The 113662-nt window shown below is 67.3% G+C and carries 105 protein-coding genes and 2 tRNA genes (2 of these 107 running past the window's edge); 53 read left to right on the top strand and 54 right to left on the bottom strand.

Annotated features, from left to right (window positions below):
- Positions 1-936: the 3' portion of a dihydrolipoyllysine-residue succinyltransferase gene (sucB, locus tag VG556_RS08970; protein WP_014647702.1), read on the top strand. 267 nt of this gene lie to the left of the window's left edge; only the last 936 of its 1203 coding nucleotides appear in the window; its start codon lies beyond the left edge, outside the window; the stop codon is at positions 934-936.
- Positions 937-999: 63 nt separating this feature from the next.
- Positions 1000-2436 carry a dihydrolipoyl dehydrogenase gene (gene lpdA, locus VG556_RS08965; RefSeq protein ID WP_014647703.1) on the top strand — a complete coding sequence of 479 codons (1437 nt, stop codon included), beginning with the start codon at positions 1000-1002 and terminating at the stop codon, positions 2434-2436.
- Between the two features lie 148 nt (positions 2437-2584).
- Here lpdA and VG556_RS08960 read toward each other — a convergent pair whose 3' ends face one another.
- The 11 genes from VG556_RS08960 to VG556_RS08910 all read right to left on the bottom strand — a co-directional run bounded on the left by VG556_RS08960 (position 2585) and on the right by VG556_RS08910 (position 16307).
- Positions 2585-2833: a hypothetical protein gene (locus tag VG556_RS08960; RefSeq protein WP_032958904.1), complete on the bottom strand. Its 249-nt coding sequence runs from the start codon at positions 2831-2833 to the stop codon at positions 2585-2587.
- Positions 2830-3042: a hypothetical protein gene (locus VG556_RS08955; protein ID WP_032958903.1), complete on the bottom strand. Its 213-nt coding sequence runs from the start codon at positions 3040-3042 to the stop codon at positions 2830-2832. The genes VG556_RS08960 and VG556_RS08955 overlap by 4 nt, the downstream gene beginning before the upstream one ends.
- A 210-nt stretch (positions 3043-3252) precedes the next feature.
- Positions 3253-4845: an alkaline phosphatase D family protein gene (locus VG556_RS08950; RefSeq protein WP_100450319.1), complete on the bottom strand. Its 1593-nt coding sequence runs from the start codon at positions 4843-4845 to the stop codon at positions 3253-3255.
- The gene (locus VG556_RS08945) at positions 4845-7088 is read right to left on the bottom strand and encodes a TonB-dependent receptor family protein (protein WP_100450320.1); all 2244 of its coding nucleotides are present in this window, start codon (positions 7086-7088) and stop codon (positions 4845-4847) included. The genes VG556_RS08950 and VG556_RS08945 overlap by 1 nt, the downstream gene beginning before the upstream one ends.
- A gap of 173 nt (positions 7089-7261) precedes the next feature.
- Entirely contained in the window at positions 7262-8692 is a 1431-nt protein-coding gene (locus VG556_RS08940) for a replicative DNA helicase (RefSeq protein ID WP_014647708.1), read from the bottom strand.
- Between the two features lie 297 nt (positions 8693-8989).
- The gene (locus tag VG556_RS08935; protein WP_014647710.1) at positions 8990-9550 is read right to left on the bottom strand and encodes an NADPH-dependent FMN reductase; all 561 of its coding nucleotides are present in this window, start codon (positions 9548-9550) and stop codon (positions 8990-8992) included.
- A gap of 66 nt (positions 9551-9616) precedes the next feature.
- The gene (asnB, locus tag VG556_RS08930; protein WP_046431608.1) at positions 9617-11560 is read right to left on the bottom strand and encodes an asparagine synthase (glutamine-hydrolyzing); all 1944 of its coding nucleotides are present in this window, start codon (positions 11558-11560) and stop codon (positions 9617-9619) included.
- A 3-nt stretch (positions 11561-11563) separates the two neighbouring features.
- Positions 11564-13843 (bottom strand): thiamine pyrophosphate-dependent enzyme, encoded by a 2280-nt coding sequence (locus VG556_RS08925; protein WP_049408711.1) that lies wholly within the window; start codon positions 13841-13843, stop codon positions 11564-11566.
- A gap of 78 nt (positions 13844-13921) precedes the next feature.
- The gene (locus VG556_RS08920) at positions 13922-14578 is read right to left on the bottom strand and encodes a glutathione S-transferase family protein (protein ID WP_046431688.1); all 657 of its coding nucleotides are present in this window, start codon (positions 14576-14578) and stop codon (positions 13922-13924) included.
- A gap of 214 nt (positions 14579-14792) precedes the next feature.
- The gene (locus VG556_RS08915; protein WP_014647714.1) at positions 14793-15335 is read right to left on the bottom strand and encodes a GNAT family N-acetyltransferase; all 543 of its coding nucleotides are present in this window, start codon (positions 15333-15335) and stop codon (positions 14793-14795) included.
- 126 nt (positions 15336-15461) lie between these two features.
- Positions 15462-16307: a glycine zipper 2TM domain-containing protein gene (locus tag VG556_RS08910; protein ID WP_032958908.1), complete on the bottom strand. Its 846-nt coding sequence runs from the start codon at positions 16305-16307 to the stop codon at positions 15462-15464.
- A gap of 163 nt (positions 16308-16470) precedes the next feature.
- On the opposite strand from VG556_RS08910, the gene VG556_RS08905 reads away from it, so the two are divergent.
- Both VG556_RS08905 and VG556_RS08900 read left to right on the top strand, forming a co-directional pair.
- Positions 16471-16686, top strand: a complete 216-nt coding sequence (locus VG556_RS08905) for a DUF6116 family protein (protein WP_014647716.1) — start codon at positions 16471-16473, stop codon at positions 16684-16686.
- Complete coding sequence (locus VG556_RS08900) at positions 16683-17456, top strand: TatD family hydrolase (RefSeq protein WP_046431615.1); 774 nt, start codon at positions 16683-16685, stop codon at positions 17454-17456. The genes VG556_RS08905 and VG556_RS08900 overlap by 4 nt, the downstream gene beginning before the upstream one ends.
- Before the next feature lie 34 nt (positions 17457-17490).
- Here VG556_RS08900 and VG556_RS08895 read toward each other — a convergent pair whose 3' ends face one another.
- A complete protein-coding gene (locus VG556_RS08895; RefSeq protein ID WP_046431617.1) occupies positions 17491-18315 on the bottom strand; it encodes a tRNA threonylcarbamoyladenosine dehydratase in 825 nt (274 codons plus the stop codon).
- 79 nt (positions 18316-18394) lie between these two features.
- Between VG556_RS08895 and VG556_RS08890 the strand changes: the two genes are divergently transcribed.
- Together VG556_RS08890 and VG556_RS08885 are read left to right on the top strand one after the other, a co-directional pair.
- Complete coding sequence (locus tag VG556_RS08890; RefSeq protein ID WP_111144242.1) at positions 18395-18829, top strand: cytochrome c; 435 nt, start codon at positions 18395-18397, stop codon at positions 18827-18829.
- Positions 18830-18965: 136 nt separating this feature from the next.
- The gene (locus VG556_RS08885) at positions 18966-19460 is read left to right on the top strand and encodes a glycine zipper 2TM domain-containing protein (protein ID WP_005417545.1); all 495 of its coding nucleotides are present in this window, start codon (positions 18966-18968) and stop codon (positions 19458-19460) included.
- 72 nt (positions 19461-19532) lie between these two features.
- On the opposite strand, the gene VG556_RS08880 is transcribed toward VG556_RS08885, so the two are convergent.
- The gene (locus tag VG556_RS08880) at positions 19533-19742 is read right to left on the bottom strand and encodes a cold-shock protein (protein WP_014647720.1); all 210 of its coding nucleotides are present in this window, start codon (positions 19740-19742) and stop codon (positions 19533-19535) included.
- 235 nt (positions 19743-19977) lie between these two features.
- On the opposite strand from VG556_RS08880, the gene VG556_RS08875 reads away from it, so the two are divergent.
- The 3 genes from VG556_RS08875 to arsC all read left to right on the top strand — a co-directional run bounded on the left by VG556_RS08875 (position 19978) and on the right by arsC (position 22077).
- The gene (locus VG556_RS08875; RefSeq protein ID WP_075076676.1) at positions 19978-20463 is read left to right on the top strand and encodes a DUF456 domain-containing protein; all 486 of its coding nucleotides are present in this window, start codon (positions 19978-19980) and stop codon (positions 20461-20463) included.
- A 118-nt stretch (positions 20464-20581) separates the two neighbouring features.
- On the top strand, positions 20582-21736 hold the full coding sequence (locus VG556_RS08870; RefSeq protein ID WP_032958894.1) for a phospholipase A: 1155 nt from the start codon (positions 20582-20584) through the stop codon (positions 21734-21736).
- The gene (gene arsC, locus VG556_RS08865) at positions 21736-22077 is read left to right on the top strand and encodes an arsenate reductase (glutaredoxin) (protein WP_100450321.1); all 342 of its coding nucleotides are present in this window, start codon (positions 21736-21738) and stop codon (positions 22075-22077) included. The genes VG556_RS08870 and arsC overlap by 1 nt, the downstream gene beginning before the upstream one ends.
- Before the next feature lie 71 nt (positions 22078-22148).
- Here arsC and VG556_RS08860 read toward each other — a convergent pair whose 3' ends face one another.
- The 3 genes from VG556_RS08860 to VG556_RS08850 form a co-directional block, all read right to left on the bottom strand.
- Complete coding sequence (locus VG556_RS08860) at positions 22149-22784, bottom strand: glutathione S-transferase family protein (RefSeq protein WP_014647724.1); 636 nt, start codon at positions 22782-22784, stop codon at positions 22149-22151.
- 57 nt (positions 22785-22841) lie between these two features.
- On the bottom strand, positions 22842-23180 hold the full coding sequence (locus VG556_RS08855; protein ID WP_046431623.1) for a hypothetical protein: 339 nt from the start codon (positions 23178-23180) through the stop codon (positions 22842-22844).
- A 125-nt stretch (positions 23181-23305) separates the two neighbouring features.
- Positions 23306-24823 (bottom strand): fumarate hydratase, encoded by a 1518-nt coding sequence (locus VG556_RS08850; RefSeq protein WP_014647726.1) that lies wholly within the window; start codon positions 24821-24823, stop codon positions 23306-23308.
- A gap of 147 nt (positions 24824-24970) precedes the next feature.
- Here VG556_RS08850 and VG556_RS08845 point away from each other — a divergent pair, with 147 nt between their 5' ends.
- The 4 genes from VG556_RS08845 (at position 24971) to VG556_RS08830 (ending at position 29326) form a co-directional block, all read left to right on the top strand.
- Positions 24971-25867, top strand: coding sequence for an RNA polymerase sigma-70 factor (locus VG556_RS08845; protein ID WP_100450322.1), 897 nt, complete (start codon positions 24971-24973; stop codon positions 25865-25867).
- Positions 25868-25903: 36 nt separating this feature from the next.
- Positions 25904-26356, top strand: coding sequence for a carboxymuconolactone decarboxylase family protein (locus VG556_RS08840; RefSeq protein WP_046431628.1), 453 nt, complete (start codon positions 25904-25906; stop codon positions 26354-26356).
- A gap of 239 nt (positions 26357-26595) precedes the next feature.
- Positions 26596-28467, top strand: coding sequence for an ABC transporter ATP-binding protein (locus VG556_RS08835; protein ID WP_100450323.1), 1872 nt, complete (start codon positions 26596-26598; stop codon positions 28465-28467).
- Positions 28468-28546: 79 nt separating this feature from the next.
- Positions 28547-29326: a ferredoxin--NADP reductase gene (locus VG556_RS08830; protein WP_014647730.1), complete on the top strand. Its 780-nt coding sequence runs from the start codon at positions 28547-28549 to the stop codon at positions 29324-29326.
- Between the two features lie 75 nt (positions 29327-29401).
- Here VG556_RS08830 and VG556_RS08825 read toward each other — a convergent pair whose 3' ends face one another.
- Positions 29402-29881, bottom strand: coding sequence for a glutathione peroxidase (locus VG556_RS08825; RefSeq protein ID WP_100450324.1), 480 nt, complete (start codon positions 29879-29881; stop codon positions 29402-29404).
- A 130-nt stretch (positions 29882-30011) separates the two neighbouring features.
- On the opposite strand from VG556_RS08825, the gene VG556_RS08820 reads away from it, so the two are divergent.
- Entirely contained in the window at positions 30012-32180 is a 2169-nt protein-coding gene (locus VG556_RS08820; RefSeq protein WP_014647732.1) for a M3 family metallopeptidase, read from the top strand.
- 112 nt (positions 32181-32292) lie between these two features.
- On the opposite strand, the gene cfa is transcribed toward VG556_RS08820, so the two are convergent.
- From cfa to VG556_RS08805, 3 genes are read right to left on the bottom strand one after another with little or no spacing between them, the layout of a single operon-like run.
- Complete coding sequence (gene cfa, locus VG556_RS08815) at positions 32293-33408, bottom strand: cyclopropane fatty acyl phospholipid synthase (protein ID WP_100450326.1); 1116 nt, start codon at positions 33406-33408, stop codon at positions 32293-32295.
- A gap of 19 nt (positions 33409-33427) precedes the next feature.
- The gene (locus tag VG556_RS08810; RefSeq protein ID WP_049405891.1) at positions 33428-34309 is read right to left on the bottom strand and encodes a DUF3298 and DUF4163 domain-containing protein; all 882 of its coding nucleotides are present in this window, start codon (positions 34307-34309) and stop codon (positions 33428-33430) included.
- Between the two features lie 37 nt (positions 34310-34346).
- The gene (locus tag VG556_RS08805; RefSeq protein ID WP_006455911.1) at positions 34347-34649 is read right to left on the bottom strand and encodes a GNAT family N-acetyltransferase; all 303 of its coding nucleotides are present in this window, start codon (positions 34647-34649) and stop codon (positions 34347-34349) included.
- A 208-nt stretch (positions 34650-34857) separates the two neighbouring features.
- Here VG556_RS08805 and VG556_RS08800 point away from each other — a divergent pair, with 208 nt between their 5' ends.
- Positions 34858-35019, top strand: coding sequence for a hypothetical protein (locus VG556_RS08800; protein ID WP_014037806.1), 162 nt, complete (start codon positions 34858-34860; stop codon positions 35017-35019).
- Between the two features lie 43 nt (positions 35020-35062).
- Here the strand turns inward: VG556_RS08800 and VG556_RS08795 are convergent, their stop codons facing one another.
- On the bottom strand, positions 35063-35689 hold the full coding sequence (locus VG556_RS08795) for a rhomboid family intramembrane serine protease (RefSeq protein ID WP_014647735.1): 627 nt from the start codon (positions 35687-35689) through the stop codon (positions 35063-35065).
- 7 nt (positions 35690-35696) lie between these two features.
- Entirely contained in the window at positions 35697-37262 is a 1566-nt protein-coding gene (locus VG556_RS08790; protein WP_049405896.1) for an oligopeptide:H+ symporter, read from the bottom strand.
- A gap of 162 nt (positions 37263-37424) precedes the next feature.
- Between VG556_RS08790 and VG556_RS08785 the strand changes: the two genes are divergently transcribed.
- Positions 37425-38273 carry an endonuclease/exonuclease/phosphatase family protein gene (locus tag VG556_RS08785; RefSeq protein ID WP_032958883.1) on the top strand — a complete coding sequence of 283 codons (849 nt, stop codon included), beginning with the start codon at positions 37425-37427 and terminating at the stop codon, positions 38271-38273.
- A 131-nt stretch (positions 38274-38404) separates the two neighbouring features.
- On the opposite strand, the gene VG556_RS08780 is transcribed toward VG556_RS08785, so the two are convergent.
- A complete protein-coding gene (locus VG556_RS08780; RefSeq protein ID WP_005410310.1) occupies positions 38405-39016 on the bottom strand; it encodes a superoxide dismutase in 612 nt (203 codons plus the stop codon).
- A gap of 219 nt (positions 39017-39235) precedes the next feature.
- Here VG556_RS08780 and VG556_RS08775 point away from each other — a divergent pair, with 219 nt between their 5' ends.
- Both VG556_RS08775 and VG556_RS08770 read left to right on the top strand, forming a co-directional pair.
- Positions 39236-39688, top strand: coding sequence for a ribonuclease domain-containing protein (locus VG556_RS08775; protein ID WP_100450327.1), 453 nt, complete (start codon positions 39236-39238; stop codon positions 39686-39688).
- Positions 39688-40101 (top strand): barstar family protein, encoded by a 414-nt coding sequence (locus VG556_RS08770; protein WP_014647739.1) that lies wholly within the window; start codon positions 39688-39690, stop codon positions 40099-40101. Before VG556_RS08775 ends, VG556_RS08770 begins: the two co-directional genes overlap by 1 nt.
- Before the next feature lie 126 nt (positions 40102-40227).
- On the opposite strand, the gene VG556_RS08765 is transcribed toward VG556_RS08770, so the two are convergent.
- Both VG556_RS08765 and VG556_RS08760 read right to left on the bottom strand, forming a co-directional pair.
- Positions 40228-41991: a hypothetical protein gene (locus tag VG556_RS08765; RefSeq protein ID WP_100450328.1), complete on the bottom strand. Its 1764-nt coding sequence runs from the start codon at positions 41989-41991 to the stop codon at positions 40228-40230.
- A gap of 10 nt (positions 41992-42001) precedes the next feature.
- Positions 42002-42601 (bottom strand): NfuA family Fe-S biogenesis protein, encoded by a 600-nt coding sequence (locus VG556_RS08760; RefSeq protein WP_100450329.1) that lies wholly within the window; start codon positions 42599-42601, stop codon positions 42002-42004.
- Positions 42602-42691: 90 nt separating this feature from the next.
- On the opposite strand from VG556_RS08760, the gene VG556_RS08755 reads away from it, so the two are divergent.
- From VG556_RS08755 to zupT, 3 genes are all read left to right on the top strand, one after another.
- Positions 42692-43042: a 4a-hydroxytetrahydrobiopterin dehydratase gene (locus VG556_RS08755; protein WP_014647741.1), complete on the top strand. Its 351-nt coding sequence runs from the start codon at positions 42692-42694 to the stop codon at positions 43040-43042.
- Complete coding sequence (locus VG556_RS08750; RefSeq protein WP_014647742.1) at positions 43039-43455, top strand: energy transducer TonB; 417 nt, start codon at positions 43039-43041, stop codon at positions 43453-43455. The genes VG556_RS08755 and VG556_RS08750 overlap by 4 nt, the downstream gene beginning before the upstream one ends.
- Before the next feature lie 99 nt (positions 43456-43554).
- The gene (gene zupT, locus VG556_RS08745) at positions 43555-44364 is read left to right on the top strand and encodes a zinc transporter ZupT (RefSeq protein ID WP_014647743.1); all 810 of its coding nucleotides are present in this window, start codon (positions 43555-43557) and stop codon (positions 44362-44364) included.
- Positions 44365-44466: 102 nt separating this feature from the next.
- Here zupT and VG556_RS08740 read toward each other — a convergent pair whose 3' ends face one another.
- Positions 44467-45441: an RluA family pseudouridine synthase gene (locus VG556_RS08740; protein WP_049403782.1), complete on the bottom strand. Its 975-nt coding sequence runs from the start codon at positions 45439-45441 to the stop codon at positions 44467-44469.
- A gap of 407 nt (positions 45442-45848) precedes the next feature.
- Here VG556_RS08740 and rne point away from each other — a divergent pair, with 407 nt between their 5' ends.
- A complete protein-coding gene (gene rne, locus VG556_RS08735; RefSeq protein WP_111144196.1) occupies positions 45849-49121 on the top strand; it encodes a ribonuclease E in 3273 nt (1090 codons plus the stop codon).
- A gap of 169 nt (positions 49122-49290) precedes the next feature.
- On the opposite strand, the gene VG556_RS08730 is transcribed toward rne, so the two are convergent.
- From VG556_RS08730 to VG556_RS08685, 10 genes are all read right to left on the bottom strand, one after another.
- Positions 49291-50178, bottom strand: a complete 888-nt coding sequence (locus tag VG556_RS08730) for an endonuclease/exonuclease/phosphatase family protein (RefSeq protein WP_032960121.1) — start codon at positions 50176-50178, stop codon at positions 49291-49293.
- Positions 50179-50180: 2 nt separating this feature from the next.
- Entirely contained in the window at positions 50181-53348 is a 3168-nt protein-coding gene (locus tag VG556_RS08725) for a discoidin domain-containing protein (RefSeq protein ID WP_100450331.1), read from the bottom strand.
- On the bottom strand, positions 53345-54181 hold the full coding sequence (locus VG556_RS08720) for a carbohydrate ABC transporter permease (protein ID WP_006456347.1): 837 nt from the start codon (positions 54179-54181) through the stop codon (positions 53345-53347). The genes VG556_RS08725 and VG556_RS08720 overlap by 4 nt, the downstream gene beginning before the upstream one ends.
- Positions 54178-55059 (bottom strand): carbohydrate ABC transporter permease, encoded by an 882-nt coding sequence (locus VG556_RS08715; RefSeq protein WP_005410323.1) that lies wholly within the window; start codon positions 55057-55059, stop codon positions 54178-54180. The genes VG556_RS08720 and VG556_RS08715 overlap by 4 nt, the downstream gene beginning before the upstream one ends.
- Entirely contained in the window at positions 55056-56396 is a 1341-nt protein-coding gene (locus VG556_RS08710) for a sugar ABC transporter substrate-binding protein (RefSeq protein WP_100450332.1), read from the bottom strand. The genes VG556_RS08715 and VG556_RS08710 overlap by 4 nt, the downstream gene beginning before the upstream one ends.
- A 4-nt stretch (positions 56397-56400) precedes the next feature.
- Entirely contained in the window at positions 56401-58005 is a 1605-nt protein-coding gene (locus tag VG556_RS08705) for a glucoamylase family protein (protein WP_014647750.1), read from the bottom strand.
- A gap of 247 nt (positions 58006-58252) precedes the next feature.
- The gene (locus VG556_RS08700; RefSeq protein ID WP_032960107.1) at positions 58253-61309 is read right to left on the bottom strand and encodes a TonB-dependent receptor; all 3057 of its coding nucleotides are present in this window, start codon (positions 61307-61309) and stop codon (positions 58253-58255) included.
- A gap of 78 nt (positions 61310-61387) precedes the next feature.
- Positions 61388-62425: a LacI family DNA-binding transcriptional regulator gene (locus tag VG556_RS08695; protein WP_032960106.1), complete on the bottom strand. Its 1038-nt coding sequence runs from the start codon at positions 62423-62425 to the stop codon at positions 61388-61390.
- A gap of 148 nt (positions 62426-62573) precedes the next feature.
- Positions 62574-62849, bottom strand: a complete 276-nt coding sequence (locus VG556_RS08690) for a BolA family protein (protein WP_014647753.1) — start codon at positions 62847-62849, stop codon at positions 62574-62576.
- A complete protein-coding gene (locus VG556_RS08685; RefSeq protein WP_014037825.1) occupies positions 62846-63145 on the bottom strand; it encodes a YciI family protein in 300 nt (99 codons plus the stop codon). Before VG556_RS08685 ends, VG556_RS08690 begins: the two co-directional genes overlap by 4 nt.
- A gap of 375 nt (positions 63146-63520) precedes the next feature.
- Between VG556_RS08685 and VG556_RS08680 the strand changes: the two genes are divergently transcribed.
- Genes VG556_RS08680 through VG556_RS08670 form a run of 3 tightly spaced genes read left to right on the top strand, consistent with a single transcriptional unit; the run spans position 63521 to position 66948 of the window.
- Positions 63521-64429, top strand: coding sequence for a segregation and condensation protein A (locus VG556_RS08680; RefSeq protein ID WP_014647754.1), 909 nt, complete (start codon positions 63521-63523; stop codon positions 64427-64429).
- A gap of 13 nt (positions 64430-64442) precedes the next feature.
- Positions 64443-65318, top strand: coding sequence for an SMC-Scp complex subunit ScpB (gene scpB, locus VG556_RS08675; protein ID WP_049406013.1), 876 nt, complete (start codon positions 64443-64445; stop codon positions 65316-65318).
- Positions 65311-66948, top strand: coding sequence for a pseudouridine synthase (locus tag VG556_RS08670; RefSeq protein WP_014647756.1), 1638 nt, complete (start codon positions 65311-65313; stop codon positions 66946-66948). The genes scpB and VG556_RS08670 overlap by 8 nt, the downstream gene beginning before the upstream one ends.
- A gap of 115 nt (positions 66949-67063) precedes the next feature.
- Here the strand turns inward: VG556_RS08670 and VG556_RS08665 are convergent, their stop codons facing one another.
- A complete protein-coding gene (locus VG556_RS08665; protein WP_069116916.1) occupies positions 67064-67852 on the bottom strand; it encodes an AraC family transcriptional regulator in 789 nt (262 codons plus the stop codon).
- A 90-nt stretch (positions 67853-67942) separates the two neighbouring features.
- Between VG556_RS08665 and VG556_RS08660 the strand changes: the two genes are divergently transcribed.
- The gene (locus VG556_RS08660) at positions 67943-69073 is read left to right on the top strand and encodes an MFS transporter (protein WP_100450333.1); all 1131 of its coding nucleotides are present in this window, start codon (positions 67943-67945) and stop codon (positions 69071-69073) included.
- Here the strand turns inward: VG556_RS08660 and VG556_RS08655 are convergent.
- The 3 genes from VG556_RS08655 to VG556_RS08645 form a co-directional block, all read right to left on the bottom strand.
- On the bottom strand, positions 69060-69494 hold the full coding sequence (locus tag VG556_RS08655) for a hypothetical protein (protein ID WP_014037831.1): 435 nt from the start codon (positions 69492-69494) through the stop codon (positions 69060-69062). The two genes, VG556_RS08660 and VG556_RS08655, sit on opposite strands and share 14 nt — an antisense overlap.
- A gap of 111 nt (positions 69495-69605) precedes the next feature.
- Entirely contained in the window at positions 69606-70412 is an 807-nt protein-coding gene (locus VG556_RS08650; RefSeq protein WP_032960094.1) for an amidohydrolase, read from the bottom strand.
- A gap of 14 nt (positions 70413-70426) precedes the next feature.
- Positions 70427-71575, bottom strand: a complete 1149-nt coding sequence (locus VG556_RS08645; protein ID WP_032960092.1) for a pyridoxal phosphate-dependent aminotransferase — start codon at positions 71573-71575, stop codon at positions 70427-70429.
- Here VG556_RS08645 and ccmA point away from each other — a divergent pair.
- The 11 genes from ccmA (at position 71501) to VG556_RS08590 (ending at position 80131) form a co-directional block, all read left to right on the top strand.
- A complete protein-coding gene (gene ccmA / locus VG556_RS08640; RefSeq protein WP_414616646.1) occupies positions 71501-72391 on the top strand; it encodes a heme ABC exporter ATP-binding protein CcmA in 891 nt (296 codons plus the stop codon). The genes VG556_RS08645 and ccmA overlap by 75 nt on opposite strands.
- Complete coding sequence (gene ccmB, locus VG556_RS08635) at positions 72388-73083, top strand: heme exporter protein CcmB (RefSeq protein ID WP_006456616.1); 696 nt, start codon at positions 72388-72390, stop codon at positions 73081-73083. Before ccmA ends, ccmB begins: the two co-directional genes overlap by 4 nt.
- Before the next feature lie 43 nt (positions 73084-73126).
- On the top strand, positions 73127-73897 hold the full coding sequence (gene ccmC / locus VG556_RS08630) for a heme ABC transporter permease CcmC (RefSeq protein WP_032960090.1): 771 nt from the start codon (positions 73127-73129) through the stop codon (positions 73895-73897).
- On the top strand, positions 73894-74082 hold the full coding sequence (ccmD, locus tag VG556_RS08625) for a heme exporter protein CcmD (RefSeq protein ID WP_005410342.1): 189 nt from the start codon (positions 73894-73896) through the stop codon (positions 74080-74082). Before ccmC ends, ccmD begins: the two co-directional genes overlap by 4 nt.
- Positions 74079-74540 (top strand): cytochrome c maturation protein CcmE, encoded by a 462-nt coding sequence (gene ccmE, locus VG556_RS08620; protein ID WP_014647764.1) that lies wholly within the window; start codon positions 74079-74081, stop codon positions 74538-74540. The genes ccmD and ccmE overlap by 4 nt, the downstream gene beginning before the upstream one ends.
- A complete protein-coding gene (locus VG556_RS08615) occupies positions 74541-76460 on the top strand; it encodes a heme lyase CcmF/NrfE family subunit (RefSeq protein WP_053495344.1) in 1920 nt (639 codons plus the stop codon).
- Positions 76461-76468: 8 nt separating this feature from the next.
- Positions 76469-77086: a DsbE family thiol:disulfide interchange protein gene (locus VG556_RS08610; protein ID WP_100450335.1), complete on the top strand. Its 618-nt coding sequence runs from the start codon at positions 76469-76471 to the stop codon at positions 77084-77086.
- A gap of 4 nt (positions 77087-77090) precedes the next feature.
- A complete protein-coding gene (locus tag VG556_RS08605; RefSeq protein ID WP_100450336.1) occupies positions 77091-77540 on the top strand; it encodes a cytochrome c-type biogenesis protein in 450 nt (149 codons plus the stop codon).
- On the top strand, positions 77534-78523 hold the full coding sequence (locus tag VG556_RS08600; RefSeq protein ID WP_100450337.1) for a tetratricopeptide repeat protein: 990 nt from the start codon (positions 77534-77536) through the stop codon (positions 78521-78523). The genes VG556_RS08605 and VG556_RS08600 overlap by 7 nt, the downstream gene beginning before the upstream one ends.
- A gap of 150 nt (positions 78524-78673) precedes the next feature.
- Positions 78674-79786, top strand: coding sequence for a homoserine O-acetyltransferase MetX (gene metX / locus VG556_RS08595; RefSeq protein ID WP_032958152.1), 1113 nt, complete (start codon positions 78674-78676; stop codon positions 79784-79786).
- A complete protein-coding gene (locus VG556_RS08590; protein WP_014647770.1) occupies positions 79787-80131 on the top strand; it encodes a DUF1294 domain-containing protein in 345 nt (114 codons plus the stop codon).
- Positions 80132-80243: 112 nt separating this feature from the next.
- On the opposite strand, the gene cydC is transcribed toward VG556_RS08590, so the two are convergent.
- Together cydC and cydD are read right to left on the bottom strand one after the other, a co-directional pair.
- A complete protein-coding gene (gene cydC / locus VG556_RS08585) occupies positions 80244-81923 on the bottom strand; it encodes a thiol reductant ABC exporter subunit CydC (RefSeq protein WP_100450338.1) in 1680 nt (559 codons plus the stop codon).
- Positions 81920-83665, bottom strand: coding sequence for a thiol reductant ABC exporter subunit CydD (cydD, locus tag VG556_RS08580; protein WP_100450339.1), 1746 nt, complete (start codon positions 83663-83665; stop codon positions 81920-81922). Before cydD ends, cydC begins: the two co-directional genes overlap by 4 nt.
- A gap of 228 nt (positions 83666-83893) precedes the next feature.
- Between cydD and VG556_RS08575 the strand changes: the two genes are divergently transcribed.
- The 10 genes from VG556_RS08575 to pgaD all read left to right on the top strand — a co-directional run bounded on the left by VG556_RS08575 (position 83894) and on the right by pgaD (position 94584).
- The gene (locus VG556_RS08575) at positions 83894-85483 is read left to right on the top strand and encodes a cytochrome ubiquinol oxidase subunit I (protein ID WP_005410352.1); all 1590 of its coding nucleotides are present in this window, start codon (positions 83894-83896) and stop codon (positions 85481-85483) included.
- A gap of 15 nt (positions 85484-85498) precedes the next feature.
- Entirely contained in the window at positions 85499-86650 is a 1152-nt protein-coding gene (gene cydB / locus VG556_RS08570; protein WP_014647773.1) for a cytochrome d ubiquinol oxidase subunit II, read from the top strand.
- A 58-nt stretch (positions 86651-86708) separates the two neighbouring features.
- On the top strand, positions 86709-86825 hold the full coding sequence (gene cydX / locus VG556_RS08565) for a cytochrome bd-I oxidase subunit CydX (protein WP_005410354.1): 117 nt from the start codon (positions 86709-86711) through the stop codon (positions 86823-86825).
- 55 nt (positions 86826-86880) lie between these two features.
- A tRNA-Pro gene (locus VG556_RS08560) sits at positions 86881-86957 on the top strand.
- A gap of 140 nt (positions 86958-87097) precedes the next feature.
- Positions 87098-87174 (top strand) — tRNA-Pro (locus VG556_RS08555).
- A 221-nt stretch (positions 87175-87395) separates the two neighbouring features.
- Positions 87396-88601, top strand: coding sequence for a CynX/NimT family MFS transporter (locus VG556_RS08550; RefSeq protein WP_111144195.1), 1206 nt, complete (start codon positions 87396-87398; stop codon positions 88599-88601).
- A 342-nt stretch (positions 88602-88943) separates the two neighbouring features.
- Entirely contained in the window at positions 88944-90971 is a 2028-nt protein-coding gene (gene pgaA, locus VG556_RS08545; protein WP_032956114.1) for a poly-beta-1,6 N-acetyl-D-glucosamine export porin PgaA, read from the top strand.
- 1 nt (position 90972) lies between these two features.
- Entirely contained in the window at positions 90973-92859 is a 1887-nt protein-coding gene (gene pgaB, locus VG556_RS08540; protein WP_100450340.1) for a poly-beta-1,6-N-acetyl-D-glucosamine N-deacetylase PgaB, read from the top strand.
- A gap of 7 nt (positions 92860-92866) precedes the next feature.
- Positions 92867-94117: a poly-beta-1,6-N-acetyl-D-glucosamine synthase gene (gene pgaC, locus VG556_RS08535; protein WP_172412062.1), complete on the top strand. Its 1251-nt coding sequence runs from the start codon at positions 92867-92869 to the stop codon at positions 94115-94117.
- Positions 94114-94584 (top strand): poly-beta-1,6-N-acetyl-D-glucosamine biosynthesis protein PgaD, encoded by a 471-nt coding sequence (pgaD, locus tag VG556_RS08530; RefSeq protein ID WP_014647778.1) that lies wholly within the window; start codon positions 94114-94116, stop codon positions 94582-94584. Before pgaC ends, pgaD begins: the two co-directional genes overlap by 4 nt.
- Positions 94585-94712: 128 nt before the next feature.
- On the opposite strand, the gene VG556_RS08525 is transcribed toward pgaD, so the two are convergent.
- The 11 genes from VG556_RS08525 to VG556_RS08475 form a co-directional block, all read right to left on the bottom strand.
- The gene (locus tag VG556_RS08525; protein WP_046431726.1) at positions 94713-95984 is read right to left on the bottom strand and encodes a glutamate-5-semialdehyde dehydrogenase; all 1272 of its coding nucleotides are present in this window, start codon (positions 95982-95984) and stop codon (positions 94713-94715) included.
- Positions 95981-97138 carry a glutamate 5-kinase gene (gene proB / locus VG556_RS08520; protein ID WP_100450341.1) on the bottom strand — a complete coding sequence of 386 codons (1158 nt, stop codon included), beginning with the start codon at positions 97136-97138 and terminating at the stop codon, positions 95981-95983. The genes VG556_RS08525 and proB overlap by 4 nt, the downstream gene beginning before the upstream one ends.
- A gap of 11 nt (positions 97139-97149) precedes the next feature.
- Positions 97150-97413 carry a YciI family protein gene (locus VG556_RS08515; protein WP_100450342.1) on the bottom strand — a complete coding sequence of 88 codons (264 nt, stop codon included), beginning with the start codon at positions 97411-97413 and terminating at the stop codon, positions 97150-97152.
- Positions 97413-98708 (bottom strand): argininosuccinate lyase, encoded by a 1296-nt coding sequence (gene argH / locus VG556_RS08510; protein ID WP_069116091.1) that lies wholly within the window; start codon positions 98706-98708, stop codon positions 97413-97415. Before argH ends, VG556_RS08515 begins: the two co-directional genes overlap by 1 nt.
- Positions 98709-98728: 20 nt before the next feature.
- Positions 98729-99682, bottom strand: coding sequence for an N-acetyl-gamma-glutamyl-phosphate reductase (argC, locus tag VG556_RS08505; protein WP_049406138.1), 954 nt, complete (start codon positions 99680-99682; stop codon positions 98729-98731).
- Entirely contained in the window at positions 99679-100278 is a 600-nt protein-coding gene (locus tag VG556_RS08500; RefSeq protein WP_014647784.1) for a GNAT family N-acetyltransferase, read from the bottom strand. Before VG556_RS08500 ends, argC begins: the two co-directional genes overlap by 4 nt.
- Before the next feature lie 4 nt (positions 100279-100282).
- Positions 100283-101611, bottom strand: coding sequence for an acetylglutamate kinase (locus tag VG556_RS08495; protein ID WP_046431735.1), 1329 nt, complete (start codon positions 101609-101611; stop codon positions 100283-100285).
- 75 nt (positions 101612-101686) lie between these two features.
- Positions 101687-102775: an acetylornithine deacetylase gene (locus VG556_RS08490; RefSeq protein WP_014647786.1), complete on the bottom strand. Its 1089-nt coding sequence runs from the start codon at positions 102773-102775 to the stop codon at positions 101687-101689.
- An 87-nt stretch (positions 102776-102862) separates the two neighbouring features.
- Complete coding sequence (locus VG556_RS08485) at positions 102863-104059, bottom strand: argininosuccinate synthase (RefSeq protein WP_014647787.1); 1197 nt, start codon at positions 104057-104059, stop codon at positions 102863-102865.
- A gap of 119 nt (positions 104060-104178) precedes the next feature.
- On the bottom strand, positions 104179-105189 hold the full coding sequence (locus VG556_RS08480) for an N-acetylornithine carbamoyltransferase (RefSeq protein ID WP_100450343.1): 1011 nt from the start codon (positions 105187-105189) through the stop codon (positions 104179-104181).
- Between the two features lie 331 nt (positions 105190-105520).
- Positions 105521-106084 carry a hypothetical protein gene (locus VG556_RS08475; RefSeq protein ID WP_014647790.1) on the bottom strand — a complete coding sequence of 188 codons (564 nt, stop codon included), beginning with the start codon at positions 106082-106084 and terminating at the stop codon, positions 105521-105523.
- A 188-nt stretch (positions 106085-106272) separates the two neighbouring features.
- Here VG556_RS08475 and cysS point away from each other — a divergent pair, with 188 nt between their 5' ends.
- The 3 genes from cysS to VG556_RS08460 are packed head-to-tail and all read left to right on the top strand — an operon-like array spanning position 106273 to position 109400.
- Positions 106273-107649 (top strand): cysteine--tRNA ligase, encoded by a 1377-nt coding sequence (gene cysS, locus VG556_RS08470; RefSeq protein WP_014647791.1) that lies wholly within the window; start codon positions 106273-106275, stop codon positions 107647-107649.
- A 54-nt stretch (positions 107650-107703) separates the two neighbouring features.
- The gene (locus VG556_RS08465) at positions 107704-108156 is read left to right on the top strand and encodes a SufE family protein (RefSeq protein ID WP_014647792.1); all 453 of its coding nucleotides are present in this window, start codon (positions 107704-107706) and stop codon (positions 108154-108156) included.
- On the top strand, positions 108153-109400 hold the full coding sequence (locus tag VG556_RS08460) for an MFS transporter (RefSeq protein ID WP_032956128.1): 1248 nt from the start codon (positions 108153-108155) through the stop codon (positions 109398-109400). The genes VG556_RS08465 and VG556_RS08460 overlap by 4 nt, the downstream gene beginning before the upstream one ends.
- Positions 109401-109949: 549 nt before the next feature.
- On the opposite strand, the gene dksA is transcribed toward VG556_RS08460, so the two are convergent.
- The gene (gene dksA, locus VG556_RS08455; RefSeq protein WP_075076325.1) at positions 109950-111176 is read right to left on the bottom strand and encodes an RNA polymerase-binding protein DksA; all 1227 of its coding nucleotides are present in this window, start codon (positions 111174-111176) and stop codon (positions 109950-109952) included.
- 271 nt (positions 111177-111447) lie between these two features.
- On the opposite strand from dksA, the gene yidD reads away from it, so the two are divergent.
- The 3 genes in view from yidD to VG556_RS08440 are tightly spaced (at most 1 nt apart) and all read left to right on the top strand, a layout consistent with a single transcriptional unit that may run on beyond the window.
- Positions 111448-111702, top strand: coding sequence for a membrane protein insertion efficiency factor YidD (yidD, locus tag VG556_RS08450; RefSeq protein WP_014037867.1), 255 nt, complete (start codon positions 111448-111450; stop codon positions 111700-111702).
- Position 111703: 1 nt separating this feature from the next.
- Positions 111704-113050 carry a dihydroorotase gene (locus tag VG556_RS08445; RefSeq protein WP_014647796.1) on the top strand — a complete coding sequence of 449 codons (1347 nt, stop codon included), beginning with the start codon at positions 111704-111706 and terminating at the stop codon, positions 113048-113050.
- On the top strand, positions 113050-113662 hold the 5' portion of the coding sequence (locus VG556_RS08440; protein ID WP_162292853.1) for a M23 family metallopeptidase. It continues 233 nt past the right edge of the window; the window shows 613 of its 846 coding nt (coding positions 1-613); the start codon lies at positions 113050-113052; the stop codon falls past the right edge of the window. Before VG556_RS08445 ends, VG556_RS08440 begins: the two co-directional genes overlap by 1 nt.

Raw genomic sequence — 113662 nt, 5'->3', positions numbered from 1 at the left:
GAGGCCGCTCCGGCCGCTGCTCCGGCCGCCGCCGCTCCGGCTCCGGCCGCTGCCGCTGCGCCGGCCCCGGCCGCCAAGTCGGCCGCCGATGCGCTGCCGCCGGGCGCCCGCTTCACCGCCATCACTGAAGGCGTGAACCCGGCCGATGTCGACGGCACCGGCCGTCGCGGCGCGGTCACCAAGGAAGACATCGTCAACTTCGCCCGCAACGGCGGCGCCGGCAAGGCCGGTGGCGCACGTCCGGAAGAGCGCGTGCCGATGACCCGCATCCGCAAGCGCATCGCCGAGCGCCTGATGGAGTCGAAGAACTCCACCGCGATGCTGACCACCTTCAACGAAGTCGACCTGTCCAAGGTGTCGGCGGCGCGCAAGGAACTGCAGGACGAGTTCGTCAAGGCACACGGCATCAAGCTGGGCTTCATGAGCTTCTTCGTGAAGGCCGCCGCCAACGCGCTGCAGCGCTTCCCGCTGGTCAACGCCTCGATCGACGGCGACGACATCATCTATCACGGCTACTCGGACATCTCGATCGCCGTCTCGACCGAGAAGGGCCTGGTCACGCCAGTGCTGCGCAACGTCGAGCGCATGTCGTTCGCCGACATCGAGAAGACCATCGCCGACTACGCCAAGAAGGCCCGTGACGGCAAGCTGGGCCTGGAAGAACTGCAGGGCGGCACCTTCACCGTGACCAACGGCGGCACCTTCGGTTCGCTGCTGTCGACCCCGATCATCAACCCGCCGCAGAGCGCCATCCTGGGCATGCACGCCATCAAGGAGCGTCCGATCGCCCAGAACGGCCAGGTCGTGATCGCGCCGATGATGTACCTGGCGCTGTCCTACGACCACCGCATCATCGACGGCAAGGACTCGGTGCAGTTCCTGGTGGACATCAAGAACCAGCTGGAAAACCCGGGCCGCATGCTGTTCGGCCTGTAAGACACCTCCCGCCCCTCCGCGCCTGCGCGGAGGGGTTCTGGTAATGCATCAAGGAATAATTCAATGGCTGAACAATTCGACGTCGTCGTCATCGGTGCCGGCCCGGCCGGTTACCACGCTGCCATCCGCGCGGCCCAGCTGGGCCTGAAGACCGCCTGCATCGATGCAGCGCTGGGCAAGGACGGCAAGCCGGCCCTCGGCGGCACCTGCCTGCGCGTGGGCTGCATCCCGTCCAAGGCGCTGCTGGATTCCTCGCGCCAGTTCTGGAACATGGGCCACATCTTTGGCGACCACGGCATCAGCTTCAAGGATGCCAAGATCGACGTCGAGGCGATGGTTGGCCGCAAGGACAAGATCGTCAAGCAGTTCACCGGCGGCATCGGCATGCTGTTCAAGGCCAACAAGGTCGCCGCCTACTACGGCTTCGGTGAACTGCAGCCGGGCAACGTGGTCAAGGTCACCCAGCATGACGGTTCCATCGTCGAGCTGAAGGGCACCAACGTCATCATCGCGGCCGGTTCGGATTCGATCGAACTGCCGTTCGCCAAGTTCGACGGCGAGACCATCGTCGACAACGTTGGCGGCCTGGACTTCACCGAAGTGCCGAACCGCCTGGCCGTGATCGGCGCCGGCGTGATCGGCCTGGAACTGGGCAGCGTGTGGAAGCGCCTGGGCGCTGAAGTCACCATCCTGGAAGCCATGCCGGAGTTCCTGGCGGCTGCCGATGCGGAAGTGGCCAAGGCGGCTGCCAAGGAATTCAAGAAGCAGGGCCTGGACATCAAGCTCAATGCCAAGGTCTCCAAGACCGAGATCACCGGCAAGGGCAAGAAGAAGGAAGTCATCGTCACCTACACCGACGCGGAAGGCGAAAAGACCCTGACCGTGGACAAGCTGCTGGTGGCCGTTGGCCGTCGCGCCGCCACCAAGGGCCTGCTGGCCGAAGGCACCGGCGTCAAGATCAACGAGCGCGGCCAGATCGAAGTCGATGCGCACTGCCACACCGGCGTCAACGGTGTGTGGGCAGTCGGCGACTGCGTGCGCGGCCCGATGCTGGCGCACAAGGGCTTCGAGGAAGGCATCGCGGTGGCTGAGCTGATCGCCGGCCTGCCGGGCCACGTCAACTTCGACACCATCCCGTGGGTCATCTACACCGAACCGGAACTGGCCTGGGTCGGCAAGACCGAAGCGCAGCTGAAGGCCGAAGGCATTCCGTACAAGGCCGGCAGCTTCCCGTTCGCCGCCAACGGCCGTGCCGTGGCGATGATCGAGCCGGCAGGCTTCGTGAAGATCCTGGCCCATGCCGAAACCGATCGCATCCTCGGCATGCACCTGGTCGGCGCCAACGTCTCCGAGCTGGTGCACGAAGGCGTGCTGACCATGGAGTTCAGCGGTTCGGCCGATGACCTGGCCCGCATCTGCCACGCCCACCCGTCGCTGTCGGAAGTGGTCCACGACGCGGCGATGGCGGTCAGCAAGCGCGCCATCCACAAGGCGAACTGATCGGCATCATGGTAGGTGCCGACCGTTGGTCGGCACTCACCTGCAGACGAAAAACCCCGCCCCGGCGGGGTTTTTTGTTGCCCGTTTCCCTGTAGCGCCGAGCCCACGCTCGGCTGCCCTGCAAAGGCCGCCGAGCATGGGCTCGCCGCTACACCTTTCCAGCCGGCTTCTTCGGTGGATCCTCACAGACCCTGTGCTGTACCACCGTATCGCCGGCCTTCCATTGCTTGACCACCCGGCAGCGCGCCTCGGCTTTCGGCGCAGGGACCGCCGCTGCATTGGCTTCGTCAGCCGCAGCGCTCTGCTCGCGCTCCAGCCACGCCGACGGGGGTGCCGGGGGTGCGGCCAGCACCGGGCCTGGCAACAGGACCAGACCGGCCAGCAGCACCCTCCTCATGCGGGAACCGCCCGGCCGCCAAGCAACCGCGCCGGCAGCATGAACAGCGCTCGCAGGAAGGCGAACAACGCCGAGAAGGTGATGCCGACCAGGCGGAACGGCAGGCTCAGCAGCCACACGAGCGGCCACGCGATCAGGGCGAGGATCGCCAGCGGCCAGCACAGCACGAACAGCAGGCACCACACACCGAGCGCGAACAGGGTCTTCATCACGGTCTCCTTGGGGCGGCACCCTGCCGCCTGCGGACACCTTGGCGCCCCGCCCTCGCCGCCGGCAAACGGTTTGCGACGAAACCCGGGCTGGGGGCGATGAAATCCGGTGCAGGGCCGTCGTTGTAGAGCCGAGCCTACGCTCGGCTGCTCTTCGTTGCGATCACAGAAAACCCGCGCTGCGCGCGACAGCCGAGCGTAGGCTCGGCTCTACAGGAGCTGCACCGCGCCCGAGCGGCCATGGACCACCTGGAATCGCGCCGCGGTACGCACTGCGGCATCCGGGCGCAGCACGCTGTCGGCGAAGCGGAGCTCGGCGTCCACGGTCTGCCGGTTCAGCTGCAGCTTCCACCAGCCGCGGCGGTCGCCGTCGAAATAGCGGATATGCGGGTTCTGCGGAATCGATGGCCCGTAGTACGGCCCGTACGGCGTGTCGTCGCCGCCACTGCTGATCGCCGGGGCGATGAATTCGGTGGCCACGACCGGCGCGCTGGCCGCGTCGAAATCCAGCTTTAGGTCGTTGACGAAGGTGGAATGCCAGTCGCCGCCCAGCACGATGGCATTGCCCTGCCCGCCCGCCTGCATCGCCTGCAGCAGACGCCTGCGTGCGGCGGGATAGCCATCCCACGCGTCGTTCCAGAAGCGCTCGCGTGGCGTGCCGCCGTCCAGCCGCAGCTGCGCCATCAGCAGCTGCTGCACCACCACGTTCCAGCGCGTGCCCTGCGCGGCGGCCATCGACTGCGTGAACCACGCTTCCTGCCCCGTGCCGAGCATGCTCATGCGTGGATCCAGCGCCGCTTCGCAGCGCGGTGACTCGCCCACACCGCAGGGATTGGCCGGGCGGAACTGGCGGCAGTCGAGCAGGGTCAGCTGTGCCAGATCGCCGTAACGCAGGCGCCGGTGCACGCGCAGGCCGCTATTGCCCGCAGGCTTGCTGCGCATCGGCAGATGTTCGTAGAACGCGCGGTAGGCCGCCGCGCGGCGAACGATGAAGTCCTCGATCGACACGCCGGGCTTCTCCGGATGGATGCCCGAGTAGTCGTTCTGCACCTCGTGATCGTCCCAGATCACCGCGAAGGCGTGTGCGGCATGGGCCGCCTGCAGATCCGGGTCGAGCTTGTACAGCGCGTACTGGTCACGGTAGCGCTCCAGGCTCACCGTCTCGCCACTGAAACGCGCCGCGTCCAGCTTGCTGCCACGCGCGTTCTGCAGCGGGCTGTACTCGTACAGGTAGTCGCCGGCATGCAGCACGAGGTCGACATCGCTCTGTGCGATATCGCGCAGCACCGGATAGTAGCCACTGTTCCAGGCCTGGCAGGTGCACAGGGCCAGCCGCAGCTGCTGCAGCTGCGTGTCCGGTAGCGACGCGGTGCGGAAGTGGCCGACCGCGCTTTCCTCATCGCCATCGCAGGCGAAGCGGTAGTAGTAGTCGCGGCCCGGGCGCAGGCCATTGACCTCCACGTGCACCGAATGGGCCAGCTCCGGCACCGCAGCAGCGACGCCCCGCTGTACCAGCCGGCGCATGCCGGCGTCTTCGGCCACGAACCAGCGCACCGGCACCGCCCGCGACGGCATGCCGCCGCCGTTGAGCGGGTCCGGCGCCAGCCGCGTCCACAACACGGCCCCCTGTGGATCCGGATCACCGGCGGCGACACCAAGGGTGAACGGATCACGCCCCAGCCGCGGCCGTGGGCCGGCCGTGGCCAGCCCCGGCATCGCCGCCAGCGCGATCGCCGCCCCCGTGCCCCGCCACGCCATGCGCAGCAGGCGACGACGGCGTTCCGGATCCACAGGCCCGCGCATCAGAAGCGCACGGTGGCGGTGGCCATCACCTGCCGCGGCGCGCCGACCTGCATGGTCGCCAGGCTGCGGGTCGGGTCGGCGGCGTAGGTGCCGTTGGTGTTGATCGAGGACAGGTAGCGCTTGTCCGTCAGGTTGGTCAGGTTCAGCGCCACGGTCAGGTTCTGCGCCGGGCCCAGCGCGCCGAAGTCATAGGCCACGGAGGCATTGACCAGCCAGTAGCTCGGCACCGACTCGTCGTTGGTATAGGTCACGTAGCGCTTGCCGACGTGGTTGGCCGACAGGCGCATGTCCCAGGGGCCCGGGGTCCAGGCCAGGGTGCTGGCGAACATCCATTCGGGGGTGTCGACGGTCTTCTTGCCGCGGGTCGGCACCACGCCATTGTTCACGTAGTCGTTGTCGTAGGTGCTGTCATTCCAGGACAGCGCGTTGGACCAGGCCAGGTCCTGCATCGGCTTCAGCTGCAGTGTCGCCTCGGCGCCGCGGCTGGTCACCGAACCGACGTTGGAGAACAGCGCCGGGCAGCCGAGGATGCCCACGCACTGGGCGATCGCCAGCAGGCGGTTGTCGAACTTGACGTCGTACGCCGCAACCGAGGCTTCATAGCCCTTCCCGTAGCCGCGCCAGCCCAGTTCCAGGGTGCGTGACTGTTCCGGCTTCAGGTCCTGCGCGCTGGCATCGAACGCCGCCTGCGGCACGTTGAACGGGCTGCCCACGCCCAACGCGTAGGCGGCGATGTTCCTGGCGAACGAACCGAAGATCTCGTTGCCTTCGTTGAGCTTGAAGTTGAATCCCGCCTGAGGCAGCAGGCCCTTCTTCGAAGTCAGGCTGCTGTTGTTGGCATAGCTGCCCAGTGGCGTGCGCACGCGGGTGCGGGTGTGCGGCGACTTCGCACCGATGTCGATGGTCAGGCGGTCATCGAACAGGCGGAAGCGGTCCTGCACGTAGAACTGGCGGGTAATGGTGGTGTAGCGCTGGTGCCACACGCGCTGGTCCGGGTTGCGCAGGAAGAAGTCGTCGGTGACCGGGCCGTCGATGTAGTAGAAGTTGCGCTGCACGCTGTGGCCGTTGTCCTCGTACCAGAGGCCGGCTTCCAGGTCGTGGCCGCCGACGTTCCAGGTGAACGCCGAGGTCACGCCGGTACGGTCGATCGCGTACTCGGTGGTGCGGATCGAGATCGGAATCTCGCGACCGGTGCCCGGGTTGGACGGATTGGACGGGCTGAACCAGTGGCCCTGGCCACGGTTGCTGTGGTTGTAGACGTTGACCTTCAGCCGCATCGACTCGTTCAGGCCGAAATCGCCGGCGATGCTGGACAGGTCATCGTTGCGCAGGCCGTGGCCGGAGTAGTACGCATCCCAGGGGCTGTTGACGCCGCCCGTGAACCTGCCGCGCGCGGCGGCGACGGCACGATCCCAGTCCGGCGCGTAGTTGTCCCAGTCCCAGCCAAGGCGATCGATCATCTCCAGCGACAGGTCCTGGTAGTCCGCCTCGACGCGGCGCGAGGCGTTGAACAGCGCGGTGATCCTGCTGTCCGTTCCGAAATTGTAGGTGGCCTTGCCGTTGAACTGTTTCAGCTCCTGCGAGCCCTTGCCCTTCCACTTGTCGCCTTCGGAGTACACGCCGGACAGATAGGCCGCAAAGCCCTGGTGCTCACCGGTCTCCAGGCGCGCATAGCTGCGCCGCGCGCTGTCGCTGCCGAAGCCCTGCGCCAGCACCACGCCGTACTCGGTGGACGGATCGATCGAATAGAACTGGAACACGCCGCCGAGGTTGCTGGTGGACGGCGTACCCAGCGCGCCGATGCCGGTGGACACTTCGGCTCCGCCCAGGTTCTCGCTGGTCACGGCACGGCTGATATGCAGGCCGTTGCTGTTGCCATAGGCCATGTTGCCCAGCGGGATGCCATCGAGCGTGTAGCCCAGGCGGCTCTGGTTGAAGCCACGCAAGCTGATGGTGGTGGACCATTCGTACGCGCCGGTGGCATCGGCCGACTCGAAGTGAACGCCCGGCTTGCTGGCCAGCAGCTTCAGGGGGTTCGCACCGGGCGGCAGGATCTTCATGTCCTCGGCGGTCACGCGCTGCACCTGGCGGGCTTCGCCGCGGCCGATCACCGAGATCGAATCGAGGGTGGTCGCCGACGGCGCGTCGGGGGCGGGGGCGGGTTCAGCGGCAGCGAGCGACGGCAGCGAAGCACAGACCAGCAGGGCCAGCAGATTGCGGCGATGCGAAGCGTGGGACGACATGGAGGTGGATTCCTTGGGCACGCTGGACGCCGAAGGGCGGCGTCGAAGGGCAGCAGCGGCGGAATCGTAGAAGCGGCGCGTTACATGTCATTTACACGCCACATGCGGAATCCTTGCGTTCCGAATGGTTTACCGTCCGGAAGGCGATTGCCGGCCAGCGGCCGGCATGGCCGTTATTCGAACGAGCCGACCGAATCGTGGGCCAGGTTGTCGAAGCGGGTGTACTCGCCGAAGAACTTCAGCTTGCACGAGCCGGTCGGGCCACCACGGTGCTTGCCGATGATGATCTCGGCCAGGCCCTTGTCCGGCGAGTTTTCCTTGTTGTAGTAGTCGTCGCGGTAGATGAACACGATCATGTCCGCGTCCTGCTCGATTGCGCCCGACTCGCGAAGGTCGGCCATCACCGGGCGCTTGTCGGTACGCGTTTCCAGCGAGCGGTTGAGCTGTGACAGCGCGATCACCGGCACATTCAATTCCTTGGCCAGGCCCTTCAACGAACGCGAGATCTCCGAGATTTCGGTCGCGCGGTTTTCGCTGTTGCCGGGCACGCTCATCAGCTGCAGGTAGTCGATCACGATCAGGCCGAGGTCATGCTCGCGCTTGAGGCGGCGGCACTTGGAGCGCAGCACTTCCGGCGACACGCCCGGCGTATCGTCGATGAAGATCTTGGTTTCCTTCAGCATCTTGATCGCGCTGGTGACGCGGCTCCAGTCCTCGTCTTCCAGCTGGCCGGTACGCAGGCGCTGCGCGTTGATGCGGCCATTGGAGGAAATCAGGCGCATCGCCAGCTGCGATGCCGACATTTCCATCGAGAACACCGCCACGCCCTTCTTCGACTTGATCGCCGCGTACTCGGCGATGTTCAGCGCGAAGGTGGTCTTGCCCATGGCCGGGCGCGCCGCGAGGATGATCAGATCGGTCGGCTGCAGGCCGGCGGTCATCGCATCGAAATCGGTGTACCCGGTCGGCAGGCCGGTGATGTTGCCGCCGTTCTCGAAGCGGTTGCGCAGCTCCTCGAATGCATCCTTCAGCGCACCGGGCATGGCCACGAAATCGGTGCGACCACGTGCGCCCTGTTCGGCAATGGCGAACACGCTCTTTTCCGCCGAGGCCAGCAGCTCGCTGCTGTCGCGGCCTTCGGGCTGGAAACCGTCGTTGACGATGTCGGTGCCCACCTGGATCAGCTGGCGCAACACTGCCTTGTCACGCACGATCTCGGCGTAGGCCACGATGTTGGCAGCCGACGGCGTGGTACTGGCCAGTTCGATCAGATAGGCACCGTCGCCCACCAATTCCATCTTGCCCTGCGACTCGAACCACTCGCCCAGGGTCACCGCATCGAACGGACGCTCGCGCTCGGAGAGCTCGCGGATCGCCCGATAGATCATCTGGTGGTCGCGACGGTAGAAGTCGCCTTCGGTCAGCTGGTCATTGACCCGGTCATACGCTTCGGGCGCCAGCATCAGCCCCCCCAGCACCGCCTGCTCGGCTTCCACCGAATGCGGCGGTACCCGCAACTGGTCGATGCGCGACTCGTCGCGATCGCGATCGAAGCCATCACCGCGCTCTCTGCGGTTGGAACGGAAGCCGGGACGAGCGGACATGCTGCGGTGTTTCCTGCAAAAGTGGGCCAGACGAGTGTAGGCATGCGCCGACCCCGGCGACCATGGACAAGCCTGTGGATAAGCCGTGGAGAAACGGGGGATATCCGCCGGCGCCTGGCCAGACTGGCGTGGGGGCGTCGCACTGCCTGCGACAGGCGCCATTGCGGCACCCGAGCGGAGCATTATCGCAGATCAGGCGCCACGGGTCGGAGCCCGTCGCTGCGCGTCAGGATCCGACCCCGGGCGTGGTTGGGGTCGGATCCCTCTGCGACGCAGGGAACTCCGACCCCGCAGGCGTCAATCGCCCTTGACGTGCACCGCGATCAGCGCCAGGAAGCGGTCCACGTAGCCCTGCAGGAACTTCTGCGTGCCCTCGTTGTGGATCGTGCCGTCGGCATCGATCAGGCCCTCCTTGAAGTGGATGAACGCCTCGGGCTGCCCAAGCACATGCATGTCCAGGAAGGCCAGGGTGTTGCGCAGGTGCTGCTGGGCCACGGCGGTACCGATCTGCCCGATGGAGGCGCCGATCACCGCCGCCGGCTTGCCGGCAAACGCACTGTCACCGTAGGGACGCGAGCCGATATCGATGGCGTTCTTGAGCACGCCCGGCACCGACCGGTTGTATTCGGGGGTGACGAACAGCACCGCGTCGGCGGCGCGCACCTGGTCCTTCAGCCGGGTACCCTGCGCCGGGTACTGCGCGTCGAAGTCCTGGTCATACAACGGCAGGTCGCCGATCTGCACGTACTGGAAGCGTGCGCGATCACCGGCGATCTTCTCCAGCGCATGGGCCAGCTTGCGGTTGCACGAGTCCTTGCGCAGGCTGCCGACGAACACGGCGATGGTGGGGACGGACATCGGGACATACTCCTCATGGTGCGGGAGGCCCAGCCTAGTCGCCGGGCCCGTGCAGGCCGGTGAAGATCAGCCGCCCACAATGCCTGCGCGCACCTGCCGCCAATGCGCCTGCCAGGCCTGGAACATCAGCACGTTCCACAGATGGGTATGCCACTTGCGCTGCCCTCCCAGGAACTGCTGCCACAGCGGCTGCACCGCCGCCGCCGACAGCACGCCCTCACGCTCCAGCCGCGCCGGCTGCAGCAGGTCCTCGGCCCAGGGCCGCAGGTCGCCTTTCAGCCAGTCACTGACCGGCGCGCCGAAACCGCGCTTGGGACGGTGCACCATCGAATGCGGCACGTAACGGCCCAGCACGCGCTTGAGCAGCACCTTGCTGGTGGTCTCGCTGCGCTTGAAGCCCAACGGCAGCGACCAGGCGAACTCGGCCACCCGCCAGTCCAGCAGCGGTGCGCGCGCCTCCAGGCTGACCGCCATCGAGGTGCGGTCGACCTTGCACAACAGATCGTCCGGCAGGTAGGTCACGAAATCGGCCAGCATCATCGCGTCGGCCGGCGTACCCGCGCCGTGCAGCGGATCGGCCAGGTCGTAGAAGCTGCCGGCGGCCCGCGCGCCGGTCACCGCCGCGGCCGGGTCGCGCCAGCGCGAGATGCGGTTGCGGTAGACGTCGCCGATGCCACGCGCACCGGTCTCGGCCAGCAGCGCGGCCAGGCCGCCGGTGCGCGAGGCTTCGCCCTGCTGCTGCGCACGCGCGCCCATCCAGCGCCGCAGCGGCCCCGGCACGCGGCCGAGCATCTGCCAGTTGCGCAGCGCGCGTACATACCGGGTATAGCCGAAGAACAGCTCATCGCCACCGTCACCAGACAGCGCCACGGTCACGCCCTGCCGCGCCAGCCGGGCGACCAGCGCGGTCGGCACCTGCGACGCGTCGGCAAAAGGCTCATCGAACATCGCCGGCAACTGCGGCACCACCGCCAGCGCGTCGGCGCCGCTGACGTACAACTCGGTATGGTCACAGCCCAGGTGGGCCGCCAGCTCCCGGGCCAGCGGCGCCTCGTCATGTCCCGAATCGGTGAAGCCGATGCTGAAGCTGTGCACCGGCTGCCCGCTCTGGGCCTGCATCAGCGACGCCACCAGTGAGGAATCGGTGCCACCAGACAGGAATACGCCGACCGGCACGTCGGCCACCATGCGTAGCGCCACCGCGTCGCGCAGCAGCGTGTCCAGCTGTTCCTCGGCGTCCTCGATGCGGCCCTGGAAGGGTGCGGCCAGCGCCGCCTGCATGCGCGCGCGCGCATCCCAGTACGGCCGCTGTGCCTGTTCCGGACGATGCGCGGATGCGCCGGCAGCGACGGCCGCCGCGTCCAGGCGCAACACCCGGCCCGGCATCAGCTTGTAGCAGCGCTGGTGGATGCTGTGCGGCGCCGGGATGTAATCCAGCCGCAGCAGCAAGGTGAGCGCATCGCGGTCGATGTCGTTGTCGAACGCCGGGTGCTGCCAGAGCGCCTTCAGTTCCGAACCGAACACCAGCGTGTCGCCGGCCCAGCCGTAGTACAGCGGCTTCTTGCCGACGCGATCGCGGGCCAGCCACAGGCAACGCTCCTGGCGGTCCCACAGCGCGATGGCGAACATGCCGTTGCAGCGCTGCAGGGTGTCTTCCACGCCCCATTGCAGGATCGCCGCCAGCAGTACTTCGGTGTCGGAATGGCCGCGGAAGGCATGCCCCAGCGGCTCCAGTTCCTCGCGCAGGGCCGCGAAGTTGTAGACCTCGCCGTTGTAGGCCATCACGTAGCGGCCGTCGGCCGAGGCCATCGGCTGGTGGCCCAGCGGGGACAGGTCGAGGATGCTCAGGCGGCGATGCGCCAGCGCGATGCCCGCCTCGGCATCGACCCAGCTGCCGCCATCATCGGGCCCGCGGTGGTGCAGCGCCTGGCCCATGGCCAGGGCCTGCGCCTGCAGCGCCTCGGCCGACGCCAGCGGCGCCGGCAACAACATTCCCGCCAATCCACACATGCATCAGGGTTCCTGCGCCAGGTCGAGGGCGGCGCCAATCACCGCATTGTCGCTTGGAAGCCCGAACATTGCTGCCCCCGCCAGTGGCGTGTAGGTGTCGGCACCACAGACCCGGCGCAACGGCAGATGGCCGAACCCGGCCTCGACCAGCGCGGTGACCACGCCCTCGCCCACCCCGCCGCTGTGGCGGCCTTCATCCAGCACCAGCACCCGCCGTGCGCTGGCGGCCTGGGCAGCGATGAAACCGGCGTCCAGCGGTACCAGCCAGCGCAGGTCGACCACCCGCACCTGCCAGCCCAGCTGCTGCTCGATCGCCCGCGATGCGCGCAATGCCATCGGCACGCCGTTGCCATAGGTATAGATCACCAGATCGCCGGCCTCCGGCGCATAGACCCGGCCCTCCCCCGGCACCAGCGACTGGCCCTGTGCGGGGAAGTCGAACAGCCACTGGCCATCGCCGGCTTCGTGCAGGTCCTTGCTCATGTACAACGCGATCGGCTCCAGGAACACTGCCACCCGCCCATCCACCCGCGCCAGTGCGGCCAGCGTGCGCAGCATCATCACCGCATCGTCGCCACGCGACGGGCAGCCCACCACCAGCCCCGGGATGTCGCGCAACGCGGTGATCGAGTTGTCGTTGTGGAAGTGGCCACCGAAGCCCTTCTGGTACCCCAGCCCGGCCACCCGCACCAGCATCGGGTTGCGGTACTGGTCGTTGGAGAAGAACTGCAGCGAACACGCTTCGCCGCGCACCTGGTCGATGGCGTTGTGCAGATAGGCCAGGTACTGGATCTCCGGAATCGGCAGCATGCCCAGGTTGGCCAGGCCCTGAGCCATGCCCAGGATCATGGTCTCGTCCAGCAGGGTGTTGAACACCCGGCGTGGGCCGAAGCGGCGCAGCAGATCCTTGGTGACGGTGTAGACACCGCCCTTCTGTGCGACGTCCTCACCGAACAGCAGGCTCTGCGGATACTTCGCCAGCAGTTCCTGCAGGGCATGGTTGATCTGGATCGCGAGGTGGCGTGGCGCCTGCCGTTCGGGCAACGCCTCCACACCGCCATACAGGGCTTGACGCGTTCCGGCGGGCACCTCGCGCCGTGCTTCGGCCTGCACCGCAGCCGGCGTATAGGGCGCAAGCGGCTCCATCACTTCCCGCAGCGACTGCAGCTTCGGCCGTCCTTCGGCATCGGCGGCGGCGGCCATGCAGCGCGCGCGCATCGTCTCGTAGGCCACCTCGATGGCGGCCGCATCCATCCAGCCCGATTCCATCGCGATCTGTGCCGAGCGCAGCAGCGGATCCTGCGCCTCGGCCGCGCACAGCTCCGGCAACGCGCGCCATTCCACCTCGAAGTCGGTGCCGGCGTGCCCCATCAGGCGCGTGGTGCGCAGATGCAGGAAGGTCGGCCGCCGCGTACGCCGGCAGTGCTCCACCGCCGCCTGCACCTGCGCATGGCCGGTGACCAGGTCGAGGCCATCGGCGTAGAAATAGTCCAGCCCGGGCTGACCGCTGAAGCGTTCGGCGATCCAGCCTTCAGGCGTTTTCACCGAGATGCCCAGGCCATTGTCCTCGCAGACGAACAGGACCGGTGCCGGCAGCTTCTGGTAGGCCGACCACATCGCGGTGTTGAACGCGGTCTGCGCGGTGGCATGGTTGGCCGAGGCGTCGCCGAACGAGCACAGTACGATGCTGTCGGCCGGAATGGGCAGTTCGTGGCCCAGCCGCTTGCCGCTTTCGAGGGCCAGCGCGGTGCCCAGCGCTTTCGGAAGATGCGAGGCGATGGTCGAGGTCTGCGGCAGCACCCACAACGGTTTGCTGCCCCACACCTTGTGCCGCCCCCCGCTGGCCGGGTCATCGGCGCTGGCAGCAAAGGACAGCGCGGCATCGCGCAGCGGGTCGATCCCCGGCACCTGGCGTGAGCGCTCGGCCATGAAGGCACCGGAGCGATAGTGCAGGAATGCAGGATCCGTATGCCGGCAGGCCCGCGCCAGCAGCGCATTGCCTTCGTGGCCGGATGAACCGATGGTGTAGAAGACCTTGTTCTGCACGCGCAGCACGCGCGCCATCAGGTCCAGCTGGCGGCTGGCCAGCTGCGAATCGAACAGCTCGCCAAACGCGGCGGCGGTAAGCGTGCTGCCCGGCAGGATCGGCGCATCCGGCGCCGGGCGCGGGCGCGGGGTACCGCGCCAGCCACGCACCGCGTCGAGGAAATTGGCGTCGCACACGTCGGCGCGGTTGAGCACGCGCATGCGTGCGGGAATCGGATCTGGAACCACAGCGAACATCGAACACCCTCCGTGTCGTTGTTGCATTCCGCCCGGGGTTGGCCAGGCGCTACCCTGTGGGGATCACCTTGGTGAGAGTCATGCGGCCTCGAAGCGGGCGCGCACCTCGGCGGTCACCGCCGGCATCGGCAGGAAGCGCGGCTGCCCGCGCACGCGCTGCAACCAGGCGCGAACTTCCGGGAACGGCTGCAGGCTGATTCCACCCTCGCCTGCGACGTCGGTGTAGGCGAACAGCGCGATGTCGGCGATGCCGTACCCACTGCCGGTGAACCATTGCGCATCACGCAGGTGCTGCTCCATCACCGCCAGTGCAGCGGCGGCGCGCTCGTGCAGGCGTGGCAGTTCGGCGCGGCGCGGCGACCCAGGCGGGGTCCAGCCGCGGATGAAGCGCGCGACCGCTACGCACGGCTCGTGCGTGTACTGCTCGAAGAACATCCAGCTCAGTGCCTGCGCGCGCTCCCAGCCATCGGTGGGCAGGTAGGGCGTGCCTTCGGCCAGCCAGAAAAGGATCGCATTGGACTCGGTCAGCACGCGGCCATCGTCGCGGACGATCAACGGCACCTTGGCATTGGGATTGAGCGCGAGGAACTCGGGGGTGTGGGTCTGGCCGTGGGCACTGTCCACTTCCACCCAGCGGTAGCGGCTGCCGAGCTGCTCCAGCAGCAGGCGGACCTTGTGGCAATTGCCTGACACCGACATGCCGTGCACCGTCAACGGGACGCGCTCTTCCACCATTGCCTGCTCCCTCGGATCCGGCCGGCGGCCGGCTGCGTGCAGTCTGGCAAGCACGCCAGTGAATGCCAAGCGCGGGTGCAGCATGACTACACGGTCGTGCCGGCCGCTGGCCGGCAACCTCGATGCAGCTGGTAGTGCCGGCCGCTGGCCGGCATCCTCGATGCGGCTGGATCCAAGCGATTGCCGGCCAGCGGCCGGCACTACCAAGCCACGCTCAGCGCGCGCGTTGCCGCCACTGTTCGCGCGACTGGCCCCAGATCTGCATGGGCTTGCCGTTGTATGGCGCCGGCAACTCCCCCATGCGCAGCAGGGTGCTGCCGAGCTTGCGTGCCACGGCCCGCGAGTTGTCGTTGTCCTCGGCGATGGTATGGATCACCTCAGCCCAGCCCAGCGTATCGAACGCCCAGTCGATCGCCGCGACCGCCGCCTCCGGCGCATAGCCCCGGCCCCAGCTGGCATGGCGGATGCCCCAACCGACCTCGGTACCCGGCCAGTCCTGCGGCTGCCACGGTCCCATCCGCCCGATCCAGTCGCCGCTGGATTTCTCGATCACGCTGAACATCGAGAAGCCGAACAGCTGCCAGGCGCCGGCCAGGCTGCAGAAACCGCGCCAGGCCACCGAGGGTGGCTGCACGCCGCCCAGGGTACGCATCGTGGCCTCGTCGGCGCAGAACGCCAGGTACGGCTCGTAGTCCTCGCGAAGCAGCGGGCGCAGGATCAGCCGCTCGGTTTCGATGCGCAGGTCGAAGATGCTCATGCCGGCTCCATGTCGAAGGGGACATCCATGATGGAGGATGGCTTCGCTGCGCGGATGAATATCGCCGGTCGCAATGAAACGGGCCGGCATGAGCCGGCCCGTCAGGTGCTGCATGCTGCGCCGGGATTACTGGCGCGTGGCTGCGGCAGTGGCACCGGCGGCCGCGGTCTGTGTGACCAGCTGGCCATCGACCACCGGCAGGCGATCGCTGGCCGGCTTGTTGTCCATGCGCACGGTCTTCTCCGCGCCGTCATAGCGGTAGGTCACGTTGTAACCCTTCACCACGTCGTTGGTACCCATGGCAATGCGGTTGCCCGGCTTGCTGGCCATGCGCATGGTGCCGGTGGTGCCGTCCTCATTGCGGTAGGTCACGTTGTAGCCGGTGACGCGGCTCGACTCGGAGGTGGCGGTCTCGGTGTGGCACTGGCGCTCGGTGCGGTTGACCACGCGGCCACCCACATGGCGCTTGTCGATCTGGTTGCCGATGAAGCCGCCGGCCACGGCACCGGCGGCAGTCGCGGCCTTCTTGCCGTTGCCGCCACCGACCTGGTTGCCGAGCAGGCCACCGACCACAGCGCCAACCACGGTACCGCCAACGTTGCCATCACGTTCCGGCAGGCGCTCCTGCACCGTCACGTCCTGGCAGACTTCATGAGGAGTCTGGGTCGTGGACGTTTCGCGCACCGCATCGGTGCCGATCACGGTGGCGTAGGCCTTCTGTTTCTCGGTGATCGGGTCAACCTTCAGCACATCGGCATATTCAAGCCCGCGCGGCGCGGACGGGTCCAGCTTGTCACCACGTGCGCCGTCGTCAGAAGCGTTACCTTCAACAAGGCGCGATTCACCATTGGGGGTTCCGGCGCTGATGGAATCGGGCGACTTGTCACCACTCTTCATGAAGGCGGCGGTGGCGATGCCACCGACCAGCAGCGCGCCCGCTGCGACCAGGACAGTTGTAGTTGTGCTTTTCATGACCTGCTCCTTGCGGACCATCCGCAACGTTCTCGGGGCAGATTGCAGCATGCGCTGCCTGAACGGAATCTCCACATTTCCTGCTCATTCCGATAACCCATTCAGCATCGGGAAATGCTGGGCCCGTGGTAGCGTTTGCATATTCCCCACGAGGCTTCCCGCCATGGCCAACCCGATGCTGCTGCCGGTACTGCAATGGGCCCGCCGGCTGCGCTACCCCACCCTGTTCAAGCTCACCGCCGGCCTGTTCGTGCTGACCTTGTTCATCCCGGACCCGATCCCGTTCGTCGATGAGCTGGTGCTGGGCTTCGGCACGCTGCTGCTGGCCAACTGGAAGAGCCGCAACGCCGCAACACCTCCGCCGCTGGAACAGCGTTGAGCATCCTGGTTGACAGCCACTGCCATCTGGATGCCAGCGGGTTCGACCGTGACCGCGCTGCGGTGATCGAGCGTGCGCAGGCCGCGGGGGTGCGCCAGCAGGTGGTACCGGCGGTGACCGCGGCCAGCTGGCCGAAGCTGCGTGAGGTCTGCCAGCAGGCGCCGGGGCTGTACCCGGCCTACGGCCTGCATCCGATGTTCCTGGCCGATCACCAGCCCGGGCACCTGCCACTGCTGCGCGAGTGGATCGAGCGCGAACGCCCCTGCGCGATCGGCGAATGCGGCCTGGACTTCTTTGTCGAAGGGCTGGACGCCGACGCCCAGCAGGCGTATTTCATCGGCCAGCTGGAACTGGCCCGCGAATTCGAGTTGCCGGTGATCGTGCACGCGCGACGCGCGGTGGATGCGGTGATCGCCGCCATCCGCCGCGTCGGCGGCCTGCGCGGCGTGGTGCACAGCTTTTCCGGCAGCCCGGAACAGGCCGCGCAACTGCACAGGCAGGGCTTCCTGCTCGGCCTCGGTGGCCCACTGACCTACGATCGCGCGCAACGGCTGCAGCGGCTGGTGCGCGAGATGCCGCTGGAACAGTTGCTGCTGGAAACCGACGCGCCCGACCAGCCCGACGCCGGCATCCGCGGCCAGCGCAACGAGCCAGCGCGGCTGGCGACCATTGCCCGGCACGTGGCCGCACTGCGCGGGATGGAGCTGGAAGCCGTGGCCCAGGCCACGACGGAGAATGCGCGGCGATTGTTCGCGCTGCCGGCAATGTAACGGGTAGGTGCCGGCCGCTGGCCGGCACGATCCATCACACCTCGCTGGCCTCTACCGCATCCACCTTCACCTTCTTCGGCTCCAGCAGCATCTCCAGCGCCTTGCCAACCGCCGCGAAGGCGAACGCGCCGGTGATGTGGGTTGCCGCGCCCAGGCCGGCACCACAGTCCAGCTTCAACGCCGCATCGGCGCCCAGGTTCGGACGGATGCCGCAGACGCTGCCATCGGCCTGCGGGTACTTCACATTCTCCAGCGAATACACCGCCGGTACGCCGAAATAGCGCTTGGCGTTCTTCGGGAAGTTGAATTCGCTGCGCAGCTTCTTGCGGATCAGCGCCAGCATGGCGTCGTGCTCGGTGCGAGAGACATCGCGGATGCGCACCAGGGTCGGATCGGTACGGCCACCGGCGGCACCAACGGTCAGCAACGGCAGCTTGCGGCGGCGGCACCATGCGATCGTCTCGACCTTGACCCGGAAGCTGTCGCAGGCATCGATCACCAGATCGAACCCCCGGTCCAGCAGCTCGGCCATGTTGGACACGGTCAGGAATGCCTGCACCGCGTCGACCCCGATGTCCGGATTGATCGCACGGCAACGCTCGGCCATCGCCTCGGCCTTGTTGCGGCCGTAGTTGCCTTCCATCGCCGGCAGCTGCCGGTTGGTGTTGGACACGCAGATATCGTCGGCATCGATCAGGGTCAGGTGGCCGACGGCCGAACGGGCCAGCGCCTCCACCACCCACGAGCCGACGCCGCCCATGCCGACCACCGCCACGCGGCTGCCCTGCAGGCGCTCGAGTGCACCCACGCCGTACAGCCGTTCGATGCCGGCGAAGCGTTGTTTGACCTGTTCGTTCATCGGGCTATTTTAACGTGCAGGTGCTGTCGCCCGCAGTACGCCGGCGTCGAACCCACCGTTGCACGCCCGGAGTGCCCGCATGAATGCCAGCCCGCCCCGCCGCCTGTCCAGCGCCCATCGCTACCTGTTCGTGCTCTGCCTGGGCCTGCTGATCGGCCTGATCGCCACGGTAATGGTCGGCCGCGCCCTGCAGGCGCGTCGCGATCCGTTCCCGGGCAGCCTGATGCAGGTGATGCAGCGGCAGTCACAGCTGCTGCAGCAGGCCCAGCTGCAGAACCGCTGCAGCCTGGCTGACAGCGTGCCGCGGCTGCAGGTGCTGCGCCTGCTGTCCAATGACCTGGACCAGGCGTTTCCCGGGCTGAAGGACAGTGCGCAGTTCCACCAGCACGCCAGCCAGCTGCGCGGCAACCTCAACACGGCGCTGGCCTCACCCCCCGGCGACTGCAGGGCCCTCGCCCAGCTGGTGGAAACACTGCAGGCGGACTGCCGCGCCTGCCACCAGGATTTCCGCTGAGCCGCATTCATCCTGCAGCCGGGCAGCACGCACACGGTTGGCGCGTTGTTCACGTTCGAAAGGAGAGGATTCGTCCACCCTGCTGCACGACGCAGTACCACCCAACCCACCCGCCTTCACGGCCAGGAGACGCCCCATGAAGATCCAGCTCATCGCCGCCAGCGCCATCGCTACCCTCGCGCTGGCTGGCTGTGCCACCTCGCCCGGTTACAGCGGCGGTGGTTACAACAACGGCTACAACAACGGCGGCTACGGCAACAATGGCGGCTACAACCAGGGCCGTTGCGCTGACTGTGGCATCGTCACCCGCATCAACACCGTGCCCTCGGGCCGCACCGCGCCCAGCGCGACCGGCGCGATCCTCGGCGGCATCGTCGGCGCCGTGGCCGGCCATGAAATCTCCGACCACACCGGTGGCAGCCGTGGCAACAAGAACATCGCCGCCGCCGCAGGCGCGGTCGGTGGTGCCCTGGCCGGCAACCAGATCCAGAAGAACGTCACCAGCGATACCTATGACATCAGCGTGCGCATGGATGATGGCCGCACCATCGTGGTCAACCAGCGCGATCTCGGCGGCATCCGCGAGAACACCTACGTGCGCGTCGTCAATGGCAAGGTCATCCTGCGCTGACCTGCACCGGGCCAACGGCAAAGAAAAAGGCCCGCTTGCGCGGGCCTTTTTCATGCCGACGGGCGGCGGGTATTACACCGGCTGCACCTTGTCAGCCTGCAGGCCCTTCTGGCCCTGCACGACTTCGAAGCTCACAGTCTGGCCTTCCTTGAGGCTCTTGAAGCCCTGGGTCTCGATGGCGCGGAAGTGCACGAACACGTCCTCGCCATTCTGCCGGCTGATGAAGCCGAAGCCCTTCGCATCATTGAACCACTTTACGGTACCGGTCTCGCGCTCAGCCATCTCACTAACTCCCTTTGACTCTCTCTTGTTGTTGGAAACGCCCGGTGGGCGGCTGACAAGCAAGGGGGAAGCGAGGTGCATCGATGCAGCGGATCGGAAAGATCTTGCTTCATCAGGCCACGATCCACGGTGACCTTGCCAAGCTCAGCGACTGCAACTTAACCCGCCCAAAACGAAAAAGCAACTGGCAAAATCTTTCACTGTCAACCCCAAAACGGCCACCATACGGGACAGCATGGGACTCTCATTCATCTTATATCTGCTAGCGGTCATTTTTGTCCTGATCGGCATCGCCGGCATCATCCTGCCGGCCCTCCCGGGCATCCCGCTGGTGTTCATCGGGCTGCTGCTGGCGGCCTGGGCCGACGGCTTCGCCCACGTCGGCTGGCCCACCCTGGTCGCGCTGGGCGTGCTGACCCTGCTTTCACTGCTGGTGGACGTGCTCGCCACCGTAGTTGGCGCGCAGCGCGTCGGCGCCAGCCGCAAGGCCCTGTGGGGCACCTTCGTCGGCAGCATCGTCGGCCTGTTCTTCATGCCCATCGGCCTGTTTGCCGGACCGCTGATCGGCGCCCTGCTCGGCGAGTACTGGCACACCCGCGAACTCGGCCGCTCGACCAAGGTGGGCCTGGCGACCTGGCTCGGCATCCTGCTCGGCCTGGCACTGAAACTGGCGGTGGTGATCGCGATGCTGGGCCTGTTCGCGTTCGCCTGGTTCTTCTGAGCCACCTAGCCTTCACGCCACGCGCACGCCGTGGCCGTGCATAAACGGTGGGGCTGGCCGCGATCCGGTGCAGCCGCCACACTGTGCGATTCCCGTATCCATCGAAGGGCCTGCTGCAATGACCCTCCCCACGCTGCTTCCCCGTCTGGCGCCGCTGGCGCTTGCCCTGGCCAGTGCACCGTTGGCTGCGCAGGAGTTCGCGCCCAGCGCCGACACCTCGCCGGCCGCCTGCGCGGCGATCACCACCGACGCGGCCCGCCTGGCCTGCTATGACCGCCTCTTCGGGCATACCCCGGAGGCCACCGCCGCCGCCGATGCCGCCGCCGAATCGGCTGCGCAGGCGCGCCGCGAGGAACGACAGACCGCGCGCGTGAGCCAGGGCGAGGAAAAGCTGCGCGAGCGGGTCAGCGACCTGTTCCGTCCGGCGGCACCGGACAGCGCGCTGGCCAATGCTGGCCGCGGTTCGCTGCTGGATAGCCGCTGGGAGCTGGCCGAGGACTCCAAGCTGGGGCCCTTCCAGCTGCGTGCCTACAAGCCGGTGTACCTGCTGCCGGCGTTCTGGACCAGCGACCGCAACACCACGCCGCATTCGCCGAACCCGGCCAACAGCGTGACGACCCCGCAGGTACTCGACAGTACCGAGCTGAAGTTCCAGATCAGCTTCAAGACCAAGATCGCCGAGAACCTGTTCGGCGACAACGGCGACATCTGGGCTGGCTACACCCAGAGTTCGCGCTGGCAGGCCTACAACAGCGAGGATTCGCGCCCGTTCCGCGAAACCAACTACGAACCCGAAGTGATGATGGTGTTCCGCAACGGCTACTCGATCGGTGGCTGGCGCGGGCGCATGACCGGTATCAGCCTCAACCACCAGTCCAACGGACGGGCCGATCCGCTCTCGCGCAGCTGGAACCGGGTCATGCTCAACATCGGCCTGGATCGCGAGAACTGGGCGCTGGTGCTGCGCCCGTGGTACCGCATCCCGGAAAGCCGCAGCGAAGACAATAATCCGGACATCGAGGATTACATGGGCCGGGGTGACGCGACCCTGATCTGGAACCGCAACGGGCATGAAGTCGCGCTGATGGCGCGTCATTCGCTGCGCACCGGCAGCCGCTCCCACGGTGCACTGCAGCTGGATTACGGCTTTCCGATCAGCAATCTGCTGCGTGGCCATGTGCAGGTCTTCGACGGCTATGGCGAGAGCATGATCGACTACAACCACAAGGCCACCTATGTGGGCGTGGGCGTGTCGCTGCTGGAGTGGTTCTGATGGACGTGACGATCTGGCACAACCCGGCCTGCAGCAACTCGCGCGGCGCACTGAAGCTGATCCGCGATGCGGGCTTCGACCCGGTGGTGATCGAGTACCTGGGCACCCCACCCGACGCGGCCACGCTGCGCCAGGTGCTGGCCGAGTCGGCCCTGAGCGCGCGCGACCTGGTGCGCAGCAAGGAGACCCAGTTCGCCGAACTCGGGCTGGAAGATGCCGACGATGCCGCCCTGCTGGCTGCGATGGCCGAACACCCGCGCCTGATCAACCGCCCCGTGGTGCGCACGCCCAAGGGCACACGGCTGTGCCGCCCGCCGGAAACGGTGCTGGAGATCCTGTAACGGAAAAGGGGACGGAGGGGATTAAGTCGTTTGTGCACAAACGACTTAATCCCCTCCGTCCCCTTTTCTGGTTACCGCCAGTCGGTGATGCCTTCGCGGCGGTAGGCCTCGGCGAACGCCGGGCGCGCCTTCATCGAGGTGGCATGTGCCTTGAGCGACGGCCAGGTGTCACTGGGCCTGGGCATGTTGCGCGACCAGCGCATCAGCATCACCAGCATGTAGTCGACCACGCAGGGCGTGGCGCCCAGCAGGTAGGGCCCATGCGCCAGCAGGTGCGTGGCCACATGCTGCCAGGCCGCTTCCAGGCGCTGTCGCGCCATCTCGCGACTGGCCTCCACGTTTGCCTCGCCCGCCACCTCGTGCGGATAGAACCAGGCGCGATAGGCCGGCTGCAACGTATTGGCACACCAGAACATCCAGCGGTAGGCATCGGCGCGCTGCGGCGTGCCCAGTGCCGGCAACAAGCCGGCGTCCGGATGGCGGTCGGCCAGGTACAGGGCGATCGCCGCCGCTTCAGTCAGTACCAGGCCATCGATCAGCAGCGTCGGCACCACGCCGGCCGGATTCAGTGCCAAGTACTCCGCCGACTTGTGCTCGCGCGCGTCGAAATCCAGCAGCACCAACTCGTGCTCGATGCCGAGCTCGATCAGCAGCCAGTGCACCACCAGCGCGGCGGTGCTTGTCGAACCATACAGCGTGGTGCTCATGCGGCGGATCCTGTGCAGGTGGGCCGGCCGATTGTGCGCCCGTGCGGGAGCCGTCGCTCAGCCGCAGCTGCTCATGCAGGTATCGCGGCGCTCGCCACAGGACATCATCGGCGCGCGCAGCGTGCAGTCATGCGTCTTCAGTTCGCAGGCACGGCGCAGGTCCGGGTTGTCCACGTCCTTGCAGCGCTTGTCCGGCGCCGGCACCATCCGCTGCTCGCAATTGCTCTGGCGGCTGCCGAGAGAGTCATTCTGCGCCATGCAGCTGCGATAGCCGGCCTGGCACTGCATGCGGCATTGCGCCGATGCAGGGAAATCCGCGCCTTCGTACGACGCCGGGGTGCTGCAGCCGGCCAGGGCCAGCAGCACGCCGGCCACGATGAAGCGATGCAGGGCCATGGACACGTCCTGTGCGAGGGTGTGCCGACCGTAGCAGAGCCAGGGCTACAGGCGTGTTAATCCTGCCTCCAGATACAGCAACGGCGCCACAGGGGCGCCGTTGTCCGGACCGAAGCGTGCGGGAATTACTCCACCACCACCGGAATCTTGCCGATGCGGGCCTGCCACTCGCGCGGGCCGGTCTTGTGCACCGATTCGCCGGCGGAGTCGACGGCCACGGTCACTGGCATGTCCTGCACGGTGAACTCGTAGATCGCCTCCATGCCCAGGTCAGCGAAACCGACCACCTTGGCCGCCTTGATCGCCTTGGACACCAGGTAGGCCGAGCCACCGACGGCCATCAGGTAGGCCGACTTGTGCTTCTTGATCGCCTCGATCGCGGCCGGGCCGCGCTCGGCCTTGCCGACCATGCCCAGCAGGCCGGTCTGTGCCAGCACCTGCTCGGTGAACTTGTCCATGCGGGTCGCCGTGGTCGGGCCGGCCGGGCCCACCACTTCGTCACGCACCGGATCGACCGGGCCGACGTAGTAGATGAAGCGGCCCTTCAGATCGACCGGCAGCTGCTCGCCCTTGTTGAGCATGTCGACCATGCGCTTGTGCGCGGCGTCGCGGCCGGTGAGCAGCTTGCCGTTGAGCAGCAGGGTCTGGCCCGGCTTCCAGCTGGCCACGTCTTCCGGGGTAATCGTATCCAGGTCCACCCGGGTGCCCTTGGATGCGTCGTAGGTCAGCTTCGGCCAGTCTTCCAGCGACGGCGGGTCCAGCATCACCGGGCCGCTGCCATCCAGGGTGAAGTGCGCATGGCGGGTGGCCGCGCAGTTCGGGATCATCGCCACCGGCAGGTTGGCCGCGTGGGTTGGGTAGTCGTTGATCTTGATGTCGAGCACGGTGGTCAGGCCACCCAGGCCCTGCGCACCGATGCCCAGCGCGTTGACCTTCTCGTACAGCTCCAGGCGCAGCTCCTCGATGCGGTTGGACGCACCACGGGCCTGCAGCTCGGTGATGTCGATCGGCTCCATCAGCGCTTCCTTGGCCAGCAGCATCGCCTTCTCGGCGGTGCCACCGATGCCGATGCCCAGCATGCCCGGCGGGCACCAGCCGGCGCCCATGGTCGGCACGGTCTTCAGCACCCAGTCGACAATCGAGTCGGACGGATTGAGCATGGCGAACTTGGTCTTCGCTTCCGAACCACCGCCCTTGGCGGCGACGATCACGTCGACTTTGTTGCCCGGCACCACCTTGACGTTGACCACGCCCGGGGTGTTGTCCCTGGTGTTGATGCGCTTGCCTGCCGGATCGGCCAGCACCGAGGCGCGCAGCTTGTTGTCCGGGTGCATGTAGGCGCGGCGCACGCCTTCATTGGCCATGTCTTCCACGCCCATGGTGGCGTCATCCCAACGCACGTCCATGCCGATTTCCAGGAAAACGGTGACGATGCCGGTGTCCTGGCAGATCGGGCGGTGGCCCTCGGCGCACATGCGCGAATTGATCAGGATCTGCGCCATCGCTTCCTTCGCGGCCGGCGACTCCTCGCGCTCGTAGGCGGCGGCAAGGTTCTTGATGTAGTCGACCGGGTGGTAGTACGAGATGTACTGCAGCGCGTCGGCGATGGACTGGATGAGGTCTTCCTGCTTGATCGATGTCACGTCTTGCTCGCTTGCTCGAGGCTGGCGGGGGTAATCCACCCATTTTACCCCCTCCCCCCGGCCCCGGGGTGGTAGTGCCGGCCGCTGGCCGGCAAGATTCCCCCGACGCTCTGTCACGCCACGCGCCACTGCGGCGTCCTTGCCCACATGAACGCCGAAACCGCTTTCCAGACCCACCGCCCGCGCCTGATGGCGCTGGCCTACCGCCTGCTCGGCAGCCGCACCGACGCCGAAGACGTGGTCCAGGACGCCTGGCTGCGCTGGTCCGGCGCCGATCCTGCGGCCGTCCGCGATGCCGAGGCCTGGCTGGTCACCACCACCACCCGGCTCGGCCTGGACCGGCTGCGTGCGGCCAAGCGCGAGCGCGTCCACTACGTCGGCCCATGGCTGGCCGAACCGCTGGCGGTCACCCTGGAGCCGGACCCGGCGCCCGGTCCGGCCCAGCTGCATGCGCTGGCCGACGACGTCTCGGTCGCTTTCCTGACCCTGCTCGAACACCTCGGCCCCGAGGAACGCGCCGCCTTCCTGCTGAAGGAGGCGTTCGACCACGACTACCGTGAGATCGCCGAGCTGATCGGCCACAGCGAGGCCAACTGCCGGCAGCTGGTGCACCGTGCCCGGCAACGCCTGCAGGCCGGACGACCGCGCTTCAATGCCGATGCCAGCCAGCACCGGCAGCTGCTGGCGCGCTTCATGGAGGCCTCGCAGCGCGGCGACAGCGACGCGATCCAGGCCCTGCTGCACGCCAACGCGGTGCTGGTTTCCGACGGCGGTGGCGTGGTCACTGCGGCGGTGCGGCCGCTGCTGGGCGCCGAACGCATCGGCCGCCTGTTCTGGGCCATCGCCCGCCGCGGCGCGGTGCATCCCGCCCAGCTGGGCTACGTCAACGGCGAGCCGGCGATCCTGCGCTTCCAGGGTGAGCGCCTGCATTCGGTCACCACCATCGAAGTGGTCGATGGCCGCATCGCCAACGTGTACAGCGTGTTGAATCCGGAAAAGCTGCCGGGTGTTGTCACGCGCGATGACGGTACGGCGTCCTGGTAGTGAAAGGCGGCCACCGTGGCCGCCGTGGAGCCGAAAATGTCCGACCACGCCTCTCCCCGCGTCCCCTACACCCGCCTGGCCGCCGAGGCCTTCAAGGGCCTGCTGGCCACCAGCCAGGCCGTGCATGACAGCTCGATCGATCCGACCCTGATGGAACTGGTGTTCCTGCGCGTGTCGCAGCTCAACGGCTGCGGCTACTGCATGGACATGCACGGCACCGCGCTGCGCAAGGGCGGCATCGAGCCGCGCAAGCTGGACACCCTGCCCGCCTGGCACGAAAGCCGCTTCTTCGATGCCCGCGAGCGCGCGGCACTGGGCTGGGCCGAGGCGCTGACCCGGCTGACCGACGGCGCGCCGTCGCAGGCCGCGTTCGATGCCCTGGCACCGCACTTCGATGAGAAGGGCATCAGTGACCTGAGCATGGGCATCGCGGTGATCAATGCCTGGAACCGCCTCGGTGCGGGGTTGCTGCCGCCGCTGCCGGCCTGACCCACCCCGCCTTTGACAGTTCACCGGTGATGCCGGTAGGTGTCGACCTTGGTCGACACGGTAGATCCACGCTACGCATGGATACGGGAGGGTCGGATCCCTTCGCTTCGCGAAGGGCTCTGACCCGCTGTGGGTCGCTGGGGTCAGAGCCCTTTGCCGCGCAAAGGGATCTGACCCCGGTGCCGGCAACACGGCTGCACTGACTCCCCCTGCACGTATCACGCGCGCACAATACGCGCATGCCTGCCATCCCCACCGCTGGCGCTGCCGCCGCGAAGAAACCCAGCCTGCGCCAGCGCTTCAGGGCGATGCGCAACCTGCCGCCGTTCCTGCGCATGGTCTGGCAGACCAGCCCCGCGCTCACCCTGGCCAGCCTGGGGCTGCGCCTGATCCGTGCGCTGCTGCCGGTGGCGATGCTGTACGTCGGCAAGCTGATCATCGACAGCGCCCTGCACCTGAGCCAGCACGACGCCGGTTTCCCGCCGCTGGGCGAGGCGCTGTCCAGCGGCATGCTCAATCCGCTGCTGGGCCTGCTGGCGCTGGAATTCGGCCTGGCCATCGCCTCGGACCTGCTCGGCCGGCTGGTCAGCTATGCCGACGCGCTGCTGTCGGAACTGTTCGCCAACGTCACCAGCATCCGGCTGATGGAACACGCGGCGACGCTGGATCTGGAGGACTTCGAGGACCCGGACCTGCAGGACAAGCTGGACCGTGCGCGGCGCCAGACCATGGGCCGGATGAACCTGATGAGCCAGCTGTTCGGCCAGGTGCAGGACGCGATCACCGTGGCCAGCCTCGCCGTCGGCCTGCTGGTCTACGCGCCGTGGCTGATCCTGCTGCTTGCGCTGGCACTGGTGCCGGCCTTCATCGGCGAATCGCACTTCAACGCGGCCGGTTACAGCCTCAACTTCCAATGGACGCCCGAGCGCCGCCAGCTCGACTACCTGCGCCAGCTCGGTGCCAGCGTGGAAACGGCCAAGGAAGTGAAGATCTACAACCTGCACCGCTTCCTGGTCGAGCGCTATCGGCGCCTGTCGGTGGCGCTGTTCCAGGCCAACCGTGCCCTGGCACGGCGCCGGGCGTTCTGGGGCACGCTGCTGGCTGCGCTGGGCACGCTGGGCTACTACACCGCCTACGCCTACATCGCCTGGCGCACGGTGCGCGGCGATTTCTCGATCGGCGACCTGACCTTCCTTGCCGGCAGCTTCCTGCGCCTGCGCCAACTGCTGGAAGGCCTGCTGATCGGCTTCTCGCAGGTGGCCAGCCAGGCGCTGTACCTGGACGACCTGTTCTCGTTCTTCCAGATCGAGCCGGAAATCCACTCGCGCGAAGGCGCCATACGCGTGCCGCAGCCGATCCGCCAGGGCTTCGTGTTCGAGAACGTCGGCTTCCGCTATCCCGATGCCGAACAGTGGGCGGTGCGCCACCTTGATTTCCAGCTGCAGGCCGGCGAAGTGCTGGCCCTGGTCGGCGAGAACGGCGCCGGCAAGACCACCCTGGTGAAGCTGCTGGCACGCCTGTACGAACCGGACGAGGGCCGCATCCTGCTCGATGGCCGCGACCTGCGCGACTACGACCTGGACGACCTGCGCGCCAACCTCGGGGTGATCTTCCAGGACTTCGTGCGCTACAACCTCAGCGCCGGCGAGAACATCGGCGTCGGCCAGGTCGAGGCCATGGACGACCGGGCGCGCATCGCCGACGCCGCGCGCCGCGGCATGGCCGAGGAAGTGATCGAGGAGCTGCCCGGTGGCTACGACCAGCTGATCGGCCGCCGTTTCAAGCAGGGCGTGGACCTGTCCGGTGGCCAGTGGCAGAAGATCGCCATTGCCCGCGCGTGGATGCGCAATGCGCAGGTGATGATCCTGGATGAGCCAACGGCAGCACTGGATGCGCGCAGTGAATTCGAGGTGTTCCAGCGGTTCAGGGAACTGGCGGATAATCGCACCGCCGTATTGATTTCCCACCGTTTTTCCTCGGTCCGCATGGCCGATCGCATCCTGGTGCTGGCCGATGGTCGGATCGAGGCCAGTGGCACCCACGCCCAGCTGATGGCACAGGGCGGCCGCTATGCCGAGCTGTTCGAGCTGCAGGCGGCGGGTTACCGCTGAGAACGCCTCTCGTTCCGCCCAATGAGAACCCGTCTCATTTGAGATAGAATTCCCCCGACGACTTTTGATAGATACGCCCATGTCCTCCGCTTTTGGCGCCGAAACGGTGCTTGAGGTCCGTCACTGGACCGACGCCTACTTCAGTTTCACCACCACCCGCGACAGCGGCTTCCGCTTCGAGAACGGCCAGTTCGTGATGATCGGCCTGGAAACCGAGGCACGGCCGCTGCTGCGTGCGTACTCCATCGCCAGCGCCAACTGGGAAGAGCATCTGGAGTTCTTCAGCATCAAGGTGCAGGACGGCCCGCTGACCTCGCGCCTGCAGCACATCAAGCCGGGCGACAAGGTGCTGGTCGGCAAGAAGCCCACCGGCACCCTGCTGATCAGCGACCTGCACCCGGGCAAGAACCTGTACCTGCTGGGCACGGGTACCGGCATGGCGCCGTGGCTGTCGGTCATCAAGGACCCGGAGACCTACGAGCGCTTCGAGAAGGTGATCCTCTGCCACGGCGTGCGCTACGAAAAGGATCTGGCCTACCGCGATTACTTCGAGAGGGAGCTGCGTGAGCACGAGTTCCTGGGCGAGATGATCGGCGACAAGCTGCTGTACTACCCGGCCGTCACCCGCGAGCCGTTCGCCAACCAGGGCCGCCTGACCTCGCTGATGGAAAGCGGCCAGATGCAGCGCACCCTCGGCCTGCCGGAGCTGAGCCCGGAAAACGACCGCGCGATGATCTGCGGCAGCCCGCAGATGCTGGCCGACCTGCGTGCTGTGCTCGATGCCCGCGGTTTCCAGGTTTCGCCGCGCATCGGCCAGCCGGGCCACTACGTGTTCGAGCGCGCGTTCGTCGAGAAATGATGCTGCAACGGTAGTGCCGGCCGCTGGCCGGCTCTTCCTGGCCCGCCGGGTTGCCGGCCAGCGGCCGGCACGACCTCACAACAGCGCTTCAATCTCGCCGCTCAGCTGCTCCGGCCGGGTGGTGGGCGCATGCCGCGACACCACCCGCCCCTGGCGATCGACCAGGAACTTGCTGAAATTCCACTTGATGCGGGCACTGCCGAGCACGCCGCGCTTCTCCCGCGCGAGCCACCTCCAGAGCGGGTCGGCCCCCTCGCCGTTGACCTCGATCTTTTCCGACAGCGGGAAGCTGACCGGATAGTCCAGCGAACAGAACTGGCGGATCTGCGCGGCATCACCGGGCTCCTGCGCGCCAAACTGGTTGCACGGGAAGCCGATCACCACCAGGCCGCGCTCGCGGTAGTCCTGCCACAGCTGCTCCAGCCCGGTGTACTGCGGGGTGAAGCCACAGCGGCTGGCGACGTTCACCAGCAGCAACGGGTGGCCCTGGTACCGGGCCAGCGCCTGCGGCTGGCCGTCGAGGTCACGGAAGCTGAAATCGTAGGCAGTGGTCATGGCAGCGGGCCGTGGGCGGTGAACGCATGGTACCCGCGCCCGGCCCCGGCAACATGCCTTTTGACACAAGTGCAGTCGCCGCCGGCCGGGTTACCCTCGGGCCCTTGTTTGCCTTACCGGAGCTTCTACCTTGACCACTCGACTTGCCCTTGCCGTGGCCATGTCCCTCGGCCTTGCCCTGCCCGCCTTCTCGGCCGGCGCCGCCACCCCGGCTGCCAGCACCAATGCCCAGCAGGCCAACCCGTTCTTCGCCGAAAGCCCGCTGCCGCTGCACTTCCCGCAGTTCGACAAGATCAAGGACAGCGACTTCGCACCGGCCTTCGACGCCGGCATGGCGCAGCAGCTGAAGGAAGTGGAGGCGATCGCCAACAACAAGGCCAAGCCGACCTTCGACAACACCATCATCGCGCTGGAAAAGAGCGGTGACATCCTCGACCGTGCGACCACCGTGTTCTTCAGCCTGGTCGGCGCCGATACCAACGACACCCGCAAGAAGCTGCAGGCCGACTACTCGGCGAAGTTTGCCGCGCACAGCGATGCGATCGCGCTGAACGGCAAGCTGTTCGCCCGCATCCAGGCGCTGTACGACACCCGCAGCCAGCTGGGCCTGGACGCCGAAGGCGTGCGCCTGGTCGAGAAGTACTACGACAACTACGTGCGCGCCGGCGCCAAGCTGTCCGAGGCCGACAAGGCCACGCTGAAGGACATGAATGCCGAACTGGCCAATCTGGGCACCAAGTTCAGCCAGAACGTGCAGTCGGAAGTGAACGCTTCGGCAATCACTGTCGACGACGTCAAGGAGCTGGCTGGCCTGTCCAAGGAGCAGATCGCCGCCGCCGCCGAAGCCGCCAAGGCGCGTGGCCTGGAAGGCAAGTACGTGATCACCCTGCTCAACACCACCGGCCAGCCGCCGCTGACCAACCTGGCCAACCGCGCCCTGCGCCAGAAGATCTACGAAGCCTCGACCACCCGCGGCAGCCGCGGCGGTGAGTTCGACAACACCGCGCTGGTCTCGCGCATCATGCAGTTGCGTGCCGACAAGGCCAAGCTGATGGGCTTCCCGAACTTCGCTGCCTACAACCTGACCAACCAGACCGCCAAGACCCCCGAAGCGGTCAACGCGATGCTGGGCAAGCTGGCTCCGGCCGCGGTGGCCAATGCCAAGCGCGAAGCCGCCGACCTGCAGGCGATGATCGACAAGGAGCAGAAGGCCGCGCGCAAGCCGACCTTCCAGCTGGAACCGTGGGACTGGGCCTTCTACAGCGAGAAGGTGCGCCAGGCCAAGTACAACTTCGACGAGTCGCAGCTGAAGCCGTACTTCGAACTGAAGAACGTGCTGGAGAACGGCGTCTTCTACGCCGCCGGCCAGGAATTCGGCCTGACCTTCAAGCAGCGCACCGACCTGCCGGTCTACCACGATGACGTCACCGTCTACGACGTGTTCGACGCCGATGGCAGCCAGCTGGCGATCTTCATCTTCGATCCGTATGCACGCGCCTCCAAGCGTGGCGGTGCGTGGATGAACTCCTACGTCTCGCAGTCCAAGCTGACCGGCTTCAAGCCGGTGGTCGCCAATCACCTGAACATCCCGAAGCCGCCGGCCGGCCAGCCGACCCTGCTGACCTGGGATGAGGTGAACACCACCTTCCACGAGTTCGGCCACGCCCTGCACGGCATGTTCTCCAACGTGAAGTACCCCTACTTCTCGGGCACCTCGGTGCCGCGCGACTTCGTCGAGTTCCCCTCGCAGGTCAACGAGATGTGGGCCGACAACCCGGTCATCCTGAAGAACTACGCCAAGCACTACCAGAATGGTTCGGCGATGCCGCAGGCCCTGCTGGACAAGGTGATTGCCGCATCGAAGTTCAACCAGGGCTTTGCCACCACCGAATACCTGGGGGCGGCGATGCTGGACCAGAACTGGCACCAGATCGGCCCGGACCAGGTGCCGGCGGCCAAGGACGTGATGGCGTTCGAGCGCGCCGCGCTGGAGAAGGACGGCATCTACTACGCGCCGGTTCCGCCGCGCTACAAGACCCCGTACTTCAGCCACATCATGGGCGGCTACTCGGCCGGCTACTACGCCTACATCTGGTCGGAAGTGCTCGACGCCAACACCCAGAAGTGGTTCAAGGACAACGGCGGCCTGAGCCGCAAGAACGGCGACCACTTCCGCGCCACCCTGCTGTCCAAGGGCGGCAGCGTCGACGCGATGCAGCTGTTCCGCGATTTCGCCGGCCACGAGCCGCAGATCGAACCGCTGCTGGAAAAGCGTGGCCTGACCGGCGCCGGCAACTGATCGCCAGCGCAGTCGCCTGAAACGAAAACCGCCCGGGAGACCGGGCGGTTTTTTGTTGTGGTCGGGGTCAGAGCCCGCTTCTGCGAAAAGGGATCCGACCCCAGCCACGCCATCAACGCGGCGCCACGTACCCACCCGGCACGCCTTCCGGCGACAGCACCAGCTGCCACAGCTGCGCGTGCCGGCAGCGGAAGGTGGCCATCGACCCGGCCAGGTAGAAGCGCCACATGCGCCGGAAGTGCTCGTCGTAGTGCGCATCCAGCCGCGGCCACGCTGCTTCCACGTTGCGCCGCCATGCCTGCAGGGTCAGGTCGTAGTCGGTGCCGAAGTTGTGCCAGTCCTCCAGCACGAAACGGCCTTCGAACGCCTTGGTGATCTGCACCGCCGACGGCAGCATCGAGTTGGGGAAGATGTAGCGTGCAATCCATGGATCGGTGCGATGCCGTGAGACGTTGGTGCCGATGGTATGCAACAGCAGCAACCCGCGCGGCGACAGGCAGCGCTTGGCCACTTCGAAGAAACTGGCGTAGTTCTTGTCACCGACGTGCTCGAACATGCCGATCGAGAAGATCGCATCGAACGGTTCGTCCAGTTCACGGTAATCCTGCAGGCGGATCTCGATCGGCAGGCCAGCGCACAACTGCCGCGCGAACTCGGCCTGCTCCTGCGATATGGTCACGCCGACGCCGCTGACACCGTAGCGCTCGGCGGCGAACTTCAGGGCTTCGCCCCAACCGCAGCCAATGTCCAGCACGCGCTGGCCCGGGCGCAGGCCCAGCTTGCGGCAGACCAGGTCGAGCTTGGCCTCCTGTGCGGCGTCGAGGTCGTCGGCGTCGCGCCAATAGCCACAGCTGTAGACTAGGCGCTGGCCGAGCATGGCCTGGTAGAGATCATTGCCGAGGTCGTAATGGCGGCGACCGACTTCGTAACTGCCCTGCCCCGCCTGCAGGTTGAACAGGCGCGCCTTCAGCGCGTCTGCCACTTCGCGCCAGCCGTGCACCCGTTCATCCAGGTGCGCCTGCATCAGGTGGACGAGGAATTCATCCAGGACATTGGCATCCCACCACCCCTCCATGTAGCTCTCGCCCAGGCCGAGCGAGCCGTGGCCCATGACCCGCGCGAAAAAACGCGGGTCATGCACCTGGATGTCCTGTGGCTGGGTGCCGCCGATGCGGACCCCGGCTTCGTGGAGCAGGCCGGCGACCCGCTCCTGCAACCCTGTATCCACGCCACCTCCTCGACTGCGGTCAACCGCGTGCGAACAGCTCCACGTAGTCCTTGGCCACGTGAGGCAACAGCACCGCCGCCGGTACATCGGCGGTCTGGGTGCCGTCCGAGTATGGACCCACCTGGTACGGCGGGAAAACAAAGCGCAGCGCGGTGATCTGCCCCTTGTCGTCGGTCAGTGGCTGGAACTGGCTGAAATTGTCGGCCTGCGGGCCGGTTCCGTCGGCGATCATGCGCGATGCGTTGCGCAGCGATTCCTGCAGCTGGGCCGGGTCCATGTCCTCGCCACTGAGGCGGGTGGCCACGCGTTCGCGCAGCTGGTCGGCGACGAAATCACTGATCGCCTTCCAGCCCTTGGCATCGGCCACCAGCTTGTCGGCACTGAGCATCTGCTGCTGCTGCGGCAGCCACACGAAGCGCGCCACCAGCGGCTCGCCGTGGGCGCCACCCGTGTAGCGGCTGCCGTCGGCACTGACCACCACCAGCTGCGGGGTTTCAAGCAGCTTCTCGAAGCTCAGCGACAGCTCGTAGGGCATGGTCGGCTTGTCGTTGCCCAGCCCGTCCAGCGCCTGCTGCAGGTCGCTGCGCGCACTCGTCGCATAGCTCTGCAGCGCGCGGGCCAGGCCCGGATAACGGTCGATACCGGCCGGGTAGCTGATGCCTACCACTTCGCGCTCGTTGTTCTCGATCACGTCGCGCAGGTCCAGCGGCGCTTCCGTGGCCGGCGTTTCGCCTGCGGCGGTGGCTTCGGCGGCGGGCGCCGCGTCGGTCGCCGGTGCCGGCTCGCTTTCACGCTGGCAACCGGCCAGCAACAGCACGCCCACCACGCCGGCCAACACGCTGCCGTGCAATGGCCGGTTGTTTCCAATCTTCATCGGGATCCCCTGTTCATGTTTGTACATCATCGCCTGCCATGGCTGAAGCGTGACCCGCTGGCGTTCAGCCAACGAGCAGGTCGTGGTACTCCTCGTGGCGCTGCAGGAAGGCTTCGGCGTAGGAACATGCCGGCACCACCTTGTATTTCTGCTCGCGCGCGAAACGCAGTGCCACGCGGGTCAGCTCACCGGCGATGCCACGGCCGGCGATCGGCTCGGGCACCTCGGTATGGGTGATGACCATGCGCCTGCGCTTGATCTGGTAATCGAGCACCGCCAGCTGTCCGCGCACACGTGCGGTGAAGCGGTGGTTGGCCAGGTCGTGCTCGACCTCATAGGCCAGACCGGGGGGCGTGACCGAAGCCATGGAACTGTCTCCTGCGGCGACTGCGTGGATGGTGCGCAGCCGGGCGCCATGATCGCGTGAAGCCTGAACAGGGGCAAGTCCAGTCCATTCACGTCAGTTTTCGCCCTCAAGCTGGAGGCGGGCCGGCCGCTATCGCCTATGGAGGGGTACGGCCAGGCTGGCACGACCCTTGCGACCGTTGACCATGCGCACCACCGTGGAGGCTCCCATGCACGCCAGCAATTCCCATTCCGATACCGACCGCGCCCTGCTGGAGGGCCTGCTGCAACTGGCGGTGGAAGGGCAGACCGAGGATCAGGATTTCCAGCGCATCGGCGAGGAAGTGTTCGCCCGCCTGCTGGATACCTACGGCCAGCAGACCGCAGCCTGACCCGGCCGGGGCGGATCGGACCCGATCCGCCCCGCTACCCGCATCAACCGCCGCCGAGGCGGAAGGTCGGGTTGGAGAGTTCGCGCAGGAAGTGGGTGAAGATGCTCGGCTGCATGGCCAGCATGAAGATCACGCCAAACGCCGCACCTGCCAGGTGCGCGCTGTGGTTGATGCGGTCGCCACCGCGCCTGTCCATCCAGATGCTGTAGCCGACGTAGAACGCGGCATAGATGATCGCCGGTGCCGGGATGAAGAACACCAGGATGATCGACCACGGCTTGATCAGGATGAAGGCGAACAGCACCGCCGATACCGCCCCGGACGCCCCGAGGCTGAGGTAGTTCGGGTTCTTCTGGTTCTTCAGGTAGCTGGGCAGGATCGAGACCAGCAGCGCGCCGATGTAGAACGCCGGGTAGGTCAGGTAGCTGCCGGTCAGCTGCACCATCACGCTCTCGATGAATCCCCCGAAGAAGAACAGGGTGATCATGTTGAAGATCAGGTGCGACCAGTCGGCGTGGATGAAGCCATAGGTCACCAGCCGGTCGTACTGGCGGTGACGGTCGATGGCCGGCGGCCACAGGATCAGGCGGTCGGCCAGCTTGCGGTTGTTGAACGCCATCCACGACAGGATGGCGGTGATGGCGATCAACAGCAGATTGACGGGGGTCATGTCAGGCTCAGGCGCTACGGTAGTTGTCAACCATACGATAGCGTTTCGCGTACCAACCGAAGGCCAACGCCGCGACGAAGGCGAAGCCGGCGAAGAAGAACATCAGGAACGCCGCCTCGCTCAGGCCCGTGCCCGCGATCTGGTGGGTGACCGTGTCGTTGCGCACCGCCGCGTTGGACAGCAGCACCCACAGGTTGCCGATGGTGGTGGTCAGGTTCCAGAAGCTCATCACCACGCCCTTCATCGCCTGCGGTGCCTGGCTGTAGGCGAACTCCAGGCCGGTGGCCGAGACCAGCACCTCACCGAAGGTCAGCAGCGCGTACGGCAGCATCTGCCAGAAGATCGACATGGCGTTGCCGCCGTCCATCACCACCTGGATGCCACCCACCACGATCCAGGCCAGGCCACTGAAGGCGATGCCGGCGGTCATGCGGCGCAGCGCGGTCGGTTCGAAGCCGAAGCGGCGCAGGGCCGGGTACAGCACCAGGTTGTTGAACGGAATCAGGATCATCACCAGCAGCGGGTTCAGCGCCTGCATCTGCGAGGCGGTGAACCAGCTTGGCATCTGCATCTGCTGGCCCTGCAGGACCCAGGTCGAGGCCTTCTGGTCGAACAGCGAGAAGAACGGCGTGGTCAGCGCGAAGATCACCAGCACGCGCAGTACCGAGCGCACGCCTTCCACGGCTTCGGCCGGATGCTGGCCACGGGCGCGGTCCAGCTGCAGCCAGGTGCCGCCACCGATGCCGGCAAGGATGGCCACCAGCGCCAGGCACAGGCAGATCACGATACCCAGCGAACCGACCAGGCCGAACGCGGCCACCGCCAGCGCCAGGCCAAGCACGGCGATCACCAGGCCCGGACGGCCCTGGCCAGCCACGCGCGTGGTCAGCGCGGTACGCACCACGTTGGCGAACGAATGCGGGTCCTTCGGCGGCAGCGGCACCAGCACGTAGCGCCTGCGGCCCAGCCAGAACACGAAGGTAGCGATGAACATCAGGATGCCCGGGATGCCGAACGCCCACTGCGGGCCCCAGTTCTTCAGCACCAGCGGGATCAGCAGCGAGGCGAACAGCGAGCCGAAGTTGATGATCCAGTAGAAGGCGTCGAAGACGATCTTGGCCAGGTGCTTGTTGCTCTGGTCGAACTGGTCGCCCATGAACGAGGCCACCAGCGGCTTGATGCCGCCGGCACCGAGCGCGATCAGGCCCAGGCCGAGGAAGAAGCCCTCGCGGCTGTTCTCGAACAGCGCCAGGCACAGGTGGCCGGCGCAGTAGACCAGGCTGAACCAGAGAATGGTGTGGTACTTGCCGAAGAACCGGTCGGCCAGCCAGCCACCGAGCAGCGGGAAGAAATACACGCCGATCATGAAGCTGTGCATGATGTCCTTGGCTTCACCGGCACGGCCTTCGGCAGTGATTTCCTGCAGCAGCAGCGAGGTGATCAGGAACTGCACCAGGATGTTGCGCATCCCGTAGAAACTGAACCGCTCGCAGGCCTCATTGCCGATGATGTACGGAATCTGGCGCGGCATCTTTCCCTGGCCGGCGATGGGGGCGACTGCGTCGTGGCTCATCCTGTAAGGCATTCCTGCAAAGCGAAAGGCGCAAGGTTACCGGAACCGGGGCTTGCGAAGCACGCTGCAGGGCTGCATGACAACGGTGCCAATCCATGGCAGGCAGTGCAGGCCCTGCCGGAAGTCACGGCACCTGCACGACAAAAGCGTAAACTTATCGTTATGAGCCCCCTCGCCCACGCCCGCCTCCTGCTCAGCTGCCTTGCGCTGTTGCTGGCGTTGCAGGCGCAGGCACGACCACAGGCGCCGGCCGCCGTTGCCAGCGAGAGCGATCCCAGGCAGCTGACGGTCGCCGCGCTGGAGCTGCCCAGCCGCGATGACGCGCAATGGAAGCAGCGCCGCGAGCAGGTCGCACAGCTGCTGACCGAGCTGCAGCCGGACGTGATCTCGGTGCAGCAGGTGCTGCAGCAGCAGGGCCGCAACCCGGCCTGCTGGCTGGCCAGCCGGCTGCGCTACAGCTGCGACTTCGTTACCGCCGATCCGCCGAGCCAGCCGCTGCGGCATGGCAACGCCATGCTGACCCGGCTGCCGGTCAGCGAGGACGGCGTGACCCTGCTGCATCCTCCCGGCACCTTCAGCGCGGCCGGCATGATGCGGCTGAGGCTGGGCGAGGCGCTGGTCAACATCTATGTGGCGCGGCTGCGCCCGGACCCGGACGAGGCCAGCGCCCGCCAGCACCAGACCAGCGACCTGATGACCTGGATCGGCGCCACCGCCGAAGGCATGCCGAGCCTGATTGCCGGCGATTTCTCGGCCAGCACGGTGGAACTGGTGCGCAGCACGCCGGGGTTCCAGCCGGCCCGGCGCAATCCCGGCGGCCGTGCCGAGGCGCCGGCGGCCAGTGGGGGCGGCAGCAGCGGCCACGGCCTGGATGTGCTGTTCCAGGTCAAGCACTTTGGCGGCATCCGCCAGCAGCCGATCCTGCTGCCGGCCGACGGCGACCTGCCCGGCCTGCGTCTGGGTGTGATGGCGACCCTGCGCCTGCAGGGCGATACGGCCACCGCGGAATAAGTAGTGCGGGCCGCTGGCCGGCTCCCCCGGTACTGCACGGTTGCCGGCCAGCGGCCGGCACTATCGAACGACTGCTGCAACAGAAAAGGCCGGGGTCTGCCCCGGCCTTCTCATGTCATCCTGTCACGCGATCAGGCGATCGCTTCCTGGTAACGGCGCTCGACTTCATTCCAGTCGATGACGTTGAAGAACGCGCCGATGTATTCCGGGCGGCGGTTCTGGTACTTCAGGTAGTACGCGTGTTCCCACACGTCCAGGCCGAGGATGGGGGTGTTGCCTTCCATCAGCGGGCTGTCCTGGTTGCCGGTGCTCTCGACCACGACCTTCTTGTCCGGGGTCACGCTCAGCCACGCCCAGCCACTGCCGAAACGGGTCAGCGCGGCCTTGGTGAAGGCATCCTTGAACTTGTCGAAACCGCCCAGGTCCTTGTCGATGGCCTTGGCCACGTCGCCCACCGGGTTGCCGCCGGCATTGGGGGCCATCACGGTCCAGAACAGCGAGTGGTTGGCATGGCCACCACCGTTGTTGCGCACCGGGCCCTGCAGGTTCTCCGGCAGCGACTTGAGCTTCTTCACCAGCTCTTCGACCGGCAGGTCAGCGTACTCGGTGCCTTCCAGCGCCGCGTTGACGTTGTTGATGTAGGTCTGGTGATGCTTGGTGTGATGGATTTCCATCGTCGCCGCATCGATATGCGGTTCCAGCGCGTCGTAGGCATAGGACAGCTTGGGCAGGGTGTAGGCCATGATGCATCTCCTGATTGCGAGGGCACCCGACGATGTCGGGCGGTGCGCGGTGAATGATGGGGACAGACCGCCAGATTACCAAGGGGGATGTAAAGGAAATTGCGTCCTGCCAGTGAGCACGACGGCAATTGTTACGCAGCAGTGACGCAGCGCGCTCCTCATGCACCGTGCAGCGCACAGGCGCTACAGTGCGTGTACTACCCTCGCCCGCCCCTGCCCATGCGCAACCCCCGGCTGCTGATCACCGCCATCGCCCTGCTGCTGCTCGGCCTGGTCGCCAACCATTTCCTGCAAAGGCCGCCAGCGCCGCAGTTCGCGCCCGACCTGCAGGGCATGCCTGTCGCGCGCGCGCCGGCCACCGCCTCGCCCGGCAAGGACAGCGGACTTCCCGCGTTCCTGCCCGCCGAAGCGCGCGCGACCATCGCCCTGATCCAGCGTGGCGGTCCATTCCCGCACCGCCAGGACGGCAGTACCTTCAGCAACCGCGAGCAGCAGCTGCCGCAGCGCGCGCGCGGCTACTACCGCGAATACACCGTCGACACCCCTGGCGCGCGTACGCGTGGCACGCGTCGCATCGTCACCGGCGGCGATCCGCCGGAAGCGTGGTACTACACCGACGACCATTACGCGTCATTCCGCAGCTTCACCGTACCGGCCCAGGGAGCGCAGTGATGAGCCACGATGATTTCGGCCTTGGCCTGCATGACATCAACAACGCCGGCGTCTACGCCATCGACAGCGACGACATCGGCGCACTGGCCGCGGCGATGCGCGATGCCGGCCTGAAAGTGATCCGCATCGATCTGGAGGGCGTCGCGGACAAGCGCACCCTGCTCGCCCGTTTGGCCGCACAGCTGGATTTCCCGGCCGGTTTCGGCGGCAACTGGGATGCGCTGTCGGACAACCTGCGCGACCTGCAATGGCTGCCGGCCAATGGCTACGCGCTGTTCCTGGCCGACGTGGACGCGCTGCGCGCCGGTCCGCAGAAGGACTTCGACACCCTGCTGGACGTGATGGACGAGACCAGCCGTGACTGGGTCGGCCGCGACGTACCGTTCTGGGTGTTCCTGTCGCAGAGCGCGTAAGGTCACTGCCTTGGCCGGGATGCACTGACGCCTTGGCAGAGGCCGACCTTGGTCGGCGCTTCTGTGCCAACCAAGGTTGGCATCTACCAAAGCGCGGGCCGGCCAGCACGTGGGCACGACCCCTGTCTAGCGGCTCCCGTTGTCTTCCTGCAGTTCCTTCTTGAACGGGATGTCCGGCGGCGGTCGTGCCACGGCCGGCTGGTCCTGCATGTTGGGGTTGGTCAGGCCACAGCCGCCACCGGCCTGCAGGATCGAAATGACGCAGGAGATCCTTGTGTTGGTGCCCGGCAATGGAATCTCCATCGCCTTGACGCCCTTGCGCACCCATTCGGCCAGCAGCGATTCCTGCGGCACCCAGTATTTGTCGAACGAGGTCGGCGTGTAGTCGTACGGCGGGCGCTTCAGCCAGGTGCCGGACTGCGCAATGCGCTCCTTGCTCCAGCCGTCGTTGGCACCGCCGGGCGCACCGCGCGCGGCATGGCCATCGCCCTCCTGGCCAGGCACGCGCACGCTGCCATCGGCATTGAACAGGCCGCTGCCCTTGCCGGCGGTACTGGCCTGGCGGGTACCGTTGCTGCTGCCGTCGCGGTTGCGGCTGGAAGACCCCCAGTCATCGCCCTTGGCAGGCGTCGCCCAGTTGCCTGGATCAGGCGCCGGGCGCGCTCCCGCGTTTGCGGGTGTGCTGCTGGATGCTGACGGACGCGCGCTGCTGCTCGCCTGCGTCGCGCTGCCCTGGGCCGCAGTCGCGGGCGTCGCCGTGGCACTGCCACTGGAGGATGCCGGCGCTGCCACCGGTGCCGAGGCCACTTCACGTTCCCGCACCTGCACGTCGCGGCCAGTGGGCGCGCGTACGGCGGGCTCACGCCCGGCCACCGCCGCCATCCGCACCTGCGGATCGGCCACGGCCTGCACTTCACGTTCGCGCACCTGCACGTCCTGCTGCGGCACGCGCACCTGCACTTCCGCGCTGCGCAGCGGCTGGGGAGCGACCGGCGCGTCGACCGTACTGACTTCGCGTTCGCGCACCTGGATGTCACGCACCTGCGGCGTGCGCACGGCCAGTTCCGGGGTACGCACCGGGCTTGGTGTCGGCGGCGCCTGCACCGGCTGCACGCTGCGCTCGCGCACGGCGGGTGTGCTGTCACGCGGCACGACGCTGACTTCGGTGCGCGGCACACTGACCGGCGGCACCACGAAATCCGTGCTGGCCTGCGCCACTTCGGTGGCCTGGACGGGCGAAGGCGGCGGCGCGGCCACCGGCGCCGGCTCGGCGTCGGCCGGCGGTGGTGGTGGAACGCTGGCGGTCGGCGCGGATGCCGGGGATGAGGCGGTGGTTTCGGCAGCCACCGGACGTGGCGCAGGGGCCGAGGCAGCGCCCGCCTCCTGGCCCGGCGCAACCCGACCTGCCGCCGCAGCCGCAGCCGCTTCGGCGCCCGGCTGATCGCCACCGCCTTCCTGCGATGCGCGGCCGACGAACTCCACCTGCACGCGCTCGCCCTCGGTGCCCTCTTCGTCCGGCGCGCTGGTACGGATCACCGCCACCCACAGCAACAGCACGAAGAACAGCAGGTGCAGCAGTGCACTGACCAGTGCCGAGGTCCAGCGCATCCAGCGCTGGTCGCGCGGCGCGGCGTCCCAGTCCTGCCAGAACAATCGGCGCAGCGCCTGCCACGGCGACAGCCGCGGCGACTGGCCTGGCGGGCCCGGCAGCGGGCGCGGCAGGAAAACTGCGATCACCTCGCGGGCATGGAACGGCCGCGGCAGTGGCCCCAGCGAGCGCAGCCACAGCGCCCAGCCATAGGGCAGGCGCGTGGACTTCTCGAGGACGGCGCGGGGCTGCTGGCGCGCCAGCAGCAGATCAATGAGTTGCTCGGCCCGGGTCAGAGGCACGCGTCAGCGATCAGGCGACGTTGCCGCGCGGAATGTAAGGCGCGTGGCCGCTGTCATGATCGGTCGCGTCACGCACGGCGGTCACGCCCGGCACGCGGCCCATCAGGGTCTTTTCGATGCCCTGCTTGAGCGTCACATCGGCCATGCCGCAGCCCTGGCAGCCACCACCGAAGCGCAGCAGCACCACGCCGTCGGACGAGACTTCCTGCACGGCCACCTTGCCGCCATGCGAGGCCAGCTGCGGATTGACTTCGTTCTCCACCACCCAGTGCACGCGTTCGACCAGCGAGGCCGCATCACCCGGCGCTTCGCCCTTGATGCGCGGCGCCTTGATGGTCAGCTGCTGGGCACCGGCGGTGCCGGCGACGATGTCGATCTCGGCGCCATCGAGCCAGCCAACGCTGCCGGCGTCGACATAGAGGGTGAAACCATCGCAGTCCACCGCCCACTCGTCACCGAGCAGGTCGGTCGGTTCGGCGAATTCCAGCCGGGCGTCGGCGCGCGGCGTACCGGGGTCGACCGCGCTCAGGCGCACGCCCATGCCGGGCACGCCCTCGCGTTCGATCAACCTGCGGAAATGGGTCTGGGCAGTGTCGGAGATCTGGATCATCAGGCTATTCTAGCCAAGTAAGCGTCAGCCGCTCATTCGGTTTATACACCGTCCGGCGCATTGTTCAGTCAACACGAGGTGGAGATTCCCATGGCCGACCTGATTCCACTGGCCCAGGCCCGTTGCGTGCCGCGCAAAGGCAGCGACCACAAGCTCGGCGAGGCCCGCCTGGCCGAACTGCTGCCGCAGGTTCCCGGCTGGGAGCTGAGCGAGGGTGACCAGGCCCTGTCGCGTACCTTCCGCTTCAAGGATTACTACGCCACCATGGCCTTCGTGAACGCACTGGCCTGGATCGCCCACCGCGAGGACCACCACCCGGACCTGGGCGTGCACTACGACCGCGCGGTCGTGCGCTTCTCCACCCACGATGTGGGCGGGCTGAGCGAGAACGACTTCATCTGCGCGGCCAAGACTTCGGCCCTGACGGAGCAACTGCCATGAACGTACGTTTGCTGAGCCTGTCCCTGATCGCTGCGACCGGCCTGGCCGGCTGTGGCGCGTCCGAACCGCCGTCACCGCCACCGCCGCCGCCGACCGAAGTGGCCGCGGTGAAGACGCCGCCGCCGCAGTACCCGCTGGAACTGGCCTGCATGGGCGTGGGTGGCACCAGCACCTTCAAGGTGACCATCGGCACCGACGGCAAGCCGAGCGAGGTTGCGCTGTTGACCGGGGCCGGCAACCCGCAGCTGGACGAACTGGCCAAGACCGCCGTGCAGGGCTGGCAGTTCAAGGCCGCCACCCGTAACGGCCAACCGGTGCCGGCCACCATCCAGGTTCCTGTCAGCTTCAACCCGCCACAGCCGAAGCCGGACCAGTGCTTCGCCATCGAAGAACGCCTGCGCCGCGGCGGCTGATCGCGCGCCCCCCCGACGGGGCCTGCCGACGCCCGCCTCGCCCTCGCCGCCCCGGCCCTGCCCGGGGCGGCTGTCTGTTGACCAGGATCGCGTGGGTTGATGCTGCAGATTCCCCCTGAAAACATCTGGATCGCACTGGCGGTCACGCTTGCCGCAGGCCTGGCCACCGCGATCGGCAGCCTGCTGGTGCTGTTCTCGCGCCGCCCCAGCCCGCGCCTGCTGGCGTTCGGCCTGGCCTTTGCCGGTGGCGCGATGGTCTATGTGTCGCTGTCGGAGATCCTCAACAAGTCCATTGCGTCGTTTGCACTGGCGTATGGCGAGCGCACCGGCTTCACCTACGGCACCTTGGCCTTCCTGCTGGGCGTGATCGTGATCGTACTGATCGACCACTTCATTCCCAATCCGCATGACAGCCTGGACAAACAGGACCCTGCGTTCCGCGAGAACAGCCGCGAGTACCTGAAGCGGGTCGCGCTGCTGACCTCGGTTGCGATCACCGCACACAATTTCCCGGAAGGGCTGGCGACCTTCTTTGCCACGCTGGAAAGCCCATCGGTGGGCATGCCACTGGCCTTCGCCATCGCCATCCACAACATTCCCGAGGGCATCGCGATCGCGGTGCCGGTGTACTTCGCCACCCAGAACAAGTTCTACGCGTTCAGTGCCAGCCTGCTGTCCGGCCTGGCCGAGCCCGTGGGCGCGGCGCTTGGCTACTGGCTTCTGTCAGGATCGCTGTCGCACGCCACGTTCGGCTGGGTGTTCGGCCTGATCGCCGGCGTGATGGTGTTCCTGGCGCTGGATGAGCTGCTGCCGGCGGCCAAGCGCTATGCCAAGGGCCACGAGACGGTTTATGGACTGGTGGCCGGCATGGGCACGCTGGCGATCAGCCTGGTGCTGTTCAAGTGGTGAGGGGTTCCCGGCTCGCCCTGTAGAGTCCAGCCATGCTCGACTGGCTTTCCGCGTGGCCCGACCGAGGCGCAGTCGAGCGTGGCTCGACGCTACAGGAGATCCCTACTTCAGCCGGTCCAGCGCCTCGACCAGCTCATCCGCCAGCGGCGCGTTCAATACGTATGGGCTCTTGCCGTCATCCAGCGCGAACTCCAGCGAGGCCGCATGCAGGAACAGGCGCTTCAGCCCGATCTGCTCACGAAGCCGCTTGTTGACCGCTGGATCGCCGTATTTGTCGTCACCGGCCACTGGATGCCCCAGATGCTGGGCGTGCACGCGGATCTGGTGGGTACGGCCGGTCTCGATGCGGACTTCGCAGTACGAATGGCCACCGCGGCGTTCCAGCACCCGGAAGTGGCTGATCGATTCCTTGCCGATCGCATTGACCTGCACATGGCGCTCGCCGCCCTGGCGCAGGCCCACGTGCAGCGGTGCGTCGACCGTCATCACGCCGTCGGGCATGCGCCCGGCCAGCAGCGTCAGGTAGCGCTTGCGGATGCCGGCGCCGTGGTCTTCACGCAGCAAGGCCTGCAGTTCGCTCAGCGCCGAGCGCTTCTTGGCCACGATCAGCAGGCCCGAGGTGTCGCGATCCAACCGGTGGACCAGCTCCAGGGTCTGCCCCGGGCGCAGCGCGCGCAGGGTCTCGATGGCGCCGAAGCTGATGCCGCTGCCGCCGTGGCTGGCCACGCCGGTCGGCTTGTTCAGGGCCAGCAGGCGGGCGTCCTCGAAGACGATGGCCTGCTCCAGGCGGCGCATGAACGCCTCCGGCGGACCGGCCTTGTCTCCCTCCTCAGTGAGACGGACCGGTGGCACGCGCACCTCGTCACCGGCCTCGAGCTTGCGCTCGGCCTTGGCGCGGCCACCGTTCACCCGAACCTGGCCACTGCGCACCAGCTTGTAGACCAGGCTGCGCGGGGCGCCCTTCAGCTGGCCGAGCAGGAAGTTGTCCAGGCGCTGGCCGGCGCGGTCGGCGGGAACGGTGATCATGCGCACGGAAGGCTTGTCGCCAGCGGGTTTGGTGGGGTCTTGGGCGGTCATCAGGCTGTTTATTCTGTTACACTCGGGGGGCGAGATAAGGGATTGATTTCGTTGGAAGTTACTCAGGGCCAGAAGCCCAGCTTCCGACGAATCCGGCACAGTGCGCGACCACCGCCCGCGGGGCGGCCATGTTAGCGGCTCACCGGCCTTCCCGGCCATCGCCGGATGCCTGACACGCAACCGTGCTGAACATGTCCCGCGTGGCGCTCCAGCCTGGCTGACAGCTGCCTGCGGCCTGTAACACCCCAAAACCCATAAGAGTGAAGCGCTCCCGCGGCCTGCCGTGGTGTCGTAGCGCTGGAAACCCAAGCCGCCCTCCCCGCGCTTGCGCGAATGGGCGGCGAACCGTGTCCAGAGGCGAAACCCCATGGCGTTCCGCGCGGTAGCCGCTTGCGAGGAACGCAACAATGAAGCGAATGCTGATCAACGCCACGCAGGCTGAAGAGCTGCGTGTTGCCATCGTGGATGGCCAGTCGTTGTATGACATCGACATCGAACAGCCGTCGAAGGAACAGAAGAAGTCCAACATCTACAAGGGCCGGATCTTCCGCATCGAGCCCTCGCTGGAAGCCGCCTTCGTCGAGTACGGCGGTGGCCGCCATGGCTTCCTGCCGCTGAAGGAAATCTCCCGCGACTACTTCCAGGCCGGTGTCGACCACAACAAGACCGGCATCCGCGAGCTGCTGAAGGAAGGCCAGGAGATCGTCGTCCAGGTCGACAAGGAAGAGCGTGGCAACAAGGGCGCCGCCCTGACCACGTTCATCTCGCTGGCCGGCCGCTACATGGTGCTGATGCCGAACTCGCCCAGCGCAGGCGGCGTTTCCCGTCGCATCGAGGGCGAAGACCGGGCCGCGCTGAAGGACGCCCTGGACAAGCTGAACATTCCCGACGACATGGGCGTGATCATCCGTACCGCCGGCGTCGGCCGCGATGCGGAAGAGCTGCAGTGGGACCTGGACTACCTGCTCAATGTCTGGCGCGCCATCGCCGAAGCCGCACTGAGCAAGCCGGCTCCGTTCCTGATCTACCAGGAATCGCGCCTGATCGTGCGCGCCCTGCGTGACTACCTGCGCGCCGACATCGGCGAGATCCTGGTGGACACCGAGGAGATGTACGAGCACGCCCGCGAGTTCATGCAGCAAGTGATGCCGCAGACCCTGCGCAAGCTCAAGCATTACAAGGACGACATCCCGCTGTTCAACCGCTTCCAGATCGAGTCGCAGATCGAGGGCGCCTACGAGCGCAACGTGCGCCTGCCGTCGGGCGGCTCGATCGTGGTCGACCAGACCGAAGCGCTGACCGCGGTCGACGTCAATTCCTCGCGCGCCACCAAGGGCAGCGACATCGAGGACACCGCGTTCCAGACCAACCTGGAAGCGGCCGAGGAAGTGGCCCGCCAGCTGCGCCTGCGCGACCTGGGCGGCCTGGTGGTGATCGACTTCATCGACATGGCCTCCAACAAGCACCAGCGCGAGGTCGAGAACCGCCTGGCCAACGCGCTGAAGTACGACCGTGCGCGCGTCCAGGTTGGCCGCATCTCGCGCTTCGGCCTGCTGGAAATGAGCCGCCAGCGCCTGCGCCCGAGCCTGGGTGAATCCAGCCAGATCGTCTGCCCGCGTTGCGACGGCCACGGCCGCATGCGCAGCGTCGAGTCGCTGTCGCTGTCGATCATCCGCGTTGCCGAAGAGCATGCGATGAAGGAAAACACCGGGCAGGTGCTGGTCCAGGCGCCGGTGGAGATCGCCAATTACCTGCTGAACGAAAAGCGCAGTGCCCTGCGCGAGATCGAGCAGCGCCACGAGGCGCCGATCGTGATCGTCGCCGACGAGCAGCTGCACACCCCGCACTACACCGTCACCCGCCTGCGCGAGAACGAGCTGGGTGAAGAGAGCAACAAGCCCAGTTACCAGCGCGGCACCCCGCGCAAGCTGCCGGTGCATGCCCTGACCAAGGGCCAGCTGAACATCCCGCCGCCGGCGGTGACCCAGGTCAAGCACACCTCCCCCGCCCCGGTGCGCGAGGAAGTGGAGCCGGCCGCAGCGGCACCGGCCCCGGTCGTGGCAGCGCCGGTTGCAGCGGCCCCGAGCGGCGGCGTGATCGGTTGGCTCAAGCGCGTGTTCGGTGGCGAACCGGCGCCGGCGCCGGCGCCGGCGGCTCCTGTTGCCCGCCAGCAGCAGGACGGCGGCCGCAAGGACCGCAACAAGGATCGCAACAAGGACCGCAAGGATCGCCGCGACGACAACCGTGGCAACGGCAACGCTCAGCAGCAGAAGGATGGCGGCAACCGCAAGGAGCGCGGTGAGCAGCGCAAGGACGGCCGCAACGGCAACAACGGCAATGCCCAGCAGCAGCCGCAGCAGGGCAGGCAGAAGGAGCCTCAGCAGAAGGACGGCCAGCAGCCGCATCAGCAGAACAAGCCGCGCAACGAGCAGCAGGGCCAGAACCAGAACCAGCAGCAGCCGAAGCTGAAGCAGCCCAAGCAGCCGCGCCAGCCGCAGGACGGTGACAAGCCGGCCGAGAAGCCGCAGCGCAGCACCGCCGAGGCACCGGCCGAGGCCGTGACCGCGGCTGCCGCCGTGGCCGCCACGGCGGTCGCCGCCAATGGGGTGACCGCTCAGGAAGCCACTGCGCCGGTGGCGCCGGTTGCGCCGGCCGCCTCCGCTCCGGCGGAAGCCACTGCACCGGCGGACACCACTGCCAACGCCGGCAACGAGGCCGAGGCGATTGCCGTGACCGGTGAAGAGGCTGCTGTCGACGCCAACGGCGAGCAGGCCGGTGAAGGCGCGACCCGCCGCCGCCGTGGCCGTCGTGGTGGCCGTCGCCGCCGTCGTGGTGGCGCCGAGAACGCTGCCGGCAGCGATGGCCTGGGCGATGATCAGGACGACGCGGACGACAGTGATGACACCGATGCCGCTGATGTCGCCGAGCAGAGCAACGACAGCGTCGCCGGGACCACTCCGGTCGCCGCTGCGCAGCCGGCCCGTTCGCAACCGGAATTCGATTTCGATGACGAAGTCGAACCGACCGCTGCCGAATCCGAAAAGCCGGTCCGTGCCGCCGCCGCTGTTGTCGCCGCGCCGGTCGCGGTGGTGAGCAGCGCCTTGGTCGATGCCGCTGCACCGGTGGTGGCCGAAGTACAGGCGCCGATCGATACCGTGGCCAAGGCCGAACCGGCATCTTCGCCGGTGCAGACCAGCATGCTCGATGCCATCGACGCGGCGACCCCGGCCCAGCCGGTGGTGGCTGCAGCACCGGCGGTCGAAGCCAAGCCGGTCGTGGTTGAGGCTGCCCCGGCCGTTGAAGCCACTCCGGTGGTCGAAGTGAAGCCGGTCGTGGTCGAGGCTGCTCCGGTCGTGGAATCGAAGCCGGAGGTTGTTGCAGCGTCCCCGGTGGCTGAAGCCGAGCCGCTGGCCGTTGAGGCCGCCCCGGTGGTGGAGGCCGCTCCCGCGGTTGAAGCCAAGCCGGTGGTCGAGACCGCACCGGTCGCCGAACAGCCAGTCGCTCCGGTGGCAGTTGAAGCCGCACCGGTGGAAGCTGCGGCCCCGGTCGCCGATGCGGTGGTGACGCCGTCGATCGATCCGGTCGCCGATGGTCACGCCGATGCCGCCGCCCAGGCGGCCGAAGCCAAGGCCGACGAAGAAGACGAAGACGCCGCCAAGCGCACGCCGCCGGCGAACTGATCGCGATCTGGGCGCGTGAAAAGGAACGGCGGGGATCGATGATCCCCGCCGTTTCTGTTTGTGCGCCGGGCGCGTGCAGCGCTCTGGTAGAGGCCAACCTTGGTTGGCGCCGTTGTTCGAGCGAACGCGGACACGTCCGTGCCAACCAAGGTTGGCACCTACCAGGACATCAGCGCGTCGGCGCGAACTGCAACCGGGTCCACACGCCGTAGTGGTCCGAGGCCCAGCGACCGCTGTCATCGGGCTGGTCGAACAGGAGCTTCGCTTCGCGCGCGACCATCCGGTCCTGCTGGAAGAAGATGTGGTCGATACGCGAAGGTGCCTGGTAATAGTGCCGGTTCAAGGTGCTGACCCCGGCCAGGTCGGTGTTGACGTGCACGCTGCCATAGCTGTCGCCGTAATGGCTGCGCAGCTCGCTCAGGTCACCTGCGTCCACCAGCGCATTGAAGTCGCCCGCGATCACCACCGGCGCGCCGGCCGAGGTAGCGGTGATGAAGCGCAGCAGGTCCTCGACCTGGGTACGACGGATGCGCTGACCACTCTCGTCGTTGCGCTCGTTGAGATGCGTGGCGTAGACGTTCACCGGTGTGCCGTCGACGTCGATGCGCAGGTGGGCCACCGTGCGGTAGTCGTCCAATGGCAGCAGCAGATGATCCCCCTGGGCGAGGATCGGCCGCCGGGTCAGCAACGCATTGCCGTAACGCTTCGGCGCGCCCACCGGATCGGTGGACACGAACACGTACTTGTAGCCGAGCTGGCTGGCCAGCCACTGCGCCTGGTTGCGCACGTTGCGGCGCTGGATCACCTCCTGCAGCGCGATGGCATCGGGCTGCAGGCGCTTGAGTTCGGCCAGGATGGTACGGCGGCGGCTCGGCCAGTCTTCGCGGTCATGATGGAGGTTGAAGGTGACCATGCTCATGCCTGGCGCGCTGGCGATGTCCACCGCTGGCGATGCGACCTGCGGCACCGCCGCCAGCGTCAGCCCTGGCAATGCCAATGCAATGGCCAGCCCCAGGGCGCGCACCGTCGCGCGCGCTCCCTCCCCTTGTTGCTTCATCGTTACTGCCCCTTGCGCTCGGCGCGGCGCACCGCGCCCGGTACATCGATCTCGACCCGTGCCGGCAGCTGGTGCACGTGCAGTTCCTTGTTGATCCATTCGGCCGCTTCGCCGTTGATGGTCGCCTCGCCCGGATCACCGGCGTACGGCCACGGCAACACCACGCCACCGACCGGTGGCACCAGGCCCGGCTGCACCTCCAGCACCAGCTGCTTGTCGCTGCGCTGCAGGCGGTAATTGAGCTGGCCCTGCGGCGTGCGAAGGCCCTGCACGGCGATGCCCTCGCCCTGCAGCCAGGCCGTCGGGATGCCGGCGGCCAACACCAGCGCATCGTCCATGTCACGACTGTAGGCGAACATGTCCAGGGCCGAGCGCACGAAGTCCGAGGCGACCCAGGCATGCGGCAGGTCACCGACGAAGAACGGCTTGCGCGGCGTGCGCGAGACCACTTCGGCCCACTGGTTCCAGGCCTGCGGCGCACGGTCCTTGAAGAAGAACTCGGTCGCCTGCCAGGCGCGATCGCGCCAGCCCAGGCGAACGAAGGCGGCCACGTTGCGCCATTCGTACGGCGTGTAGTCCTTCCACTCGCGCTTGCCATCGCGGCGGGCCACGAATTCCTTCCAGTAGCGCTCGAAGGTCGCCTCCAACGCCTGCTGCGGCAGCCGGCCCTGCTCGCCGCCCGGCGCCAGCGCGATGGTGGTCGAGGTCGCGTCGAAATCGCCCAGCTCGGCCGAGCCCGGCAGGTAGTCGATGTTGTGCTGCTGCATCGCCGACAGCAGTGACGCCTGCAGGTCATCACGGAACTGGTCACGCGACTCGGCGATCTGCATCGCTTCGACCTTGCCCAGCTGGGCCGCCAGCGATGCTGCGTCCTTGTAGCCGCGCAACGCCCAGAAATTATCCCAGTACGAATGCATCGGCTTGGCCGAATAGCCTTCGTGGCTGATCGAGGCCGGCATCATCCCGTAGAACGCCGGGTTGCGCGCACGGTTCTCTTCGGTACGCTCGCTGGCACGCAGCTGCTCCATGTAGCTGTAGGCGCCCTGCACGTGCGGCCACATCAGCTCGGCGAAGGTGCTGTCGCCGGTATAGCGCCCATATTCGGCGATGCTGTAGATCAGCTCACCGTGGCTGTCGTTCTCCGGCACCGGGTCGCTGCCGCGCGCATCGACACAGCACGGCACCTTGCCGTTCTCGAACTGGTAAGGCGCATACCAGTTGATGTAGTCACGCACGGCATCGCTGCGCCCCATGCGCAGCAGGCCTTCGGAAATCATCGCGCCGTCGCGGATCCAGCTGCGCGCGTACGAGCGCGTGCCCGGCTGCAGGCGCGGGCCGACCCGCGAGATCAGCATGTGCGCCACGGCGGTGCGCAGGGTGTCGACCAGGGCCTGGCCTGCCGCCGGCACCTGCAGCGAGACCACGCCCAGCGCGTGCCGCCACTGTTCGGCCACCTGCGCCTGCGCCTTGGCCACGTCCAGCGCCTGCGGCGCCCAGCTCCCGGTCTGCGGCAGCACCACTGCCACTTCGCGGCTCTGCCCGGGTTCCAGCTTGATCGTATACAGCAGCGCACCGGACGCCATGCCGGTACTGTCCTTCACTGCCGTAGTGGCCGGATACTTTCCGGACGCAAGATGCATCGCATCGAGCTTGCCATCGAACGTGCTGGCGAAACGGGCATCGGGCACCTGCAGTGGATAGATGCGCGGCTCGCCGTTGATGCGTACCAGCTGTTCGCCCACGTCCAGCGCATCGATGCGGCTGAAGCCGCCGACGGTGTTGAGGAACTGGGTCGGCGGGTTGACCTGCCAGGGGCGGATCGCCAGCGCCAGGGTGTACTCGTGCGCCACCTTGTCCGGATTGCTCAGCCGATAGCGGCCGATCAACTGCGCGCGCTCCGGCGTGCCCTGCACGAAGCTGGTCACCGCCAGGCCGGCCTTCTCGTGCACCCAGTCGACGTTGGCGATCGGAAGATAGTGGTCCTGCAGCGACTGGGTCGTGGCCACCTTCGACCAGTCCAGCAGCTTGCCGTCGAGGCGGATGAACGGCTCGATGCTGAAGCTGCCCTTGGCCGGCTCCAGCGCACCGTCCTCGCTGATCAGCGCCTGTTCCTGGCCGCCATCGAGGCCGAGCAGGGTCCAGTACGGCTGTTCGCCCACATACGCACGCGGCAGCGAACCGCGCGGCAGGTCGGCCGCCACCGAGGACAGGAAGGCGTTCGGCGTGGCGGCGAACGCCAGCGGCTTGAGCGTGATGTCACGGATGCCATAGCGCCAGTTCGGGCCATCGAGCAGATCGAAACGCACGTAGCGTGCGTCGGTGTCCGGCAGCGCCAGCCAGTCGCGGCCACCCGCACCGCCGGTCACCTCGCGCACAGTGCGCCAGTCCCGGCCATCTTCGGACGTCCGCACGGTGTAACGATTGGCTTCCAGGTTCGGCAGCCAGTCGATCACCGCCCCGCCGATCTCGCGGCTCTTGTGCAGGTCCAGGCTGATGGTCTGCTGCTTGACCCCGCCGCTGATCCAGAACGTATCGCCCTTGCCATCGATCATGCGGTCCTGCAGCGCGGTGGCGGTATCGGCGATGACCGATGGCACCAGTGCCGAATCATCCTGCGGTGGCAGGCCCTGCAGGGTCAGCTTGTCGAAGCACACCGTGCCGCGGCCACCGACCTTGCTGTAGATCGTGAACTCGACCGCGGCGCTGCGCGCCATCTCCTTCTCGGGCGACGGCCCCCACGCCTTGTCGATCTGGCGACGCCGGTATTCGACCGGTGTCCACGCATTGGGGAAGCTGTAGCCCGGGCGGTTGACCCACCAGACGTTGTCGCCGCTGGCATCGATCAGCTTGAACTGCAGGTCGTTGGCCGGCGAATCACCACGCAGCTGGAAGCCGAAACGGTAGTTGACCGGGTAGTCGATGTTCAGCGCGCGGCGGATGCCGACGTAGCCGGAGACCTTGTGGAAATCATAGTCCAGGCACAGGGCACGGCCGCCGCCGGCGCCGCTGACCGGCCGCAGCGAACCACTGACCTGGTCGGACAGCACCAGTTTCCAGGCGCCGATATCGTCGAAGTCGTCCAGCACCTTCGGCGCCGGCAGTGCCGGTGGTGCGGCGATCGCCAGGGAGGTCCACAACAGTCCCAGTCCAACGGCGATCGCTCGCTTCATCCCTTGACGCTCCCCAGCAACAGACCTTGGATGTAGTACCGCTGCAGCACCAGGAACAGCGCCAGCACCGGAACCACGGTGACCACCGCGCCAGCCATCATCATTTCCACGTCCATGATGTGTTCGCGCGAGAGGGTGGCCAGCGCCACCGGCAAAGTGTAGTGCTCCTGGTCGGTCAACACGATCAGCGGCCACATGAAATCGTTCCATGCGCCCATGAAGGTGAAGATCGCCAGGGTCACCAGCACCGGCTTGAGCATCGGCAGCACGATCTGGAAGAAGATGCGCAGCTCCCCTGCCCCGTCGATGCGCGCCGCTTCCAGCAGTTCGTCCGGGATCGAACGTGCGTACTGGCGTACCAGGAAGATGCCGAACACGCTGGCCAGCGCCGGCACGATCACGCCGCCGAAGCTGTTGACCAGCCCCAGCTGCTTCATCAGCAGGAACAGTGGCAGCATCGCCACCTGCGCTGGAATCACCAGCGCCGCCATCAGTACCTGGAACAGGCGCTCGCGGCCGACGAAGTTGAGCTTGGCGAAAGCGTAACCGGCCATGGTGTTGAGCAGCAGCGAGCCGATCGTGATGCCCAGCGACACCAGCAGGCTGTTGGCAAAGTTGCCGCCCATGCCGGTGCGCGCGAACAGTTCATGGTAGTTGTGCGTGGTGATGCTCGAAGGCAGCAGCGGCGGCGGGAAATGGCTGGCCTCGCCCTGCGGCATGAACGAGACCGAGACCATCCACAGCAGCGGTGCCAGGCTGACCAGGGCCAGCACCAGCAACGCACCATTGATCATCCACGGGTACCAGCGCGACTGGCCGATTTCACGACTCATACCAACTGCCTCTTGCGGCCGAAACGCAGCATCACGGTGGTCACCGCCAGGATGATCAGGAACAGCAGGAACGCCACGGCGGAGGCGCGTCCCAGGTTCCACCACTTGAAGCCTTCCTCGAACATGAAATACAGCACGCTGACGGTGCTCTGCAGTGGGTCGCCGCGGGTCATCACGTAGGGTTCGGCGAACAGCTGGAAGTAGCCGGACACGGTAATCACCCCGACCACCAGCAGCACCGGGCCGAGCATCGGCAGGGTGATGTGCAGGAACTGCTTCCAGCGCGAGGCACCATCGATGCGCGCCGCTTCGTACAGGTCATGCGGGATCGCCTGCAGGCCGGCCAGGAAGATCACCATGTTGTAGCCGAAGTTCTTCCACACCGCGAACAGCATGATGGTCGGCATCGCCCAGTTGGGATCACCCAGCCAGTCGATCGGGCTGATGCCCAGATGGCCCAGGCCGTAGTTCACCAGGCCATAGCTGGTATGGAACAGGTAGCGCCAGATCACCGCCACCGCCACCAGCGTGGTCACCACCGGCGCGAACAGGGCCGTGCGGAACAGGGCCTTGAAGCGCGCGGCCGGTGCATTGAGCAGCATCGCCGCGCCCAGCGACACGCCGATCGACAACGGCACGCCGATCAGCACGAAGTAGGTGGTGTTCCACAGCGACTTCCAGAACATCGGCGTCTGCAGCAGGTCGATGTAGTTGCCCAGGCCGACGAAGCGCAGGTTGCTGCTATCGGCCAGTGCATAGAGGTCGAAGTCGGTCACGCTCAGTGCAAGCGCCGAGGCGACCGGCAGGCCGAAGAACACGCCCAGCACGATCAGCGAGGGGCCGGCGAAGATCCAGCCGGCCAGCGAAGTACGTTTCATTGCGCGCTCCCGGCGGCCACGGCGCTGCTCGATTGCGACGACGGCGCGCGCTCCTGCAGGCGTTGTTGTTCATGCATCCAGCGGCGCTTGGCCAGCACCTTGTCCACGCGCTGGTCCAGCTCTTCCACGGCCTTGTCCTGCGGCAGGCCACCGCGCACCACCTTCTCGGTGACGATGCGCATTTCCTGCACGATGCGCTCCCATTCGAGCACCTTCGGCGTCGGCCTGACCCGCTCCAGCTGATCGCGGAACGCGGCCGCCAGCGGGTCATTGGCCAGCGACGGCGTGTTCCACGCACTGCGGCGCGGCGGCAGGTCGCCAATGATCGAATGGAAGCGTGCCTGGATTTCCGGCCGCGACAGGAATTCGATCAGCTTCCAGGACGCCTCCTTCTGCTGCGACTTGCGGAAGATCACCAGGCTGGTACCACCGGCGATGCCCGCGCCCGGACCGTCCGGCCCCGGCAGCGCGGCGGTGCCCCACTGCCCTTCCAGTTCCTTCGGCTGCAGCTTCTTGAACTCGCGGATGTTCCAGGGGCCGGAGATGTAGAACACGTTGAAGCCGCGGAAGAATTCGTCCCAGACATTGGAGATCTGCGTCTCGGACATCTTCGGCGCCCAGCCCTGCTCGAACATGTTGGCGTAGAAGCCCAGCGTGCGGCGGAACCCCGGGCTGGAGAAATTGCCCCGGGTGTCGTCGTCACGCAGCAGCGGGTCGGGCTGCTGCAAGGCCAGCGACAGCTGCTGCTCGAACTCGTTGATCGGCATCAGCACCGCGTAGCGGCTCGGGCCCTGCATGCGCTTGATCGCCGCCATCTGCTCTTCCCATTCCTGCCACGTACGCGGCGGGTGGTCGTAGCCGGCCTTGGCCAGCAGGTCCTTGCGGTAGTAGATCAGGCGCGTATCGACGTACCACGGCACGCCGACCAGCCCGCCGTGGATCACGTTGGTATCCCAGATGCCCTGGAAGTAGTCCTTCGGGTCGACCACGGTGGAGCGCTGCACGAACGGCTGCAGCGGGGTCAGCGCGTCGAGTTCGGCGAACTCCGGCACCCAGGTGTTGCCAAGCTGGCACACGTCCGGCAGGCCGTCGGCGGCGAACGCGGTCAGCAGCTTCTCATGCGCGGCGGTCCACGGGATGTTCTGCACATCCACCTTGATGCCGGGGTTTTCGGCCTCGAATTCGTGGATCAGCTCGCTGACCACCTCGGCTTCGCGGCCCATCGCCCAGAAGCGCACGGTGGTGGTGCCCGGTTCGGTACGGGCGCAGCCGGCCACGGCCAACGCGGCCATGGCAGGCAGCGCCCAGCGGCGCAGGCGGTCGATCCAGTTCGGCATCGGGCTACTTGCCCTGGCCTGTGGTGCGGTTGGCATTGTTCTTCTGTTCCTGCGCGGCAGCCGCGCGTGATTCGGCGATACCCACCGCGCGTGCTGCCGCGGCCTTTTCGTCTTTCTGCAGTTCCAGCGGCTGGAACGACCCTTCCGGCGCCAGCCAGCCGCCACTGAACCCGGCCCGCTCCAGGCCCTTGCGGATGTACGGGTTCTTCTTCATCACTTCCCAGACGAAGTCATCGCGGTAGTTGGCGATCATGGTCAGGATCGGGCCCTGGTCGATGGCGATGTAGTCGCTGGCGACCCAGCCGCGATCGGGAACCAGACGACCGGTCTTGATCGGGATGTCGTAGTTGAAGCTGGGGTTGAACGAATCCAGGAAGCCGTAGCTGGAATAGATGTAGTCGCCAAAGCGCTTGTGCATCTCCAGCGTGGCCGGGATCACCTGCTCGGGGGCGAACACCACCGAGGCGATCGCAGCGGTCGGGGCGATGGTGCCGTCATCGAAGTTCTCGCGCAGGCCGGCGCCGCGCGAGGAGTAGTGGCGGAACTGGCGCTGCTCGCCGCGGTACTCCTGCGTGGTGTTCTGCGGACCATCGCTGGCGGTCAGGCCCCACACGTTCTCGCCATACTCCTTCCACTGCATCGGGTTGGCGATGGCATATTCGCGCTGGGCCAGCGCGGCCGACCGGCTGTTGAGGAAATAGGTGCTGCCGCGCTCGCGCATGTAAGCGTCCTGGATGTCGCGGAAGTCGATCCAGACGTGGCTGTACTGGTGGCCGAACAGCGGGCCGAAGGACAGGTATTCCTGGCCCTGGTAGACGCCCCAGTCGTTGTCGTAGGTACGCGTCCACACCGTCCACGCGTCCGGGCTGACCGGGTGCGTCGGCGAGCCCAGGGCGAGGATGTACACCATCATCGCCTCGTTGTAGCCCATCCAGTCGTGGTCGATGAAACCGCTCTCCGGGAACCAGCCCATCGAGATCAGCGGTGCACGCTGCTGCAGCCACGGCCAGTCGACCTTCTTGTACAACGTATCGGCGATCTGGCGGATTTCCTTCTCGCGCGGATCATCACCGTCGTAGTACGACTGCGCGAACAGCACGCCCATCATCAGCAGCGCGGTATCCACCGATGACAGCTCGACCCAGCTGTCGTAGCGACGGCCTTCCTGCATGTCCAGGAAGTGGTAGTAGAAGCCCTTGTAACCGGCCTTGCCGGTGCGCTGCGGGCCCATCGGCACGTCGCGGAAGAACTTCAGCGTGGTCAGCGTGCGGTCGATCGCCTGGTTGCGGCTGACCCAGCCGTTCTCGATGCCGATCGGATAGGCGGTCAGCGCGAAGCCGACCGAGGCGATGCTGGCGAACGGCCGCGACGGGTAGCGGTCCGGGGTCAGCCCGTTGACCTCGTTGGTGGTATCCCAGAAGAACTGGAAGGTGCGGCGCTCGATGTCATCGAACAGCGGCGGCAGCTCAGGCTTCATGGGCCGAGGCGGTGCATCGGCCTCGATCAGGATCACCGGCGGGCGCGGTTTGGCAGGTTCCTGCTGGGCCGGCTGGCAGGCGGCCACGGCCAGGCTCAGCGCTGCGGCGGACAACAGATGGCGTGCCTGCATGGCGCGGTTCCTCCGGTGGTCTGATCGATGGGAAAGCATACCGTCCAATGATCTGAAATCGTTTACAAGGTGTGTGCTTAAAAAACCACGAAAAACGTGGCCTGACACCGCGATCATTGCCCACGCCGCTGCCCCCTGGCCGGCAGCGGCGTGGGCAATGGACCGGCACGGGGCCGGCCATTGCCATTTTCAGGCGCCCGATGCCGCCGGCGGAGCGGCGGCATCGGGGTCATGCATCCATCCGGGCTTAGAAGCGGAAGCCCACTTCGGCCTTGACCTGGCGCGGCGTACCGATGATGTCGCCGGTCTCGTTGTAGCTGGCCTGCAGCTTGCCGTTGGTCTTGACGTAGTTGTAGGTGGAGAAGTTGTCGAAGTTGAACACGTTGATGATGTCCAGGCGGGCGTACAGCTCAGTGTTGCCCGGCATCTTGAACGTCTTCGTCGCCTGCAGGTCGACCGAACGGTAGCCGAAGATCTTGCCGCCCACCAGGAACTTGCCGGTTGCGTTGGGCACGGCCGCCTGCGGAGTCGGCAGCGTGTAGCCGCTGGCCTGCATCACCGGGTACCAGTCGTTGACGGCGGTCGGGGTGGCCAGGGTGATCTTGCCGCCGAAGGTGATGCCCCAGAAGCCCGCGTACGAACCGGTCACCACCAGGCGGTGGCGCGGCGCGCCGTTGGAACGGATGGTCGGGTAATCACCGATCAGACCGCGATCAAAGGCGTACTTCTCGTTGATGTCACGGTTGTGGCGCGCGGTGGTCCAGGTATAGGCGATCGAGGTGCCCCAACCGCTTTCCTTGGTGAACGGCTTCTGTGCCGACAGCAGGACCTGGGTGGCACGGGTCTTGATGCCCTGCTGGCCGATGATCAGGCTGCCGAAGCCCGGCACGTTGCAGCTCCAGGCCTGGCTCAGGCCCGGGGAGGTGCCACCACACAGGCGCGGATCATCGAAGAACTGGCCGGTCGGGTAGCGGTTGCCCAGGGTGAAGGCGAAGCCGTCGTAGCTCAGGGTTCGAGCGATGGTGGCGTCGGTCAGCCAGTCGCCGATCTGGTTGCTCATGCCCAGGCTGAACTGATCCGAGTACGGCGCCTTCAGCTTGTTGTTCAGCAGGTCCACTTCCAGGCCGGCATTGCTGGTCGCGCCGACCAGTGCCTGCAGGTTGCCGATGCCGTTGAGCAGGTTCGGGTTCCAGTCATAGCAGGCGGCCTGGCCGTTGATGCAGGCGCCGGTGGCCGGGTTGCGGAAGTAGATGGTCGGCTGCGGCAGGGCCAGCTTGGTGGTTTCCAGCTGCAGGTTGTCGAACAGGTCACGGTCGTAGGAACGGCCGGCACCACCGTGGATCACGTGCTGCTCGTCGGCATTGATGTCATACGAGAAGCCCAGGCGCGGCTGCCAGGCATCCTTGAATGCCTTGCGGTTGTGACCGTTGCTGATGTAGTCGCTGATGTCCAGGCCGCCCAGTGCCAGCGAATCGGCATAGGTCTGGCCGGCGGGAGCGCGCGGATCCTGCGAATAGATGGCGTCGACCACCTGCTGCGGGGTCACGAAGTCCAGGTAGGACGGGGTCTTTTCGTAGTCCCAGCGCAGGCCGATGTTCAGCTGCAGGTGGTCATTGACCTGCCAGTCGTCCTGGATGAACACGCCGTACTGCTTGGACTTCGAACGCACTTCGCCGGACACACCGGTCACGCCGGTCACCGGCTTGACGAACTGCGCCTTGTACGGAATGGAATCGGGGAAGTCCGGATCACCCAGCGAGTAGGTGAAGGTCGGGTTGATCTGCGCCGCATCGGACGCGTACAGGTCGATCTGCTTGTACTTCACGCCCATCTTGATGGTGTGGTCGCCCGCCCACTGGATGCCATCCAGGGTCAGGTTGTCTTCGATCGACCAGCCCTTCTGGCCCTTCACCTGCGAATCCAGTGCCGAGGCGCCACCGATCTTCACGATGGTGCGGTCTTCCGGGCCGTCCGGTGCGGTGTAGGTGATGCCGTTGGCCAGCGTCAGCGGGGTCGGATTGTTGAACGAATCTTCGTGGGTGACCATCAACTCGTTGTAGTAGCGCTCACCGCTGTGGTTCCAGCGCAGGGCATAACGACGGTCGGTGTTGACCACTTCACGGCCGGCTTCCGGCGAGGTCTGGCCGCTGAACTGCGACTGGGTTTCGTCGCGGTCCTGGAAGGTCAGCTCGATGCGGTCGTTGTCGGTCGGCTCGAAGTCGATCTTGCCGAAGATCAGATCCTGCTGGAACGGCTGGCTGGCCGGGCCGAGGCCGGCGGCACCGGCGGGCGGCAGCAGGCCGGCAGCGCCGGTGACCGCGCCATCCGGCGCGATGGTGACCGGCAGGTCGAAGCGCTTGGCTTCGTAGGTCACGAAGAAGTGCGCCTTGTCCTGGATGATCGGGCCGCCCAGGGCGAAGCCGTATTCCTTCTCGGCCGAGACCATCTTTTCCTTGCCACCCTGACGCTCTGCCGGGGTCTTGGCACGCATGTCTTCATCGGTGTAGCGGTAGAACGCCTCGCCCTTGAACTCATTGGTGCCGGACTTGGTCGCAGCCGTCACGGCGGCGCTCGACACCTGGCCGTACTCGGCCTTGTAGTTGCCGCTGATGACCTTGTATTCGCCGATGGCCAGCTGCGGGAACGGGTTGCCGGCGCTGCCGGACTGGCCGGCCACGCCGCCGCCCTTGACGTAGCTCTTCTGGCCTACGCCGTCGATGTACACGTTGGTGCCGTCGGCATTGGTGGCGCCGCCGCGCAGCGAGGTGTTGCCCTTGGCATCGCGGGTGAAGATCAGGCCCGGCACCGCGTCGGCGAACTCCAGGAAGTTGCGCGAGACCTGCGGGGTGGTCTGGATCTGCTGCAGGCTGACGGTCTTGCCGACTTCGGAGGTGCGCACTTCCTGCAGCAGGGTCGGCGCGACGACGTTGACGGTGTCCAGGTTGGTGGCCGCGGTCGAACCGGGGGTGCTGCTGGCGGCACCGGCAAAGTTCAGCGTCGCGGTCGAGGCCACGGTGACGGTGACCTTCTGGGTCTGGCCGTTGGCGACCACGTCATAGGTACCCGGGTCCAGGCCCATCAGCGAGTAGCTGCCGTCGGCGCGGATGGTGCCACGGCGGACGGTACCGGTGGCCACGTTGGTGGCGGTCACTTCGGTACCTGCCTGGGCGCCGGCAACCTGGCCGCGCAGGCTGGCGTTGGCCGACTGCGCCATGACGTTGGGGGCGGCGGCCAGCATCAGGCAGCTGACCAGTGCGGTGCTCAGCAGCCGGCGCGCCGGCATGCGGAAGGTGGTATGCATCATCAACTCAATCTCCGGGTGGCGGTAACCGCTTGCGCGGTCCCTGCGATCAGTCAAAAAAAAGAAGGAACGCCTCTGGCTTCAATGGCCGGATGGCGGAGTGGTGGAATCGCGAACTATCAAGCGGGGAACCAGGGTCTGCTTGTCCCCTGTCCCATCCGTGGAGGTGCCGTCCATCAACTGCATCAGGCGCGTCATGGCCCGGTCGCCGAGCTCGGCGATGCTGACCTGCATGGTGGTCAGCGACGGGTGGACGAAACGCGCCAGTGGAATGTCATCGAAACCTGCCAGGGCAACATCGACCGGCACACGGACACCAGCCTGCGTGAACGCATACAGGCAGCCCAGGGCCATCATGTCGTTGGCGGCGAACACGGCATCGGGCAGCGCTCCGGCTGCCAGCAACTCCTGACCGGCGCGATGGCCGGAAGCTTCGTCGAAATCACCGGGCAGCTCGATGCCCTCGGCGCCACTGCCAAACGCCACCAGCGCGTCACGGAAGCCGCGCAGGCGCTCGCGCGCGTCGAAGTTGAGGTCCGGGCCAGAAATGAAGGCAATGCGGCGGTGGCCGGCGTCCAGCAGGTGGCGGGTCATCGCCATCGCACCGGCGTGATCGTCGATGCTGAGCACCGGATGGTCCTGCCCGGGCAGATAGGTGTTGATCAACACCGTCGGCAGCGACTGCGGCAGGTTGTCGGTCAGGAAGCCCGGGCTCTCGGCATAGGGCGAGAGCACCAGCAGGCCGTCGACGCGGCCGCGCATGGCACGCAGGGCGGCGCCCTGCTGTTCCTGGTCGCCGTGGTAGCTGGACACCAGCAGGTGCTGGCGGCGGTTGCGGGCCACGCCGTCGATGCCGCGCATCAGTTCGGAGAAGAATTCGCCGTACAGGTCAGGCAGCACCACGCCCACCGTATTGGTGCGGCGGCTGCTCAGGCTGCGGGCGGCGGCATGCGGGGTGTAACGCAGCCGTGCGGCCACCTCCAGCACAAGCTGGCGGACCGGTTCGGCGACATTTTCATGCCCGTTGAGCGCGCGGGAAACCGTGGCCACGGAGACCCGGGCTTCGCGTGCGACGTCTTTGATTGTGATAGCTGCCTTGTTCACGAAGCCGCCCTCCACGGCTTGGACCTACCAGCATTGGCGCGGAATGTAAGCGTTTCCATCTGGGCTTGTAAACAGTCCGTTAGGCGAATGTCCCGAAATGGACATGAAAACCTGTCCGTGGCCAGGCCCTTGCGGACCCGCCAGGACAGTGCGGGACAAGGGCTCAGCCCTGTTCTGACGGGGTATGTGCGCGGATGGACAGCGCGTGGATATCGGTGTCCATCATCGACCCCAGCGCGGCATAGACCGCGCGATGCCGGGCCAACGGAGCCAGTCCGGCGAAGCGTTCACTCACCACATGGACGTTGAAATGGCCGCGCCCGTCGCGCGCGCCGGCATGGCCGGCATGGCGATGGCTGTCATCCTCGATCTCGAGCACGCTGGGTGCCAGCGCCTGCTGCAGCGCATCACGGATCCGCTCGATCCGTTCCGCGTTCACGGCAGGACCTTGCGGAACGGGCGTACCTGCACGCGGGTGTAGACGCCGGCAGCCACGTACGGGTCGGCATCGGCCCAGGCCTGGGCCTGCGGCAACGACTCGAACTGCGCGATCACCACCGAGCCGCTGAAACCGGCCGGGCCCGGGTCTTCACTGTCCACCGCCGGGCACGGGCCGGCCAGCAGCAGGCGTCCCTCGTCGCGCAGCGCGTGCAGCCGCGCCAGGTGTTCCGGCCGCGCCTGCAGCCGCTGCGCCAGCACATCCTGGCCGTCATACCCTTCGATCACATACCACACCGGCATTTCCTCGCTTGCGTTGTCGGGTCCGCAGATTCTAGCCAATGCAGCCCCCGCCCCGGTCCGGCTGGACACTGGCGCGGCAAAGGCTTACCCTAGACTCCATTGCACGTGGCTGGATGCAGCGGCCCGTCGGTTTTTGCGGCCAACGCAGCCCCCGACGACCGTCCCGCTGCTTCAAACCGGACCACCCGGCCGGGCCACGTAGACGACCTCCCCGTAGTTCTGTCGCTGCCGTTTACCGCGGCGCGTCCCGCTGTTTGATATGTGTGGAATCGCGCCGATCCCGGCGTGTCTGGCGCCTTGGGGCTCCGTGGCGTTGGCCCGGCGAACCCGGTGCCGCGACTGGTCCGTTGCAATCCTGATGTCCATTAGATGACTTCCGAACTCGCGCTCGACGCGAACCCGCCAACCCGGCCGCCCGCCCCCCAGCAGCAGGAAATGCCGCTGGCCGTGGTGCATGGGCAACCGGTCCTGCAGATTCCGCAGGACCTGTACATCCCGCCGGACGCGCTGGAAGTCATCCTGGATGCCTTTGAAGGCCCGCTGGACCTGCTGCTGTACCTGATCCGCCGCCAGAACCTGGATGTACTGGACATTCCCGTTGCCGAGATCACCCGGCAGTACGTGGAGTACATCACCGTGATGCGCGAGCTGCGCTTCGAGCTGGCGGCCGAATACCTGGTGATGGCCGCGATCCTGGCCGAGGTGAAGTCGCGGATGCTGCTGCCGCGCCCGGTCAGCGAGGAAGGCGATGAAGCCGACCCGCGCGCCGAACTGGTGCGCCGGCTGCAGGAGTACGAACGCTTCAAGCAGGCCGCCGAGAACATCGACGCCCTGCCCCGCCAGGACCGCGATACCACCGTGGCACATGCCTTCATGCCCGAACGTGCCACGGTGAAGCTGCCGCCGCCGGTGGACCTGAAGGAAATGCTGCTGGCCCTGCACGACGTGCTCAAGCGCGCCGAGCTGTTCAGCGGCCACGCCATCAAGCGTGAGGCACTGAGCGTGCGGCAACGCATGGGCGAAGTGCTGGGACGCCTGGAAGATGGCAAGTTCTATCGTTTTGAAGGGCTGTTCACCGCCGAAGAAGGCAAGCTGGGCGTGCTGGTCACGTTCCTGGCGGTGCTGGAGCTGGCCAAGGAACAGCTGCTGGACATCGTCCAGGAAGAACCGCTGGCGCCGATCTACGTGAAGTCGCTGGCGGCCGGCAACACCAATGCCCCGCTGCAGTTCAGCAGCGAGTTCGACGACAACGACGACGACGCCAATGCAGACGAGTGAGCGCTGACTGCCGATGGATCAATCGCTGATCAACCGCATTGTCGAGGGTGCCCTGCTGGCTTCCAGCCAGCCGCTCACCCTGGCCCAGCTGAAGGACCTGTTCCCGGAAGAGGAACCGGCACCGCCGGGCAGCATCGAACGTGCGCTGGAACGCCTGCGCGAGGCCTGCGAAGGCCGCGGCGTGGAACTGGTCGAGGTCGCCTCCGGCTTCCGCTACCAGGTCACCGGCGAAGTGCATGGCTGGATCAGCCGGCTGTGGACCGAACGCAAGACCCGCTACACCCGTGCCACCCTGGAAACCCTGGCGCTGATCGCCTACCGGCAACCGATCACCCGCGGCGAGATCGAACAGGTGCGCGGCGTGGCGGTCAGCAGCAACATCATCCAGGCGCTGGAAGAACGCGAGTGGATCCGCGTGGTCGGCCACCGCGACGTGCCCGGCAAACCGGCGCTGTTCGGCACCACCAAGGGCTTCCTGGACTACTTCGGGCTGAAGCGGCTGGACGAACTGCCGCCGCTGTCGGAGCTGAAGGACCTGGGCGAGCTGGAACCGCAGCTTGCCCTGGACCGCGATGCGCCGGCCGTCGCCGGTGCCGAGGGTCCGGACATCTCGGCCGGCGCCGATGGCGCTGCCGCGAACGATGACGCCGGCCTGGCCGGCAGTGACACCCCCGATTCCGCCGATGCAGCCCCTGCGTCGGCCACCGATGAGCAAGCACCTTCGCCCCTCGATGATGGGCACCCCGATTCCGCGCCGGGCGAGCGCGCGGTGCCAGTGAACGAACGCGAAGACAACGCCGTCGCGATGACGACCGTGGCTGTTGACCAAGCCGATTCCGAACCAGAGGCCGACCTCGAAACCGTCGGCCGGAGCAAAACTGATGAGTGACACCCCCCGTAACAAGCTCTCGCTGAAGCGCGAAGCCACCTCCGAACAGTTCAAGCTGGAAGAACGCCTGCACAAGGTGCTCGCCCAGGCCGGCCTCGGCTCGCGCCGCGCGCTGGAACAGCGCATCGCCGAAGGCCTGGTCAAGGTCAACGGTGAAGTCGCGCAGACCGGCATGTCGGTCAAGAGCGGCGACAAGATCGAACTGGATGGCCGCGGCTTCGTCGCCACAGCCCTGGCCGAGCCGTCGCGCGTGCTGGTCTACAACAAGCCGGAAGGCGAAGTGACCACCCGCGATGATCCGGAAGGCCGCCCGACCGTGTTCGAGTCGCTGCCGCCGCTGAAGGGCGCGCGCTGGATCGCCATCGGCCGCCTGGACATCAACACCACCGGCCTGCTGCTGGCCACCACCGACGGTGAGCTGGCCAACGCCATGATGCACCCGTCGTTCGAGGTCGAGCGCGAGTACGTGGTGCGCGTGCGTGCGCCGGAAGGCGAGGAAAAGGTCTCTGACGCCATCGTCGACCGCCTCACCCGTGGCGTCGCGCTGGAAGACGGCCCGGCCAAGTTCGATGAGATCGAACGCATCGGCGGCACCGATTCGCACGACTGGTTCCGCGTCGTGGTGAAGGAAGGCCGCAACCGCGAAGTGCGCCGGCTGTGGGAGTCGCAGGGCTGCCAGGTCAGCCGCCTGAAGCGCACCCGCTATGGCAAGGTGAGCCTGCCGCGCGAACTGGCCCGTGGCCATTCGGTGGAACTGGGCACCACGCAGGTTGAAGCCCTGCGCGCCCAGCTGAAGCTGGAAGAAGGCGCACCGTCGGCACTGACGCTGCAGCCGGTGATCGGCCAGCGCCGCGCGGCCAAGACCACCGTGCGCGTGCGCGAAGGTGGCCGTGGCAACGCCTACGTCAACGGCCACAACACCGCCGACGAAGGCCGCGAGCTGCGTCGTTTCGACAACGTCCGCGAAGACCGCGGCCGTGGTCGCGGCGGCAAGGGTGGCGGCTTCAAGGGCGGCCTGACGGTCAGCGGTGAAGCGGCAGCCAAGCAGTCGCAGAAGCCGTTCAAGCAGCGCGCCCAGAAGAATGATCGTTCGCTGCCGGAAGGCAATCCGGCCGCGTTCCGCACCTGGTACGTGCCGGATGGCGTGAGCACCGGCCCGAGCGGCCATCGCAACGCCGGCCCGGGCGCACGCGGCCCCGGTGCCCGTGGTCCGGGTGCAGGCGGCCAGGGCCGTCCGTACGGCAAGCCGAAGGGCCCGGGCGCAGGCGCCGGTGGCGGCCAGGGCCGTGGCGGTTTCGGCGGCGAAGGCCGTGGCGGCGCAGGCGGCCAGGGTCGTCCGGCCGGTGGCGGCAACCGCTCGCAGGGCCAGGGCAACAAGCACCCGTACGGCCATCCGGGCAACGCCCCGAGCTTCCCGTCCGACCACGCCACCCCGGGCTTCAACCCGTATGGCAGCCCGAAGCCGGCACACGGCGCCCGTCCGGGCGGTCGCGGTCCGGGCGGTGGCAACCACCGTGGCCCGGGTGGTAACCGTGGTCCCGGTGGTCCGGGTGGCAACCGAGGCCCGGGCGGCCCCGGTGGCAACCGCGGTCCCGGCGGCCCGCGCCGCAGCGGCCCGCGCGGCGGCTGATCGGCAGCCACGTTGAAATGCAGAACCCCGGCTCCGGCCGGGGTTTTTCTTTGAAAAGGGGACGGAGGGGATTAAGTCGTTTTCGCCACGCTGTGCGTCGAAGGGCGAAAGCGACTTAATCCCCTCCGTCCCCTTTTGCGTGGCGCTGGAAAGCGGCGGGCGTGGTGCCGGTCATGCTGCGGAAAAAGGCGATGAACGGACTCTCGGCGGAAAAACCAGTGTCCTGCGCAACGTGCCCGATGCGATGGCCAAGCAGCAGCAGCTCCATGGCACGCATCAGGCGCCATTGCTGGCGCCAGGCCTGGTAGCCCATGCCGGTGTCGCGTTGCATCAACCGGCCGACCGTGCGCACGCTCAGGCCCGCACGCGCAGCGAGCTCACCCAGTTCAGGCGGCAACTGCTCGGCCAGCGGCAGGCAGCGCGCGATGCGTGGATCGCGTGGCAGCGGCAGGTCCATCGGCGCCACCGGTGCGGCGGCGATCTCCAGCACGCACAACGCCAATTGATGGTGCGCGCGTGGCGCCCGCCAGTCATGGTCGAACGGCGCCTGCGCGATCGGTTCCAGCAATGCCTGCAGCAGGGGACCGACGCCGATGATCGCCGGCTGCTGCGGCAGCCGTGCCGACAACGTGGCATCGAAATACAGCGAGCGGTAGTCCACGGCCTGGCGCATCTGTGCGCGATGGCGCAGGCCGCCGGGAATCCATGCCGCGCGCGAGGGCGGCAGCAGGCTGATGCGGTCGCCGAAGGTCAGCCGCGTGCAGCCCCGCCGGGTGTACAGCAACTGCGCGCGCGCGTGCTGGTGCCAACCCGAATCATGATCGGCCAGCGACGACGCGATGCCCAGCACCGGTGCGCTCCAGGCATCCGCATCGAAGTGCGCATCCGGTTGCAGCCACGCCATGTCCGATTTCATCCATTTCCTGGCCGGACCGACAGAGTGCGCCACTCCGCCGGCCACCACAATACGCGGCCCTGTTTGCGGAGCACCCGCATGTCGCGTCGCCTGTTGTTGCTCACCATCGCGCTGCTGATGTTCCCCCAGTTGGCGCAGACCCTGTACAGCCCGGCCCTGGCCGACCTCGCCGGGCGCTTCGCACTGCCCCCCGGCGCCGCCAGCCAGGCCATGAGCCTGTACCTGTTCGGTTTTGCCGCCGGCGTCCTGCTGTGGGGACGGCTGGCCGACCATGTCGGTCGTCGCCCTGCCCTGCTCTGCGGCCTGGCCGTGTTCGTACTGGCCGCCTGCGGCGGCCTGCTGGCCAGCACGTTCGGCCAGGTCCTGCTGGCGCAGGCACTGGCCGCACTGGGTGCGGCGGCGGCCTCGGTGGTAACCCAGACCGTACTGCGCGATCACCTGAAGGGTCCGGCGTTGGCGCAGGCGTTCTCGTGGATCGGCATGGCGCTGGCCTTGAGCCCGGCGATCGGGCTGGCACTGGGTGTGCTGCTGGTGGACAGCCATGGCTATGCCGGCGTGCAGGCCGGCCTGCTGCTGATGGTCAGCCTGCTGATGCTCGGATGCGCAACGGGCCTGCGCGAGAGCCGCCCTGCGGAAGTCGCGCACACCCCCATGCTGCCACTGTTGTGGCAACTGCTGCGTGATCGCTGGATGTGGTCACAGGCGCTGCTGGTGATGGCGTTCAACGTGGCGATGTACAGCTGGTACGCGCTGGGCCCGTTCGTATTCGAACGCCTGCACTGGCCGCTGGCCTGGTTCGGTGCCAGCGGCGCGCTGCTGGCGCTCGGCTCGGCGCTGGGTGCATGGGGCAATGCTCGCCTGCTGCGCGCAGGCGTTGCCTCCGCCACGCGCATCCGGCTCGCCGCAGGGCTGGTGCTGGCCGGTGGCCTGTTGGCTGCCTTGCTGCACAATCAGCCGGCACTGGTCGCGGCGATGGTACCGGTGGTGGCCGGGTTCGGCCTGGCCATTCCCAATGTGCTGGGCCAGGCCCTCCGCGGATACCCGCACTGCCTGGGCAGCGCGGGCGCCCTGTTCGGCCTGCTCTACTACCTGTTGATCGGCGTGGCGATGGCCGTGGTCGGTGCACTGCAACTGCTGGCACCGACACTCATCGTGTGCGGCCTGCTTGCATTGTGGCTGCAGCGGCCGGCACGGCTCAGCGCCGGCTGATGGTGAAGGCGGCGCCGTCCACGCCCAGATCCCAGCCCTTGCCGGTGCCGGACAGGGCCAGCGAGATGTCGCCCTTGGTCATCACCTGCGCGTTGCTGGACTTCACGGCACCCGCATGCGCGCCAACCGAGGCGTAGGTGCCCAGCAGCTCGTTGACGCTGACGGCGCCGGTGAAGCTGCCACGGCCATTGGTGATCTTCGACTTGCCCACGGTCAGGCCGCCGCCCTTCACTTCGATACGCACCGGCAGGCTGGTGCCGTTGCTGCAGCTGACCGTGCCGTTGCCGGAAGCGGTCTTGTAGATCAGTGACCAGCCGGACAGGTTGTAGCGCAGCTGGCAATCGAGGTTGCCGGCGGCGTGCGCGGCCGGGGCCAGCGTAGCAGCGGACAGGGCCAGCAGCAGGGCGAAGGGCTTGTTCATGGCAGGACTTCCAGTTCGGTCGGACTGCCGGCGAATCTAGCAGCGCGCGCGTGCACGCTGGATGCAGGCGCGCGCGCTGCGTGGCAGGCATTCAGCCGCCGTCGTGCTGTTTCAGGCCTGCTCGTCCAGGTGGAAGGCATCAGCATCGAGCATCGCCGGGAAACGCGCGCGATGTGCAGCCAGTGCTTCGGCCGAAATGGTGGTGGTCACCACCTGTTCGCGTTCGCGGATCTCCACCTGCGGCTGGCCGAGGAAGTCGATCACCGCGCTGTCGCCGGCGTAGTGCAGCTGGTTGCCGTCCACGCCGACGCGGTTCACCGCCGCCACGAAGCACAGGTTCTCGATCGCCCGCGCACGCAGCAGGGTCTTCCATGCATAGGCGCGCGCCGACGGCCAGTTGGCGACGAAGATCTGCAGGTCGAAATCCAGCTGCTGCGGGCGTTCGACGTTGTAGCGGTTGCGGCAGAACACCGGGAAGCGCAGGTCGTAGCAGACCTGCGGATTGATCCGCCAGCCCTTCCATTCCACGCTCAGGCGCTCACGGCCAGCGGCATAGCGCTCATGCTCGCCGCCGTAGCGGAACAGGTGCCGCTTGTCGTAGTACTGCAGCCCGCCATCAGGCGTAGCGAACAGCAGGCGGTTGTAGACGCCGTCGCCCGCGCGCAGCTGCACGCTGCCGATCACCGCCGCGTTCAAGACCTTGGCCTGTTCGCGCACCCAGGCCACGGTCGGCCCGTCCATGCCTTCGGCCTGGGCGATGGCGTCGTTGGAGAAGCCACTGGTGAAGGTCTCCGGCAGGATCACCAGGTCGGTGCTGCCCGCCAGTGGTGCCAGCAACGCACCGTAGTAGGCGCGGTTGCCGGCCGGGTCATGCCAGCGGGTGTCGCCCTGGACGAGGGAAATGCGCAGGTCCTGCATGTCCGTGTCTCCGCTCACAGCAGGCGCAGGCGTTCGATCGCCGCGTCCATGGTCGCTTCGTTCTTGGCAAAGCACAGGCGCACCAGGCGCTGGCCGGCCGGCGGAGTCTCATAGAACGGCGACAGCGGAATGGCGGTGACGCCCTTCTCGATGGTCAGCCACTTCACGAACTCATGGTCCGGCAGGTCGCTGATCGCCGAATAGTCGACCAGCTGGAAGTAGCCGCCCGGCACCGGCAGCGCCTTCAGGCGGGTACCGGCCAGCTGCTCGCGGAAGCGGTCGCGCTTGGCCTGGTAGAACGCGCCCAGTTCCAGGTGGTGTTCGGGTTCGTCGCGGATCATCGCGGCGAAGCCATGCTGCGCCGGGCCGAAGCTGGTGAAGGTGTTGTACTGGTGCACCTTGCGGAACTCGGCGGTCAGCGCCGGCGGGGCGATCGCATAGCCGATCTTCCAGCCGGTGCAGTGGTAGGTTTTGCCGAAGCTGGAGATGACGAACGCGCGCTCGCGCAGTTCCGGGTAGCGCAGCGCCGATTCATGGCGACGGCCGTCGTAGATGATGTGTTCGTACACCTCATCGGAGATCAGGTAGATCTGCGTGCCGCGCAGCAGTTCGGCCAGCGCCTGCATGTCCTGCGCCGACAGCATCGCGCCGGACGGATTGTGCGGGGTGTTGACGATCAGCATGCGGGTGCGCGGGGTGATCGCTGCGCGCACGCGGTCCCAATCGACCGCGAACGTCTGCGGATCCAGCGACACATGTACGGCCCTGGCACCGGCCAGGTCGATCGCCGGTTCGTAGCAGTCATACGCCGGGTCCAGCACGATCACTTCCTCGCCGGCACGCACCACGGCGTGGATGGCGTTGAAGATGGCCTCGGTGCCACCGCTGGTGACGGTGATCTCGCTGTCCGCATCGACCTGCGCGCCGTAGCAGTCCAGCACCTTCTGTGCGATGGCCTGGCGCAGCGGCGCCACGCCGGTCATCGGCGGGTACTGGTTCAGCCCGGCGGCCATCGCCCTGGCGGTCTCGTCGATCAGGCGCTGCGGCGCCGAAAAGTCCGGGAAACCCTGGCCCAGGTTGACCGCGCCGTGTTCGGCGGCGAGCTGGGACATCACGGTGAAGATCGTGGTACCGACCTTGGGCAGCTTGGTGGTGGGTTGCATCGGCCTGGGCTGTGGGGGAACAGACCTGCGAGTTTACGCAATCCGCGCGTCGGTAGTGCCGGCCGCCGGCCGGCAACCTCGGCCACTCTGCGACGCTTGGCCGCATCTGCCGGCCAGCGGCCGGCACTACCCTGTGAATTCACCGCTACAATTGCCGCCGCACTCCGGCATGAAGACCTTTGCCCCTTGAACACCCCTGCATTGCTGGCTGCCAGCGGCCTGAGCTTCTCCCGCAATGACGAGCCGGTGTTCGGCCCGCTGGACTTCCATGTGGACGCCGGCGAAGCCCTGCTGGTGCAGGGCGGCAATGGCGCCGGCAAGACCACCCTGCTGCGCGTGCTGGCCGGCCTGGCCCGGCCCGGTGCCGGCCAGGTGCGGATCGACGGCAAGCCGGCCAGCAATGCCGAGCGCGCGCGCTATGTCGCCTACCTCAGCCACCTGCCAGCGCTGAAACCGGACCTCGGCACGCTGGAAAACCTGCATTTCCTGTGCGGCCTGCACGGACGGCGTGCGCGGCAGATGCCCGGCAACGCGCTGGCCATCGTCGGCCTGGCCGGTTATGAGGACACCCTGGTACGGCATCTGTCGGCCGGACAGAAGCGGCGGCTGGCACTGGCGCGCATCTGGCTGTCGCCGGCGCCGTTGTGGCTGCTGGACGAACCCTATGCCAACCTCGACCTGGAGGGCATCACCCTGGTCAACCGGATGATCTCGGCGCACCTGCGCGCCGGCGGCGCTGCGCTGGTCACCACCCATGGCGCCTATGCCGCACCGCCGGTGCGTACCCGCCAGCTCGACCTCGGCGGTGCCGCATGATCGCGCCGGGTACCGAACCGGGCCTGTGGCAGACCGCGGGCGCCCTGCTCAAGCGCGACCTGCGCCTGCTCTGGCGCCGCCGCGGCGACGCGCTGCAGCCGCTGCTGTTCGCGGTGCTGGTAGTAGTGCTGTTCGCCCTGGCCCAGGGCCGCGAACCACAGCTGTTGGCCGCCACCGCCGGTGCAGTGCTGTGGCTGGCCGTGCTGCTGGCCGGACAGCTGTCGCTGGATTCGCTGTTCCGTTCCGACGCCGAGGATGGCTCGCTGGAACAATGGCTGCTGGCGCCGGTGCCGCTGGCCTGGCTGGTGCTGGTGCGCGTGCTGCTGCATTGGGCCACCACTGCGCTGCCGCTGATCGTGGTCAGCCCGCTGCTGGCCGAAATGCTGCATCTGCCGCATGACCAGCTGCCGATGTTGCTGGCATCGTTGCTGCTGGGCACGCCGTTGCTGAGCCTGATCGGTGGCGTGGTCGCTGCACTGACCGTTGGCATCCGACGCTCTGGTATTCTCGTGGCGCTGCTGTCGTTGCCGCTGTACGTGCCGGTGCTGGTATTCGGCGCAGGCAGCCTGGCGGCAGCCGGACGCGGACAGGATCCGGTCGGTGCGCTGCTGATGCTGGGCGCCGGCCTGCTGGTCGCGCTGGTGCTGGCGCCGCTGGCCACTGCCGCTGCAATACGTATTTCTCTGAGTTGACCGAGCTGAGAGCCAATCCACCCCTGCTGGATAGCCGCCACGCATGAATCCGATTGTCCGCTGGTTCCACCAACTCGGTTCGCCCCCCACGTTCGACCGTTTCGCTGCCCGCTGGTCGCGGGTGTTCTACCTCGCGGCGGTGCCGGTGCTGCTGGTCGGCATGTGGCAGGCGCTGCTGGTGGTGCCACCGGAAGCCAAGCAGCTGGACAGCTTCCGCATCCTCTACATCCACGTACCCAGTGCCTGGATGAGCCTGTTCGTCTTCGCGCTGATGGCGCTGTATGCGGCCATCGCACTGGTCTGGCGGATCAAGGTCTGCGAGATCCTGGCCATGGCCTGCGCGCCGATGGGCGCCGGCTTCACCCTGATCACCCTGTTGACCGGCAGCATCTGGGGCAAGGGCACCTGGGGCACCTGGTGGGACTGGGACCCGCGCATGACCAGCGAGCTGGTGCTGCTGTTCCTGTACCTGGGCGTGATCGGCCTGTACCACGCCATCGAGGACCGCCGCAGCGCCGCACGTGCGGCCGGCCTGCTGGCCATCGTCGGTGTCAGCCTGCTGCCGGTGATCCGCTACTCGGTGGACTGGTGGGGCGGCCTGCACCAGCGCCAGTCGATCAACGTATTCGGTGAATCGGCGATCAGCAGCGCGATGATCGCGCCGCTGTGGTGGATGGTGATCGGCACCAAGTTCTGGTTCGCCGGTTCGGTGCTGGCCAAGGCCCGCGCCGACAATCTCGACCGCGAGGCCGGCAAGGCCTGGGTCGGCGGCCGCGTCGACGCCGGACGCCCGGCCCGGGAGGCCCAGCCATGACCCACCTGCCCTATGTGATCGGTGCCTACGCGGTGTTCGTGCTGGTGCTCGGCGCCGATGCCATCGGTTCGTGGCTGCGCCTGCGCGTGGCGCGCCGGCTGGCACTGGCCCGCCAGCAGCGCCAGCAGACCCGCGCCGGCAGGCAGGACGCAGCGGCGCCGTTGTCGACGGAGCTGGAACGATGACCCCGGTACAGCGCCGCCGCCTGGTGTGGGTGTTGCTGGCCCTGCTCGCCTCCGGCCTGGCCACCGCACTGGTGGCGATGGCACTGGAGCGCAACATCGCCTACCTGTACACGCCGTCGGAAGTGCTGCGCGGCGATGTCGATGCACAGTCGCGCTTCCGCCTCGGTGGCATGGTGGTGAAAGGTTCCTTCAACCGACCGGTCGGCTCGCTGGAGGCACGCTTCGAGGTGACCGACGGCGACGCGCAGCTGGCGGTGACCACGTCGCGGATCCTGCCGGACATGTTCGCCGAAGGCACGGCGGTGGTCGCCAGCGGCCGCCTGCAGGACGGCACCTTCGTCGCCGACGAGGTGCTGGCCAAGCACGATGAGAAGTACGTGCCGAAGGAAGTGGCCGACAAGATGGGCGACGCCCATCGCAAGCACGACGTGCCGGTGACGGCACCCGAGGTGCGCTGAGTGCTGCCCGAACTGGGTCAGATCCTGCTGCTGTGCGCGTTGCTGGCCTCGCTGCTGCAGGCCGGCCTGCCGCTGGTCGGTGCGCATCGCAACAACACCGCGTGGATGGCGGTGGCACGGCCGGCCGCGTTCGCACAGCTGCTGTTGCTCGCCGGCGCGTTCGCGGTACTGACCGCCGCGTTCGTGCAGCAGGATTTTTCGGTGCGCTACGTGGCCGAGAACTCCAATTCGCTGCTGCCGATGGTCTACCGCTACTCGGCGGTCTGGGGCGCGCACGAGGGCTCGCTGCTGATGTGGGCGCTGGTGCTGGCGCTGTGGACCGGCGCGGTGGCGCTGTTCTCGCGGCACTTGCCCGCACCGGTGCAGGCGCGCGTGCTGGCGGTGATGGGCGTGGTCAGCGTCGGCTTCCTCGCCTTCCTGATCTTCACCTCCAACCCGTTCCTGCGCCTGAACCCGGCACCGCTGGAAGGCCGCGACCTCAATCCGCTGCTGCAGGACCCGGGGCTGATCATCCATCCGCCCATGCTGTACCTGGGCTATGTCGGCTTCGCGGTGCCGTTCGCCTTCGCGGTTGCCGCACTGCTGGAAGGCCGCGTGGACGCACGCTGGCTGCGCTGGACGCGGCCATGGACCAACGTCGCCTGGGGCTTTTTGACCCTGGGCATCGCGCTGGGCAGCTGGTGGGCCTATTACGAGCTGGGCTGGGGCGGCTGGTGGTTCTGGGACCCGGTGGAGAACGCCAGCTTCATGCCGTGGCTGGTCGGTGCGGCATTGATCCATTCGCAGGCCGTCACTGAAAAGCGCGGCACCTTCGGCAGCTGGACCCTGCTGCTGGCGATCGCCGCCTTCGCGCTGTCGCTGCTGGGCACGTTCCTGGTGCGCTCCGGCGTGCTGACCAGCGTGCATTCGTTCGCCGCCGATCCCTCGCGCGGCCTGTTCATCCTGGTGTTCCTGTCGGTGCTGGTCGGTGGCAGCCTGCTGCTGTACGCGCTGCGTGCCAGCCAGCTGAGCGTGGACGCCGAGGACCCACGCCGTGGCTTCACCGCCACCTCGCGCGAGACCCTGCTGCTGGCCAACAACCTGCTGCTGGCCACCGCCTGCGCGATGGTGCTGCTCGGCACGCTGTACCCGCTGCTGGCCGATGCGCTGTCGCTGGGCAAGATCTCGGTCGGCCCGCCCTACTTCGGCAGCCTGTTCCTGCTGCTGATGGCGCCGATGATCCTGCTGCTGCCGTTCGGCCCGCTGGTGAAATGGCAGCGTGACCAGCCCTCGCGCGCCTTCGCGCTGCTGGCACCGTGGCTGGGCCTGGCGCTGCTGCTGGGCGCGCTGGCCTGGTGGCAGGCGCCGCAGAACGGGTGGAAGGCCGGCATCGGCGTGGCCGCTGCGGCCTGGGTCGCGCTCGGCACCGCACGCTTCGTCTGGCAGCGCCTGCGCGGCAATGGCCGCTTCACCGCCGAAATGCTCGGCATGATCGTCGCCCACGCCGGCATTGCCGTGTTCCTGGCCGGCGCGCTGCTGGTGGAGGCGCTGAACGTGCAGCGCGAAGTGGCGCTGGCACCAGGCCAGCAGCTGGTGGTCGGTCGCCACGAAGTGCGCTTCGAAGGCGTGGACCATCGCGAAGGCCCGAACTTCATCGCCGACCGCGGCCACCTGCGCGTGTTCCGCGACGGCCGCGAGCTGGCCCTGCTGCACCCGGAGAAGCGCCAGTACGCCAGCGGCGGCCAGGTGATGACCGAGGCCGGCATCGATGCACGCTTCAATGGTGATGTCTACGTGGCATTGGGCGAGCCGCTGGGCAACAATGCATGGGCGGTCCGGGTGCACATCAAACCGTACGTGCGCTGGATCTGGCTGGGCGCGCTGTTGATGGCCCTGGGCGGATTCATCACCGCCGCCGATCGCCGTTTCCGTCGTCCGTAGGAGTTCCCATGTCCGAGTCCCCCACCCCGCGTCCCTCCCGCCCGCTGCCGCCGGTAGCCATCGTGATCGGCGTGCTGTTCTTCTTCGGCCTGCTCGGGCTGATGATCTACGGGGTGATGAAATCAGGCGATCCGCAGCGCGACGTACTGCCGTCGGCACTGATCGACAAACCGGCGCCGGCATTCGCGCTGCCGGTGCTGCACGACCCGGAAATGATCGTGCACAGCGACGACCTGCGCGGCGCGCCCTACCTGCTGAACGTGTGGGGCAGCTGGTGCGCGGCCTGCCGCGAAGAACACCCGGTGCTGACCCGCTTCGCGGAAAGCAAGCGTGTGCGCGTGATCGGCTACAACTGGAAGGACGACCCGAGCGACGCGCTGCACTGGCTGGAACAGCTGGGCAACCCGTTCATGGTCGTGCTCAGCGATGTCGAGGGCCGTACCGCGATCGACTGGGGCGTGACCGCCGCACCGGAAACCTTCCTGGTCGATGGCAGCGGCATCGTGCGCTGGAAGTACAGCGGTGCGATGACCCAGCGCGTGGTCGACGAGAAGCTGATCCCGGCGCTGCAGAAGATCGAGAAGGCCCAGGGCAGTGCCGGCAACACCCTGCATACGGCGCCCTGAGCCCATGCGCTGGCTGCTGGCGTTGCTGCTTCTGACGCTGCCGCTGGCCGCGCTGGCCCAGCAGCCGCTGCACGATCCGCAGCCGCTGCAGTTCCGCGATGACGCCGAAGAACGCCGCTTCCATGACCTGGCCGCGCAGCTGCGCTGCGTGCAGTGCCAGAACCAGTCGCTGGCCGATTCGAACGCGCAGATCGCCCAGGACCTGCGCCGCGAGGTGCTGCAGCTGATGCAGCAGGGGCACGACGACGCACAGATCAAGCAGTTCCTGGTCGCGCGCTACGGTGAGTTCGTGCTCTATCAACCACCGTTGCAGCCGGGCACCTGGCTGCTGTGGGGTGGCCCCCTGCTGGTGCTCGGCGCCGGTGCACTGGTAGTGCTGGGCATCGTCCGCCGACGTGGACGCACCGTCGGCGCGGCGCCGGCCGGCGAGGCCGATGAAGGAGACGAATGGTGAACCATTGGCTGCCGATGCTGGCCGGGCTGGTCGCCGCGCTGATGGCAGCGCTGGTGCTGTGGCCACTGCGCCAGCGCGGTCGGCGCGGTTTCGTGGTCGGCGTGCTCGCGCTGGGCGTGGCCGGTGCCTGCCTGTATCTGCTGGTCGGTGACCCAAGGGCGGCACAGGTACAACCGACCCCGTCGGCAGCCACCCTGCGCGATGGCGTGCAGGCACTGCAGGACGCACTGGAGCGCGACCCGCAGCGTGCCGACGGCTGGGCATTGCTCGGCCGTTCGCAGGCCGAACTGGGCAACGCCGCAGCCGCGGCGGATGCCTTCGCGAGGGCCGCCGCATTGGCACCGGAAGATCCGGGCGTGCTGGTGGAAGCCGCGCAGGCGCGCGCGCAGGCTGATGCCGGCAAGCAGTTCGATGACACCGCAATGGCCTGGTTGCAGCAGGCGCGCGCACAGGCTCCCGATGCCGAGCGCGCCAGCTGGCTGCTGGGCATCGCCCTGCGCCAGCGCGGAAAGAACGCCGAGGCCGCGGATGTGTGGAGCGGCCTGCTGCCACGACTGGAGCCGGGTGCCGCGCAGGCGCTGCAGGCACAGATCGCCATCGCGCGCGAGGCCGCCGGCCAGGCGCCCGATGCTGCGCCCGCGTCGCCACCGGCACTGCTGCAGGTGCGTGTGCACCTGCCTGCGTTGAAGGGCACCGAGTGGCCGGCCAGCACCCAGGTATTCGTGTTGGCCCGCGCCGTGGGTGGACCACCGATGCCGTTGGCCGCGCGCAAGCTGCCCCTGGCCGGATTCCCGGACACGGTCGGGCTGGGCGACGGTGACAGCCCGATGCCGACCGCACCGCTGTCGGCCCATCGCGAAGTGGAAGTGGTGGCACGCATCTCGCGCAGCGGCAGCGCCAACCGCAGCGAGGACGACCTGCAGAGCGTTCCGGTGAAGGTAAGCCTGCCGCATGAAGGCGTGGTGGAACTGCGGTTCCCTTGACGCTCCGCCCGGTAGTGCCGGCCGCTGGCCGGCAACCACACACGCGCATCAGGATTCATGAGGTTGCCGGCCAGCGGCCGGCACTACCTGCATCGCCGATGGAAACCAGCGTGTCGCCAGCTCCACATGCGGCCCCGCTAGAATGACTGCATGACCGAATTCATCCCGCCCGGCACCCGCTTCCACGCCCTGCCCTCGCCGTTCCCGTTCAAGCGCGGTGGCGCCCTGCATGGCGCACGCGTGGCTTACGAGACCTGGGGCACGCTGGCCGCCGACGCCGGCAATGCGATCCTGATCGTGACCGGCCTGTCGCCGGATGCGCATGCGGCGGCCAACGAGGCCAATCCGGCGCCGGGCTGGTGGGAAGCGATGGTTGGCCCCGGCAAACCCATCGATACCCGCCGCTGGTTCGTGGTCTGCGTGAATTCGCTGGGCAGCTGCAAGGGATCGACCGGCCCCGCCTCGATCAACCCGGCCAGCGCTGAGCCCTACCGCCTGGACTTCCCCGAGCTGTCGATCGAAGACGGCGCTCGCGCCGCGATCGAAGTCGTGCGTGCGCTGGGCATCGCGCAGCTGGCCTGCGTGGTCGGCAATTCCATGGGCGGGATGACCGCGCTGGCCGTGCTGATGCTGCACCCGGGCATCGCGCGCAGCCACGTCAACATTTCCGGCAGTGCGCAGGCGCTGCCGTTCTCGATCGCGATCCGCTCGCTGCAGCGCGAGGCGATCCGTCTCGACCCGCGCTGGAATGGCGGCCACTACGACGATGCCGAGTACCCCGAGTCCGGCATGCGCATGGCGCGCAAGCTGGGCGTGATCACCTACCGCTCGGCACTGGAATGGGATGGCCGCTTCGGCCGCGTGCGGCTGGATTCGGACCAGGCCGACGACGATCCGTTCGGGCTGGAATTCCAGGTGGAAAGCTATCTGGAAGGCCACGCACGGCGCTTCGTGCGTTTCTTCGATCCCAACTGCTATCTGTACCTGAGCCGTTCGATGGATTGGTTCGACCTGGCCGAGTACGCCGACGGCGATGTGCTGGCCGGGCTGGCGAAGATCCGGGTGGAGAAGGCACTGGCCATCGGCGCCAACACCGACATCCTGTTCCCGGTGCAGCAGCAGCAACAGGTCGCCGACGGCCTGCGTGCCGGCGGTGCCGATGCGCGCTTCATCGGCCTGGAATCGCCACAGGGCCATGATGCCTTCCTCGTCGATTTCGAGCGTTTCGGCCCGGCCGTGCGCGGCTTCCTCGACGCGCTGTAAGTGGCGTGGCGGCGTAACCTCGCGCTGGCCGCCTTCGGCGCGCTGACCGCCTTGATGATCAGCGGTGTGCTGCCGCTGTGGCTGGGTGGCTGGTGCCTGCTGGCCAGTGCGGTGTCGTTCGGGCTGTATGGCCACGACAAGCGCGCGGCGCAGCGAAAGCGATGGCGCATTCCCGAGCGCACCCTGCAGCTGCTGGCCTTCGCCGGAGGCTGGCCCGGCGCGCTGCTGGGCCAGGCGCTGTTCCGCCACAAGCATCGCAAAGCCGCATTCCAGTGGGTGTTCTGGCTGTGCGTGCTGGCCAACGTGGCCTCGATCGCGGTGATGCTGCGCGAGTTCTCCCATTGACCGGCCTGTAGAGCCGAGCCCATGCTCGGCTGGCTTGCTTCCGGAGCCGAGCATGGGCTCGGCTCTACAGTAGATCCACGCCATGCGTGGATGTGCCGACCAAGGTCGGCATCTACCGAAGCACTTCGCGCTCCAACACCCCGTCGCGCAACCGGTACTGCGCATCGACCACGCCTTCGGGCAGGTCGTCGTGGGTGATCATCAGCAGGCTGCGCCCGTCCAGCAACCCGGAAAGGTCCTGCAACAGCGCACGTGCGGTATCCACATCCAGGCCTTCGGTGGGTTCGTCCAGCAGCAGGATCGGCGCATTGCGCAGCAGCGCGCGCGCCAGCGCCAGGCGTCGTGCCTGGCCGGCCGACATCGTCGCGCCGTTCTCGCCCACCCAGGCCTGCAGGCCACCGTTGCGCTCGGCCCAGTCGCCCAGGCGCACGCGACGAAGGACCGCCCACAACGCGGCATCACGGGCGTCGGGATCCCCCAGCCGCAGGTTCTCGGCCACGCTGCCGGCAAACACCGGTGCGTTCTGCGGAAGCCAGGCCAGCTGGCGGTGCCACTCGGCCTGGGCGACGTCGCGCAGGTCGCGTCCGCCATAGGTGATTCGCCCCTGTTGCGGATCCCACAACCGCAGCAGCAGGCTGGACAGCGTGGTCTTGCCGCTGCCGCTGTCGCCACGGATCGCGATGCGTTCTCCCGGCGCCAGGGTCAGCTGCAGGCCGGACAACACCGGCCGCGCGGCACCTGGCCACTGGAAGTGCACGTCATCCCAATGCACGCGCGCCACCTGGGGTACCGGCTGCGGCGTCTGCGGATCCTCCACCGTCGGCGGTTGTTCGACGATGGCCTGCAGGCGGTCAGCAGCAATGCGCCCGGACTGCAGCGACTGCCAGGCCAAGCCCATGCCGGCCCAAAGTTCGATCAGCGCCACGGTCAGGAAGACGAGGCCCGCGGCCATTTCCGGCGCGATGTGCTGCTGTTCGGCGGCGTGCAGGGCCAACGCCAGCATCGCCACCAGGCCCAGCCCCGCCACCAGGCCGTGCAGGGTCGAGGCCGCGATCAGGCGCCAACGCCGACGACGATCACGCGAGGCCAGCTGCTTGGCGGCCACGCGTACCTTCAGCTGCCAAGCTGCATCGGCATGCAGCGCAGCCAGGTCACCGGCCCCCTCCAGCCCTTCGAATGCAGCGGTGCGCAACGCCGCGCGGTGCGCGGCACGATCGGCCTCTTCGTCGTCATGGCCACGCACGCCCAGCCACGGCACGCCGAAGGCGATCAGCAGCGCCAGCACCGCCAGCAGTACCGCCGCCGAGGGCAGGATCAGCGCTGCCGAGGCAACCGCCACCAGCGACAGCGCGCCCAGCGCCACCAGCGGCCCGATCGCACGCACCAGCAGCCCATCCACTTCGCCGATGTCCCCCAGCAGCCGCGCCAGCAGCTCGCCGGTGCGCGTGGCGCCCAATCGTGCCGGCGCCAGTGGCAGCGCGCGGCGGAAGAACCACACGCGCAGGTCGCGGGCGATGCGCAGCGTGGCATCGTGGCCGACCAGCTTTTCGAAGTAGCGCGACACGATGCGCGCCATGGTCAGGCCACGGATGCCGGCCGAGGGTGAGAAGAAGTTGAAGCCCTGGCCGAGGCCGGCCGCACCGGCCAGCGCGGCCGCCGTGAGGAAACCACCGGACAGGCCCAGCAGCGCCGTGCCGGCCAGCATCGTGGTCCACAGCAGCAGCAGGGTCAGCAACAGGCGCGGCCGGTGGCGCAGGAATACCGCGCGCAGCGAATCAGGCGAACGGCTCATGCGCGCACCGCCTGTGCCGGCTCGACCAGGCGGCCTTCCGGCAACAGCACGCAACGATCGGCCCAGGCGATCACCGCCGGGCTGTGGGTGGCGACCACTACGCTGCGCCCGCGCGCATACGCGGCCAGGCTGCGCAGCAGCGCCGCCTCGGTATCGGCATCGAGGAACGCGGTGGGTTCGTCCAGCAGCAGCACCTGCGGGTCGCGCAGCAGCAGGCGGGCCAGGCCAATGCGGCGGGCTTCACCACCGGACAGGCCGAAGCCGCGTTCGCCGATCACCGTGTCCAGCCCCTGCGGCAGGCGCTGGGCAAACTGCAGGACCTGCGAAGCCTCGGCCACCGCGCGCAACCGCGCATCGCTGGCTGCGGGATCGGCCAGGCGCAGATTGTCGGCGATGCTGCCATGGAACAGGTACGGTCGCTGGCTGGCATAGGCCACCTGCACGCCGGGGCGCAGCTGCAGCTTGCCGGCACGCGGCGGCAACCAACCGGCCAGCGCCTCCAGCAGCGTGCTTTTGCCGGACCCGCTGGGACCGACCAGGGCCAGGCGTTGGCCCGGCTCCAGCAGCAGGTCCAGATCCCGCAGCACATCCTGCGGCGCACCCAACGGGCGCAGTACCAGTCCTTGCGCCTGCAGTGGCGGCAAGGCGGCCTCGGCCGGCTCCACCGCCAGCGGCGCAACCTCGTTCTCGATCAGGCCCTGCTCGTCCGGCAGCGACTGCAGCAGGCGCTCCACTTCGGCGGCGGCGGCCAGTGCATTGGCGCGATCATGGTAGTGCGCAGCCAGCCGTCGCAGCGGCGCATAGAACTCCGGCGCCAGCAGCAGGCAGAACAGGCCCGCACCCAGCGTCGGCACCGCTGCATGCAGCGACATCATGCCCAGATAGCTCAGGCCCAGGTACAGCGCCACCATCGCCACGCTCACCGAGGCGAAGAATTCCAGCACGGTGGACGACAGGAAGGCGATGCGCAGCACCTTTAGGGTGCGCACGCGCACGCCTTCGGCGGCGGCCTCGATGCCGGCCAGTTCGGCTTCGCCGCGGCCATACAGGCGCAGCAGGCCCAGGCCCTTGATGCGGTCGGCGAAATGGCCGCTCATGCGCGCCAGTTCGCCCAGCTGCGCGCGCCCGGCGGCTTCAGCGCCCCAGCCCACCAGCATCATGAAGAACGGCACCAGCGGCGCGGTGAACAGCAGGATCAGCGCCACCACCCAGTCCACCCAGGCGACAGCGGCCAGGATCAGCAGCGGCACCACCACCACTTCGGTGCGCACCGGCAGGAAGCCGCTGTAATAGCTCTCGATCGCATCACCGTGATGCAGCATCAGTTCGCCCAGTTCACCGGTACGGCGCTGCCGCAGCCAGAGCGGGCCCTGGCCCAGCAGGCGCGCGAACACGCGTTCGCGCAGTGCCAGCCGGGCGGCGTCGGCCACGTCACCGGCGGCGGCCTGGGTGGCGCTGCCCAGCAGGGTGCGCAGCACCAGGATCACCGCCAATCCCGCCAGCACCGGCAGGCCAGAGGCCAGCGGCACGCGCTCCACCAGCACCTGCTGCACCAGCCAGGCGATGGCGGCAGCCTGGCCGATCAACAGCGCGCCGGACAGGCTGATGCACAGCGCGGCCAGGCGCTGGCGGCCCCGGGCGGAGCGTGCCAGGTCGGCCAGCCAGGCCGTGCGCACACGCCGCTGGCGGGCGGTTTCAGCTTCCGGGGACAGGCCGTCAGGGGTCGTTTCGGCAGCGCTCAAGAGGTCTTCACGGGCAACGGGGGAGACACGGCATTGTAGGCGCAGGCAATAGCCCGCCCCTGCGGCCGGCGGTCGCAGTCTTCATCAGGTTGGCATACGATCAACCGGGGCACCTGTTCATACATTGATCTGGATCAAGGCTGTTTGAAGTAGTCGGTCACATCATTCACGTCGTAGACCACCCTTCCCGCCACCTGCAACGGCACTATCCAACGAGGTAGCCAGGCCATGATTGATCAGACAGTCGTAGAACTGTCGCGGCTGCAATTCGCGCTGACCGCGATGTACCACTTCCTATTCGTACCGCTCACCCTCGGCCTGTCCTTCATGGTGGCCATCATGGAGAGCGTGTACGTGATGACCGGCAAGGAGATCTGGCGCAGGATGACCCTGTTCTGGGGCGTCCTGTTCGGCATCAACTTCGCCATGGGCGTTGCCACCGGCATCGTCATGGAATTCCAGTTCGGCATGAACTGGTCCTACTACAGCCACTACGTGGGTGACATCTTCGGTGCGCCACTGGCGATCGAAGGCCTGATGGCGTTCTTCCTGGAAGCGACCTTCGTCGGCCTGTTCTTCTTCGGCTGGAACCGCCTGAGCAAGGTCAAGCACCTGATGGTGACCTGGCTGATGGCGCTGGGGACCAACCTGTCGGCGATCTGGATCCTGGTGGCCAATGGCTGGATGCAGAACCCGACCGGTGCGGTGTTCAACCCGGAAACCATGCGCATGGAAGTGGTCGACTTCATGGCGGTGGTGTTCAACCCGGTGGCGCAGGCCAAGTTCGTGCACACCGTCAGCGCCGGCTACGTGACCGGTGCGGTGTTCGTGATGGCGATCAGCGCCTTGTTCCTGCTGCGCAACAAGCACAAGGACCTGGCCCGTCGTTCGTTTGCGGTGGCCGCGGCGTTCGGCCTGCTGTCATCGCTGTCGGTGGTCGTGCTGGGTGACGAGAGCGGTTACGCCGCCAGCGAACACCAGAAGATGAAGCTGGCCGCGATCGAGGCGATGTGGGAGACCGAGCGAGCGCCGGCCGACTTCACCGCCTTCGGCATCCCCAACCAGGAGACTCACCAGAACGACTACGCGGTGAAGATCCCCTACCTGATGGGCCTGATCGCCACCCGCTCGTTGAACCAGCCGATTCCCGGCATCCTGGAACTGGTCGAGCGCGCCGAACACCGCGTGCGTGGCGGCCAGCTGGCCTACGGTGCATTGGAACGCCTGCGCGCCAACAAGAACGACGTTGAAGCGCGCGAGATGTTCGACCGCCACTGGCAGGACCTGGGCCACGGCCTGCTGCTCAAGCGCTATCGCGATGACATCCTCAACGCCACCCCGCAGGAGATCTCGCAGGCGGCGATGGACACGGTGCCGCGCGTGATGCCGTTGTTCTGGACCTTCCGCGTGATGGCCGGCCTGGGCTTCTACCTGATCGCCTTCTTCGCGCTGGCCTTCTACTACTCGTGCCGCAACAACTTCCAGGACAAGCGCTGGTTCCTCAAGCTGGCCCTGTGGACGCTGCCGGCACCGTGGATCGCGATCGAGTGCGGCTGGTTCGTGGCCGAGTATGGTCGCCAGCCGTGGGCGGTCGATGGCGTGCTGCCGACCTTCTATGCGGCGTCGGGCCTGGCCCTGCATGAAATCGTGCTGACCCTGGCCGGCTTCACTGCCATCTACACCGCGCTGATCGTGGTCGAGATCAAGCTGATGCTCAAGGCGATCCGCAAGGGTCCGGACGAGGTGCTGCCGTCGCTGCAGTCGCCCCAGCCGCATGCTTCCCACAATGCCTCGGCGCCGGCCGCCGGCCAGGCCTGAGGCAGGAGAACCAAGATGGATTTCATTCTTCTGGACTACACCACGCTGCGCGTGATCTGGTGGCTGCTGCTCGGCATCCTGCTGATCGGTTTCGCCGTGATGGATGGTTTCGACCTGGGCGTGGGCACCCTGCTGCCCTTCGTCGCCCGCAACGACGCTGAGCGCCGGCTGGTGATCAATACCATTGGTCCGGTCTGGGAAGGCAACCAGGTGTGGCTGATCCTGGGCGGCGGCGCGATCTTCGCCGCCTGGCCGCCGCTCTACGCGGTCAGCTTCTCCGGGTTCTACCTGGCGATGTTCGTGATCCTGTTCGCCCTGATCCTGCGTCCGGTCGGCTTCAAGTTCCGCAGCAAGATGCCCAGCGAGCGCTGGCGCAACACCTGGGACTGGGCGCTGTTCATCGGTGGCTTCATACCGGCGCTGATCATGGGCGTGGCGGTGGGCAACGTGGTGCTGGGCGTGCCGTTCCACTTCGATGACAGCATGCGCATCTTCTACACCGGCTCGTTCTTCGGCCTGCTGATGCCCTTCGCACTGCTGGCCGGCCTGCTCAGCGTGTCGATGCTGGTCGCCCACGGTGCCGCCATGCTGGTGCTGAAGACCGACGGCCCGGTGGCCGAGCGTGCGGCCCGCTTCGGCAGCATCGCCGCGATCATCGCTTTCGTGCTCTTTGCGGTCGGCGGCGCCTGGGTGGCCTTCGGCCTGCCGGGTTACCAGATCACCTCGCAGGTGGTCACCGACGGCGCCACCAATCCGCTGCTGAAGACCGCCGAACTCGGCGCCGCCGGTGGCTGGATGCGCAACTACAGCACGATGCCGGCCACGATCCTGGCCCCGCTGCTCGGCCTGGCCGGCCTGCTCGCCAGTGCGGTGCTGCTGCGTGCCCGCCGCGGCGGCCTGGCCTTCATCGCCTCCGGTGCGGCCATCGCCGGCATCATCCTGACCGTCGGCTTCGCCATCTTCCCGTTCCTGCTGCCGTCCTCGAGCCAGCCCACCTCCAGCCTGACCGTGTGGGATGCCTCGTCCAGCCACCTGACCCTGTGGATCATGCTGCTGGCCACGGCGGTGTTCCTGCCGATCATCCTCGCCTACACCACCTGGGTGTACCGCGTGCTGAAGGGCAAGACCACCACCGAAGAGATGGGCAACAACCCGAACGCGTATTGATTGCTTGCACGTGTGCCGACCAACGGTCGGCACCTACCCGGAATGAAGGAGACTGATCATGTGGTATTTCGCCTGGATTCTCGGTGCCGGCCTCGCCTCGACGGTGGCCATCCTCAACGGCATGTGGTTCGAAGCCCGCGAGCAGAACCGCATCGAGAAAGAAAATCGTCGCTGAGCTGTAAAAAAACCTTGCCGCCTTGGCCTTCACACGGTATCTTAGGCGGCTCCTTCGGGGTGTAGCTCAGTCTGGTAGAGCGCTACGTTCGGGACGTAGAGGTCGCAGGTTCGAATCCTGTCTCCCCGACCACTTCGGTGGTCGCATTGAAGCCTGGTGAAGTCGTCCAGGCTTTTTTGTTCCCTGAAGTGGCACTGCTTCGGCAGTGTGAAGAAAACAGCATTCACCCCTTGCCGCCATCGGGGTGAATCGCTAGAATAGGCGGCTCCCTTCGGGGTGTAGCTCAGTCTGGTAGAGCGCTACGTTCGGGACGTAGAGGTCGCAGGTTCGAATCCTGTCTCCCCGACCACTTCGGTGGTCACCAAGAAGCCTGGAAGACATCACTGTCCTCCGGGTTTTTTTGTATCAGGCACCTGGCCGCCCGCATGACGGGACCTTGCCGGAGCCCGCACGTACAATGGCCGCGCTGCCGGCCCGCCAGCAGCCCCTCCCCCACCTGCCGCTTCGGCGTAGACCGATGCCGGCGCTGCATGCCATTGCCCCGGCGTGCGACACCTGCAAGGACCACCGATGAGTTCCTCCCCTTCCGATTCGCCGTCGCTGCTGCACGGCCGCGTCCTCGCATTCGCCGCGATCCTGCTGGCAGCGATCAACCTGCGCACCGCGGTCACCTCGATCACCCCGCTGCTGGACGTGCTCGGCCAGCAGTTCGGTTTCGGTACCACCATGACCGGCGTGCTGGGCATGCTGCCGACCGCGTCGTTCGCACTGTTCGGCGTGGCCACGCCGGCACTGGCGCGGCGCCTCGGGCTGGAGCGCACCACGCTGCTGGCGATGGTGATGGCGATGGCCGGCCTGCTGCTGCGTTCCAGCGCCGGCAACGTCGGCACGCTGCTGTTGGGTTCGGTGGTGGCACTGGCCGGCATGGGCATCGGCAACGTGGTGGTGCCGCCGCTGGTGAAGCGCTATTTCGCCAACAAGGTCGGCACCATGAGCACGCTCTACATCAGCGTGCTGCAACTGGGCACGATGCTGCCGGCACTGCTGGCGGTGCCGGTGGCCAACGCCGCAGGCTGGCGCGTGTCGCTGGGCATGTGGGCGCTGCTGGCGCTGGCTGCCGCACTGCCGTGGCTGGTGCTGGCCACGCGCGCGCCGAAGCCGCAGTCCGACGCGTCCGATCCGACCGCGCAGCCGCATGGCAAGGTCTGGCGCACGTCACTGGGCTGGAGCATGACGCTGATGTTCGGCATGACCTCGCTGATGACCTACTCGATGTTCACCTGGCTGCCGCGCATCGTGGTCGAGGCCGGTGGCACGCCCGCGTTCGGTGGCGTGATGGTCGCCGTGTTCTCGGCGCTGGGCCTGCTGCCATCGCTGGTCATTCCGTCGATGGCGGTGCGCATGCAGAACCCGTTCCCGCTGGTGCTGATCGGCTTTTTCTCGTTCGTGATCGCCTTCACCGGCCTGCTGCTGGCACCGATGAAGGCCCCCCTGCTGTGGGCCTGCCTGCTCGGCGTCGGCCCATCCACCTTCCCGCTGGCACTGACCCTGATCAACCTGCGCACCCGCACCCCGACCGGCTCGGCGGCGCTGTCCGGCTTCATGCAGGGCGTGGGCTACAGCTTCGGCTGCCTGGGCCCGTTCCTGGTCGGCTGGCTGCACACGGTCAGCGACGGCTGGACCCTCCCGTTCAGCTTCCTGTTCGGCTGCGCCGCCCTGATGCTGTGCGCCTCGTGGGTGGCCTGCAAGCCGCGCAAGCTGGAAGATCTCTGGTAAGCCACGTGGGGCCCGCAACCGGGCCCACCTACCATTCGTCAGCCCGTCTGCGCATTTTGACGCCGGGCTGACAATTCCGGGCGGATAGTGCCCACGAATGCCCATCCTTGCCGCGTGCCGGCATCGGGCATGGGGGCGGCAGCGCCGCCCGGGCCACCACTCGGTGTGCGGGGGACTTTCGTTTCAGACAAGACATCGCAGGTCGCTGTCCGGGTTGTATCCGTCTTCGCTGGGCGGGAATGCACGAAGGGAGTGACGCGGGCCACGGCCACGCCAAAAGCTGGCATGTGATGTGCGTCACATTTTTCAGGTTGTCTGGTTCGGAAGCCAAGGGGGTCCCCAATGGTTGTCCACCGCCGGCTGGCGCTCTGCGTCGGCCTCGCCTGCACCGCCCTGGCCTGGGCCAGCAGCGCTGCCCCGCCCGACCGCGAAGCAGCGTTGGCCGAGATCGGCCGCTATCGAGACCAGGCGCGTTGGCTGGACGCCCTGGGCGCGATCGAGCGCGCCAGCCAACAGCAACCCAACGACGACCTGCTGTTCAAGCTGCGCGTATTGACGCTGGGCGACATCGGCAACGCCTGGCGTGCGTGGGAGCTGTACCAGCAGCGCCCGCAACTGTTCGACGCTGCGCAGAAACAGCGCCTGGAAGGCGACTACCTGGCCAAGCTGGTGGTCTGGAGCCTGGCCTACAGCAGCAGCGAGGACAGCCGCCTGGAAGAAGCCGAATCGACCCTGGCCCGCATGCAGCGCTACCTCGGCGGCGAAGGCACCCCGCCCTCGCAGGCACCACTGCGGATCCGCATGGACCGGCTGATCCTGCTCAACCGGCTGGGCCGCCATGCACAGGTCCGCGAGGAAGCGCGGGCACTGCAGGCCGAAGGCCACACCCTGCCCGACTACGTGCTGCCCGCAGTGGGCGATTCGTTGATGGGCACCCTGCACCCTGAAGAAGCCATCCCGGTGCTGCAGGCGGCCGTCGCTGGCGACCCGACGCGCGACGCCTCGCATTCGGAACTGGCTTACGCCTACCTGGAAAGCGAGCAGCAGGAAAAGGCCATCGACCTGCTGCAGGCATGGCGCGACAAGGAGCCGGCGTGGCGCTGGAGCAACGGCAAGTCGCCGTACGCGAACTGGTCGCGCTACGAGGCCGATCTCAACCTGGCGATGGTGCGCGCCTACAGCGGCGACCTGCACACCGCGCAGCACGACCTGGAGTCGATGGTCGAGATCGCACCCGGCAACGGCGGGCTGCAGAGTGCGCTGGGCAGCGTCTACATGATGCGCGGCTGGCCACGCCGGGCGCTGCAGCGCCAGCAGATGGCACACGCGCTCGATCCGCGGGACATCGAACCGCGGCTGGGCATGGAAGAGGCCTATGTCGCCCTGCAGCGCGACGACCTGGCGCGGCCGCTGCACGATGACCTGGTCGCACGCTACCCCACCCAGCCGGCAGTCGAACGCATGGACCAGGCCTGGCGCGCGCATCGCGGCTGGCAGCTGAAGGCATGGACCGACATCGGCCGCAGCTCCGGGGGCGGTGGTACTTCGCCCCTGGGCAACAACGACCGCCACTACGGCGTGGACGTGGAGACGCCGGTCCTTGATGACCGCTGGCGGTTGTTCGCCCTCGCCGACCGTCGCGTGACCGACTTCCAGGACCAGCGCATCGATCCCCTGTGGCTGGGTGCGGGCGTGCGTTACCGCTTCGGGCAGCTGGATGCGGAAGCGGCGGTCCTGCGCGCCAACGATCACATCGGCGACACCGGCCTGCGCGTCGGCGTCGGCTGGCAGTTCAACGATTCCTGGCACGCCGGCGTGGTGGTCGCACGCAATGACCCGGAGGCCTCGATGCAGGCGCGCGCGGCCGGCATCACCGCCGACAGTGTGAGCGCACAGGTGGACTACCGGCGCAGCGAGCTCACCCACTGGACGTTCGGCGCGAGCCGCTTCCGCTATGACGACGGCAACCACCGCGAGCTGTTCGGCACCAGCGTCCAACAGCGCCTGCTGACCCGCCCACGCTGGCTGGTCGATGGCCTGGCCAGTGCCTACACCAGTCGCGGCAGCCGCGATGATGCGCCCTACTTCAACCCGAAGCGCGACCGCATGGTCGAGATCGGCCTGCGCATCGACCAGCAGCTGTGGCGGCACTACGAGCGCCACTTCCGGCACCGGCTGACCGTCTCGCTGGGCGACTACTGGCAGGACGGCTTCGGCAGCGCGCTGGTGCCGTCGGTGTCCTACATGCACGAGTGGCAGCTGGGCCCTGGCCGCGTGTTCGAGTATGGCGTGCGGTGGTCACGACCGGTCTACGACGGCCATCGCGAGCGCCATATCGGCTTCGAAGCCGCATTGCGCTGGGGAGACTGACATGGCCCGCTTCCTGCGACTGATCGTGCTCCTGCTGCTGGCCTGCGTGCCACCGGCGTTCGCGCAGCAGCCCCTGCATCTTGATGCGATCGACAACGGCCTGCTGATCCTCAGCTACCACGACATCCGCGACAAGGTGGCCGCCAAGGGTGATGCCGATTCCTATGCGGTGAGCACGCAGAACTTCGCCGCGCACCTTGACTGGCTGGGCGCGCACGGCTACCACCCGGTTTCGCTGTCGCAGCTGATCGAGGCCTCGCAGGGCCGCGCCACGCTGCCTCCCAAGCCGGTGCTGCTGACCTTCGACGATGGCCTGCGCAGCGTCTACGACAAGGCCTTCCCGCTGCTGCAGGCCTACCACTACCCGGCCCTGGTGGCGGTGATCACCGATTACGTGGACATGGCACCGGGCCGCACCATCGACTACGGCTACCGCCCGTTCGGCCACGATGACTTCGTGACCTGGGCGCAGCTGAAGCAGATGCACGACAGTGGCCTGATCGAAGTGGCCAGCCATACCGACGACCTGCACCACGGCGTGCTTGCCAATCCGCAGGGAAACTCCACGCCCGCCGTGGTCACCCGCATCTACACCCCGGCCACGCGCAGCTACGAGAGCGGGACACAGTATGAGCAGCGCCTGCGCACTGATCTTTCGCGCAGCGTGCAGCGCATCCAGCAGCACCTGGGCGTGCGCCCGCGCGCCATCGTCTGGCCATATGCCGCGTACAACCAGTTGAGCAACGACATCGCCGAGCAGCTGGGCATGCCGGTTTCGTTCGACCTGGAAGGCCGTAGCACGCCAGTGGCCAGCGACCTGCACGGGCTGGCACGATTGCTGGTGAGCAACAACCCGACCGTGGAAGGCCTGGCCTACGAACTGCGCCGAGACGTGGCGCTCGATGGCATCCGCGCCCTGCAGATCGATCTGGATGACATGTATGACCCGGATCCAGCGCAGCAGGCACGCAATCTCGATGCATTGATCGAGCGGGTCAAGCGCATCGCGCCGACCCATGTCTATCTGCAGGCCTTTGCCGACCCGGACGGCAACAACACCGCCGATGCGCTGTATTTCCCGAACCGGCACATGCCGATGCGGGCGGACCTGTTCAGCCGCGTCGCCTGGCAGCTGAAATCCCGCGCGGGCGTGAAGGTCTACGCGTGGTTGCCAGTGCTCGGCTTCGAACTGCCCGACCCGGAGCAGCGCAAGGTGCTGGCGATCCGCAATGGGGATGCCGACGGCATGTACCGGTTGGATTTCACCAACCCGAAGGCCAGGCAGATCATGCTCGACATCTACGAGGACCTGGCGGTCAATTCCTACTTCGAAGGCCTGCTGTTCCATGACGACGGCTACCTGCGCGACACCGAGCTGCCCGCCCTGGCGGCCGGCGAAGATGGCAGCGCACGTACCCAGGCACTGATCGACTTCACCCTGGCTCTGCGCAACAGCGCGCAGCGCTGGCGGCCGAAACTGGCAACGGTGCGCAACCTGTATGCCGAGCCGGTACTCCGCCCGCAGAGCGAAGCTTGGTTCGCGCAGCGCCTGGAACTGTTCAACAAGGCCTACGACCAGACGGCGCTGATGGCGATGCCGTGGATGGAAGGCAGCAGGCACCCCGAGCGCTGGCTCGACCAGTTGCTGGCCGCGGTACGCGCGCACGACCCGCAGCTTCAGCACACGCTGTTCGAGCTGCAGACCGTCGATTGGCGCAGCGGGCAGCCGATTCCCGCCGGGCGCCTGCGTGCGCAGATCCGCCAGTTGCAGGCGCAGGGCGTGCACCACTTCGCCTGGTACCCCGATGACTTCATCGCCGACCAGCCCTCCACCCGCGATGCCCGCGCGGCAATGTCCGCCGGCAACTTCCCGTACCCGGAGAAGTGACGTGGACATGCATCCGCTGCTGCAGGTCCTGTTCCAGTTCGCCTTCTACTACCCGATGGTGATGGCGTTCTTCTGGATGTCCGGTGGCCTGTACTACTACTTCCGGCGCGAGCGTCACTCACGTCCGCGCAACGATCCGCCCTTGATGATCGCCCCTCCCTTCGCGACCTTGCTGGTGCCCTGCCACAACGAAGCAGAAAACCTGGACGACACGCTCACTGCGGCGCTGGCCCAGCGCTACCCCGCCGATTACGAAGTGATCGCCATCGACGATGGCAGCAGCGATGACACCGGCGCACGGCTGGATGCGCTGGCGGCAAGGCATCCACGGCTTCGCGTGCTGCACCTGGACCGCAACCTGGGCAAGGCCAATGCGCTGCGCATGGGCGCACTGGCCGCACGCTCGGAGTACCTGGTGTGCATCGATGGCGATGCGATGCTGGAAGAGCATGCACTGCACTGGATGGTCTGGCACCTGGTCAGTGGCAACCGGGTCGGTGCGGTCACCGGCAACCCGCGCATCCGCAACCGCTCCACCCTGCTCGGACGCCTGCAGGTGGCGGAATTCTCCTCGATCATCGGCATGATCAAGCGGGCACAGCGCGTGTATGGCCGCATCTTCACCATCTCCGGCGTGATCGCCGGCTTCCGCCGCACTGCCCTGCACCAGGTCGGCTGGTGGTCGGATGACATGGTGACCGAGGACATCGACATCAGCTGGCGCCTGCAGCGCGCGCACTGGGACATCCGCTACGAACCCAATGCGCTGTGCTTCATCCTGATGCCGGAGACGCTCAAGGGCCTCTGGCGGCAGCGCCTGCGCTGGGCCCAGGGCGGCGTGGAAGTGATGCTGCGCCACGCGCGCTCGCTGCTGCACTGGAAAGAGCGGCGCATGTGGGGCGTGCTGCTGGAGTACGTGCTGAGCGTGGTCTGGGCCTACACGATGCTGTTCATCGTGCTGCTGTGGGCACTGGGCAAGTTCATCGAGCTGCCGCCGCAGCTGCATATCGCCAGCCTGCTGCCGGAGTGGCATGGCGTGATCCTGGCGCTGGTCTGCCTGCTGCAGTTCGCCAGCAGCCTCATCATCGACCGGCGTTACGAAACACAGATTGGACGCAATTACTTCTGGGTCATCTGGTACCCGATGGCGTACTGGCTGATCAGCCTTTCCACCACCCTGGTGGCGCTGCCCAAGACGCTGCTGCGCCGTCGCAGCAAGCGCGCCACCTGGACCAGCCCTGACCGGGGGATCCGATGAACGCGCAACGCCCGTCCAACCGCTTCGACTCGCGGATGATCCGCAAGCCGCATCGCCAGCCACACTTCCAGCGCACGGCTTGGGGCTTCGTCACCCTGGCGTTCTGGGGCTTCTACTTCTATCTGTGGGCCCCCCTGGTGACCCTGCTCTCGTGGTTGATCGGTGGCCAGCTGGCCTGGCGGCAGCTCTACGAACGGCAGAACCAGTTCGACCCGTACGTGCTGGTCGCGCTGCCATTGATGCTGCTGTGCGCCAGCGTGCTGCTGATCGCCTGGGCCGAGTACAACCGCGCCCGCTTCCGTGGCCGCGAACGCCGCCTGCCGCGGCCCCTGGCCAGCCTCAACGAAGTGGCCGCCGATCTGGGCGCCAGCACCGGGCTGGCCGAACGCCTGATGGGCTGCAAGGCCGCCACGCTGCACATGGATGATCACGCACGGCCGGTCGGCATCCGCCGCGAGGTGGTGTAGCTGCCGACCTGGGTCGGCGCTTGCTTTGGTAGCTGCCGACCTTGGTCGGCGCTTGGGCCTGGTGGGTGCCGACCTTGGTCGGCACCGGGGTTTGCCGCGAAGAGCATCCACGCGAGGCGTGGACCTACTTATGTACGCGTCTGCCCTTCGCCGCGCACGACAAATCGTTCAACGGTGAGGGCTTCCAAGCCCATCGGGCCGTAGGCGTGCAGGCGCGTGGTGGAAATACCGATCTCACTGCCCAGGCCCAGCTGGCCACCATCGGAGAAGCGCGACGAAGCGTTGACCATCACCACCGCCGAGCGCAGCGCGTTGACGAAGCGCTCGGCGTGGCCGGTGTCCTCGGTGGCGATCACTTCGGTGTGGTCGGAGGTATAGGTGCGGATGTGCGCGATGGCTGCATCAAGATCATCGACCACGCGCACCGCCAGCACCAGATCGAGGAACTCGGCGGCGTAATCCTCCTCGGTCGCCGCCGTGCTGCCCGGCAGCAACGGCTGCGCCTGCGCATCGGCGCGCAGCTGCACCCCACGCTCACCCAGCGCCTGCGCCACGCGCGGCAGGAACGCGTCAGCCACGGCGCGGTGCACCAGCAGCGTCTCCAGCGAATTGCACGCCGCCGGCCGGCTGCACTTGCCGTCCACCAGCAGGTCGATGGCCTTGCCGAGGTCGGCGCTGGCGTCCACGAACAGGTGGCACACCCCCTTGTAATGCTTGATCACCGGCACGCGCGCGTGCTCGGCCACGAAACGGATCAGGCCTTCGCCGCCACGCGGAATGGCCAAGTCGATCAGCTCATGCAGCTGCAGCAGTTCCAGCATCGCCTCGCGGCGCAGGTCGGTGAGCACGGTCACCGCCGCCGGCGGTACGCCGTTGGCCTTCAATGCACCGGCCAGCGCCTGGGCGATGGCGGTATTGGAGTGGATCGCTTCGGAACCACCGCGCAGGATCACGCCATTGCCGGCCTTCAGGCACAGCGCGGCGGCTTCGGCCGTCACGTTCGGGCGCGCCTCATAGATCATCGCGATCACGCCCAGCGGCACGCGCACCTTCTGCACGCGGATGCCGTTGGGACGTACGTCGTCGCGCGTCACCTGGCCGACCGGGTCAGGCAGCGCGGCCACCTCGCGCACCGCCTCGGCCATCGCGAACAGCCGCGGCGGGTCCAGTGCGAGGCGGTCGAGCATGGCACTGCCAACGCCCTTGTCGCGCGCGGCGGCGAGGTCGCGTGCGTTGCCGGCCAGGATCAGTCCGGCATTTACTTCCAGGGCCTGCGCCATCGCCAGCAGCAGCATGCGTCGCGCCGCACTGTCCAGGCCGGCAACGATCTGCGCTGCATCACGGCAGGCGCGCGCCTGGGCTTCGATTTCGCTCATCGGGGTGTCCTTCAAACCGGTCATGGCAGCACCAGGTCGTCACGATGGACGACGCTACCACCGTAGTTGTAGCCCAGCACGGCCTGGATGTCGCGCGAATGATGGCCGGCGATCCGGCGCACGTCGTCGGCCGCGTACTGGCTGACGCCGCGGGCGACACAGACACGCCCCTGCGGTGCGATCCAGCACACCTCCACCATGTCGCCGCGCCGGAATGCCCCCTCGGCAGCGGTGATGCCGCCGGGCAGCAGCGAGGCGCCCTTCTCCCGCATCGCCTGTGCCGCACCGGCATCGACGACGATCGCGCCCTCGGCCAGCGGCGCGTGCCGCAGCCAGTGCTTGCGGGCAGCCTCGCGGCTGCGTGCGGCGTGGATGCGGGTGCCGAACAGGCGGTCCTGCGCCAGCGCGCGCACCACATCGCTGCTGCGGCCGTTGAACAGGTAGGTCTCGATGCCAAGGCGGCCCGCCTTGGCCGCCGCCTCAAGCTTGGTACGCATGCCGCCGGTGCCGGCGCGCGAGCCGGCGCCGCCGGCCATCGCCAGCACATCGTCACTCAGTTCCGGCACGTCGTGCAGTGGCCGCGCGTCGGCCACGGTGCGCGGATCTGCGCTGTACAGGCCGTCGATGTCGGTGGCGATGAACAGTGCATCGGCATCGACCAGCGCGGCCACGGTCGCGGCCAGGTTGTCGTTGTCACCGAGCTTGAGCTCGTCCACCGATACGGTGTCGTTCTCGTTGACCACCGGCAGCGCACCCAGCCGCAGCAGTTCGCTCAGCGTGGCGCGTGCATTGAGGTAGCGGCGGCGGTTGCGCAGGTCGTCGTGGGTCAGCAGCACCTGCGCCACCGGGCGCTCGAAGAAGCGCTGCCAGAGCCCGATCAGCTGCGCCTGGCCGAGCGCGGCCAGGGCCTGGCGCGCCGCCATCGCCGCACCGGGTTCATCGGCCCGCGGCAGGATCGCGCGCCCCGCCGCAACCGCGCCGGAGGAGACGATCACCACCTCGCGCCCAGCCAGTACGTTGGCGGATACAAACTGGGCCAGGCCCAGCGCGTGGCGTGGCGACAGGCCGCCACCATCGGCCGCCAGCAGGCTGCTGCCGACCTTCAGCACCGCACGCCGCCATGGCGGCAGCGCCTGTTGCGGGAACGGCGAAGCGACGGTGGCGGCGTGCAGGGTCATCGGTCAGGGCCTCAGCGGGTATTCCATTCGTGCACGGTCAGCTCGGAAGCGTGCATCGTCACCAGCGGATCGGTGGCGACGATGGCCCGCGCCTGTTCCAGGCTCTCGACATTGCACAGCACATAGGCGCCACCGCTGCCATCGGCGAAACCACCGGTCAGCTGCAGCCTTCCCTGTGCCTGCAACGCCTCGAGGAAATCGCGGTGCGGCTGCACCGCCGCATCGTTGAAGTCCGGCCGGCGCATCGCCATCACCAGGTAGACAGTGCCCGCCATCAGGACAGCGCCTGCCAGCGTGCGCGCAGTTCGTCCAGGCGCAGATCGGCGGCCGAGCCCGGCGATACACGCGCAGCCAGGCTGCCTTCCGGGGTACGTCCCTGCCCTGCGCTGTCGGCACCGGCTGCAGCGGCCTTGTAGGCCTCGCGGAACGGCACACCGGCCACCGCCGCTTCCACGGCGACGTCGGTGGCATACATGCCCGAATCGATCGCTGCGCGCAGCCTGTCGTCACGCCACTCCAGATTGGCCAGCAGCGCCGGCAGCAGTTCCAGCGCGGCCAGGCCACGGCCGAAGCCGTGGAAGATGGCGCCCTTGGACGACTGCAGGTCACGGTGATAGCCCGAAGGCAGCGACAGCAGCTGCTCGATCTCGGTGCGCGCGGCGGCGACGCTGGCGTGGGTCGCGCGCATCAGCTCGATCACGTCCGGGTTGCGCTTGTTGGGCATGATCGAACTGCCGGTGGTGTACTGCGCCGGCAGCGCGACGAAGCCGAACTCGGCGCTGGTGAACAGCGACAGGTCCCAGGCGATGCGGCGCAGGTCCAGCGTAGCGCCACCGAGTGCTTCCAGCGCGGCCAGCTCGAACTTACCGCGCGACAGCTGTGCGTAGATCGGCGAGATCTGCATGCGCGCGAAACCGAGCGCGGCCGTGGTGTGCTCGCGGTCCAGCGGCAGGTTCACCCCGTAGCCGGCGGCGGTGCCGAGCGGATTGGCGTCGACCAGCGCATGGGTGTCACGGGCGCGGATGGCGTTGTCGATGAAGGCCTCGGCCCATCCGGCCCACCACATGCCGGCCGAAGAAACCACGGCGCGCTGGATATGGGTATAGCCGGGAATCGGCAGGTCCTTCTCGGCCTGCGCACGGTCCAGCGCGATCTTGGCCACGTCGGTGCTGAGCCCGGCCACGCGCAGCAGCTTCTCCTTCAGCCACAGGCGGGTGGCGACCAGGATCTGGTCATTGCGGCTGCGGCCGGTGTGGATCTTGCGGCCAGCGTCGCCGAGGCGTTCGGTCAAACGCGCTTCGATTGCTGAGTGACCGTCTTCGTACTGCGTATCCAGCACGAAGCGGCCTTCACGGAAATCCTGCGCCAGCACGTCGAGCTCGCGCAGCAGGCCTGCCAGCTCGTCGGCGCTGAGGATGCTGATGTGCTGCAGGCCCTGCGCATGCGCGGCGCTGGCAGCGATGTCATGCAGGAAGAACTCGCGGTCGAGGATCACGTCGTCGCCGGCGAGGAAGGTCTGGATCTGGGCGTCGACAGCGACGCCGGGCTTCTGCCAAAGAAGGTCTGCCATGGGGGCTCCGGAAGGCGTGTTCAGTGCGGGATCGACGTCAGTTCGTCGATGCCCAGCGCGAGGTTGAGGTTCTGCATGGCCTGGGTGGCCGCGCCCTTGAGCAGGTTGTCCAGGGTCGCCACCACCACCACCCGCTTGCCGCCCGGGGCCAGGGTGAAGCCACCGACCTGGGCACCGTGGCGGCCGGCGATGCGGCTGACCCACGGCGCTTCATCCACCACTTCGATCAGGGGTTCGCCGGCATAGGCCTGCTGGAAGCGCTCGACGATCTGTTCGCGGGTCTGCACGCGGTTCAGCCACAGGTTGGCGGTCAGCGTGATGCCGCGGAAATGCGGCGCGACGTGCGGCATGAACTCGACGGCCACGCCCAGCTGCACCGACACCTCGCGCTCGTGCACGTGGTTGGTCAGCGCATACGGCATCAGGTTGTCGGCCAGCAGTTCGACGTTGTTCTTGTCCGACGGCGTGGTACCGGCACCGGAGTAGCCGGAGACACCGAAGCACTGCGGCGGGCCGGCCAGCAGGTCCAGCAGCGGATGCACCGCCAGCTGCATCGCCGTGGCATAGCAGCCCGGGTTGCTGATGTGCTTCTGGCCGTTGTAGCGGCCGCGGGTCAGCTCCGGCAGGCCGTAATACCAGCTGTTGTCGAAGCGGTAGTCGGCCGAGAGATCGACGATGACGGTGTCCGGCTTGGCGGCTTCAAGCGCGGCCACGAACGGTGCGGCCAGGCCGTTGGGCAGGGCCAGGATTACCGCGTCCACGCCTTTGGCGGCCACCGCGTCGACATCCAGGTTCTCGTACTGCAGCTCGCCCTGGAATTCCGGGTGGTGGTCGGACAGGCGCTGCCCGGCGCGTTCGCGCGAGGAGACGAAGGCCAGATCCAGGCGCGGATGGGCGGCCACCAGCTTGATCAGCTCGGCGCCGGTATGGCCGCGGGCCCCGACGATGCCCAGGGTGAAAGTCGAATCGTTCATGCGTGGCTGTCCAGGCGGTACTGCAGGTGGCGCTTCACGCCCTGCCATTCCGCATCGATGATGGAGAAGATGACGGTGTCGCGCGGCGTGCCGTCGGCGTGCCGCTTGTGGTTGCGCAGCACGCCATCCTGCTTGGCGCCGAGGCGTGCGATGGCGGTGCGCGAAGTGAAGTTGAACCAGCTGGTCTCGAACACGACGCTCAGGCACTGCAACCGCTCGAACGCGTGGCTGAGCAGCATCAGCTTGGTCTCGGTGTTGACCCCGGTGCGTTGCGCAGACTCGCCATACCAGGTGTAACCGATACTCAGGCGCGGCACGTCCGCTTGCAGATCGTAGTAGCGGGTGGTGCCGACAATCTGGTCGTTGGCATCGAACACCACGAACGGCAGCACCCTGCCTTCGGCCTGCGCCTGCAGCGCTGCCTGCACGTAGCCGGCCATGGTCTTCGCATCGGGCACCTGGGTGTACCAGAGCCTGGACAACGCGCCATCGCCAAGCGCGCCGCGCAGGCCATCGATATGCCCCATCTGCAGCGGCTCCAGCCGCGCATGGGTGCCCGCCAGCGTAGGGACCTTGGTCCAGTCGGCATGGTTCATGTGTTCAGCCCTGCAGGCTCGGCGCGCGCCGAGCGCAATGGTCGACATAGGTCTTGATCCGGTCGATGCCGTCGGCGCCGAACCAGAACACCTTCCAGTGGTCCTGCTTGTAGCAGCCGTCGGATTCAGCGTAATAGAAGTGGTTGATCGGATTGCCATGGCGCGAACGCCAGAACAGCTGCGGGGTTTCCTCCAGCATCACGTTCCAGACCGCGCGGCCCAGGCCCTCGCCCTGCGCATCGTCGAGCACGGCGAACTTGTCCAGGTACACGCCCTCGGCCTCGTCGGTGAGGATCACCGCGGTGCGGTAGTTCTCGCTGACGTAGGCGCGCAGCAGCTTCGTCTTTTCGAAGTACTCCGGCACCAGGGTGCGGCCGAAGCTGGATTCGATCAGGCCCTTCAGGCGCGGCAGGTCCAGCGCGTTCCAGGCGGTGGCGCGCAGCACCTTCTCGCCCTTGCGCACAAGCGTCCCCGAACCCTTGTGGGTGAACAGTTCCTTGGCCAGATCGGCCGGGCGCGTGATCGACACCGACGATTCCAGCGGCAGGCGATCGAGCAGATCCTTGATCTGTTCGATCTTCACCTTCATGCCGCCGTGGATCCACGGCTGCGCGATCAGGTGGTCGTACTCGGTGGACAGGTTGATCGAATCGATCACGTTGCCCTGCTCGTCCAGCAGGCCGCCAGTGCCGGTCAGGAAGATGATCTTGTATGGCTGCAGTTCCTGCACCAGCTCGTTGGCGGCGAAGTCGGCGTTGACGTTGAGGATCTGGCCGCCAGCGGTCTCGCCCAGGCTGGTGATGACCGGGATCGACCCGGCACGCAGGCTGGCCTCGATCGGTGCCAGGTTGACCTTCTTCACCTCGCCGACCAGGCCGTAGGTGTCCACGTCCAGGTACTGGGCCTCGAACACGCCGCCGGTGATCGAGGTGGCGCGCGCGCCGTTCTGCTGCAGCGCCTCGACCAGGCGCAGGTTGGACTGCTGGAACACCCGGCGCACGATCGCCAGCGCTTCCGGCGACGTCACGCGCAGGCCGTTGACGGTCTGCTTCTCGATGCCGGCGGCCGACAGTTCGGCATCCAGCTGCGGGCCGGCGCCGTGCAGCACGATCGGGGTCAGCCCGACTTCCTGCAGGAACGACAGCGAAGAGGTCAGCGCGTCGAGGTCGTCGCGCAGCACCGCGCCGCCGACCTTGACCACGGCGAAGCGCTTGGCGTCCAGCTGCGAGAAGCGCTTGAGGTACTGGCTGATCTCCTTCGCGCTGGCCATGCTGGAAAGCAGGCGCACGATGGTCTGGCGGGTCTGGCGGTGGGGCTGGAGGGCAGGAGACATTTCGGTTTCGTCACAGGCGGCGGTCGCCGCGTTGCAGTTCCACCCGGCCAGGGCCGGGCGGCGTTGTAGGGTCGATCAGGCGCCGGCGGCGATGATGCGATGCACGGCGTCGGTGTAGCGCTGCAGCTGCTCCAGCGTCACGAACTCATCGGCGGTGTGGGCCTGGGCGATGTCGCCCGGGCCGAACACCAGCGTGGTGTAGCCACCGGCGGAGAACAGCGAGGCCTCGGTCCAGAAGTCCACCGCGTTGCCGATCGGCAGCTCCAGCGCATCGGCCACATCGCGCGCCAGCAGGCGGCGGTTCTCGGCCTCGGCGATGTCACCGGCCGGCAGGCTGGGGCCACGGAACGTTTCGGTGAACACGGCGGCTTCCGGTTCGGCGAAACCGGCGAAGGTCGCCAGCAGGCCATCAATGTCCATCGACGGCAGCGGGCGGAACCCGAAGCGCACCTCAGCAGCCGGTGCGATCATGTTGGCCTTGATCCCGCCTTCGACGCGACCGATGTTGAAGCGCAGCCCGGTCAGCCCGCCGAAGCGGGCCGAGGCCAGCGATTCCACATGGTCCAGTGCACGGTTGCCCCAGCGCATGGCCTGGTGCAGCGCGCTGGCGGCCGCGTCCTGCTTGCCGGACGCATGGCCGGCGCGGCCGGCGAACTGCATCAGCACCGAGCTGATGCCACGATGCGCCAGCACCGCTTCACTCATGGTCGGCTCGGCCACCAGCACCGCTTCATACGGCAGGCCACGGGCCAGGAACGCGGCGATACAGCGCGGATCGTTGGCTTCCTCGTCGCTGGAGAACAGGAAGGCGGCATCGCCATCGCTGGCATTGGCCGCCGCCACCAGCGCAGCGGCGGCGCCCTTGATGTCACACACGCCCAGGCCGACCACACGGTCGTCCAGGCGCCGCATCACATGCGGGTCGGCACTCCAGTGCGGCGAGTCCGGCACGGTGTCCAGGTGCACGTTGAACAGGTACTTCGGCGTCCCGCGCACGGCGTACAGGCTGACTGCGCCCGCGCCATGGTCGATCACCTCGACGTTGAAGCCGGGCAGGTTGTCGCGCAGGTAATCGAAGATGCCACCGGTGGTGATCGCACGCGGCGGGTTGCGGGTGTCGAAGGACACCAGGGCCTGCAGGTGATCGAGCGTCTGTTCAAGCATGAATCAACAATCCTGGTAGTGCCGGCCGCTGGCCGGCAACGATGTCGGTGGTAAGTGCCGGCCAGCGGCCGGCACTACCGTCACAGGTCAACCGCGGTTGACCTGCGCGTAAACGGTGGAGCTCATGCCGAACAGCTTGATGAAGCCTTCAGCCTCCTCCACGCCCCAGTCGGCCGACTGCGCGTAGGTGGCGCCCTTGGTGTTGAGCAGGTGCGGCGACTTCACGGCCACGGCATCGACGCGGCCACCACGGGTTTCCAGCACCACTTCACCGTTGACCTTGGCCTGCGAGGACTTCAGGAAGGCTTCGATGTCGGTCTTCAGCGGGTCGTGGTAGAAGCCTTCGTACACCAGCTCCACCCACTTGCGCGCCACGTCCGGCTTGAAGCGGTTCTGCTGCTTGGTCAGCACCGCATCTTCCAGCGCACGGTGTGCGGCCAGCAGCGAAACCAGGCCCGGGGCCTCGAACACGATGCGGCCCTTCAGGCCGATCACGGTGTCGCCGGTGTAGACGCCGCGGCCCACGCCGTACGGGGCGAACAGCTTATTGAGCTGGGCCAGGATCTGGTCGCCCGGCAGCGCCTTGCCGTCCAGTTCGACGGCTTCGCCTTCAACGAACTTCAGGGTCACGGTCAGGGCCTGCTCCGGCCACTCGCTGCGCGGTGCGCACCAGCCACGCGCACCCTCGCCCGGGGCTTCCCACCGGTCGATCTCGCCGCCGGACATGGTCAGGCCCAGCAGGTTCTCGTTGATGGTGTAGGCCTGCTGCTTGGCGCGCACGCCGAAGCCACGCTCTTCCAGGTACTTCTGCTCGTAGGCGCGGGTCTGGGTGTGTTCCTTCTGGATCTCGCGGATCGGCGCGATGATCTGGTAGTCGCCCAGCGCCTTCACGGCCAGGTCGAAGCGGACCTGGTCGTTGCCCATGCCGGTGCAACCGTGGGCGATGATGTTGGTGCCCAGCTCGGCAGCACGCTTCAGCGCGGCATCGACGATCAGGTAGCGGTCCGAGACCAGCAGCGGGTACTGGCCCTGGTAGCCTTCGCCGGCCCACACGAACGGCTTGACGAAGCCTTCCCAGATGGCCGGGCCACCGTTGACGGTGAGGTGGCTCGCCACGCCCAGTTCGGCGGCGCGCTTCTCGATGAAATCACGCTCTTCATCATCGACGCCGCCGGTGTCGGCGAACACGGTGTGCACGTTGTAGCCGCGCTCCTGCAGGTACGGCACGCAGAAGCTGGTATCCAGGCCGCCGGAGAAGGCGAGAACGACGTCTTTGTTGCTCATGGGGGTCAGGTCCACTTGGGGGATGAGAATTCGGTAGAGCCGACCGTTGGTCGGCTGGAATATTGGATGCGCCGCTGCGGGAGCAGCCGACCAACGGTCGGCTCTACCCCTTGTTCGATCTAGCGCCCGGCAACCGCCGCCATGATCGCCTTCTGCACGTGCAGGCGGTTCTCGGCTTCGTTGATGGCGATGCACTGCGGCGAATCCATCACCGCGTCGGTGGCCTTCACGTTGCGGCGCAGCGGCAGGCAGTGGCTGAACACACCATTGTTGGTCAGCGCCATCTTCCGCTCGTCCACGATGAAGTGCTTGAACTGGTCGCGGATCGGCTTCTCCGGTTCCCAGTTGCCGAAGAACGGCAGCGCGCCCCAGCTCTTGGCGTAGACCACGTCGGCGCCGGCGTAGGCGCTGTCGATGTCATGGCTGATCTTCAGCGAGCCGCCGCTCTCGGCCACGTTCTGCTCGGCCCAGCCCATGTAACGCTCGTCGAGGATGTAGTCGGCGGTCGGGCACAGCAGGGTCACGTCCATGCCCATGCGGGTGGCGATGGTCAGCGCCGAATTGGCAACGGCGGTGTTCAGCGGCTTGGGGTGGTAGGTCCAGGTCAGCACGTACTTCTTGCCACGCAGGTCCTGGGTGCCGAAGTGCTCCTGCAGGGCCATGATGTGGGCCAGCTCCTGGCACGGATGGGTGATGGTCTCCATGTTGATGACCGGCACCGGCGAGTACCTGGCGAAGCTGTTGAGGACGATGTCCTGGCGGTCGTAGGCCCAGTCGATGAACTTGGGGAACGCACGCACGGCGATGATGTCGCAGTAACGACCCAGCACCTTGGCCACTTCAGCGATGTGCTCTTCGGTATCGCCGTCCATCACCGTGCCGAAGTTGAACTCGATCGGCCACGCATCCTTGCCCGGCTGCAGCACCACCGCGTGGGCACCGAGCTGGAACGCGCCCAGTTCGAAGCTGGTGCGGGTGCGCATGGACGGGTTGAAGAACACCAGCGCGATCGACTTGCCCTTGAGCTGGTCGCCGAGCTTGTTGCGCTTGAACAGCGCCGCCTGGGTCAACAGCGCGTCGAGATCGCTGCGGCTCCAGTCCTGGGTGTTCAGGAAGTGCTTGGGGGACATCATCTTTCCTTGCGTGGCGGCGCCGGTTTCGACGCGGTGGAAGGGAAAACAGGAATCAAAGGTGGAGCGGGAAGATTGCAGTTGCAGCTTTCAGAAGATGCATTTTCGAAGCGCGGAAACGAAAAAACCCAGCCGGCGGGCTGGGTTTTTTCGGACGAACAGCAAAAAGCTCCGGTTACCCAGCGAGAATGTGGGGTTCCGGTCGACGCGCACGCGAGGTCATGCCCGACGCCTGTCGGGCTGCGCTGCTGTCGTGCTGGAAGTCGGTGAGCTTCATGGTCAGCCATCTTTGCATGCGGCCGAGGCCGGCGCAAGGGCCGGGGTCCCAGAATCAGGGATTGCTGGCCGTGCCCTGCTCCGGGCCGACCCAGGGCGTGATCGACACCCGGATCTTGAGCCGGTTGCCGGGGTCTTCCGGCAGCCGCGAACGGTACTTGGTGCCCTTGTAGACGTAATCCACGTCGTAGGCGATGGGCCGGCGGAATTCACGCCCCACCGGCACGATGCGGCAGTCGCGGGTCAGCATCGGGCCAGTGTTGGCCGGTGCCGGGGCCGGCGTCTCGGCTCCGGGCTCCTCAACGGCCTCTTCGTCGCTGCGCTTGAACATCGAACGCACCGAGTCCCAGAAGCGGCTGATCCGGCCCTTGTCCTCGACCGGCTCCTCGCCGGTCACGTTCACCGGGGCCAGGGTCCGGGTCGACACCGGCTCGCAGTGCTCCTCGGTGCGGGTCGCGCGCAGGGTCTGGAACACCGGCTCCACGTTCAGCACCTGGGCGTAGTCGAACTTCACGTTCTCAACGATCACCACCCGGTTGCGGGGCTCGGCCTCCTGCGCCAGCACCACGGCGGGCAGCGCCGACAGGCAGGCCAGGGTCAGCAACGCGGTGGATTTCATTGGCGACGGGAGCAAGGACACGGCAATAGTGTAGGCAGTGGCGAGCGCAAGGGGCTGAACATTACCCGTCCACGCCGCTCCTGCCCACCCCACCCCGGGTGGCCTCGGCGTCCACCGGTGGCAACGGGTGCCCCCAAAGGGGGCCGACACGTTCTAAAATCACAGGCTTGTCCCCCAGCCACAGCCCCATGACCCTGCGCCTGCACAACAACCTGACTCGCCAGCTCGAACCGTTCACCCCGCTCGATCCAGCCTGTCCGACCCTGTATGTGTGCGGCCCGACGGTCTACAACTACGTGCACATCGGCAACGCCCGTGGCCCGGTGGTGTTCGGGGTGCTGGCCGACCTGCTGCGGCGCCGTTTCGGTGGCCTGCGCTACGCGCGCAACATCACCGACGTGGACGACAAGATCAACACCGCCGCGCGCGAGCAGGGCGTACCGATCAGCACCATCACCGACAGGTTCGCCGCCGCCTACCGTGAGGACATGGCCGCGCTGGGCGTGGTGCCGCCGGACATCGAGCCGGAGGTGACCGCGCACATTCCGCAGATCATCACCATGATCGAGCAGCTGATCGCCAACGGGCATGCCTACGCTGCCGAAGGCCACGTGCTGTTCGCGGTGGCCAGCTTCGATGGCTACGGCAAGCTCTCGCGCCGCGATCCGGACGAAATGCTGGCCGGCGCCCGTGTCGACGTGGCCCCGTACAAGCGTGATCCGGGTGATTTCGTGCTGTGGAAGCCGTCCAGCGACGACCTGCCCGGCTGGGCGTCGCCCTGGGGCCGTGGCCGCCCGGGCTGGCACATCGAGTGCTCGGCAATGGCCGCCGCCCACCTGGGCGAGACCATCGACATCCATGCCGGCGGCGTCGACCTGCAGTTCCCGCACCACGAGAACGAGCTTGCGCAGAGCGAGTGCGCCCACGGCGGCAAGATCTTCGCCCGCTTCTGGCTGCACAACGGCATGCTCAACTTCGGCGGCGCCAAGATGAGCAAGTCGCTGGGCAACATCGAGCGCGTGCACGACCTGGTGCGCCAGCACCCGCCGGAAGCACTGCGCCTGGCCCTGCTGTCGGCCCACTACCGGCAACCGCTGGACTGGTCCGATGGCCTGATCGAACAGTCGGTGCGCACCCTGGACCGCCTGTACGGCACCTTGCGCGAACTGGCGTCAGTCGAGGCGGTCGTTGCGATCCCGGCCACGGTCGAAGCGACCCTGGATGACGATCTGAACACCCCGCAGGCACTGGCCGAAGTGGCCCGCATCGCCGCCGATGCGCGTCGTGCCACCGATCCGGCCGAGCAGGCGCGCCTGAAGGGTGAACTGCTCGGTGCCGGACTGGCACTGGGCCTGCTGCAGGCCGATCCAGCGCAGTGGTTCGGCACTGCGGCCAGCGACGGCGGTGACGATGCCCGCATCCAGGGCCTGATCGATGAGCGTGCCGCGGCCAAGAAGGCGCGCGACTTCGCCCGTTCCGACGCCATCCGCGACCAGCTGGCCGCCGAAGGCATCGTGCTGGAAGACACCCCGCAGGGCGTGCGCTGGTCGCGCAAGCGCGGCTGACCCGCCCTGCCCCGTGGCCGGTACGCCGGCCACGCCCCCACCGTAGAGACTGTTGTGACCGACTCCCCGTTCCCGCTTGAACCCACCGCCGCCGAGGCACAGGCCGCCATCGCCGAGGAATTCGGCTTCTTCGGCGACTGGTCCGAGCGTTACCAGTACCTGATCGACCTCGGCCGCAAGCTGCCGGCCTTCCCGGAAGAATGGAAGACCGAAGAGCATCGCCTGCTCGGCTGCCAGTCGATGGTCTGGATCGTGCCCGAAGGCAACGCGCAGTCGCTGCGCTTCCATGCCATCAGTGATTCGGCGATTGTCTCCGGCCTGATCTTCCTGGCCCTGCGTGTGTACTCCGGGCGCTCGGCGCAGGAGATCCTGGCCACCGAGCCGAGCTACATCCAGGACATCGGCCTGGCCCGCCACCTCTCGCCGACCCGCAGCAACGGCGTGGCGGCGATGCTGGCCTTCATCCGCGAGACCGCGCAGGCCCAGCTGCAGCGCGACCCGTCGTGAGCGAGCCTGCCACAGCCGAAGACAGCGCGCTGGGCCTGCTGTCCCGGCCCGGTTTCGCCAGGCTGCTGGCGTACCGCATCTTCGCGATGCTGTCCTACCAGGTGGTCGCGGTCACCGTCGGCTGGCACATCTACGAAGTTACCCGCAATCCGTTCTCGCTGGGCCTGATCGGCCTGGCCGAGGTGCTGCCGTTCTTCTGCGTGGCGCCGTTCGCCGGTTACCTGGTGGATCACCTGCCGCGCCGCCGCCTGGGCATGGTCGCCTGTTGCGGACTGATCGCCACCGCACTGGTATTGACCAGCGTGGCCATGGGCTGGCTGCCGATCGACGGCGTGTGGCCGATCTACGCAGCCATTGCACTGACCGGCATGGTCCGCGCCTTCCTGTCGCCGATCTACAACGCCCTGTTCGCCCGCGTACTGGCCCGTGACCAGTTCGCGCGTGGCGCCGGCCTGGGCGCGGTGGTATTCCAGGCCGGCATGATCGCCGGCCCGGCACTGGGCGGCGTGCTGGTCGGCTTCGGTGGCAAGGGCCTGTCCTACGCGGTGGCCACCGCCTTCGCGCTGGTGGCGATGGCCTGTCTGGCCACGCTGAAAGTGGAGGAGCCGGTGCACACCGGCCCTGCCGCGCCGATCTTCAAGAGCATCGCCGAAGGCGCGCGCTTCGTGGTCGGCAACCGGATCATGGTCGGCGCGATGGCGCTGGACATGTTCTCGGTGCTGCTGGGCGGCGTGGTGGCGATGCTGCCGGCGTTCCTGCACGAAATCCTGCACCACGGCCCGGAAGGCCTGGGCATCCTGCGCGCGATGCCGGCGCTGGGCTCGGTGTGCGTGGGCCTGTGGCTGGCCCGCCACCCGCTGCACCGCAATGCCGGCCGCGTGCTGCTGTTCGCGGTGGCCGGCTTCGGCCTGTGCGTGATCAGCTTCGGGCTGTCGCAGCACTTCTGGCTGTCGGCGCTGATCCTGCTGTTCTACGGCGCCTTCGATGGCGTCTCGGTGGTGATCCGCTCGACCATCCTGCAGCTGGCCACGCCGGAAGAAATGCGCGGTCGCGTATCGTCGATCAACGGCATCTTCATCAGTTCGTCCAACGAGCTGGGCGCGTTCTATGCCGGCACGATGGCGAAGCTGCTCGGCCTGGTACCGGCCGTGGTGCTGGGCGGGTTCGCGGTGCTGAGCGTGGCCGGGATCACCGCGTGGAAGAACCCGACGCTGCGGAAGTTGAATCTTCGCGACCTGCAGTGAGCCTGTAGAGCCGAGCCCATGCTCGGCTGCGTATTTCCGTGCGCCCACGCGCCGGGCCATGCCCGGCGGGCTCTTTCCGCGACCGCGGTGGGGTGTCACGTTTCTTTTCGCGCGAAAAGAAACGTAACCAAAGAAACACGCCGCCATCCGCGAGCCGGCGCTGCGCGCCGGTGCCCTGTGCTCCTCGGTGAATCAGGGGACGACGCGGAGAGCCAGCCGACCAGCAGTCGGCTCTACAGGATAGAGCCGCCTCTTCGCCCCTGATTCCCCTGCGGTGCTCGGCTCGCTACAAGGCGGACCCAACAGCCGCGAGCGCACGCATGACCGCTCCTGATAGAGCCAAGCCATGCTTGCCTGCCTTTGCTTTTGCTTTTGCTCTTCCTTGCCCTCCGGCTTCGGCCTGAGCCGAGCGTGGGCTCGGCTCTACATCGGACCCACCCGCAGGCTCCGCCCGATACCCGGAAGACGCTGCTCTACACAGCCAACTCGAACCCAACAAAAAACCCGGCCGAAGCCGGGTTTTCTGCATGACCAGACAACGATCAGGAATCAGTCGCCCTGCTGCTTCTGCAGATGCTCCCAACGCTCCTGGGCATCGATGGTGCGCTCGGCGGTCAGGCGCGCCTCCAGGCGCTCCAGGCCGATTTCTTCGCCGGTGTCGACGCAGTAACCGTAGTCGCCCGCTTCCAGGCGCTTCAGGGTGCTGTCGATCTTGCCGATCAGCTTGCGGTAGCGGTCGCGGGTACGCAGTTCCAGCGAGTTCTCGGTCTCGCGGGTCGCGCGCTCGGCTTCGTCGCCGATGTCACGCACTTCCTCGCGCAGGTTCTCGATGGTCTGCTTGGACTCTTCCACCAGGTCCGCGCGCCAGTTCTGCAGGCGCTGGCGGAAATACTCCTGCTGCAGCGGGCTCATGTATTCCTCTTCCGAGGACGGCTTGTAGCCAGCCGGCAGGATCGGGCGGCCGGTGGCCTCGTCGGTCTTGTATTCGACCACCTTGTACTTGCTGCGCGGGGCCGGTGCTGCCGAGCGGGCGGCGACGGCCACGGCAACCTTGCCGACAGGGCGCGACACGGTCTTCGGGGCGGAATCGGATTTCACGGCGGTTTTGGCAGGCGATTTCGAAACGGGCACGGGATTCTTGGATTGCGGGGCCTTCGAAGCGGCAGGAGCGGCGGCCGGGGCCGGCTTGGAGGCCGGTTGGGCTGCTGCCACTGCCACGGTCTTGGCCGGGACAGGCTTGGCCGGAGCCGGCTTGGCAGCAGGCTTCGGTGCGGACTTCACTACTGGGGCCGGGGCCGGCTTTACGGCCGGTGCGGCAACATTCTTGGCAACCTTCTTTGCAGCGGCAGGCGTGGCGACCGGCTTGGCCGCAGCGACCTTCTTTGCCGCCGGCTTGGCGACCGGCTTGGCTGCAGCCTTCTTCACCACCGCCTTCGGCGCCGGCTTGGCTGCTGCCTTCTTGACCACCGGCTTGGCGACGGTCTTCTTCACCGGCGCAGCCTTGCTGACGGCCTTTTTCACCGGCGCCTTCTTGCTGGCAGCGGCTGGCTTGGCCTTGGCGGGCGCAGCGGCCTTCTTCGCCACCGGCTTGGTTGCCTTGACCGGCGTTTTCTTTGCGGTGGCCTTCCTGGCCGCCGGTTGCGAGGACGCTGCCTTGGTCGCCGGCTTGCTCGCCGGCTTCTTGGCAACGGGCTTTGCCGCCAACTTCTTCACAACAGGCTTGGCGGTTTTCTTGGCGGCCGTTGCGGCCTTCTTTGCAGTTTTTTTAGCAGCCACGAAACGCTCTTCCTTGGATTCCCCGGGGCCCGGGAAAGCGGGCCTTTATAGCCTACCCGACCCGCAGCAGCAACCTCGGCACCCTGCTCCATTCAGTCCTGGAGCCAAGGCGCCCAATGGGCAGTCCGACGAACACGGACCGCCTTGCGCGGTACGGAACCTGGCCAGCACCCGACGGTGCTGGTACCGGTCGCAGGCCATCGGCGACATGCGACCAACGGCCCATCCTGCACAAATGCGGCCTTCATGCCAACTGGCATAAGATGACTGGGTGATCTCGCGCCTGCTCATCGCCCTGCTGCGCTTCTACAAGCGCTTCATCAGCCCCTTGCTGGGGCCCCGCTGCCGTTTCGTGCCGAGCTGTTCTGAATACGCGATGGACGCGATCTCGCGGCACGGCCCGCTGCGCGGCAGCTGGCTGGCTGCGCGCAGGCTGGGCCGCTGCCACCCGTTCCATCCCGGCGGCTTCGACCCCGTGCCCGAGTCCCCCAACGCCCCCTCTTGCCGTTGCACAGGAAAACATTGACATGTCCTCCACCCTCATCACCAATGCCCGCATGGTCAACGAAGGCCGCACCTTCGACGGCGACCTGCGCATCGAGAACGGCCGCATCGCGCAGATCGGCAACGGGCTGGCGCCGCGCGACGGCGAGCAGGTGGTGGACGCGGCCGGGCGCTGGCTGCTCCCGGGCATGATCGATGACCAGGTGCACTTCCGCGAACCAGGCCTGACCCACAAGGGCGACATCGCCAGCGAATCGGCTGCGGCCGTGGCCGGTGGCCTGACCAGCTTCATGGACATGCCCAACACCAACCCGCCGACGCTGGATTCGACCATCCTGGAAGCCAAGTACGAGCTCGCGCGCGGCCGCGCCTGGGCCAACTACGGCTTCTACCACGGCGCCAGCAATGACAACCTGGACGCCATCCGTGCGCTGGACCCGAAGAAGGCGCCGGGCGTGAAGGTGTTCATGGGTGCTTCGACCGGCAACATGCTGGTCGACAACCCCGAAACGCTGGACGCGATCTTCCGCGAATGCCCGACCCCGATCATCACGCACTGCGAAGACACGCCGATGATCGATGCCAACCTGAAGGCCTTCCAGGAAAAGTACGGCGATGCGCTGACCCCGGACATGCACCCGGACATCCGCTCGCGCGAAGCCTGCATCAAGTCGACCCGCCTGGCGATGTCGCTGGCGCGCAAACACGGCACCCGCCTGCACGTGCTGCACATCTCCACCGCCGATGAACTGGCGCTGTTCGAGAAGGGCCCGCTGATCCGCGCCGATGGCAGCCGCAAGCAGATCACCGCTGAAACCTGCGTGCACTTCCTGCACTTCGCGCGCCCGGACTATGCGACCAAGGGCAACCTGATCAAGTGCAACCCAGCCATCAAGGAAGTGTCCGACCGCGAAGCGATCACCGCTGCGCTGGCCGACGACGTGCTGGACGTGCTGGCTACCGACCACGCGCCGCACACCTGGGAAGAGAAGCAGAAGCCCTACGCGCAGGCCCCCTCCGGCCTGCCACTGGTGCAGTACGCGCTGGTGGCCGCGCTGGAGCGCGTGCACGAAGGCAAGCTGACCCGCGAGCAGGTGGTGCAGAAGTTCGCCCACGCCCCGGCGCAGCTGTTCGACGTGGAAGAACGTGGCTTCCTGCGCGAAGGCTACTTCGCCGATCTGGTCCTGGTCGAAGACGTGCCGTTCACGGTCAAGCGCGAGGACGTGCTGTCCAAGTGCGGCTGGTCGCCGTTTGAGGGCACCACCTTCCGTTCGCGCGTCGCCTCCACCTGGGTCAACGGCCAGCTGGTGTGGGACGGCAGCAACCTGGTGGGCGAACCCGCCGGCCAGCGCATGACCTACGACCGCTGATGCGCTCGGCACTTCTGATCGGGGCGCTGCTGGCCGCGCCCCTGTTTTCCGTACCCGCGGCGCAGGCGCAGGATGGCATTGGCAGCCTGATCGACAGCCGCGTGGTGTTCCCGGCCAGTGCGTCGCAGGGCGCACTGGTGATCGGCAAGGTTCCCGCCGGCAGCCGCGTGCAGTACGCCGGTCGCCAGCTGCGGGTGAGCGGCTACGGCAGCGTGGTGTTCGGCATTGGCCGTGACGAGAAGGGCCCGCTGCGCGTGCAGGTGCAGCGCCCCGATGGTGGCAGCGAGACCGCGACCATTGCGGTGACGCCGCGCGACTGGCCCACAGAGCGGGTCAATGGTGTGCCGCCGAAGACGGTCAACCCGCCGCCGGCAATTGCCGAGCGGATCAAGCGCGAACAGGCGCAGGTGACTGCCGCGCGTGCCCGCGATGACGACCGTACCGACTTCACCCAGACCTTCATCTGGCCGGTGCAGGGCCGCATCAGCGGCCGCTTCGGCAATGCGCGCGTGTACAACGGCCAGCCCGGTGCCGGTCATTCCGGCATGGACATCGCGGCGCCGACCGGCACGCCGGTGAAAGCACCGGCCGCCGGCATCGTCACCTTCGCCG

Origin of the sequence: Stenotrophomonas sp. CASM106, assembly GCF_049384825.1 — a bacterium.
Taxonomy (GTDB): domain Bacteria; phylum Pseudomonadota; class Gammaproteobacteria; order Xanthomonadales; family Xanthomonadaceae; genus Stenotrophomonas; species Stenotrophomonas muris.
The sequence above is the reverse complement of the archived record's forward strand: the minus strand, read 5'-3'. Positions and strand labels throughout refer to the sequence as shown.

What these genes read in the sequence shown, in the direction of transcription:
- lpdA (WP_014647703.1), top strand. Translation starts at nt 1,000, where the DNA reads ATGGCTGAACAATTCGACGTCGTCGTCATCGGTGCCGGCCCGGCCGGT.
- VG556_RS08960 (WP_032958904.1), bottom strand. Translation starts at nt 2,833, where the DNA reads ATGAGGAGGGTGCTGCTGGCCGGTCTGGTCCTGTTGCCAGGCCCGGTG.
- VG556_RS08955 (WP_032958903.1), bottom strand. Translation starts at nt 3,042, where the DNA reads ATGAAGACCCTGTTCGCGCTCGGTGTGTGGTGCCTGCTGTTCGTGCTG.
- VG556_RS08950 (WP_100450319.1), bottom strand. Translation starts at nt 4,845, where the DNA reads ATGCGCGGGCCTGTGGATCCGGAACGCCGTCGTCGCCTGCTGCGCATG.
- VG556_RS08945 (WP_100450320.1), bottom strand. Translation starts at nt 7,088, where the DNA reads ATGTCGTCCCACGCTTCGCATCGCCGCAATCTGCTGGCCCTGCTGGTC.
- VG556_RS08940 (WP_014647708.1), bottom strand. Translation starts at nt 8,692, where the DNA reads ATGTCCGCTCGTCCCGGCTTCCGTTCCAACCGCAGAGAGCGCGGTGAT.
- VG556_RS08935 (WP_014647710.1), bottom strand. Translation starts at nt 9,550, where the DNA reads ATGTCCGTCCCCACCATCGCCGTGTTCGTCGGCAGCCTGCGCAAGGAC.
- asnB (WP_046431608.1), bottom strand. Translation starts at nt 11,560, where the DNA reads ATGTGTGGATTGGCGGGAATGTTGTTGCCGGCGCCGCTGGCGTCGGCC.
- VG556_RS08925 (WP_049408711.1), bottom strand. Translation starts at nt 13,843, where the DNA reads ATGTTCGCTGTGGTTCCAGATCCGATTCCCGCACGCATGCGCGTGCTC.
- VG556_RS08920 (WP_046431688.1), bottom strand. Translation starts at nt 14,578, where the DNA reads ATGGTGGAAGAGCGCGTCCCGTTGACGGTGCACGGCATGTCGGTGTCA.
- VG556_RS08915 (WP_014647714.1), bottom strand. Translation starts at nt 15,335, where the DNA reads ATGAGCATCTTCGACCTGCGCATCGAAACCGAGCGGCTGATCCTGCGC.
- VG556_RS08910 (WP_032958908.1), bottom strand. Translation starts at nt 16,307, where the DNA reads ATGAAAAGCACAACTACAACTGTCCTGGTCGCAGCGGGCGCGCTGCTG.
- VG556_RS08905 (WP_014647716.1), top strand. Translation starts at nt 16,471, where the DNA reads ATGGCCAACCCGATGCTGCTGCCGGTACTGCAATGGGCCCGCCGGCTG.
- VG556_RS08895 (WP_046431617.1), bottom strand. Translation starts at nt 18,315, where the DNA reads ATGAACGAACAGGTCAAACAACGCTTCGCCGGCATCGAACGGCTGTAC.
- VG556_RS08890 (WP_111144242.1), top strand. Translation starts at nt 18,395, where the DNA reads ATGAATGCCAGCCCGCCCCGCCGCCTGTCCAGCGCCCATCGCTACCTG.
- VG556_RS08885 (WP_005417545.1), top strand. Translation starts at nt 18,966, where the DNA reads ATGAAGATCCAGCTCATCGCCGCCAGCGCCATCGCTACCCTCGCGCTG.
- VG556_RS08880 (WP_014647720.1), bottom strand. Translation starts at nt 19,742, where the DNA reads ATGGCTGAGCGCGAGACCGGTACCGTAAAGTGGTTCAATGATGCGAAG.
- VG556_RS08875 (WP_075076676.1), top strand. Translation starts at nt 19,978, where the DNA reads ATGGGACTCTCATTCATCTTATATCTGCTAGCGGTCATTTTTGTCCTG.
- VG556_RS08870 (WP_032958894.1), top strand. Translation starts at nt 20,582, where the DNA reads ATGACCCTCCCCACGCTGCTTCCCCGTCTGGCGCCGCTGGCGCTTGCC.
- arsC (WP_100450321.1), top strand. Translation starts at nt 21,736, where the DNA reads ATGGACGTGACGATCTGGCACAACCCGGCCTGCAGCAACTCGCGCGGC.
- VG556_RS08860 (WP_014647724.1), bottom strand. Translation starts at nt 22,784, where the DNA reads ATGAGCACCACGCTGTATGGTTCGACAAGCACCGCCGCGCTGGTGGTG.
- VG556_RS08855 (WP_046431623.1), bottom strand. Translation starts at nt 23,180, where the DNA reads ATGGCCCTGCATCGCTTCATCGTGGCCGGCGTGCTGCTGGCCCTGGCC.
- VG556_RS08845 (WP_100450322.1), top strand. Translation starts at nt 24,971, where the DNA reads ATGAACGCCGAAACCGCTTTCCAGACCCACCGCCCGCGCCTGATGGCG.
- VG556_RS08840 (WP_046431628.1), top strand. Translation starts at nt 25,904, where the DNA reads ATGTCCGACCACGCCTCTCCCCGCGTCCCCTACACCCGCCTGGCCGCC.
- VG556_RS08835 (WP_100450323.1), top strand. Translation starts at nt 26,596, where the DNA reads ATGCCTGCCATCCCCACCGCTGGCGCTGCCGCCGCGAAGAAACCCAGC.
- VG556_RS08830 (WP_014647730.1), top strand. Translation starts at nt 28,547, where the DNA reads ATGTCCTCCGCTTTTGGCGCCGAAACGGTGCTTGAGGTCCGTCACTGG.
- VG556_RS08825 (WP_100450324.1), bottom strand. Translation starts at nt 29,881, where the DNA reads ATGACCACTGCCTACGATTTCAGCTTCCGTGACCTCGACGGCCAGCCG.
- VG556_RS08810 (WP_049405891.1), bottom strand. Translation starts at nt 34,309, where the DNA reads ATGTACAAACATGAACAGGGGATCCCGATGAAGATTGGAAACAACCGG.
- VG556_RS08805 (WP_006455911.1), bottom strand. Translation starts at nt 34,649, where the DNA reads ATGGCTTCGGTCACGCCCCCCGGTCTGGCCTATGAGGTCGAGCACGAC.
- VG556_RS08800 (WP_014037806.1), top strand. Translation starts at nt 34,858, where the DNA reads ATGCACGCCAGCAATTCCCATTCCGATACCGACCGCGCCCTGCTGGAG.
- VG556_RS08795 (WP_014647735.1), bottom strand. Translation starts at nt 35,689, where the DNA reads ATGACCCCCGTCAATCTGCTGTTGATCGCCATCACCGCCATCCTGTCG.
- VG556_RS08790 (WP_049405896.1), bottom strand. Translation starts at nt 37,262, where the DNA reads ATGAGCCACGACGCAGTCGCCCCCATCGCCGGCCAGGGAAAGATGCCG.
- VG556_RS08785 (WP_032958883.1), top strand. Translation starts at nt 37,425, where the DNA reads ATGAGCCCCCTCGCCCACGCCCGCCTCCTGCTCAGCTGCCTTGCGCTG.
- VG556_RS08780 (WP_005410310.1), bottom strand. Translation starts at nt 39,016, where the DNA reads ATGGCCTACACCCTGCCCAAGCTGTCCTATGCCTACGACGCGCTGGAA.
- VG556_RS08775 (WP_100450327.1), top strand. Translation starts at nt 39,236, where the DNA reads ATGCGCAACCCCCGGCTGCTGATCACCGCCATCGCCCTGCTGCTGCTC.
- VG556_RS08770 (WP_014647739.1), top strand. Translation starts at nt 39,688, where the DNA reads ATGAGCCACGATGATTTCGGCCTTGGCCTGCATGACATCAACAACGCC.
- VG556_RS08760 (WP_100450329.1), bottom strand. Translation starts at nt 42,601, where the DNA reads ATGATCCAGATCTCCGACACTGCCCAGACCCATTTCCGCAGGTTGATC.
- VG556_RS08755 (WP_014647741.1), top strand. Translation starts at nt 42,692, where the DNA reads ATGGCCGACCTGATTCCACTGGCCCAGGCCCGTTGCGTGCCGCGCAAA.
- VG556_RS08750 (WP_014647742.1), top strand. Translation starts at nt 43,039, where the DNA reads ATGAACGTACGTTTGCTGAGCCTGTCCCTGATCGCTGCGACCGGCCTG.
- zupT (WP_014647743.1), top strand. Translation starts at nt 43,555, where the DNA reads ATGCTGCAGATTCCCCCTGAAAACATCTGGATCGCACTGGCGGTCACG.
- VG556_RS08740 (WP_049403782.1), bottom strand. Translation starts at nt 45,441, where the DNA reads ATGACCGCCCAAGACCCCACCAAACCCGCTGGCGACAAGCCTTCCGTG.
- rne (WP_111144196.1), top strand. Translation starts at nt 45,849, where the DNA reads ATGAAGCGAATGCTGATCAACGCCACGCAGGCTGAAGAGCTGCGTGTT.
- VG556_RS08730 (WP_032960121.1), bottom strand. Translation starts at nt 50,178, where the DNA reads ATGAAGCAACAAGGGGAGGGAGCGCGCGCGACGGTGCGCGCCCTGGGG.
- VG556_RS08725 (WP_100450331.1), bottom strand. Translation starts at nt 53,348, where the DNA reads ATGAAGCGAGCGATCGCCGTTGGACTGGGACTGTTGTGGACCTCCCTG.
- VG556_RS08720 (WP_006456347.1), bottom strand. Translation starts at nt 54,181, where the DNA reads ATGAGTCGTGAAATCGGCCAGTCGCGCTGGTACCCGTGGATGATCAAT.
- VG556_RS08715 (WP_005410323.1), bottom strand. Translation starts at nt 55,059, where the DNA reads ATGAAACGTACTTCGCTGGCCGGCTGGATCTTCGCCGGCCCCTCGCTG.
- VG556_RS08710 (WP_100450332.1), bottom strand. Translation starts at nt 56,396, where the DNA reads ATGCCGAACTGGATCGACCGCCTGCGCCGCTGGGCGCTGCCTGCCATG.
- VG556_RS08705 (WP_014647750.1), bottom strand. Translation starts at nt 58,005, where the DNA reads ATGCAGGCACGCCATCTGTTGTCCGCCGCAGCGCTGAGCCTGGCCGTG.
- VG556_RS08700 (WP_032960107.1), bottom strand. Translation starts at nt 61,309, where the DNA reads ATGATGCATACCACCTTCCGCATGCCGGCGCGCCGGCTGCTGAGCACC.
- VG556_RS08680 (WP_014647754.1), top strand. Translation starts at nt 63,521, where the DNA reads ATGACTTCCGAACTCGCGCTCGACGCGAACCCGCCAACCCGGCCGCCC.
- scpB (WP_049406013.1), top strand. Translation starts at nt 64,443, where the DNA reads ATGGATCAATCGCTGATCAACCGCATTGTCGAGGGTGCCCTGCTGGCT.
- VG556_RS08670 (WP_014647756.1), top strand. Translation starts at nt 65,311, where the DNA reads ATGAGTGACACCCCCCGTAACAAGCTCTCGCTGAAGCGCGAAGCCACC.
- VG556_RS08665 (WP_069116916.1), bottom strand. Translation starts at nt 67,852, where the DNA reads ATGGCGTGGCTGCAACCGGATGCGCACTTCGATGCGGATGCCTGGAGC.
- VG556_RS08660 (WP_100450333.1), top strand. Translation starts at nt 67,943, where the DNA reads ATGTCGCGTCGCCTGTTGTTGCTCACCATCGCGCTGCTGATGTTCCCC.
- VG556_RS08655 (WP_014037831.1), bottom strand. Translation starts at nt 69,494, where the DNA reads ATGAACAAGCCCTTCGCCCTGCTGCTGGCCCTGTCCGCTGCTACGCTG.
- VG556_RS08650 (WP_032960094.1), bottom strand. Translation starts at nt 70,412, where the DNA reads ATGCAGGACCTGCGCATTTCCCTCGTCCAGGGCGACACCCGCTGGCAT.
- VG556_RS08645 (WP_032960092.1), bottom strand. Translation starts at nt 71,575, where the DNA reads ATGCAACCCACCACCAAGCTGCCCAAGGTCGGTACCACGATCTTCACC.
- ccmB (WP_006456616.1), top strand. Translation starts at nt 72,388, where the DNA reads ATGATCGCGCCGGGTACCGAACCGGGCCTGTGGCAGACCGCGGGCGCC.
- ccmC (WP_032960090.1), top strand. Translation starts at nt 73,127, where the DNA reads ATGAATCCGATTGTCCGCTGGTTCCACCAACTCGGTTCGCCCCCCACG.
- ccmD (WP_005410342.1), top strand. Translation starts at nt 73,894, where the DNA reads ATGACCCACCTGCCCTATGTGATCGGTGCCTACGCGGTGTTCGTGCTG.
- ccmE (WP_014647764.1), top strand. Translation starts at nt 74,079, where the DNA reads ATGACCCCGGTACAGCGCCGCCGCCTGGTGTGGGTGTTGCTGGCCCTG.
- VG556_RS08610 (WP_100450335.1), top strand. Translation starts at nt 76,469, where the DNA reads ATGTCCGAGTCCCCCACCCCGCGTCCCTCCCGCCCGCTGCCGCCGGTA.
- VG556_RS08605 (WP_100450336.1), top strand. Translation starts at nt 77,091, where the DNA reads ATGCGCTGGCTGCTGGCGTTGCTGCTTCTGACGCTGCCGCTGGCCGCG.
- VG556_RS08600 (WP_100450337.1), top strand. Translation starts at nt 77,534, where the DNA reads ATGGTGAACCATTGGCTGCCGATGCTGGCCGGGCTGGTCGCCGCGCTG.
- metX (WP_032958152.1), top strand. Translation starts at nt 78,674, where the DNA reads ATGACCGAATTCATCCCGCCCGGCACCCGCTTCCACGCCCTGCCCTCG.
- cydC (WP_100450338.1), bottom strand. Translation starts at nt 81,923, where the DNA reads ATGAGCCGTTCGCCTGATTCGCTGCGCGCGGTATTCCTGCGCCACCGG.
- VG556_RS08575 (WP_005410352.1), top strand. Translation starts at nt 83,894, where the DNA reads ATGATTGATCAGACAGTCGTAGAACTGTCGCGGCTGCAATTCGCGCTG.
- cydB (WP_014647773.1), top strand. Translation starts at nt 85,499, where the DNA reads ATGGATTTCATTCTTCTGGACTACACCACGCTGCGCGTGATCTGGTGG.
- cydX (WP_005410354.1), top strand. Translation starts at nt 86,709, where the DNA reads ATGTGGTATTTCGCCTGGATTCTCGGTGCCGGCCTCGCCTCGACGGTG.
- VG556_RS08550 (WP_111144195.1), top strand. Translation starts at nt 87,396, where the DNA reads ATGAGTTCCTCCCCTTCCGATTCGCCGTCGCTGCTGCACGGCCGCGTC.
- pgaA (WP_032956114.1), top strand. Translation starts at nt 88,944, where the DNA reads ATGGTTGTCCACCGCCGGCTGGCGCTCTGCGTCGGCCTCGCCTGCACC.
- pgaB (WP_100450340.1), top strand. Translation starts at nt 90,973, where the DNA reads ATGGCCCGCTTCCTGCGACTGATCGTGCTCCTGCTGCTGGCCTGCGTG.
- pgaC (WP_172412062.1), top strand. Translation starts at nt 92,867, where the DNA reads ATGCATCCGCTGCTGCAGGTCCTGTTCCAGTTCGCCTTCTACTACCCG.
- pgaD (WP_014647778.1), top strand. Translation starts at nt 94,114, where the DNA reads ATGAACGCGCAACGCCCGTCCAACCGCTTCGACTCGCGGATGATCCGC.
- VG556_RS08525 (WP_046431726.1), bottom strand. Translation starts at nt 95,984, where the DNA reads ATGACCGGTTTGAAGGACACCCCGATGAGCGAAATCGAAGCCCAGGCG.
- proB (WP_100450341.1), bottom strand. Translation starts at nt 97,138, where the DNA reads ATGACCCTGCACGCCGCCACCGTCGCTTCGCCGTTCCCGCAACAGGCG.
- VG556_RS08515 (WP_100450342.1), bottom strand. Translation starts at nt 97,413, where the DNA reads ATGGCGGGCACTGTCTACCTGGTGATGGCGATGCGCCGGCCGGACTTC.
- argH (WP_069116091.1), bottom strand. Translation starts at nt 98,708, where the DNA reads ATGGCAGACCTTCTTTGGCAGAAGCCCGGCGTCGCTGTCGACGCCCAG.
- argC (WP_049406138.1), bottom strand. Translation starts at nt 99,682, where the DNA reads ATGAACGATTCGACTTTCACCCTGGGCATCGTCGGGGCCCGCGGCCAT.
- VG556_RS08500 (WP_014647784.1), bottom strand. Translation starts at nt 100,278, where the DNA reads ATGAACCATGCCGACTGGACCAAGGTCCCTACGCTGGCGGGCACCCAT.
- VG556_RS08495 (WP_046431735.1), bottom strand. Translation starts at nt 101,611, where the DNA reads ATGTCTCCTGCCCTCCAGCCCCACCGCCAGACCCGCCAGACCATCGTG.
- VG556_RS08490 (WP_014647786.1), bottom strand. Translation starts at nt 102,775, where the DNA reads ATGCTTGAACAGACGCTCGATCACCTGCAGGCCCTGGTGTCCTTCGAC.
- VG556_RS08485 (WP_014647787.1), bottom strand. Translation starts at nt 104,059, where the DNA reads ATGAGCAACAAAGACGTCGTTCTCGCCTTCTCCGGCGGCCTGGATACC.
- VG556_RS08480 (WP_100450343.1), bottom strand. Translation starts at nt 105,189, where the DNA reads ATGTCCCCCAAGCACTTCCTGAACACCCAGGACTGGAGCCGCAGCGAT.
- VG556_RS08475 (WP_014647790.1), bottom strand. Translation starts at nt 106,084, where the DNA reads ATGAAATCCACCGCGTTGCTGACCCTGGCCTGCCTGTCGGCGCTGCCC.
- cysS (WP_014647791.1), top strand. Translation starts at nt 106,273, where the DNA reads ATGACCCTGCGCCTGCACAACAACCTGACTCGCCAGCTCGAACCGTTC.
- VG556_RS08445 (WP_014647796.1), top strand. Translation starts at nt 111,704, where the DNA reads ATGTCCTCCACCCTCATCACCAATGCCCGCATGGTCAACGAAGGCCGC.